Source organism: Brucella sp. JSBI001 (assembly GCF_026014005.1).
Classification (GTDB): Bacteria; Pseudomonadota; Alphaproteobacteria; order Rhizobiales; family Rhizobiaceae; genus Brucella; species Brucella anthropi.
This window is the reverse complement of record NZ_CP110339.1, coordinates 57,672-173,014: the sequence shown is the minus strand read 5'-3', so window position 1 is coordinate 173,014 and position 115,343 is coordinate 57,672. Positions and strand designations below refer to the sequence as shown.

Here is a 115,343-nt window from a genome sequence, read left to right as displayed (position 1 = left end):
GCAAAACAGATACCGACTGCAAAAGGAAATTGCAGATAGAGCGCCACGAACATGACGGCGGCGGTCTGCCCGGCGATGGCCAGCCAGCGCACACGTATCAACGTGGTCAGGCGCGGGCGGCGCGAAAGATTGGAAGCGCGATTCTCGAATTCTGCGTGCATGAGTCCCTCTACTCGCTCCTTATGAGACAAGGTCGGGTCTCAACGCAAGCGGAACTGCGTTATCCGGTCGCAGGTTGGAATCAGGTTCCGCGTGGCTTGGCGCGACGCGTCGCTTCCGCATTGGCCGGGTCTTCCGGCCAGACATGCTTCGGGTAGCGTCCGCGCATGTCGGCGCGCACATCCGCCCATGATCCCTTCCAGAAGCCGGGAAGATCGCGGGTGATCTGGATCGGACGATGAGCTGGAGAAAGCAGTTCCAGCAAGAGCGGCACCTTGCCATTGGCGATGGCCGGGTGCACCCCAAGACCGAAAAGCTCCTGTACACGAACTGCGATCACCGGCTCTTCGGCGTCATAGCGGATCGGAATATTTGATCCGGTCGGCACTTCGAAATGCGTCGGCGCAAGCTGGTCGACACTACGCTGCAGATCGAAGGGTACAAGGCTCATCAGACCGTTCTTCAACACGTGCCCGGGAATGCGGTCAAGTTGCGCTTCGCCCGTCAGGAAGGGCAGCAGCCAATCGTCCAGCCTTTCGACGAGATGGTCGCCATCCATCGAAGGCCACGGATCACCAAGGCCGCGATGAAGCCAGCCAAGGCGACGGCGCAAAGTGTCGGCCTCCTTGCCCCATGGCAGAATATCGAGGCCATGTTCAAGCACGGCGGCAATTACGCCTTCGTCGGCGGCAGCTCCCGAAGGAGCGGCGAGCGGCTTTTCAGAGAGAGCAATCGCGCCGATGCGCACAGCCTCACGAGCCCGCAGGGCGTTCTTTTCCGCGTCATAGACGACCTGTCGTCCACTTTCGATCCTGTTACCAAGGGCTGCGCGGATTTCGGTTTCCGAAACTTCCGCGGCAGAAAGAATGCGGGCGCGGCCCGCTCTTCCAGACATATCGGCAACCACAAGCCATGCCGCCCTGCTGAGGCTGATAGCGGGATCGACCTCGCCGCCACGTCCATTGGCCAGAAGAAACTGCCCCATCTGCCCGCGAGCCTTGGCTATGCGGTCCGGATAAGCATCGATGAGCACCCGACCTACGCTTGAGCCTGCCGCTTCGCCCTTGTTCGGGACATTTGCGGCAAGCCGCCTCGCCAGTCCTTTTGCACGCTGCGCACGATCCGAACGGTCATTGCGAAACCGTGACATACGGGTGTCGAGGTCGGTTTCATTGCCGCCAAGACCACGTTCGGTCAGCAACACAGCGAGTTCAGCCGCCTTCTGCACCTCGCCACGTTTGCCTGCTTCGGCCACCATATGTGCCAGACGTGCAGGAAGGGCCAGCGCACGCATGGCCTCGCCATCCGCAGTCAGGCGTCCCGCTTCATCCAGCGCACCGAGCCGCATAAGCAGCGCCTTGGCTTCTTTGAGCGCAGGTGCCGGCAGTTTGTCGAGCAGCGATAATGTTGCCGGATCGGTCACACCCCACGCAGCCGCATCCAGCACAAGGCCTGACAAATCAGCTTCCAGAATTTCCGGTGGTGAAAAAGCGGGGAGCGACGCGGTCTGCCCCTGATGCCAGAGGCGAATGGCAATGCCCGGCTCGGTACGACCCGCACGGCCGGCACGTTGATCGGCGCTCGCACGCGAAGTCCGCACGGTTTCAAGCCGGGTGAGGCCGGTGGCCGGTTCATATTTCGGCTGGCGTGCAAGCCCGCTATCAATCACCACGCGCACGCCATCAATCGTGATGGAGGTTTCTGCAATCGAGGTCGCCAGCACCACCTTGCGGTGGCCTGCCGGTGCAGGTTTGATTGCCGCATCCTGATCACGGCCTTCCATTGCACCGTAAAGCGGCGCCAGAATGATATTGGCAGGCAGGAATTTTTCCAAGTTTGCTGCCGTGCGCTCAATCTCGCCCTGCCCCGGCAGGAAGGCGAGGATGCTGCCGGTTTCATCTGCCAGCGCATCACGGATCGCACGCACCATGGCGTCCTCGACCCGTTCATCCGCCTTGCGATCGCGATAGCGAATATCGACGGGATAAGCGCGCCCCTCACTTTCGATCACCGGCGCATCACCCAACAGTTGAGCCACGCGAGCGCCATCAAGCGTTGCCGACATGACAAGGATTTTGAGATCGTCACGCAAGGCTGCCTGCACATCCAGCGCCAGCGCCAGTCCAAAATCCGCATCGAGACTGCGTTCATGGAACTCATCAAACAGGACTGCGGCGACACCCTTGAGGTCTGGATCGTCCAGGATCATGCGCGCAAAGACGCCCTCGGTGACGACGAGGATCCTGGTTTTCCCTGATACCTTGCTTTCAAGGCGCATCCGGTAGCCGACCGTTTCACCCGGTTCCTCGCCCAGGAGCTGCGCCATGCGGCGAGCGGCTGCCCGTGCCGCCAAACGACGCGGTTCAAGCAGCACGATCATGCCATCCTTGCGCCAGTCCGCGTTCAGCATATGAATAGGCACCAGTGTCGTCTTGCCCGCACCGGGCGGCGCGACAAGGACTGCGCTCGCATGATGCGCCAATGCCTCATCCAGCTGAGGCAGAATTCGTGTCACAGGAAGATCAGGCAGGCTCGTCAAAATAATTTCCGTCAGATAAGGCTTCCACTTTCGTGCTTATCACACAGGGAACGCACATGATCCATATTCGAAAATCGAACAAGGCCGATGCGCCTGCGTTGACCGAAATATGGCGCGCCAGCGTTCTCGCTACGCATGACTTCCTGAGCCGCGATGATTTTCTGGAAATCGAAAAGCTGGTGGCCGAGCAATATCTGCCGAACGTCGAAGTCTGGCTTATTGAGGACGCTGGCAAGCCGGTCGGCTTCATGGGCATGAGCGAGCATCATATCGATAGCCTGTTCATCGCACCTGATCAGCGCGGCAAAGGCATCGGCAAACAGATGATAGCGCATGCAAAAGCGCTCGGCAGTCCGCTGACAGTCGATGTGAACGAGCAAAACCTGCAGGGTGTCGGCTTCTACCTGCATATGGGGTTTGTCGAAACCGGGCGTTCGGAGACAGACGACCAGGGACGCCCCTATCCACTCCTGCATCTGCGGCTGGCAACCAACAATTGACATACTCCCCTAGAGTATATAGATTTCGCTGAAATCGGGAGTTTCCATGCCGCATTCACCGGAAGACAAGAAGCGTGCCTTGACTCGCCTGCGTCGCATTCGCGGACAGGCCGAAGCGCTGGAGCGTGCGGTGGAGGCTGGCACGGAATGCGCGGCATTGTTGCAGCAGATTGCAGCACTGCGCGGTGCGGCCAACGGGTTGATGGCGGAAGTGCTGGAAAGCCATTTTCGCGAGACCTTTGGGCAGGAAACCAAAGCTGATCCCGATACACAAATCGACGAAATCATGCGGATTCTACGCACCTACCTCAAATGAGTGCGTTGCTCTAAGATAGACTGAAAGGGAGAAACATCGTCATGAAATCACGCGCAGCCGTTGCGTGGGAGGCGAAAAAGCCGCTCACCATCGAAACAGTCGAGATTGGCGGTCCACGGGCTGGCGAAGTGCTGGTCGAAATCATGGCGACGGGCGTTTGCCATACAGATGCCTACACCCTTTCGGGTCTCGATTCCGAAGGCAAATTCCCGGCGATTCTTGGCCATGAAGGCGCGGGCATTGTTCGCGAAGTGGGCGCAGGCGTGACCTCGGTCAAGCCGGGCGATCATGTGATCCCGCTTTACACGCCGGAATGCCGCCAGTGCAAAACCTGCCTGTCGCAGCGCTCGAACCTCTGCACCTCGATCCGCGCCACGCAAGGCCAGGGCCTGATGCCGGACAAGACCACGCGCTTTTCCTGCGATGGCGGCGAAGTGTTTCATTATATGGGCTGCTCGACCTTCTCGAACTTTACCGTTCTGCCGGAAATCGCGGTTGCCAAGGTGCGTGAAGACGCGCCGTTCGATAAGATCTGCTACATCGGCTGCGGCGTGACCACGGGTATCGGTGCAGTGATTTATACCGCCAAGGTTCGTCCGGGTTCCAATGTCGTAGTGTTCGGTCTTGGCGGCATTGGCCTCAATGTCATTCAGGGTGCCCGTATGGTCGGCGCCGACAAGATCATCGGGGTCGACATCAATCCGGCCAAGGTGGAAATGGCAAAGAAATTCGGCATGACCGACTTCGTCAACCCGCGCGAAATCGGCAATGACAAGGTGGTGCAGGCCATTCAGGACCTGACCGACGGCGGCGCGGATTATTCGTTCGACGCTACCGGCAATACCGACGTCATGCGTCAGGCGCTGGAATGTTGCCATCGCGGCTGGGGTGAATCGATCATCATCGGCGTGGCGGAAGCGGGCAAGGAAATTGCCACACGTCCGTTCCAGCTGGTCACAGGCCGCGTCTGGAAAGGCACCGCATTCGGCGGCGCACGCGGTCGCACGGATGTGCCGAAAATCGTCGATTGGTACATGGACGGCAAGATCAACATCGACGATCTGATCACCCACACCATGCCGCTAGATGAAATCAACAAGGCCTTCGACCTGATGCATGAAGGCAAGTCCATCCGTTCGGTGATTGTCTACTGATGAGTGAAAAGCTTCTCGTTTCCCAATGGGATGAACTCGACAATCTGAGCCCGCGCGCGCTTTATGCGATGCTGAAGCTGCGCGTGGACGTTTTCGTGGTGGAGCAGAAATGCCCCTACCCGGAAATCGACGGCAAGGATTTCGAGGCGTTTCACCTGCGCATTCTCGACGGCGAGGAACTTGCAGCATCGCTGCGAGTTCTGCCACCTGAACAGGCTGGCAAGCCGGTGAAAATCGGGCGCGTCGTCGTGGCGCCGGATTATCGCGGTTACAAGCTTGGCCAGCGCCTGATGAAAGAGGCAATCGATTTCACTCATGCCCGTTTTCCGGGCATAGCGGTCGAACTTGGCGGACAGAGCCATTTGCAGAAATTCTATGGTTCGTTCGGCTTCGTGGCTATTTCTGAAGAGTATCTAGAAGATGGCATACCGCATGTGGATATGCGGCTTGAATCGCAGATAATATCGGCGTGATATAATAAAAATCATGAGGAGCGCCATGCTGTCACGCTTGCCATATCAGCGCCACCGGCCGTTTTATCTGGCATTGATAGTCTCCCTGACATCCATCGTTCTAGCGCTGCTTTTCAGGCCGAGCCTTGTGATCGCCATCGCCGCCAGCGCGTTCTTCCTGACTTATCTGATCACCGCACTCTGGCGCATGCCGCGCCTGACATCGCAATTCCTGCGTAATCACGCCGCCTCAAGCGATGAACCCGCATGGATCATCTTCCTGATCGTACTTGCGGCCGTGAACAGTGCAGTTTTTGCACTGTTCATGCTCATCAACCAGCAAAATACCCCACACTGGTTCGATCTTGCGGTCACCATTTCCGCCGTACCACTCGGCTGGGCGACCATTCATATGATGGCAGCGCTGCATTATGCCCATCTCTACTGGCAGCCGCAGTCAACGGAAGTGGCCGTGAAAGCTGAAACCGAAGATGCCCGAAAAGGCGAAAAAGTGCCGCGCGGCGGGCTTAACTTTCCGGGCACGACCGAGCCATGCGGCTGGGATTTCGTCTATTTCGCCTATGTGATCGGTATGGCAGCACAGACATCCGACACCAACATCACCATCACCGTCATGCGCCAGATCAATACGATGCACGCCATCGTATCCTTCGCTTTCAATACCGTACTTGTGGCTGCGGCGGTCAATGTCATCGTCGCGCTTGGGAGCTAGAAATACCTATGGAAACCATTTCGACCGCAAAGAGCTTCGCCGGGATGCAAGGCGTCTATCGCCACAAAAGCGAGACGAACCAGTGCGACATGACCTTTGCCGTCTTCCTGCCGCCGCAGGCAAAAGACGGTCCGGTACCGGTACTCTGGTATCTTTCCGGCCTTACCTGCACGCATCAGAATGTCATGGACAAAGGCGAATATCGGCAAATGGCCGCAGAGCTGGGAATTGCCGTCATTTGCCCAGATACAAGCCCGCGCGGCGATGACATTCCGGATGAGCCGGACAACTGGCAGTTCGGCAAAGGTGCTGGTTTCTACGTCGATGCCACGCAGGAGCCATTTGCCAAAAACTATCAGATGTATAGCTATATCACGAAGGAATTGACCGATCTGGTGGGACGCGAGTTCCCGCTCGATATGTCGCGACAGGCGATCACCGGCCATTCCATGGGCGGACATGGCGCGCTGACCATTGCGCTCAAGAACCCGGATCGCTTCAAGTCAGCATCCGCCTTTGCACCCATCGTCCAACCTTCTACTGCAGGCTGGTCCAGACCGGCACTGGAAAAATATCTCGGACCGGAAGAACGGGCTTGGCGCGCCTATGACGCCACGCTGCTCATCGAAGACGGCTATCGGTTCCCGGAATTTCTGGTCGATCAGGGTACCGCAGACGGTTTTCTCGATGATGGCTTGCGTCCGTGGCTTCTGGAAGAGGCTTGCAAGAAGGCAGGCATTCCCATCACGCTCAATATGCGCGAGGGCTATGACCACTCCTATTTCTTCATATCGACCTTCATGGACGACCATCTGAAATGGCACGCCGAACGCCTCAAGAGCTAGTTAACGCTTCACCACCTTCATCGGCAGACCGCCTTGCGGCTGGGTGGTGAGCTTCTGCACCGGCCACGGTTTCGTCGTTTCCAGCACCTCGAAACGATGCCTGTCAAGCAGGATGGCCAGTGCAATGACCGCCTCCTGCAAGGCAAAGCTTGCACCGATGCAGACACGCGGGCCAGCACCGAATGGCAGATATTGAAAACGGTCCAGCCTGTCGCGGTTTTCGGGCCAGAAGCGTTCAGGCATGAAGGCGTCCGGCTGGCTCCAGTAGAGCCGATGACGATGAATGACCCATGGCATGACCAGAACGGTCGCGCCCTTCGGGATTCTCAGATCGTCATAAGTATCGTCGGTCGCCGCCTCGCGATTGATCGACGGCGCAGGCGGATAAAGCCGCATCGCCTCTTCAAAAGCCGCGCGCGTGAAAGGCAGCGATGCCAGCCATTCCTGCGGCGGCAGATCCCGACCGCCTTTTGCAAAAAAGCCGTCAATTTCCGTTTCGATACGTTCACGCTCGTGCGGCGCCTTGGCGAGCAGATAGAGCGTCCAGCCAAGCGCGCGAGCGGTCGTCTCGTGACCGGCGCCAATGAAGGTGATGATGTTGTCCTCGATCTCGGAGCGGCTCAGGCCGTCTGGTCCTTCGGCCCGCAACAGCAGGGTAAGGAAGTCGCTCGGCACGTCTTCTTGCCTGTCCATGCGCGTTTTACGCAGCCCGATGGTGTTTGAGACCAGCTCACGAAAGAAGCCAAGCGATTGCTGTCCACGCAGACGTGTGAGACGCGGCAACCAGTCGGGCAGCCCCAGAAGGTCGAACGGATCGACCCGCCCCATGGTCTCGAACAGCTTGTCGATCTGATGTGCGAAATCGTTTGGATCGCCTGCGATCTCGCCGGAAAACAGCGTCTCCGCCAGAATATCATAGGTCAGGAGCGTCATGTCATGGGCGACATCGGTAATCGTACCGGGGGTCTTGTATCGCTCGACGAACTGGAGCGAGCGGTTACGCATGGTCTCGGCAAAGCCGCCGATATGGCGCGGGGTAAAAACCGGCGCCAGGGCCTTTCGCGACCGCTTCCACACCTGGCCTTCAGCCGTCAGCAGGCCGTCGCGCAACAAGGGGCGCAGCACGCGCTGACGAATGGCGGACATGGGATAATTGGCTGCATTGTCGACCAGCACATGGCGGATCAGCCCCGGATCATTGGCGATGATGGTTTTCATGCCGAACCAGCTGACGGAAATCCACCGCTCGTTATAGGAAGGTTCACCCCAAAGCTCGAGCGGGTTCTTGTAAACGACGCGCATCATCTCGAAACGCCCCACCGGCTTTTCGCGCGGGCGCGGTGCGGGCGGCACAAATGGAACCGGTCTTTCGCTCATGACGTTCGCAATTTCCATCAAGCGTTCCTTTCGTCATAAAACAGGTCGAGAACGCCCCCGTCAAACCCGATATAAGCGTCAATTGTGGCGGTTCCAGAAGCCAAGCGGCACCGGTACTGTTCTCATATGAACCAACTGCCGGAATCCCCGGCAAATTTACCGCCAAAATTTGGAAAAAAAGCCTTTAGCACCTATATTAAAGCCATGTTTGTCGCGTGATTCGACATATCTTTGAAGCTGCATTCGCAGCGCGTTTTTCGAAAGATTTTCATGAGCGAGATGCCCGAGATGAATTCCGAAGCCCCCGCCGAGTATGGCGCGGATTCCATTCGTGTTCTGAAAGGCCTGGATGCTGTTCGCAAGCGTCCCGGCATGTATATCGGTGACACGGATGACGGCTCCGGCCTGCATCATATGGTCTACGAGGTCGTGGACAATGCGATCGACGAAGCGCTGGCAGGACATGCCACGCTTGTCACCGTCGCCCTCAACCCGGACGGCTCCTGCACCGTGACCGATAATGGTCGTGGCATTCCGACCGACATCCATAAGGAAGAAGGCGTTTCAGCAGCCGAGGTCATCATGACCCAGCTTCACGCCGGTGGTAAGTTCGACCAGAACTCCTACAAGGTTTCCGGTGGTCTGCACGGAGTTGGCGTTTCGGTTGTGAACGCGCTGTCGATCTGGCTGAAGCTGAAGATCCGTCGTGCCGGCAAGATTCATGAGATGAGCTTTACCCATGGCGTGGCCGATGCCCCACTCGTGGTAACCGGTGATGCCGGTGCGGAGACGGGTACGGAAGTCAGCTTCCTGCCCTCGCCCGATACCTTCAGCATGGTCGAATTCGATTTCGATACGCTGGAGCGCCGCCTGCGCGAACTCGCCTTCCTCAATTCCGGCGTTCGCATCAAGCTCACCGACCGCCGCCATGCGGACGTGGTCGAGCATGAGTTGCACTATGACGGCGGGCTTGTGGAGTTCGTGAAATATATCGACCAGAGCAAGAAATCACTTCTGGAAGAGCCGATTTATATCCGCAGTGAAAAAGACGGCATGACGGTTGAAGTCGCCATGTGGTGGAACGATTCCTACCACGAGAAGGTGCTGTGCTTCACCAACAACATCCCGCAGCGCGATGGCGGCACGCATCTGGCCGGTTTCCGCGGCGCGCTGACCCGTCAGGTGACGGGCTATGCCGATGCTTCGGGCATGACCAAAAAGGAAAAGGTGACGCTGACCGGCGATGACTGCCGCGAAGGCCTGACCGCCGTTCTTTCGGTCAAGGTTCCTGATCCGAAGTTCTCGTCGCAGACCAAGGACAAGCTGGTTTCCTCGGAAGTTCGCCCGGTTGTGGAAAGCCTCGTCAACGAAGCGCTTTCGACATGGCTGGAAGAACATCCGGCTGGTGGCAAGGTCGTGGTTGAAAAGGTCATTCAGGCAGCCGCTGCCCGTGAAGCTGCCCGCAAGGCCCGCGACATCACCCGCAAGAGCAATCTGAGCGTAACGTCCCTGCCCGGCAAGCTTGCCGACTGTCAGGAGCGCGATCCGGCCAAGTCTGAAATCTTCATCGTCGAAGGTGACTCGGCAGGTGGTTCCGCAAAGAGCGGTCGTTCGCGCCAGAACCAGGCCATCCTGCCGCTGCGCGGAAAGATCCTCAATGTGGAACGCGTCCGCTTCGACCGCATGATCTCGTCCGATCAGGTTGGCACGCTGATTACTGCGCTCGGCACATCAATCGGCAAGGATGAAACGCACGGTTTCAACCCGGACAAGCTGCGCTATCACAAGATCATCATCATGACCGATGCTGACGTCGACGGCGCGCATATTCGTACATTGCTGCTAACCTTCTTCTTCCGGCAGATGCCGGAACTGATCGAGCGCGGCCATATCTATATCGCCCAACCGCCGCTCTATAAGGTCTCGCGTGGCAAGTCCTCGCAATACATCAAGAACGAGGCTGCCTTCGAAGACTTCCTCATTGAGACAGGTCTTGAAGAAGCCACGCTGGAAATGGCAAGCGGCGAAGTTCGCGCCGGGCCTGACTTGCGTTCGGTGGTGGAAGATGCACGCACCATGCGTCAGCTTCTGGCGGGTCTTCACACGCGCTATGACCGTCGCGTGGTGGAGCAGGCTGCCATCGCGGGGCTCCTGCATCCGGATGCATCAAGGGACAATGCAACCGCACAGCGTTCCGCCGATACTGTTGCAAAGCGTCTCGACATGATCTCGGAAGAAACCGAACGTGGTTGGGAAGCACATGTGACAGAAGATGGCGGCTATCGCTTTGAGCGCATGGTGCGCGGCGTGAAGGACATTGCCATTCTCGACATGGCATTGCTCGGTTCTGCCGATGCCCGTCAGATCGACCGCGTGGCTTCACGCTTGTCAGAGGTCTTTGCCGAGCCGCCTGTGCTGCGCCGCAAGGACAAGGTGGAGACACTTTCCGGGCCGATGGGCCTGCTCGACGCAATCTTTGCGACGGGCCGCAAGGGCCTGACCCTGCAGCGCTACAAAGGCTTGGGCGAAATGAACGCCGAACAGCTTTGGGAAACCACGCTCGATCCGAACGTGCGTTCGCTGCTGCAGGTCAAGGTGACGGATGCGACCGATGCCGATTCACTCTTTTCGCGCCTGATGGGCGACGATGTGGAACCACGGCGCGAGTTCATTCAGGAAAACGCGCTGAGCGTTGCCAATCTGGACGTTTAAAAAACACAAACCCCGAAAAGCCGGAAAGCTTCTCGGGGTTTTATAATACCCAAAGAAAAGCCCGCTATTTAGCGGGCTTTTCTTTTATCGTGGTTATTTACTCGCCGCGACGCTTCTTGCTGTAACCGCCGCCTTCAGGCTTTTTACCGCCCTTTTTGAAGCCATCTTTCTTGAAGTCGTCTCCACGGGAGAAATCACGTGGCTTGTCCCACTTGTCGCCTTTCGAGCGGTCGCCTTTATAGCCGTCGCTCTTGTAGCCATCCCGGAAGCCGCCTTCCTTGGACTTGTCGCCGCGTGGTTTGAAACCACCCTTGCCTTCGCGCGGAGCAGCGTCACCGCCTGCACCTGCAACGGCAGTGCGGATCACAAGACCCTTTTCACCGGTGCCGCGTTCTTCGACCGAACGGCGGAACTCATCGGCCTTAGAAGCCGTGATTTCGAAGCGGGTTTCATTGTCGAAAATCTTGATCGAACCGACATCGCGCTTTGAAACATCGCCCGCCTTGCAGATGAGCGGGAGCAGCCATTTCGGATCGGCGCGATGCTTGCGACCGGCAGAAACCGAGAACCAAACGCCGTCAAAGTGTGCATTGCGGTCGAAACGTTCGCCCGGCTCGCCACGCTCACGACGCTCGCCGCGTTCGAAGCGGTCGCCACGGTCAGAACGTTCGCCTTTTTCAAAACGATCTCTGGGTTTCTTGCCACCAACCGGATGCACCGGTGCATCGGAAACTTCTTCCGCTGCCGGATAGGAAGCCACTTCGCGGTTGAGGAAAGCAGCGGCAATCTGTTCCGGCGTATAACGCTCGGTCAGCGCCTTCAGGAGATCCTGATATTCTTCCTCAACCGGCTGGTTGAAGACTTCCGCATTCAAAATACGCTCATTGGTCTTGGCCTGAACAGCAGCGATGCTTGGTGCCGGAACCGTCTGCGCATCAAGCTTCGCCATATGCAGAAGGCGCTCTGCAGTGCGGCGACGCGAGAACGGTACAACCAGCACACAAGTGCCCTTGCGACCGGCACGACCCGTACGCCCCGAACGATGCAGCATCGTCTCGGGATTGTTCGGAAGATCGGCATGAATGACAAGGTCGAGATTGGGCAGATCGATGCCGCGCGCGGCAACGTCGGTTGCCACGCAGACGCGGGCACGACCGTCGCGCATTGCCTGCAAGGCGTTGTTGCGTTCGGCCTGGCTCAATTCGCCCGACAGCGCAACCACGGCAAAGCCGCGATTGGAAAGCCGGCTTGCCATATGCTTCACCGCTTCGCGAGTCGAGCAGAAAATGATCGAGTTCTGTGAATCGTAATAGAGCAGCGTATTGATGATCGCGTGGTCGCGCTCATGCGGCGGCACCGGCATGGCGACATAATCGATATCGGCGTGCTGGCTGGTTTCGCTCTGGACGGTGAGGCGAAGTGCATCGTTCTGGAAGCGCTTGGCAAGCTGGGCAATCTGCTTCGGCACGGTTGCCGAGAACATCAGCGTGCGGCGGTCTTCCGGTGCTTCGCCGAGGATGAATTCGAGATCTTCGCGAAAGCCCATGTCGAGCATTTCGTCGGCTTCATCGAGAACGACAGCACGCAGCTCCGACATGTCGAGAGCGTCACGGGTAATATGATCGCGCAGACGTCCTGGCGTACCGACAACGATATGAGCGCCACGTTCCAGCGCGCGACGCTCGGTGCGGATATCCATGCCGCCAACGCAGGATGCGATGCGCGCGCCGGTATCGGCATAAAGCCATTCCAGCTCGCGGCGAACCTGAAGTGCCAGTTCGCGCGTCGGCGCGATGATCATGGCAAGCGGCGCACCGGCATCGCTGAAACGCAGCTCGTCTTCGAGGATGGTGTTGGCCATTGCGAGGCCGAAAGCGACCGTCTTGCCAGATCCGGTCTGTGCGGAAACGAGAAGATCGGCATCAAGCGTTTCGGGCGCCAGAACGGCGTTTTGAACGGCGGTGAGTGTATTATAACCGCGAGCGGCTAATGCTCCGGACAGAGCCGGAGCGATGGTTTCGGGCAAAGACATGAACCACTTTCACGAAAAAAGCTTCTCAAGCCGTATACCCATTGGTCGTGAACCCACTTGTCCACGACTCCCCTGACGACCACCGAAGCAACAGAATTGATGCTTCCCTATAGGGTTGGGCCGCTCAGGTCAACCGGCCAAACCTCTGAGCGCAATTCGATCCGATTGAATCGTACCGCCGCTCTGGTCCTTTTTGACGCGCATTTGGCCCGAAAACCGTTTCACACTTTTCGGAATGCGCTCTAATGCGCCTCATCCCAGTTATGCGCTGCGCGCGCATCGACATGCAGCGGTACAGCAAGCGAGACGGCTGGCATCGCCGCATTTTCCATAATGTGACGAACGACCGGTATGGTCTTTTCGACTTCACTATCAGGCACTTCGAAGATCAGTTCATCGTGCACTTGCAACAACATGCGCGCGGCAAGATTTTGCTCCGCCAGCGCATCTTCCATGCGGATCATGGCGCGGCGGATAATGTCGGCGGCGGAACCCTGTATCGGCGCATTGATGGCCGCGCGCTCATTGAACGCACGAACCTGCGGGTTGGATGCCCTGATATCGGGATAATGCGCACGACGCCCGAAAATCGTTTCGACATAGCCATTCTCGCGCGCGAAAGCTTTGGTCGCCTCCATGTAATCCTTGATGCCGGGGAAGCGCTCGAAATAGGTGCGGATATATTGCCCTGCTTCTTCGCGCGGAATCGACAACTGGTTGGCAAGGCCGAATGCAGAAATGCCGTAGATGATGCCGAAATTGATTGCCTTGGCACGGCGGCGCACTTCCGACGGCATACCTTCCACCGGCACGCCGAACATTTCGGATGCCGTCATGGCGTGAATGTCCATGCCGTCGGCAAAGGCCTGCTTCAGTTGCGCGATATCGGCCACATGGGCCAGCACGCGCAGTTCGATCTGGCTGTAATCGGCAGAAACCAGCTTGTTGCCGGGTTCGGCAATGAAGGCCGTCCTGATCTTGCGGCCTTCTGCGGTGCGCACCGGAATATTTTGCAGGTTCGGGTCGGATGACGAAAGACGTCCGGTCGAAGTGGACGCCATCGCATAGGACGTATGAACACGCTTGGTCTCGGGGTTGATGAACCCCGGCAGCGCATCGGTATAGGTGGATTTGAGCTTGGTGAGCTGACGCCAGTCGACGATCTTGCGCGGCAGCGGATGACCTTCGGCAGCAAGGTCTTCCAGCACCTGCGCAGACGTGGACCATTGACCGGTCTTGGTCTTCGACGCGCCCGACAGGCTCATCTTGCCAAACAGAATATCGCCAAGCTGCTTGGGCGAACCGATATTGAATCTTTCGCCTGCCAGTTCGTAAATCTCGTCTTCATAGGCAGCGGCAGCCTGCGCCAGATCGCCAGAAAGACGCGACAGTACCTGGCGGTCAACGGCAATGCCGCGTTCTTCCATGCGCGCCAAAACATCGACCAGCGGACGTTCCAGACGTTCATAGACCGACATCAGCCCTTCAGCTGCAAGACGCGGTTTCAGAACTTGCCACAGGCGCAAGGTCACATCGGCGTCTTCCGCCGCGTAAGCCGTAGCACGGTCGAGATCGACCATATCGAAGCTGACAGCGCTCTTGCCGCTTCCCGCCACATCCTTATAGGGAATTGGCGTATGACCGAGCCAGCGCTCGGACAACGGGTCCATGCCATGGCTGCCCGTGCCAGCATCAAGCACATAGGAAATCAGCATCGTATCGTCGAACGAGACTGTATTGATCCCATGGCGGCGCATGACCAGCCAGTCATATTTCATGTTCTGCGCGATCTTGAGAACGGAAGCATCCTCAAGCACAATCTTCAACGCGGCCAGCGCCTCATCCAGCGGAATTTGTCCTTCGACCATGCCGCCGCCGAGAAGATCACCGGCGCCAGACTTGTGTTGGAGCGGAATATAAGCGGCTCTGCCCGGCGCCAAGGCCAGAGAAAAACCAACCAGCTCCGCCTGCATCGGATCAAGCGACGTCGTTTCCGTATCGAAGGCCAAAACACCGGTTTCAACCGCCTCTGCGAGCCAGAGTTTCAGCGTGGCGATATCGCGAATGCAGGTATAAGCGCTCGTATCGATTGTCTGTGCGGTTGCTTCTGTCGCCCGCTTTTCTGCGAGCGCCTTCGGCGTGTAGCCCTGATCCGAGGCAGCGACAGCGGATGTCGGTTGCGACGCAGCATTATCAGCCTTGGCGGGAACATCGACATCGGGACCATGGGCGTCCGCGCCCCAGTCTGTCTCCACATGGCACGGCTCGACAGCCGATGCGTCGGTGTCAGTCGCTTCGGCCACCCGGCGAGTGAGCGAAGTGAATTCCATAGCCTTCAGGAAGCCGATCAGCTTCGGGCCGTTCTGCGGCTCCAGCACCAGACTGTCCAGATCGACATCCAGCGGCACGTCGGTCTTGAGTGTAACCAGCTCGCGCGAAATCTTCGTCTGGTCGGCAAACGCCAGAATGTTCTCGCGACGCTTGTTCTGCTTGATTTCGGAAGCGCGGGCCAGAAGCGTATCGAGATCGCCGAATTCTTCCAGCAATTGCGCCGCCGTCTTCGGCCCGATGCCGGGAATGCCAGGAACATTGTCGGTGCTGTCGCCGGTCAACGATTGCAGGTCGATCATCTTTTCCGGCGGAACGCCCCATTTCTCGATCACTTCCGGGATCGAAATCTGCTTGTCCTTCATGCTGTCATACATCGATACGCTTGGCGTCACGAGCTGCATGAGATCCTTGTCAGACGAAACGATGGTGACATCGCCGCCAGCCTGCTCGGCAATACGGGCATAGGTCGCGATCAGGTCGTCAGCCTCGAAACCTTCCTTCTCGATGCAGGGCAGATTGAATGCGCGCGTTGCCTGACGGATGAGGCCGAACTGGGGAATGAGATCTTCCGGCGGAGCGGTGCGATTGGCCTTGTATTCAGGATAGATTTCATTGCGGAACGTCTTCGACGAATAATCGAAGATGACCGCAAAATGGGTCGGCACCACGCCCACATCGGTGTTGCGCGCATCTTTCAAGAGCTTCCATAGCATGTTGCAGAAGCCCGAGACGGCGCCGACCGGCAGACCATCCGTCTTGCGGGTCAGCGGTGGCAGGGCATGATAGGCGCGGAAAATATAGCCCGAGCCGTCAACGAGAAAGAGATGATCGCCTTTTTTCATAAGCTAGAATTAGAGGAAATGACGCCTAAAGAAAACCACTCCCGTGTCAGGAGAAACATCCGTCCACGTGAAAGAAAACCCATCACGTCGCGGTAACACGTTTGTTACAGATTTGTAATCTTCCGTGCCCTTGAATAGCCACAGTTGAAAGGCCAAATCTCAGTCATCGACAGTTCGTCGGTCGCCGGTTTTCTGACCCGTCCCCCGTTGGATGCCGGATGCTAGCGGTAGCCTCATTCCCCTCTCCGGGCTGCCGCTTTGAGTGTAGTGACATGGCCGTTGCGGTACCCCCTCACCGTAACGGCCAATTCATTTTATCGAGGCTCTTCTTTCTTCCAAACCGGGTTTCATCCTGACGACGCTGGTTGTAGTGTGCCGCCAGTTTACGTTACGACTCGTCAGGAAGTTTCCATGTCCCAGCAATCGTCTGCGCAATCGCTCGACAAAGTACTCAGCCACCTCGACGCCAATCTCGATCAGAGCCTCGATCGCCTGTTTGATCTTTTGCGGATCAAGTCGATTTCGACCGACCCGGCCTACAAGGCCGATTGCCGCAAGGCTGCGGAATGGCTCGTCGAAGATTTGAAGACAATCGGTTTCGATGCCAGTGTGCGCGACACGCCCGGCCACCCGATGGTGGTTGCCCATCATGAAGGCGCGACACCGGATGCGCCGCACGTGCTGTTCTATGGTCACTATGACGTGCAGCCGGTCGATCCGCTAAATCTTTGGGAAAACGATCCTTTCGATCCGGCTATCAAGGACGTGGGTAATGGCCGCAAGATCCTGACCGGTCGCGGCACGTCCGACGACAAGGGCCAGCTGATGACCTTTGTGGAAGCCTGCCGCGCCTACAAGGCAATCAATGGCAATCTGCCAGTCAAGGTGACACTCCTGTTTGAAGGTGAAGAGGAATCCGGCTCGCCATCGCTGAAGCCGTTCCTCGACGCCAACAAGCAAGAGCTGAAGGCCGATGTGGCACTCGTCTGCGACACGGCCATGTGGGACGCAGAAACACCTGCCATCAGCGTGGGCTTGCGCGGCCTCGTCGGCGAGGAGATCGTCATCAAGGCAGCCGATCGCGATCTCCATTCCGGCTTCTTCGGCGGTGCTGCGGCAAACCCGATCCATATCCTGACAAAAATTCTGGCCGACCTGCACGACGAAACCGGGCGCGTGACAGTTCCCGATTTCTATGAGGGCGTCGAAGAAACACCGACGCAGATTCTGAAGTCATGGGAAAGCCTTGGCCGCACGGCTGAAAACTTCCTCGGTCCGATCGGTCTGTCCATTCCATCCGGCGAAAAAGGCCGCAGCGTTCTGGAACTGACATGGGCGCGCCCGACCGCTGAAGTCAACGGCATCACCGGCGGCTATACCGGCGAAGGCTTCAAGACTGTCATTGCAGCAGAAGCTTCCGCCAAGGTTTCGTTCCGTCTTGTCCACAAGCAGGACCCGGTCAAAATCCGCGAAGCCTTCCGCACATTCGTCAAGGAACGTCTGCCAGCCGATTGTTCGGTCGAGTTCCATCCGCATGGCGGCTCGCCAGCCATCCAGCTACCTTATGATTCACCGCTTGTTTCCAAGGCCAAGAATGCGCTTTCCGACGAATGGCCGAAGCCAGCCGTGTTGATCGCCATGGGCGGCTCGATCCCGATTGTCGGCGACTTCGACAAGTTCCTCGGCATGGAATCGCTGCTCGTGGGCTTTGGCCTCGAAGATGACCGCATCCATTCGCCCAATGAAAAATACGAGCTGAACTCCTTCCACAAGGGACAACGCTCTTGGGCACGTATTATGGCGGCTATCGCCGCGAAGTAAGGATAACTGAATGACTATCCGTTTTCACAAGAACGATCTGCCGAACCTCGACAACTATCAGGTCGATGCGGTCGCCATCGACACCGAAACGCTGGGCCTGAACCCGCATCGTGACCGGCTTTGCGTGGTGCAAATTTCGCCTGGTGACGGCACGGCAGACGTGATTCAGATTGAAGCCGGTCAGAAGAAGGCCCCCAATCTGGTCAAGCTTCTGAAGGATCGCTCGATCACCAAGATCTTTCATTTTGGCCGCTTCGATCTGGCCGTGCTGGCGCAGGCTTTCGGCACCATGCCGCAACCTGTGTTCTGCACCAAGATCGCATCGAAGCTGACCCGTACCTATACGGACCGCCATGGCCTGAAAGAGCTTTGCAACGAGCTTCTCGACGTTTCGATTTCCAAGCAGCAGCAATCATCGGACTGGGCAGCGGAAACACTGTCAGCTGCGCAGCTCGAATATGCGGCTTCCGACGTGCTCTATCTGCATCGTCTGAAAGCCGTGCTCGAACAGCGGCTGGAACGCGATGGCCGTGCGAAACAGGCCGAAGCCTGCTTCAAGTTCCTGCCAACGCGCTCGGAACTCGATCTGATGGGCTGGCCCGAGGACGACATTTTCGCCCATTCGTGATGAGATCAAACGGCGGCGGTAGCCGCCGTTTTCTTTTGCGGCGCCTGATCGATATAGGCCCAGCCGGGACGGCGGAACAGAAACTGTCCGTAACCGCTCCACTGGATACAGCCATAAAGAATGACCGGACCGATGACGCCGCTGGCTGTCGTCAGGAGCGAGACTGTACCGATATCGCCAATGCCGAGTTTCAGCAGCGCTGTGCGGGCAATGGCCATCGGCAGGAAGAAAGCCAGATAGACGACAATCGAATGCGCACCGAGCCAGCTCAAGCCTCGATGCAGCCAGTTTCTGGCCGACAGCAGGCTGAGGAGCGAAGATATGGAAATGATTGCCAGCGCACCCACCAGACCCAGGAGAAGTGAAACGACCGGCAGATCGCTGATTGCGCCCCGCCCATCCAGAAGGTCGCTTGCGGGTGATATCAGCGCGGCAAGGCTTTCCGGCACTGGCATGAAGACGAGCTTGTATTCGATCAAGCCCCAGACCAGCAGTCCGGCAACACCGATGAGCGGGCGCTGTCGAAGCCAGTCCGCAGCCCGGAAGATGGCGGGAGCAAAAGCATAGCCCGCATAGAAATAGACGAAACGGGAGCAGAATTCGTCGACCATAATCCAACCCGTATGGATCGGCAGGATTTCGAGAAATGCCAGCGCCGTAAAGGTCACGCCTACCGGCACGTGCTTCAAAAGCCGCGTCGCGATGAAGAAAACAGGCAGGATATAGATGAACCAGAGCGTTCCGAACGGTTCGATGAAAGCCATCAGATAGGCGTTCACCACACCGGAAACTCCGGCTTCGCTGGCAATGCCCGGCGCCTTGAACGCAAACTGGATCGTCAGCCACAGAATATAGAAATAGAGAAAATGCACGACCTTGCGGTCAAGATAACGCCGCCATGGCCGGTCGATCACAAGACTGAGAAACAAGCCTGATATCATGAAGAAATCCGGCATACGGAAGGGTTTGGCAAAGGCGACCACATAGTGCATCCAGCCCTGGGCACCGGCTGCTTTCTCCACGCCCAGCGTCGAATGCATCATGACCACGAAGATGATGCAGATACCCTTGGCAATATCGACCCAGTCGACCCGCCCATTCATGCCCTTCGTGTCATGCATTTCCGTTTCCCCCGCAAGTTCTGTCGCTTTCTATAACGCGACAACGGCGGAATTACATCCGGTATAACTTGCGTGTGCCTGCGCCATATTGCGCCTGACGACGTCAAGACTCCTCACAGGGTGCTCACGCTAACGTGTACCGCTCTGGCGACATTCCCCTTGATGTGTCTCGTTTGCTACAGACTTTTGACAGCAATCGCTTATATTAGGGACAAATATTGGTTCTGAGACTTTCCTTCAGGAGGTTTATCATGAAGCTCAAGGCCCTTCTTCTTGCATCGACTGTCGCCCTTGTGGCCGCTACAGGCGCAAAGGCTGCTGACGCTGTCATCGAGCAGGAACCAGTTCCGGTTGTGGTTGCACCAACCTTTACCTGGAGCGGTGCTTACATCGGTGGCCAGATCGGCTACGGCTGGGGCAAGTCCGATTTCAGCGGCGACGTCTATAGCTTTGGCAACGTCAAGCCGGATGGCTTCCTCGGCGGCATCTATGCCGGTTACAACTTCGATCTCGGCAACAGCATCGTTCTCGGTATCGACGGCGACGTGACCTACAATGATGTTTCCAAGGACATCGATGTCTACAGCGGCGACCTCGCAGTTGGCGATTTCGAAACCAAGCTTCGCTGGTCCGGTGCCGTTCGCGCACGTGTCGGTTATGCGGTTGATCGCTTCATGCCCTACCTCGCCGGTGGTGTTGCATTCGGCAACATCAAAAACAGCGGCAGCATTGACGGTATCGGCAGCTTCTCCGAAAGCAAGACGCTTACCGGCTGGACTGCAGGCGCCGGCGTTGACTATGCCGCAACCGACAACCTGATCGTTCGCCTCGAATATCGCTACACCGACTATGGCGATAAGGACATTGAGTTTGGCGGCCTGAATGTCAATCAGGACTTCAAGACCAACGAAGTTCGCCTCGGCGTCGCATACAAGTTCTAATTCTGGTTGAAAACATATCTGAAAAGGCTCCGCATCGCGGGGCCTTTTTTTTCGTTGGCATAGGCCTGAATTTATTTGGATAAAATTTATTGATAACTAAAATACATAGAACGAAAAAACATTCGGAGTTTGCTTTTTAGTAAAGCAAAAATTGAATAATAACAAATTGTATATTAATTTATCTCTAAACTATATTTATGTTGCCATAATGCTACATACATCATGACATAGAAATACTATTTAAAAATCCATATCGAACATATTTTATAGGAGTTTTCGATGAAGTTCAGAGTTCTACTTGGTGCTTCCCTGCTCGCAGTCGTCGCCAGCACCGGTGCTTATGCAGCCGACGCAATCGTTTCGCAGGAACCTGCCCCAATGGCAGCTCCCGCCTTCTCATGGGGCGGCGCTTATATCGGTGGTGAAATTGGCTGGGGCTGGGGCCGCGCCAAGCTTGACGACAAGTCCACGGATCAGTCCAACGAGTTCAAGCCGAACGGCTTCATCGGTGGCGTCTATGCTGGCTATAACTTCGACATGGGCAACAATGTCATTCTCGGCGTTGACGGCAACTTCGACTACAACGACCTGAAGAAGTCGCACGACTATATTTCGAACAGCAACGCTGTTCAGACTTCAGCTGAAACGAAGCTGCAGTGGTCGGGCGCTGTTCGCGCACGCGCTGGTTATGCCGTTGACCGCTTCATGCCCTACATCGCCGGTGGCGTTGCTTTCGGCGGCGTGAAGAACTCGCTCAATGTCGGCGGCAGCGACTATAACAACGACAAGACCCTGACCGGCTGGACTGTTGGTACCGGCGTTGACTACGCTGCGACCGACAATGTCCTTCTGCGCCTCGAATATCGCTATACCGATTTCGGCAACAAGGATTTCGACCTTGGCAACACCGCGACACGCGGTTCGTTCAAGACCAACGATATCCGCCTCGGTGTTGCTTACAAGTTCTAATACCAAACTCGATGAGTTTGACTCATCGCGTTTTGGTTAAGCCTGTGCGGCGATTGAGCATTTTCAGGGCATGATGCGTTAGCATTTCGTCGCCCTGGGATAAGCACATAATCGGGCCTATAACTGAGAAAAGGCTCCGCCCCCGCGGAGCCTTTTTTGTGTGTGAACGATTTACGTCCCTTTAAACTGCCGCATTTACCCTGCACCGGATTAGGCCCTTATTTGCTTTTGCGGCACAAAATCCCGTAAAGCACGCAGACATTATTCAGAATGACCGGTCCACATCACGATTGGACCGGCAAACGGGTGGGCGGATCCAGGCTGACATGACATCGCGTGACGATAAAAACCGGCGCATCGAACCTTCCTTCGGTGGCGAAGAGAAAAAAGATGACGAGGTTTTTCGCGTCGACGAGGAGGATCGCATGGCACGCTCACAGCAGCGCCGACGCAGGCAATCAGAAGAACCGGAACCACGCGCTTCACGACGTGGCAAGAAGAAGCCGCGTGGCTTTTTCGGCTTTCTGCGCCGCTCGATCTACTGGTGCCTCGTACTTGGCCTCTGGGGCGGTATCGCCTTTGCAGGCATGCTGGTCTATTTCGCAGCCAAGATGCCGCCGACGACGGATTGGGCCATTCCTGATCGTCCACCGAATGTGCGTATCGTTGACGTCAACGGAAACCTGATCGCCAATCGCGGGACTACCGGCGGCGAGGCCGTGGGCTTGCATGAAATGTCGCCCTTTATCCCGAAGGCCGTCATCGCTATCGAGGATCGCCGCTTCTATTCGCATTTCGGCATTGACCCCATCGGCCTTGCCCGCGCGGTAGTAACCAACGTTGTTTCGGGCCGCGCTGTTCAGGGCGGATCAACGCTGACCCAGCAGCTTGCCAAGAACCTGTTTCTTTCTCCCGACCGCACGCTTGAGCGTAAAGTGCAGGAAGTCATGCTCGCGCTCTGGCTTGAGCACAAATACACCAAGGACCAGATTCTCGAGATGTATCTGAACCGGGTCTATCTCGGTTCCGGTGCTTTCGGTGTTGATGCGGCCTCCCGGCGTTATTTCAGCAAGCCCGCCAAGGATGTGAACCTGATGGAAGCGGCAACCCTTGCCGGTCTTCTGAAGGCACCGTCTCGTCTGTCACCTGCCCGTGATCCGGAAGCCGCCGCTGCACGTGCCAAGCTGGTGCTGGGTGCCATGCGCGAGGAAGGCATGATCGACGACAGCCAGATGGCCATCGCCGAAAGCGAACCGATGACGCGTGCGCCATCCTACTGGCAGGGCTCGGAAAACTATGTTGCTGACAAGGTTGTGGCGGAACTACCCGAGCTGATCGGTGAAGCGAAGGAAGACATCACCGTCCAGACCACCATCGATCTGAACCTGCAGCGCGCAGGCGAAGAGGCGATCAAGGACCAGATTTCCCAGAGCGGTACAAAGATGAACGCCAGTCAGGGCGCGCTCGTTTCCATTGACAGTACCGGCGCAGTTCGCGCCATGGTCGGCGGCGTCGATTATGCCACAAGCCAGTTCGACCGTGTCACCGATGCTCACCGCCAACCTGCATCATCCTTCAAGCCCTTCGTCTATCTGACAGCGCTCGAACAGGGGCGGACACCGGACTCGGTACGCAACGATGCTCCGGTTCGTATCGGCAAATGGACGCCGAGCAACGATAACGGCAAATATATGGGACAGGTGACGCTGGCTACCGCCCTTTCTCATTCACTGAACTCCGTTGCGGCGCAGCTCGTGATGGAAGTCGGCCCGCAGACCGTGATCGACACGGCCCATCGGCTTGGCGTTCAGTCCAAACTCGAAGCCAATGCCTCGCTGGCACTCGGCACGTCGGAAGTGACCCTGTTGGAACTGACCGATGCCTATGTGCCCTTTGCCAATGGCGGCTATCGCGCGCCGGTCTATTTCATCACCAAGGTGACGGATTCCGACGGCAAGGTTCTTTATCAGAAGGAAGATGGCGTTGGCCCGCGTGTCATCGATGAACGCAATGTCGGCATGATGAACGCCATGCTGCGGCGCACGGTGGAAGACGGGACGGCAAAGCGCGCCGCCTTCGGCTGGCCCGCAGCAGGCAAGACCGGCACCAGCCAGAATTTCCGCGATGCGTGGTTTGTCGGCTATACGGCCAACCTCACAACCGGTGTATGGTTCGGCAATGATGACGGCAAGGGCATGAAGCGCGTGTTCGGTTCGACCCTACCGGTCGCCGCTTGGAAAAACTTCATGAAGGAAGCACATAAGGGCGTGCCGATTGCCGAGCTTCCCGGCCATTACGATATCCAGAACGTCGTTCCCGGTGGCAGCGACGGCATCGATCCGAATGCGCCTTACGATCCCGGCATGATGCCGCAGGATTCCTATGGCAATCAGCCGATGGCGGCTAATGGTGATGACGGCTACTGGCCACCTGCTCCGGATTCCGCTGCCCGCAGCGGTATCCAGCAGTCGAATGAGACGGGCCGCCCACTCGCCGAACAGCCCGGCGCTGCGACTTACCCGGCCAATGCCAATGACAATTACCGCCCGATGCCGCCAGGCGACGTGGGCGGCGGGCAGCCGCAGCAGCCAGGAAAATCAACGACATTGCTCGATATCATCATGGGTAATTCACAGTAACATCAATAGAGGCCGCCACTGGCGGTCTTTACTCGCGATCAAGTGAAGCAGCTTCAATACAAGCTTGTTCGAGCGCGTTTCGATCTGATTAAGTCAGATCAACGCTCTCACTATTTCCGCTAACACGCACAGTTTCCGAAAACCGTTTCACACTTTTCGTGATGCGCTTTAATTCCCCTCGAAATCTTGAGCGGCTTGGTCTATTCAAGATTGGAGAGCGAGGTTTCCATGTCCCAAGTCACCAAAACAGACGTTGCCGGTTCCGATACTCCCAAGGCGGATACCGAACGTAAAACTCTGGTCCTGACCGGTGCCAGCCGTGGCATCGGCCATGCGACGGTGAAGCGTTTTTCGCGGGCCGGGTGGCGCGTCATCACCTGCTCGCGACAGGATTTTTCCGACAATTGCCCCTGGCCTGCCGGTCCGGAAGATCACATCAAGGTCGACCTCGCCGATCAGGAAGATGTCGGCAAGGCAATCGCTGAAATCCGCCGCCGTCTCGAAGCCGATGGCAGCAAGCTTCATGCACTAGTCAACAATGCAGGTATTTCGCCGAAGGCGGAGGGCGGACGCCGCATGAATTCCATCGAAACGCCCATGGCGGTCTGGCGCGATGTATTTCAGGTCAACTTCCTTGCCTCGATCATGCTGGCACGTGGCCTGTTCAAGGAACTCGAGGCTGCACATGGCTCGGTGGTCAATGTGACCTCGATCGCGGGTAGCCGCGTGCACCCATTTGCCGGAACCGCCTATGCTACATCGAAGGCCGCACTTGCTGCCCTGACCCGCGAAATGGCCTCCGACTTCGGCCCTTACGGTATCCGCGTCAATGCCATTGCACCGGGAGAAATCGATACGGCGATCCTTTCACCGGGAACCGACAAGCTAGTGGAACAGCTTCCGATGCGCCGCCTCGGCAAGACATCGGAAGTGGCGGAAACCATCTACTTCCTCTGCTCCGAGGCCTCATCCTATGTGACGGGTTCGGAAATTCATATCAATGGCGGCCAGCACGTCTGACATCTTAACAAAGCGCGGAGATTGAAATTCTTCGCGCTTTTGTGCTTATGTCTGTTTCAATCGATTTAACAACAGAGTTGTGCCTTCATGATCCTTTGCTGCGGTGAATCCCTGATCGACATGCTGCCACGCGAAACCGCAGCGGGAGAGACCGCATTCCAGCCTTTCGCGGGTGGCTCCGTCTTCAACACGGCCATCGCACTTGGACGCCTTGAGGTCCCAACCGGTTTCTTTTCAGGCATTTCCTCCGATTTTTTCGGCGAGGTGCTGCGCGATAATCTGGCGCGATCCAATGTCGATTATTCTTTTGCCGCAATCTCGGACCGCCCGACGACACTGGCTTTCGTGCGTCTGGTCGATGGGCAGGCGCGTTACGCCTTCTATGATGAAAATACTGCTGGCCGCATGCTGGCCGAGAGCGACATGCCCTATGTCGATGATGCCATCGACGCCATGCTGTTCGGCTGCATCAGCCTGATTTCCGAACCGTGCGGCAGCGTCTATGAAGCGCTGATGACGCGTGAGGCACCAAGGCGGGTCATGTTCCTCGACCCGAATATCCGTGCTGGCTTCATCACCGACCGCGAAAAACATCTGGCGCGCATGAAGCGCATGATCGCGCTCGCCGATATCGTGAAGCTCTCCGATGAAGATCTCGCCTGGTTTGGCGAAAAGGGCAGCCACGACGAAATCGCAGCCGAATGGCTGAAGCTCGGACCGAAACTGGTGGTCATCACCAAGGGCGCGCATGGCGCTGACGCCTATACGACCAAGGCAACCGTGCGCGTGCCGGGTGTGAAAGTGGACGTGATTGACACCGTTGGCGCGGGCGACACGGTCAATGCGGGCATTCTCGCCAGCCTTCACAATCAGGGCCTTCTCGACAAGGACGCGCTTGCCGGACTGACTGAAGACCAGATTCATTCCGCCGTCGCGCTCGGGGTCCGGGCTGCTGCCGTCACCGTCTCGCGTGCAGGTGCAAACCCGCCATGGGCGCATGAGATGAAGGATTGACGCAAGGCAAAGCCGTGACATGATGCGTCCGGCCTGCGTCGACCTTTTCCGACAAGGTCCGAACAGGAGTCCAGAACATCATGAGCATCGAATTTCTGCTGACATCCTTCATCATCGTTGCATCGCCTGGTACTGGCGTGCTGGTAACGCTTGCGGCAGGGCTGTCCCGTGGCGCACGGGCCTCAGTCATTGCCGCGCTCGGCTGCACGCTCGGCATCGTGCCGCATATGCTGGCTGCCGTGACAGGGCTGGCGGCTCTGCTCCATACCAGCGCACTTGCTTTCGAGGTCATCAAATATGCAGGCGTTGCCTATCTGCTCTATATGGCGTGGATGACGCTCAAGGAGCATGGCACACTGAAGATCGAAACCAACGACGCGCCGCGTTCGGACCGTGAGGTCATCTGGTCGGCGATCCTCGTCAATCTGCTGAACCCCAAACTGTCGATATTCTTCTTTGCCTTCCTGCCGCAGTTCGTAAATACGCAGCAGGGCGGGACGGTTGCCCGTATGGTGGAACTGTCTCTCGTCTTCATGGCGATGACATTCGTGGTGTTTGCGTTCTACGGTGTGTTCGCAGCCGCCGTCCGTAACCAGATCATCTCGCGCCCCGCTGTGCTTGCATGGATGCGCCGCAGCTTTGCTGCCGCCTTCGTCGCGCTCGGGGCAAAACTCGCACTGACCGAACGATAGACCATGGCCCAGAATATTTATGATCGCGACGAATTCTTCGCCGCTTACAGCCAGTTGCCACGTTCCGTGCATGGGCTGGAAGGCGCGCCTGAATGGCCACTTGTCCGTTCACTTTTGCCCGATCTGACCGGCCGTGACGTTGCCGATCTCGGTTGCGGTTTCGGCTGGTTTTGCCGCTTTGCTCGCGAACAGGGAGCTGCCTCCCTCACCGGCTACGACCTTTCAGAAAACATGCTCGAACGCGCACGCCGCGACACACAGGATGACGCCATTCGCTACATTCAGGCCGACATGGAAAGGCTGGAACTTCCAGAAGCAAGCTTCGATCTCGTCTACAGTTCTTTGGCCTTTCACTATATCCGCGACTTCCCGCGTCTTTTGAAAGCGATCCATGCAGCTTTGCGGCCAGAAGGTCGCTTTGTTTTCACGATTGAGCATCCGATCTTCATGGCGCCGCTTACGCCGGGCTGGATCGAGGAAGGCAACGGCCAGAAGCGCTGGCCGGTCTATCATTATGCAGTGGAAGGTGAGAGGCGGACCGATTGGCTGGCAGAGGGTGTCATCAAATATCACCGCCGCCTCAGCACCTCCGTTAATGCGCTGATTGAGGCCGGATTTGCCATCAACCGGCTGGAGGAATGGCATCCGTCGCCAGAGCAGATCGCGGCATGGCCAGCACTGTCGGAGGAGATGGAACGACCTATGCTGTTGATAGTTTCCGCTAGCCGACAGACTGCTTGACCAGCCACATTTCACGCCTTTTATAGGGGTGGGCGGGACACGAATCAGACTGGCGAGGAGAAACCATGGACGTGTTGCGCATTGCTGCCTTTTCGCAAGGCAATCAGGGCGGCAATCCCGCTGGAGTGTTGATCGCCGATCGCCTCCCCTCCCCGCAAGATATGCAGAAAATCGCAAAGGATGTGGGCTTTTCCGAAACCGCCTTTGCTGCGCCGGAGGACGATAGCTGGCGCGTTCGCTATTTTGCGCCGGAAATGGAAGTGCCGTTCTGCGGTCACGCTACCATTGCTCTCGGCGCTGCGTTGGCCATGCGCATGGGCGATGGACGTTTCGCACTCAAGCTCAACAATGGCGATATCAGCGTCGAAGGCCGCAAGGAAGGCGAGCTGTTTGCGGCCAGCCTGCAATCGCCACCGACGCGCCAGCGTGCCGCCAATGATGCGGAAGTGGAACAGGCGCTGGCACTGTTCAGTTTCGAACAGGATGATCTGGCACCCGGTCCGGCACCGGCCCTGATCCATGCCGGGGCGGACCATATCGTGCTTCCGCTTCGTTCACGCGAAAAGCTGGCTTCGATGCATTACGACATGACGCGCGGGCGCATCCTGATGAAGCGGCAAGGCTGGACGACGATCCTGCTCATCTATTCCGAGACGCCGAAGCGCTTCCACAGCCGCAACCCGTTTGCCTCCGGCGGAGTTTATGAAGACCCGGCGACTGGCGCGGCCACGGCGGCCTTTGCCGCCTATCTGCGTGATAGCGGCTGGCCGCATGGCGGCGAGATCGAAGTCTTTCAGGGCGAGGATATGGGCAGTCCGTCACATCTGCGCGCCCAGATCGGCAATGAGCGCGGCGGCTCTATCCGCGTTTCCGGCACCGCACGGTTGATGGAATAGAGCGCATCCCGAAAAGTGTGAAACGGTTTTCGGATAAGATGCGCGTCAAAACAAAAGATTAGGGCGCCGATCTGATCCAGTCAGATCGAAACGCGCTTTAATCGCTCGTTGCAGCTCGTCACACGCGGACGAGCTGCTCCACCCGCTCCTCATTTCCGAAGAACTTGAGATAACGAGCCACTTCCTTGGGATCGCCGGTCGCCTTTTGCGGATTGTCGGAAAGCTTGACCGCCGGATGGCCGTTGGCATCCGTCACCTTGCAGACCAGCGAGATGGCATTCAGCCCTTCGATTTCCTTCGGAGCGCAACCTGCAAAATCATTGGTGAGGTTGGTGCCCCAGCCGAAGCTCATACGCACACGCCCTTCGAAGTGACGGTAAGTCTCCTCGATCGTATCCACATCGAGCGCGTCGGAAAAGATCAGCAGCTTTTCGCGCGGGTCCTTGCCGCGTGACTTCCACCACTCGATGATGCGCTCGCCGCCTTCGATGGGCGGGGCACTGTCGGGGCGAAAGCCGGTCCAGTCGGCAACCCAGTCCGGCGCATTACGCAGGAAGGCAGCCGTGCCGAAAGCATCGGGCAGAACGATCAGAAGATTGCCGCCATAGTAACGGTTCCAGTCCTGCAGCACGCGATAGGGGGCTGAGCGCAGTTCCTCGTCATTCTTGGCAAGAGCTGCCAGCACCATCGGCAATTCATGCGCATTGGTGCCAAGTGCTTCAAGATCGGTATCCATGGCCAGAAGCACATTGCTGGTGCCGGTGAAGGCATCGCCAATGCCTTCCTTCAGCGCTTCGACGCACCAGCGCTGCCACAGGAAGGAATGGCGGCGGCGCGTGCCGAAGTCGGAAATCTTCAGCCCCGGCAGCTGGCGCAGACGTTCAACCTTGCTCCACATCTTCGCCTTGGCGCGCGCATAAAGCACGTCGAGCGAAAACGGTCCGAGGTTCTTCATCGCCGCGCGCGAACGCAGCTCGTTGATGATGGCAAGTGCGGGAATTTCCCACATGGTCGTGTGCGACCACGGTCCATGGAAATGCAGCTCGTACTGGCCGTCCTTGCGGCGCAGATCATATTCCGGAAGCTGGAAATCGTGCAGCCAGTTCAGGAACTCGGGCTGGAAAATCTGCTTGCGGCCATAGAAACTGTTACCCGCCAGCCAGATCATTTCCTTCTTGGAGAAACGCAGCGTGCGGGCATGGTCGAGCTGCGCACGCAATTCGCCCTCATCGATTTCGTCGGCAAGGCGCACAGAAGTCGTGCGATTGATGAGCGAGAAGGTTGCATCCACCTTGGGGTAAAGGCCCCAAATCATCTGCAGCATCAGAAGCTTGTAGAAGTCCGTATCCAGAAGGCTGCGGACGATGGGATCGAGCTTCCATGCGTGATTGTAGACGCGGCGCGCAATATCAGTCTTGGCCATGACGGCCTCCAGAAAAAGCATGTTTCCGATAGCACAAACATCCGGCTTTACTTCGCCGAGTCGTGCAAAAGGCGGGTTTTCACCCGCCTTTTTAATCGGTTCACTTCTGTTTGGGAAGCTCTACGACGATTTCGTGTTCTCCGTCCGGCTTGATCGGCACACCCTCTTCCGGCTTGCCGACCTTGCGACCGTTGAGCTTCACCACCTTGTCCTTGGCACTGGGGGCACCTACCACGACCTTCACGCGATAGAGCGCTTCGCCAAAGCGGAGCTCGGCTTCATAGCCATCCCATTCCGGCGGCAAGGCCGGGTCGAGATGCAGGCGGTCGCCGTGTTTTGTGACGCCAAGGATACCCTCCGTCGCAACGCGGTAGAACCAGCCGGCGGAACCGGTGTACCAGGTCCAGCCACCCTGCCCGCGACGCGGCTCGACAGAATAGATGTCGGCTGCAATCACATAAGGCTCGACGCGGTAGATATCCGGGTTGCGACCATGACTGACCGGGCTGATGAGCGAGAACAGACGCCATGCTTCAGCCGTCTTGCCCATGCGGGCGAGCGCCAGAATGGCCCAGGTCGCACCGTGGGTGTACTGGCCGCCATTCTCACGAACGCCCGGTGGATACCCCTTGATGTAGCCCGGCTCCTGAATGGTCCTGTCGAAAGGCGGCGTGAAGAGACGCAGCAATTCGCCTTCGTCATCCAGCAGGTACTTTTCGAGCGAAGCCATCGCCTGTTCGGCGCGCTTCGGATCGGCAACGCCGGAAAGCACGCTCCACGACTGTGCGATGGCATCGATCTGGCATTCGTCACTGTCCTTCGAGCCAAGCGGTGCGCCGTTGTCGTAGAAACCACGGCGATACCACTGGCCATCCCAACCATCGCGGTCGAGCGCTTCGGTCAGGCTTTCCAGATGTGCTTTCCAGATATCGACGCGCTTCTTGTCCTTGCGCCCTTCGGCAATCGGGATGAATTTACCGAGCGTATAGGCGAGGAACCAGCCAAGCCAAACGCTCTCGCCCTCTCCCTTCACGCCGACGAGATTCATGCCGTCGTTCCAGTCGCCGCCGAGGATCAGCGGCAGACCGTGCTTGCCGGTTCGCTCGACAGCAAGGTCGAGCGCCAAGGCGCAATGCTCATAAAGGCTTGCCGTCTGTTCGGAGATTTCCGGCTGATAGAAGGCATCGTGTTCGCCCTCCTCCAGCTTGCGCCCTTCGAGGAACGGCAGCTTTTCATCGAGGATCGAGCGGTCGCCCGTCGTCTCGACATAAAGCGAAGCGCCATAGCCGAGCCAGACAACATCGTCCGAGATCAGCGTGCGGACGCCCGCCCCGGTCGCTGGCAGCCACCAATGCTGGACATCGCCTTCCGGGAACTGGCGTGATGCCGCATTGAGTATCTGCGCGCGGGCAAGCGTCGGATCAATCAGAAGCAGCGACAGCGTGTCCTGCAACTGATCACGGAAGCCGAACGCACCACTTGCCTGATAGAAGGCAGCGCGGGCCCATATACGGCAGGCAATCGCCTGATAGGGCAGCCAGCCATTGACCAGAAGGTCGAAAGCAGGGTCTGGCGTTTTCACCTGAACGCGGTCGAACAGGCCTTCCCACTGCTGTCTGGCAGCAGCAAGCTTGTCACCGAACGACACCTTGCGGGTTTCGGCGATCAGCGCCTTCGCCTGTCTCTGATCGGCGGCATTGCCGAGCAGGAAGACGATCTCGCGTGCTTCACCCGGCCCCACTTCGATATCAAGAGCGAGCGCCGCACATGGATCGCGGCCTGCTTCGACCGTACCCGAAAGCGCCTTGCCAGCCAGCACGACTTCCGGCTTGTCCACCGAACCGGTGGTGCCGATGAACTCGCTGCGGTCGGCAGTGACGGATTGCGGCTTTTCGGTTGCCGCAAAGAAAGCAATCTGCCCGGACTTGTCCGGATGATACGGATTGCCTGCAAAGAGTGCGCCCAATTCCTCGTCCTGCGAAGGTACAATGAAAGGCACGTTCTTGGAGCGGGCATTGCCCAGCACCCATTCCACATAGCCATAGACGCGCAGCTTGCGCTTGGAACGCCCGTTATTGGTGACGGTCAGACGAGACAGGCGCACCGGCTTGTCCGCATCCACGATGTGGGTGAGGTCGAGTGCCAATTCGCCATGCTGTGCCCCGAAGCTCGAATAGCCGTGGCCATGACGCGCTTCATAGGTCACGGCCTCATCGCGCAGCACGCTTGCCGTTGGCGCAAAGGTGCGGCCCGTTTCACGGTCGAGGACATAGATCGCCTCGCCCGGACGGTTCGTGACCGGATCGTTCGCCCATGGGGTGAGCTGATAATCGCGGCTGTTGCCTGCCCAGGTGAAGGCCGAACCTTCCGCCGAGACATGGAAGCCGAAATTCGGATTGGCGATCACATTGATCCACGGATGCGGCGTGTTGGCGCGGTTGTTGACGCGCACTACATAGCTGCCGTCCTCGGCAAAGCCACCATAACCATTCCAGAAACGAAGATCGTCCCCGGACGGCGCAGGACGGTTTACTACAGGCTTGACCACAGGACGGCGTTCTTCCGTCCCGCGTTCAATGGCGACAGGCGCAAGCCCCGCAGCACCCAGCCCCTGAGCCGAAGCCTGACCGCCAATGGCAGTCTTGGCATCGCGCGCCGCCAGATCGACGGTGATTTCCTCGCTGCGACGAAGCTGCTCGGCCAGCGAGCCGTTCTGCGCATGCATGACGATGCGCGCCGAGGCGAGCAGCGTGTTGTAGCTTTCGTCGCTCATCTGGTCGCGGCGCACCGCGAAGATGTGCGGCTGACCGCCACCACGGGCGCGGAAACCTTCCACGATCCAGTCGATGGCGCGCTGTGTGTCCTGCGCATAGGAGAAGGCACGCTCGTTGACCGCCACGACATCGACGGTTAGGCCCTTCGAGCGCCAGTATTCCTGCGCGCGCAGCACACCACGCAACACGTCGAGATCAGCTTCGTTGTCGATACGCAATGCGAAAATCGGATAGTCGCCGGATATCGACATCGGCCACAGGTCGGACTGCTTGCCGAGGCCGCTGGCGATGGTTTCCGGCGGCTGGCGCAATGTCCGCTCCGGATAGAGCAGATAGGCGGCCACCTTCTGATAGTCGGCAGCTTCGGCAGGCTTGATGCCGATATGGTAGAGCTGCACCTGCGAGCTGGTCCATGACAGCGAATATTCGCGGGCGAAGGTTTCCGGATGCCGATGCAGCGCCACGGCGTGTTCTACCGCATCGCGGCTGCCGCCTGCGAAGGTCCAGAAAACGAGGCTCACCTTTTTATGCGCCGGAACGCGGACACGTGTACGCACCGAAGCGATCGGGTCGAGCACGCAACCCTGGCTGCCGTTGAACTTGGCACCCTGATCGAAGGCAGCCGCATCGCGCAAGCTGCGGCCACGACCGACAAAGGCACGGCGGTCGGTTTCGACTTCCGTTTCGCGGATCGAGCCGGAAAGATCGGTCACGAAATGCGCGACGTGGATATCCGGATCGGATGGCGCGCGCTTGCGGCGCTTGGCATAGATGGTCGAACCGTTATCGGAGATTTCGGTCTCTACGAACATCTTGGCAAAGGCCGGATGGGCGGCATCGCTGTCGCTGTCGGTCAGCACCAGTTCCGCATAGGAGGTGACCTCGATCATACGGTCGCGGGCGGACGTGTTGATGATGTCGAGCCTGCGGCCTTCGCCGTCCGATTCCGACGACACGATCACTTCCATAACGGTCTTGATGTCACCGGCGGTCTTGTAGAATTCCGCCTTGTCTTCGGTGAAGACCGTTTTGGTTTCCTCTTCCGGGTTGCGGACCGGTTCGCCGGTTGCCGACCACCAGTATCCGCTTTCCATGTCGCGCAGGAACAGGAACGTGCCCTGAAGGTCTTCCGACGCATCGGCGTGGAAGCGGGTAATGTCCCAATTGTGCCAGCGGCTGTAGCCTGAACCGTTTGCTGTCACCATCAGCGCATATTGTCCGTTCGACATCATATGCGTGGTGCGCGGCGCCTTGAACGGCTTGTCGACAATCCGCATCGGCGCATCGTCGAAGCCACCCGAATCCACGCGCATCGGATTTTCCGTCTTGGCGTAGATCATCGGGATTTCGCGCGGTGCCTTTTCCTGCAGGAGCAGTTCGGCGGCCTCGATCACCGGATCGGAGTGGAAACGCTCGCGCATCCGGCCTTCAAAGATCACGTTGTTGACCGCGATGATCGCCATGCCGTGGTGATGGGCGTAGTAGTTCTTCACCACAGCACAGAGTTCGCCTTCGCGAACACGTGACGGCGTGAAGTCCACCGAATCATGGAAGCCATAGCGTCCGAGCGCGCCGAGCTTGGCAAGGCGCTTCAGGTTCGCGACAGCGGCAGCAGGCTGATACTGCGCGGCGAGCAGGCTCGCATAGGGCGCGATGACCGCATTACGCGACAGGCCACGCTGCAGACCGAGATTGGGCACACCGAAATTGGAATACTGGTAGTTCATATGCGCGTCTCGCGCATTGAACGCCGCTTCCGAAATACCCCATGGCAGACCGCGCGAGGTCGCATAATCGATCTGGCGCTGCACCACGAGCTTGTTGGTCTGGTCAAGCAGCGAACCAAGCGGCTCGGACATGACCAGCGGCGGCATCAGATATTCGAACATCGAGCCGGACCAGGAGAGCAGAGCGCCCTTCCAGCCCACCGGCACCAGAAGACGGCCAAGCTTGAACCAATGTTCGACCGGAACGTCGCCCTTGGCGATGGCGAACAGGCTCGCCAGACGCGCTTCGGACGCCAGAAGATCGTAGCAGCTTTCGTCCAGTTCGTTTTCCTGCACACGGAAACCGATGGAGAGAAGGCGGCGTTCCTTCCGTTCGAGGAAACCGAACTGCATATCGAATGCGAGCTGGCGCGAACGGGTAGCAAGATAGCGCAAACGCTCACGCAGCGCGTCCGTATCGTGCTCGCCGATGGAATCCTCAGTATGCGCCTTGCAGGTATCGACGAGAATGCGCGCCCATTCCACGGCTTCAGCGCTTGCCGGGGTTTCGATTTCGCCATCGAGTTCGTCCATCAGGCGAACGATGTCGGTTGCAAACAGCGACAGGTTGATGGTGCGGAAGGAGGCCGTTTCCGGCTCATCCTTGATGGAAATCACGGCGCGGCGGAAATTGGCAATCCGCTCTTCCAGACGGCGGCGCAGCGGACGCAGAATCCGGCGATCATCCGGGATTCTCGCGATTGTCTCTTCAAGGATGTCGTTGACATCAAGGATACCGTCGAGGTCGCCCTGCATGTAGACGGATGGTGCTTCCGCCCATTCTTCCAGCGCCGACGACAGCGTGACCAGATGCCCGGCAAGATTGCCGCTATCCACCGCAGAGACATAAAGCGGGCGCATCGGCGTCAGCGTGTTGGTCTCGTACCAGTTGTAGAGATGGCCCTGATACTTCTCCATCTTCTCAAGCGTATCGACAGTGGCTTGAACGCGGTCCAGCGTTTCACCGAAGCCGATCCAGCCGAAATCGCGCGCGGCGACGACGGACAGGAGATAGACGCCGATATTGGTCGGCGACGTGCGCTGCGCGACAATCGGCGCCGGATCTTCCTGGAAGTTGTCCGGCGGCAGATGGTGGTTTTCCTCGTTTGCGAACTCGGCGAAATAACGCCAGGTCCGGCGTGCATAGCGGCGCAGGTCCGACTTGTCGGAAGAAAGCACTTCCAGCGTGTCCTGCGGCTTCGCCGAACGGCTGACCAGCCATGCAATCAGCGGTGAGGCAAACCAGATGACGGCAAATGGCGCTGCGATCATTGCCGCATGACTTTGGGCAGCAAGCGGGATGAAGATCGCCAGACCCGCAATGGCTATGGCCGGCCACATCAGCTGGAAATAAAACAGCAGCGTATCGGGCGAGGTTCTCGCCTGCGCAGCCGTGCGCCATTCCAGAAGATTGCGATGCGAGACGAACAGGCGATAGACGGTACGCACAATCGCATCCGCCATCAGGAACGCCGAATGGGCGATGAAGGTGGTGCGCAGCGCCACATCGGCCGTGCCGAGCGCGATGTCAGTCAGCACCGACTGCGCATGACCTTTCAGCGAATAGTCCATGTTCGATGGAATGAGATTGGTCACAATGCCGAATGTCGGCGCAACGAACATGGAGAGAATGAGGAAGCCCTGCCAGACGGCAGCAGGCCCGATTGGCAGCACGCTCCAGCCGACGACGGCTGCGATCAGCCACAGGATCGGATTGAGCGAGCGGCGCAGGTTGTCGACCATCTTCCAGCGCGTGATGTGGCTGACGCCACGACTTGTCGAAAACAGCCAGGGCAGAAGCTGCCAGTCGCCACGCGCCCAGCGATGATGACGCGATACGTCGACATTGTAGCCGGTCGGATAATCCTCGACCACTTCGACATCGCTGACCAGAGCCGCGCGGGAATAGCCGCCTTCGAGAAGATCGTGGCTGAGCAGCGTGTTCTCAGGCACGCGGCCCTTCAGCGCTGCCTCGAAGGCATCGATGTCGTAAAGTCCCTTGCCGGTGAAGGTGCCTTCACCGAGCAGGTCCTGATAGGTGTCGGACACGGCGAAGACATAAGGGTCGATACCGCGATTGACGGAGAAGACGCGCTGCAGGAACGACGCCTCGTCACCGGTGGTGAGCGAGGGCGTTACGCGCGGCTGGAGGATGCCGTAACCGCGCACGACCTTGCCGGTCTTTTCGTCGATGATCGGACGGTTCAGAGGATGGCTGAGCTTGCCGGCCAGATGCGTGACGGATTCCGGCGTCAGACGCGTGTCGGCGTCCAGCGTCATCACATATTTGATTTCCTTCGGCAGGCGTTCGTCCGGCGGGAAAAAGCTCGTATCCTGATCACCGCGCAGCAGCAGGTTCAGCTCGTGCAGCTTGCCGCGCTTGCGCTCCCAGCCCATCCAGCAATTCTGCTTCTCGTTGAAGAGGCGACGACGATGCATGAGGAAAAAGCGTGGCTGGTCGTCGCCGGTATAATGCTCGTTGAGCTTGGCGATTTCCTCGCGCGCATATTCATAGATTTCCATATCCGCAGGGGTGATTTCCTGCTTCGCATCGGTCCAGTCACTGACCAGCGCAAAGTAGATTTCACCACGCGGATTGGTCAGATAATGAACTTCCAGATTGCGAATCTGCTCATCGATGGAATCACGCGAGGTGATGAAGGTCGGCACCGCGACCAGCGTGCGCGCCTCCTCCGGCAAGCCTTCCTTATATTCGAAACCGATGAGCCGCGTCGGCTGGACAAACCATGGCACCAGCGCATTGAACAGCGAATAGGACGCGTCCATTGCCGGGAAGATCGCCAGAAGCGTGAACAGCGTGCGCAGATCAGTCGAAAGACCGGCGCGGATCATGCAGTAATTGACGAGCAGAAGGATCAGGATCGTGAAGATCGCCGTCGGGATGAACAGCCCCCACAGACCGAGACCACGATAGAAGCGCAGCGCCTTGACGCCGAACGGCGCCTTGTAGCCACAAACCTTTTCCAGCTCCTTGCGCCCTTCGCCGGACAGGTAATAGGCGATTGCGCCTTTGCCCTCGGCTTCCGGATGACCGGCCTTTTCCGCACGATGTCCGTCTTCGGCCAGTTTCAGCGCAGCCCATGTGATGTCGATTTCGCTCATGTCCGAATACCGGGCGAGCTTTTCAATGGTCACGCGATAGGCATTGCGGGAACGGAAATCCAGAAGCTCGAAATCGCTGTGGTCACGCAGGATCGCATCGACCTCGTTGACGGTTTCGAACCAGGTTTCCCAGTCCACGTCATCGATGGATTTCAGGCTGCGGATGACATTGCCCATCGTGACGCCGCCGGTGGACTGGCGGGCATGTTCCTCAACGATGGCGTCTTCCGGATTGCTGCCTTCCTGCTCCAGAATCCGTTCCAGCCAGCTGGCAGCAGCCGTGGTGTCGGTCGATGAGGAACGCAAGCGATAAAGAAGGTGGGTCGCGAAAGTGCTGTCGCGGGCAGCATCGGCATATTGCGCCAGAACCGAATCCAGTTCGGCACCGTCGGTGGCAACCACGATGCGGTCGGCGGCCGTATTGGCGAGATTGCGCATGATGCGCGCGCGGTCGACGCGCAGCGCCAGACGGCGTGCATTCTCGATCAGGAAATAACGCACCGCAGAAGGCAGCGCCCACAATTCACCGATCTTCAGGGGCTCCACGGTCTGGAAACCCTTGACGATGGCCGTCAGCGTCTTCAGCGAGAAATTGCTGTCCGTATGGGCGACATAAAGCCAGGCCAGCGCGAAAATGCGCGGCATGCCTTCATATTTCTCAACCGGCGCCTTGTAGAGCGGCAGCTGACGGATGAAGCGGCGTGGCAGGTCGCGGCGGGCCTGCTGCACGTTCTTGTCGATCTGGTAGTGATTGTCGAGCAGCCATTGCGCGGCTGGCGTGATGGTCTCGCCCGCACGCGATGCGGCATCTGAGGCGCGATAGGCATGCAGGATCAGCTTGCCGTTTTCGGAAAGGCGCTGATCGAACGGGAAGGCGATATAGCCCGGCAGCGGAATGTCTTCGCCCCGCGCCACGGCAGCGGCAAGCGCGCCAAGCTCTTCCTCGGTTTTATACAAGGCCCGGATGGGAGATGGTTGTTCGGGCGGAATCCGGCCCGATGCATCGGGCTCGCTGGATTTGGGTTCCATCGAAGGTTTCTGCATCGGCGATTTATTCTCGGTAGAGGTTGAATTGGAGAGCGAAGAAGACAATTCCGGCATCTGCCTTAACAGCCTTTCCGAAGGAAATGAGTTATCTGCGGCGGGTGGATACTGACATTATTCCGAATTTTCATTTCAGGGAAACGGCAGTATCCGTGATCGGTTCCCTGAATGTCGACCGCATTTGGCCAAAATGCGACGGCGCAATGTGCTGATATTCAAACCGTTTGAATCGCAACGCACAATTCTTTCCGCCCATTAATGTTGCTTATGGAACACCCCGTTTCCTGCAACCCCTAACATATTGAAAATAAAAAATACTACCGCAGGTAACGTGCCGGAAAATTTCGGTGCGGCCCCGCCACACCCGTCAATAGAGAAAAGCCCGACAGGTCTGCGGGAATCACCGCGCATCTGCCGGGCCTCATATTTCACTTCACCAGAAAGTGACGATCAGGAATCTGCTCCGGAACCGGTTTCACTGGCAGGAAAAAGCTTCCAGTAACGCGGTCGGAAGGCGATGCGACTCTTTTCCGCGGCTGGATGTTCGGCTGGAATTTCGATCTCCACCCGCTCGCGTGCGCCGCCTACTTCCAGTTCGACACGCCGCTTGCCGCCCGAGCGACGGCTCGCCACCACCGTGCCTGCGATGCAGCCGCCGCAACCGTCCAGCAATTCAACATCGTGCGGACGGAAGAAGAGCTGCGCATCGCCATCCGCCACATCCTGGGCTGTCAGGCCGATATTGCGATCCACCAGCCAGATCTCGCCCTTTTCGACCCGTACCGGAAGCGTGCTGGACTCGCCGATGAAGCCATAGACGCCCGGGGAATTCGGATTGTCATAGACTTCGTCGGGCGTACCGACCTGCTCGATACGCCCCTGGCTCATCACCACCACGCGGTCGGCGAGCTCCAGCGCCTCGTCCTGATCGTGGGTCACGAAAACGGTCGTATGGCCGGTCTTGTCGTGAATCTCGCGCAGCCAACGGCGCAGTTCCTTGCGCACCAGCGCATCAAGCGCGCCAAACGGTTCATCGAGAAGCAGGACTTTCGGTTCAATCGCCATGGCGCGGGCAAGCGCCACGCGCTGGCGCTGACCACCGGAAAGCTGCGCCGGATAGCGCTTCTCCAGTCCCTGTAGCTGGACGAGATCGAGCAATTCCAGCGCGCGGTTGCGAATATCGTCACTCGACGGACGTGTCGCGCTTGGACGCACCTTCAGACCGAAGCCGATATTGTCCGCCACCGTCATGTGACGGAACAACGCATAATGCTGAAAGACGAAGCCGACATTGCGCTCCTGAACGCTCTTCTGCGAGGCGTCTTCGTCGCCGAAGAAGATGGTACCTTCGGTCGGCGTTTCCAGCCCGGCAATCAGGCGCAAAAGCGTGGTCTTGCCTGAACCGGAAGGTCCCAGCAAAGCGATCAACTCGCCGGAACGAATATCCAGCGAGACATTATGCAACGCCGGGAAGCGAGCGAACTCCTTACGCACACCGGCAACACGAACTTCCATTCCCAATCCTTCCGTCTGCCATAGCAGGACTATGCTTTACTTCTGCCGCCGTGCGGCCAATTGCTCGTTTAGATGTCAGTGCCCGTTTCCGCTGCCAGCCAGTTCATCGCCATAACGCAGTTCCAGCGCTGTCTTGATGGCAAGTGTCAACAACGCCAGGAAAGCCAGCAGCGACGCCACCGCAAATGCACCGACGAAGTTATATTCGTTGTAGAGGATTTCCACATGCAGCGGCATCGTATTGGTGAGACCGCGAATATGTCCAGAGACAACGGAAACAGCGCCGAACTCGCCCATTGCACGGGCATTGCAGAGCAGCACACCGTAAAGCAGCCCCCATTTGATATTGGGCAGCGTCACATAGCGGAACGTCTGCCAGCCATTGGCGCCCAGCGAAATCGCTGCCTCTTCATCCCCGGTTCCCTGTTCCTGCATCAGCGGGATCAGTTCGCGCGCGACGAAGGGAAACGTGACGAACACCGTCGCCAGCACGATGCCCGGAACGGCGAACAATATCTCGATGCCGTGCCGTGACAGCCACGGCCCAAGCAGGCTGTGACTTGAGAAAAGCAGCACGAAAACAAGACCGGAAATGACCGGCGACACGGAAAACGGCAGATCGATCAGCGTCGTCAGCAGCGCCTTGCCCTTGAACTCGAACTTCGCGATTGCCCACGCAGCTGCAATGCCGAAGACCAGATTGAGCGGCACGGCAATGGCCGCCACCATGAGGGTGAGCCTTATCGCAGCCCAGGCATCCGGCTCGACCAGTGCCGCCAGATATTCGCCTGCCCCCTTGCGGAAGGCTTCCACGAAAACCGCTATCACCGGCAGGATGAGGAACAGGGCCAGAAATGCCAGCGCCAGAGCGATCAGCGTGATGCGCGTCGCCGGGCTTTCCGTGACAGCGCTTCGGCTGTTGCGAGGAGCGGCAGAGACAGGTTCATTCGCCATGACCATATTTCCTCCGTGTCCACGACTGGATGAGATTGATGAAAAGCAACATCGCAAAGGAAAGCGCCAGCATCACCGTGGCGAGCGCCGTCGCCCCGGCATAATCATATTCCTCCAGCTTGATCACGATCAGAAGCGGCGCGATCTCCGAGACATAAGGCGTATTGCCCGCAATGAAGATCACCGAGCCATATTCGCCGACGCCGCGTGCAAAGGCGAGCGCGAAGCCGGTCAGGATGGCGGGTTGCAGGCTCGGCAGCAGCACCCGCCAGATGGTCTGAAACCGGGATGCGCCAAGCGTTGCCGCCGCCTCTTCGACCTCGCGGCTGATTTCCTCCATAATCGGCTGGACCGTGCGCACCACGAACGGCAGACCGATGAAGATCAGCGCTATGATAATGCCCGCCCGCGAAAAGGCGATGCGAATGCCGAACGGAGCCAGCAGGCTGCCTATCCAGCCATTCGGCGCATAGATCGCGGCCAGCGCAATACCGGCCACTGCCGTCGGCAGCGCAAAGGGAATATCGACGATGGCATCAACGAAGCGGCGCCCCGGAAAGCGATAACGCACCAGAACCCAGGCGAGGATGACGCCGAAGACCACATTGACCAGCGCCGCGATGAAGGCGGTGCCAAAGCTCGTTTCAAGCGCTTTCAATGTGCGCTCGTCGGTGACGAGGCGCCAGAAGCCGGAAAACCCGACTTCGGTGGAACGCAGCACCAATGCCGCAAGCGGAATGAGAATGAGAAGGGTCAGATAGGCAACACTGAAGCCGAACGTCAGCCCGAAACCGGGAATGACGCTCGGCTTTCTGAAGTGCGACCCTGCTCTGGCCCGTGCAGGGAGCGAAGACATGCGTTGGTTTGTTCCCTCTTCAGTACTTATTGTTACTGATTGCTCTCGAACTCCGGATTATTTTCCCGGCTTGTAGAGCTGGTCGAACGTTCCTCCATCGCCAAAATGATAGGGCTGTGCCTTGGCCCATCCACCGAAAATCGGATCATCGATCGTCACCAGCGTCAAGTCCGGAAACTTGCGCTGCTTGTCGGCAGGGATGATGTCAGGCTTCGACGGACGGTAGAAATGTTTGGCGGCAAGCGCCTGACCTTCCGGCGAATACAGATATTCAAGATAGGCCTGCGCCAGCTTGGTGGTGCCGTTTTCCTCGGCATTCTTGTCCACCACCGCGACCGGTGGTTCAGCCAGAATGGATTGCGGCGGAACGACGATGTCGAATGCATCCTCGCCAAATTCAGCCACTGAGAGATAGGCTTCGTTTTCCCAGGCAAGCAACACATCGCCGAGCTGACGCTGCACGAAAGTGGTTGTCGAGCCGCGCGCACCAGTATCGAGCACCGGGACATGGCGGAACAGTTCGCCGATGTAATCCTTGATCTTCTGCTCGTCGCCACCGTATTGCTTGTAGGCCCAGGCCCATGCGGCGAGATAGTTCCAGCGGGCACCGCCAGAAGTTTTCGGGTTCGGTGTGATGACCTCGACGCCGTCCTTCACCAGATCACCCCAGTCCTTGATGCCCTTCGGATTGCCCTTGCGCACAAGGAAGACGATGGTTGACGTATAGGGAGCCGAATTGTTGGGCAGGCGCTTGCGCCAATCCTTGTCGATCTTGCCTGAAAGTGCGGCAATAGCATCGATATCGCTTTCAAGCGCCAGCGTCACCACATCGGCCTTGATGCCATCGATCACCGAACGCGCCTGCTTGCCCGACCCGCCATGGGAAGCGCGAATGGTGACGGTTTCGCCGGTTTCTGCCTTCCAGTGGGCGGCAAAAGCGGCGTTGTAATCCTTGTAAAGTTCACGCGTCGGATCGTAGGACACGTTCAGAAGTGTCTGATCGGCAAAGCTTGCCTGAACCGTTCCGGTCAGCGAAGCCGCAGCCACCAATGCTGCCAAAGTGAGCGAGAATCTCGATATCTTCATGACCGCCTCCATGTTTCACTGGCCAAGACAGTATCAGAGCTCTTTGAAGACAGGATGCCACAAGCCGGTCGTTATTTGAAACGACTTCGAAAAATCTACTCATTTTGTCGGAGAATTCGGAGATAATTTTTCCACCGGCGTGTCGAAACACGCCGGTGATAGTATCATTAACTCATTGAGCCGACACCGGTCCGGCAAGCGGTGAAGTTTGGGTGGGGAGGCTGCTCGTGGCCTGCCCCAGTTGGAGCGGAGGCTGCTTCGGCTCATTCCAGCCCATGAAGTTGTAGAGCGTATAGCGCCAGACTCCGATCTCCTCGTGAAGCGCCAGATCGGTCATGAGGAAAGACAGGCCCGGCGAAGACATGTTGGTATGCGATCCGGTCAGATAACCGGCCGCAACCGGCTCAGGCTTCACACCAAAATGTGCCAGATAAAGAAGATCGCGCTTCATCATCGGCGCAGCCTGTAGCAGAACAACTTTCGCCGGTCTGATCTCGCGCAGGATTGCTGCCACGTTCCTGGAGTTCTGCCAGCTGTTGCGGCTTTTCTCGTCAAGCAGGACGGAAGCGGGATCGACACCGGCCTTTTCCAGCTGCGTGGCGATTGATGCGGCTTCGGAAACACCCGTTCCGGCTACATCGGCGCCGCTGGCGATGAACTTGCAGCGAAAACCCTTCTCGACACATTGTCGGTTCATGGCGACCGCCGCCAAAATCGGCCCGTAGGAGAAGGCAAGTGGTTCGACCACCTTCTGACCGTCGCCATCGACTGTCTGGGTTCCCATGCCGAAGACGATGAAGGCAGTATTGTCTTCAAGCTGCGTCTGCAATTGCGATGAATAGGCCGATTGCAGGCGGCTCATCAGCGTGTCGGGAAGAATTGCCAAAGCAATTGCACCGTAAAAGATGGCCGCAAGGCCGATCAGAACGATTCCGGTCTTACGCCAATTGAAAAATGAAGGAGCAATCCGGCAACAACAAAAGCCACGATCAGATTGAGCGTCATATGGGATCACCAGGCTTTAGTATAAATTTCTAAATCAAGCTCACCCGATATAAGTGCCTGCTATGAGTACGAACAATCCCAATAATTTCAGATACAATCTTTCCAACCTCGGAAGTGAGGCCCGGACTGGGGTTGCGGGGGGCAAGTATTCATCCGGGCCTCCGCCAATCTCGCGACCGGCAGGCTGATAACGGGCGAAACCTGTTTCGGTTGCAGGAAATCGGTCGCAGGCTGATTATTTTTGCTGTCAGGTTGCAACTTTACCGCGCGATATGATCGCTCTTGAACCGGGCCGCCGAAGAGTTATTTTCCCTGTATCGATTGGCTGACCAGAGGATTTTTCACCATGGCATATGGCAAGCGTTCCATTTGCACCCTTTTCGCGGTTATAGCAGGCCCGGCAATGCTCTTCGCGCCTTCTGTTTCGGCGCAGGCTCAGGATGCAAACCCCATCGAGCGGGTCGATTACATCTGCGAACGTGGGGTCGTCGTGCCTGTCACCTATATCCGCAATGGTAGTGCGCCCGGCTTTGCGGTTCTCGATGCGGAAGGCAAGATGATCGCGCTGCAATGGCATGACAGTCTCAAGAAATATGTCGCCATCGATGAGCAGGACAGCTACCGCTGGAGCGACAAGGACGGTCAGGCTGTGCTGAGCCATCTCGAAGCCGATCACACCGCCAAGGAAGTGACGCTGCTGTCAGCCTGCCGTTCGGACGACTCGGAAGAATAGACGACCCTGTTATGGGACGAGGTAGTGCTTGTCCCACTGGTTCTGGGGCACTTCATCGCCGATATCGTAGCGAAACGAAACGATATTGATATGTTCCTCATCCGTCTTGCAGACAAAGGACAGCTTGTACCAGTGCTCGCGGCTGCGGAAGGCAGCGCCATCGGCCTCGATCGAATTCTTCGTGGTCACGGGATCGGAGAAGGCATAGGCCAGAACCTTGTCGACCGAAAACTTCTGTTCCCGCGTGATGCGTTCCATTGCTTCCACGTCGCAACGTTGCTCAAGGCGGGTTGCCGGATCGAGCTTCTCGAGCTGGGCCTTTTCGGAAGCATTCATTGCAAAAGACGGAGAAACCGCCGGGCCGAACGAGAGGAGACCAACAACAGCGGACGCAGGCAACACAAGGGATTTGAATTTCATCGGACTTTCGGGAACTCCTCGGTACTCACATTATCGGCGGCGATAATAAGCATGATTTGCGGCAATGTGCGGATCATCACCGGAAAGTTATCGAAGACCACCCGTAAAAACCGCCATCCCCAAAATTCGTCCGCTCTGTGAACTATCCGTCGCTGTTCGGGTTCAACCCTTCCACATAGGTGCGGTTGCGTCCTTCTTTCTTGGCGGCGTAGAGGATTTTGTCGGCCTTATCGACCGCCTGCCAGAAATCACCCTGCTCCGGCAAACGGACACAGCCGATGCTGCATGTGACGCTGGCTTCCTTTGCGAGGCGCTGGAACCGGTGCCTCTCGATGTTCTGTCGCACACCTTCCATAAGCTGGAAGACATTATCGGCATGCATGTCGTCGACACAGATCACGAACTCCTCCCCGCCAGTACGCGCAATCAGTGGCCGTTCGCCGATGAGCTTGCGCAGGATTCCAGCGAATTCCTTCAAAACCGCGTCGCCCGCCGCATGGCCATAGGCATCATTCAGCGCCTTGAAGTAATCGATATCGCAAACGGCAACCCAGCCGGGCACGCCCTTTTTCGTCTGTGAAAGCGCATCGTAGCGCATTTCCAGTCCGCGCCGGTTGAGGAGCCCGGTCAAGGGATCGCTGTCACGTTCATGCGACAGTTCGCCGATACGATCGTAACCGGCAGCGGCCAGCAAGGCGAAGCCGGTGACAACCGCTGCGATAGCGGTAGAAAACACCGTCCATTGCCAGAAAACAGTCGTTGCGAAATCGTCGCCATCGACATCGCCGAGCAGGGAACGGGCGGTCAGAAGCGTGCGCGGCACGAATTGCAATGCCACCAGAACGAGCATGACCAGCAGCAGCTTGTCCACCAGCGGCCCCTTGAACAGCCGCCGCGCCTGCCATGCGAAAGAAAGGATCAACGTGGCCATGCCCAGATTGAGCACATAGACCCGCGACAGAAGATCGGGCTCAATATAGCAATAATACCAGACACCGCCGACGATGAGGGCAAAGCTCAATATGTAGAAGGCAGATGTAAGCCGCAGCCCGCTTCGCTGCAAAATGCCATAGCCGCCAACCAGCGTGCCTCCGACATAAAATGCGGCGGAAAGCACCGTGTTCAGATTGTCGTCCGAAGGGAAATCACCAAGCTGGACCAGCATTGCGAGGCCGATCAGCAGGAAACAAGCGCCGCAGGACGCCAGAAACCGGCGACCGCGATCGGAAAGCCACGCCGAGAAAAAGGCGAACGCGAACAGCAGCAAAACGGCGGGAAGTACAAATTTCATATAAATCGGACGCGCAAATTACAATTTCTGGGAGAAGTCTTATTGCGCCCTCTCAAGAAAATTACAATTGAGTAAATTAAAACCTCCGCGTGAACCAGCCATGCGTGGAGGACAAACCTGCTGCGCCAAACATCGCCATCCGCTATGCTTTCGCTCTTGATTTCGGCGGGCTGTCCGTGTTTGTAACCTGCAAACACTGCTGTGATATCCGCCACGCAGTCCCGTCGCGAAAGGAAGAGACATGAAGCCCGTTTTCCTGCAACTGCAGTGCGCCCCCGGCAAGACCTACGAAGTTGCCGATACGCTCTTTCAGCGCGAAATCGTCTCCGAGCTTTATTCCACCAGCGGCGAATTCGACCTTCTGGCCAAGATCTACATTGCCGAGGATCAGGATATCGGCAAGTTCATCAACGAGAATGTTCTCAACATTCCCAACATCATCCGTTCACTGACGACGCTGACCTTCACCGCCTTCTGACATCGCGGCCTCCAAAACCGGTAAAGGTTTGATTCACCATTAACGAATTATCATGCCGGCGAAGGGAACCTCTGCTTGCGCTCGCGCATTTCTTGCGTGAAGGGCTCACCTCAAAAAGGGAGGCAGCGAGACAAGTGATGAATGATCTTGGACAGCGGCGGGTATTGGTGGTGGAAGACGAGATTTTCGTCGCCCTCGATGTCGCCGCGACTGTCGAGGATGCGAACGGAACCGTTCTCGGTCCGGTCGGCACCGTCCGGCAAGCAATAGATATCATCAATCGCAATGAAGTTGATGCCGCCATTCTCGATGTGAACCTCGCCGATGGCGATGTGGAAGCCGTGCTGGACCGGTTGAAGAGCCGTGATGTCTTCGTGGTCATCCATACCGGCGGTGGCCTTCCAGCGCGCCTTGCGGCACGTTATCCCGGAATACCGGTCTTTCAGAAGCCTGTGCTGCCATCCCGGCTGACGCGCGCTCTGGCTTCCGCCTTTTCGTCGCATAGGGTGCAGCAAGCCTGATGCTGCGGAACCGCCCGGATTTCGCAACGGTTCTGAAGGAAGTCGAGGCTGACGCAGGCCCCAAGGAAAACACCCGTCCGCCGCAATTCGGGTTTGCTTCCGCCGTCTTTTCCGTGGGTTTCGGCGATACGCCAGCAACACCCCGCCAGCCGGACGATCTTGAAAGCCTGTTCGATATTGAGAGCGTGCCGGAGGCTGCGCCCGAGCCTGAACAGGAAAGACAGGCGATAGAAGCGCGGATGCAGAAGCTGTCGCCGGATGCAATCCGCCAGGAGCTGGACCTGCATTCCGGCCTGAGACGCTCCGAACTGCAACGGCGGCGGCGCAGCTTTGCCGCCAGCAATCATCCGGACCGCCTGCCGGAAGAGTTTCGCCTTGCCGCGGAACAGCGGATGAAAACGGCGAATGCCCTGCTGGATGCCGCCATGGCAGACGCACCATCTTGAGGCCGAGCAACTTCCTTACGTTTTCAGCGCAATATCTTTTGCATTATAACAATAACGTGCTAGATTGCCGTGTCTGTGCCTGCGAAAGCTGTCGCACGCCGGAACCCTTTCCGTTGTCCGCAAGTCTGCGAATGGTTCAGCCCCGATAGTATGGGGCAATTTGCGCTTTGCTCAGCGGGAACGGTTCTGTCATATCGACGTTACACATTGGAATAGTTCCTAAAAGGTTTGAAAATGCCTCCTTATCGTTCGCGTACAACCACCCACGGTCGCAACATGGCCGGCGCGCGCGGCCTATGGCGCGCCACCGGCATGAAGGATGAGGATTTCGGCAAGCCGATTATTGCCGTGGTGAACTCGTTCACCCAGTTCGTGCCCGGCCACGTGCACCTGAAGGACCTCGGCCAGCTCGTTGCGCGCGAAATTGAAAGCGCTGGCGGCGTGGCAAAAGAATTCAACACCATTGCGGTCGATGACGGCATCGCCATGGGTCACGACGGCATGCTCTATTCGCTGCCGTCGCGTGAACTCATCGCCGACTCGGTCGAATATATGGTCAATGCCCATTGCGCCGATGCGATGGTCTGCATTTCCAACTGCGACAAGATCACTCCCGGTATGCTGATGGCCGCTCTGCGCCTCAATATCCCGGTCGTGTTCGTTTCCGGCGGTCCGATGGAAGCAGGCAAGGTCGTCTGGGACGATCAGGTCAAGAAGCTCGACCTCGTCGATGCGATGGTTGCAGCTGCCGACGACAGCTACACCGACGATCAGGTCAAGGCGATTGAGCGTTCAGCCTGCCCGACCTGCGGTTCGTGCTCAGGCATGTTCACCGCGAATTCGATGAACTGCCTCACCGAAGCGCTCGGCCTGTCGCTGCCGGGCAATGGCTCCACGCTCGCAACCCATGCCGACCGCAAGCGCCTCTTCGTGGAAGCCGGTCATCTGGTTGTCGATCTCGCCCGCCGTTATTACGAGCAGGACGACGAAAGCGTGCTGCCGCGCTCGATTGCAAGCTTCCCGGCTTTTGAAAACGCCATGACGCTCGACATTGCCATGGGCGGTTCGACCAATACGGTTCTGCATCTGCTTGCAGCTGCACAGGAAGCCGAGATCGATTTCACCATGGCCGATATCGACCGCCTGTCCCGCCGCGTGCCGGTGCTCTGCAAGGTCGCGCCTGCCAACAATACCGTTCACATGGAAGATGTGCACCGCGCAGGCGGCATCATGGGCATTCTCGGCCAGCTCGACAAGGCAGGCCTGATCAATACCGATCTGCCAACCGTGCACAGCGAAACGGTTGCCAAGGCGCTCGATCATTGGGACGTGACCCGCACCAACAGCGACATGGTGCACAAGTTCTATTCGGCTGCGCCCGGTGGCGTGCCGACGCAGGTTGCCTTCTCTCAGGAACGCCGCTTCGACAGCGTCGATACCGACCGTGAAAAGGGCGTCATCCGCTCCAAGGAACACGCCTTCAGTCAGGATGGTGGTCTGGCCGTGCTTTACGGCAATCTGGCCGAAGACGGCTGCATCGTGAAGACGGCTGGCGTGGACGACTCCATCCTGAAATTCTCCGGCCCCGCCCGCATCTTTGAAAGTCAGGATACCGCGGTACTCGGCATTCTGAACGGCAAGATCAAGGCTGGCGACATTGTGCTGATCCGCTATGAAGGCCCGCGCGGTGGCCCCGGCATGCAGGAAATGCTCTACCCGACCAGCTATCTGAAGTCGAAAGGCCTCGGCAAAGCCTGCGCGTTGATCACCGATGGACGTTTCTCGGGCGGCTCTTCGGGCCTCTCGATCGGCCACGTCTCGCCGGAAGCAGCCGAAGGCGGCACGATCGGGCTGGTACGCGAAGGCGATATCATCGATATCGACATTCCAAACCGCAAGATCCATCTGGCTGTTGATGATGCAACGCTGGCAGAACGCCGCGCCGAGCAGGATGCGACTGGCTGGAAGCCAGCGGAGACACGCAAGCGCAAGATTTCCACCGCGCTTAAGGCTTATGCTTCCATGGCAACCAGCGCCGCCAAGGGCGCGGTACGGAAGTTGCCGGATTGATTTCGTAAGAAAGTATTTTACTAAGGGCTCTTCGGAGCCCTTTTTATTTTTCGGGAGACTGGAGATCATGAATTTCAGAACAATGCTATTTGCATCTATATCTGTTTCTTTATTATCAATTACTGCAACATATGGTGAAGAGCTCACCAAGCAAGATTATCTCGCACTCCCTGCAAAATCTTTGAAAAATTTTCAATGTGCAATTCTCATCCAGAACATAGGAACTGCAATAAATCCATCTGCCTCTTCCTTCCTATTATCGACCAGCTTCACACAAAAGGCTTATGATCTAGGAAAGCAATATTATGAGGCACTAGAAAGCAACAAGATTAGTGTCATGGATCTCACGCTTGACATGCCTTCAGAGTTTAAACTGGACACAGTTGCAATCATGGCACGAGACCCACAGGAAGTAATCGCTTTCAAATTAGGACGTATTTCAGTCAAAGCGACAGCCGACCTTCTTTATAAGGTTGGAGCTGTGAATGATGAGGGCGAAGTCGACACCTCCAAGTTCAGACAGAAATCTCCGGAACTTCTGGATGAATATTGCGACTTCGAGGGACTGAACATGCCTGCTCCAATGCTAGAGAAGCTGCAGCAGGACCTTAAATCATCGATCCATGAATAAGCTCAACGACTATTACTGAAGAACCCTCTCCACAGCAGGCATCAGATCGTTCTTCACCGACTCTGGCGTAAACGGCCCGACATGCTTGTAGACGATCTTGCCGTTCTGATCGACGAGGAAGGTTTCCGGCACGCCGTAGACGCCCCATTCGATGGCTGAACGCCCGGCGCGGTCGGCACCGACTGCGGCAAAGGGATTACCGAGATCGCCGAGAAAACGGCGCGCATTTTCCGGCTGGTCCTTGTAATTGAGGCCAACCACGCGGATGCGTTCATCCTTGGCGATTTCCATCAACAGCGGGTGCTCCTGACGACAGGGAACGCACCACGATCCCCAGACATTCACCAGTGTCAGCTTGCCCTTAAACTCTTCGCTGTTGAGGCCGGGAACAGGCGCGCCATCGCGCACCAGCCCCTCGACGGGCGGCAGGTTCGTCTGCGGTGCCTGCTTGCCGATCAAAGCGGAAGGGATCGTCGTATTGTCCTTGCCCGACAGAAGCTGGACCGCAAACACCGCCGCCAGTCCGACGAAAATCGCCAGCGGCAGCAGGGCAACCCATGTGGAGCGCTTTTTCGGCGCGGCTGGCTTCTCGGTCGTTTCGGTCATTGTGCTTTACCGGGGGCTTTTGCAGAACGGCGGCGCACACCCTGCGCCTCAAGCCGCTTCAGTTCGTTTTTCTGGATACGCTGATCGATCAATATCCAGCCGATGGTGACGGCGAGTGCCGCGACCGTGATGCCATAGGATGCGAGAACATAGCCAAGATGGTTCATACTGCACCCTCCTGTGCTTTGCGATTGCGGTCGGCATTCCGTGCGGCAAGCTTCTTCATCGACGCGACGCGGCGGCGCCAGATTTCATTGCGCATGGCCATCATATGCAGTGTGAAGAACAGAAGCGAGAAGCCGATGGCCATCACGAAAAGCGGGCGCAACATGGAGCCGTCGATGGTCGGGCCATCCATGCGGAAAACAGATGCTGGCTGATGCAGCGTGTTCCACCAGTCGACCGAGAATTTGATGATCGGAATATTGATGAAGCCGACCAGCGTGAGCACGGCCACAGGTTTGGCGCTTTTCGCCGGATCGTCCATGGCGCGCGACAGCGCGATAATGCCGAGATACATCAGGAACAGCACGAAAACCGAAGTCAGTCGCGCATCCCACACCCACCACGTGCCCCACATCGGCTTGCCCCAGAGCGAACCAGTGGCAAGCGCAAGCGCGGTGAAGACGGCACCGAGCGGAGCGGCGGCGCGGATCGACACATCGGCCAGCGGATGCCGCCAGACCAGCGTGCCCAGCGCCGAAACAGCCATGATCGAATAGCACATCATGGAAAGCCATGCGAAAGGCACATGGATATACATGATGCGAACCGTCATGCCCTGCTGGTAGTCTTCCGGCGACAGGAAAAAGACCATATAGAGACCAGCCGCCAGAAACAGCACCGAAAGCACGGCCAGCCATGGCAACACCTTGCCTGCAAAGGCTAGGAAGCGCGTGGGATTGGCCAGATCGAGCCAGCTCGTGGTTTTAACGGCGTCTTTGGTCATGTCTTTTTCCATGGCCTATACTTACCTTCCACCCCCGTGCCGTTCAATTGACCGTAATCAACTGCGTCAATCCGCCGAACTTGATCGTTTCCGAAAACCGGTTCCCACTTTTCGGGATCATGTTCAATCCGCCGAACTTTTCAGTGCCGCGCTCGCGGCCAGAGGCCCGAGGACGGCAAAGAACAGGGTGAGTGCTGCAAGAATAAGGAATGGCGCCAGAAAGGGCACATTGTCTACTGTCGCTCCATGCGAAGCTGATACACCGAAAATGAGCACCGGAATGGTGAGCGGCAGAACGATCACCGACACCAGCAACCCGCCACGCGGCAGCGCCACGGCAAGGGCTGCACCCACAGCGCCAATGAAGGCGATGGCGGGCGTTCCCACCAGAAGCGTCAGCGATGTTGCGCCGATTGCCGATGCATCCATGTTCATGAACAGGCCGAGCATTGGCGATGCGATTACCAGCGGCAGCACACTTGCCACCCAATGGGCCACGCATTTCACAAAAACCGTGAAGGCCAGCATGTGACTGTCCGCGCCGATCAGCAGCAGGTCGAGCGAACCATCCTCCCGGTCAGCCTGAAACAGCCGGTCGAGCCCCAGTAGCGTTGCCAGCAACGCGCCGATCCACAGCATGGCAGGACCGATGCGTGCGAGAAGGTTGAGATCAGGCCCGACGCCGAAGGGCATCACCGAAATCACGGCCAGAAAGAATAGGATTCCGATCAGCGCGCCACCACCGGCGCGGAAACTGAGGCGCAAATCTCTCAGAAAAAGCGCCAGCATCAGGCAGCCTCGACTGAACAGGCGGCCATGTCGAGCGCGCTGACACCTTCAAGGCCAAGAGGAATATGCGTTGCAGCGACGATCATGCCGCCGTCGCGCATATGTCCGCGCATCAGCTCGGCGAAGCGGGCTTCGGACGCCTTGTCGAGACCGGCGGTCGGTTCATCGACGATCCAGAGCGGACGATGGCTGACCAGAAGCTTGGCAATGGAAACACGGCGCTTCTGCCCCGTCGACAGATAACCGAACGGCAGATGCTCCACGCCGGGCAGATCGACGGCTTCCAGCGCCTCATCGATCTCCGTTTGCGCAGCACCATTGAACTTCTGCCAGAAGGACAGGTTTTCACGCACGCTGAGCGCCGGTTTCATCGCGTTCTGATGGCCGAGATAATGGCAGGCGGCGCGCACCGGAAGAACTGTGCCATCCTCGCGAAGTTCCACCTTTCCTGCTTCTGGCAGAAGCAGGCCGCAGATGATTCGCAGCAGCGTGGACTTGCCCGAGCCATTCGGGCCGGTCACCACCAGCGCCTCGCCTTCACTGAGAGCAAAAGACAGGCCAGCGAAAATCGTTTCCCCGCCTCTCTCGCCCGCCAGATTTTCGGCTTCAAGCCGCATTTTATACCCTCTAAGCCCCGATGGATAATTGCCAGACCAATAGAACCGGCCCCTCGGAAAATCTATGGAAAGGCATCGCAACATTTCGCCGCAAGGGGCCGAATTCACGATATTCTGTCTGGAATCGTTTTAGAAAACTCTCTATATGAGGGCTACCACGCCAGCGGTCGGCGTGGAAACCATTTTTGGCCGATCTCAACCTGTTGCCCTCAAGGACACAGGCATCGGGACGGACAGCGGAAATGACTGCACCCGCACCTTGGCGCGTCCTTGAAACGCAGCAGAGGCGTTCGTCCTGGTTTTCCGGCCAGTAGCATGAAGGACGAACGCAGTGTCGCACATCGACAGCTTTAAATGCCGCAAAACCCTTACCGTAGGTGGTAAGGATTATGTTTATTACAGCCTGACCGAAGCCGAAAAGAACGGTCTCGAAGGCGTTTCCAAGCTTCCATTCTCCATGAAGGTTCTGCTCGAGAACCTGCTCCGCTTCGAGGACGACCGCTCCGTCAAGAAGTCGGACATCGAAGCTGTTGCCAAGTGGCTGAACGACCGCGGTTCCGCAGGCGCAGAAATCGCCTACCGCCCGGCCCGCGTGCTGATGCAGGACTTCACCGGCGTTCCTGCCGTCGTTGACCTTGCAGCCATGCGCGACGGCCTCAAGGCTCTTGGCGGCGATCCGGAAAAGATCAACCCGCTCGTTCCCGTCGATCTCGTCATCGACCACTCGGTCATCGTCGACGAATTCGGCAATCCAAGCGCATTCAAGGCCAATGTGGACCTCGAATATCAGCGCAACGGCGAACGCTACCGCTTCCTGAAGTGGGGCCAGCAGGCATTCAAGAACTTCCGCGTCGTTCCTCCGGGCACCGGCATCTGCCATCAGGTGAACCTCGAATATCTGGCCCAGGCTGTCTGGACCAAGGAAGAAGACGGCGAAACCGTTGCCTATCCCGACACCTGCGTCGGCACCGACAGCCACACCACCATGGTCAACGGCCTTGGCGTTCTGGGTTGGGGTGTTGGCGGCATCGAAGCTGAAGCTGCCATGCTCGGCCAGCCGGTTTCCATGCTTCTGCCGGAAGTCGTTGGCTTCCGTCTGACCGGCAAGATCAAGGAAGGCGTGACCGCGACCGACCTCGTTCTCACCGTCACGCAGATGCTGCGCAAGAAGGGCGTTGTCGGCAAGTTCGTCGAGTTCTTCGGCGAAGGCCTCGAAAACATGACGCTGGCCGACCGCGCAACCATCGCCAACATGGGCCCGGAATATGGCGCGACCTGTGGTTTCTTCCCGGTTGACCGCGAAACGCTCAACTACATGAACACGACCGGCCGCGACGAGCATCGCATCGAACTCGTCGAAGCTTATTGCCGTGCACAGGGCATGTGGCGCGACAAGGGCGCAGCCGATCCAGTCTTCACCGACATTCTCGAACTCGACATGAGCGACGTGGTTCCGTCGATGGCCGGCCCGAAGCGTCCGGAAGGCCGCATCGCACTGGAAAACATCGGTTCGGGCTTTGCCACCTCGCTCGAAAACGAGTACAAGAAGACCACCGGCCAGACCGCGCGTTATGCCGTTGAAGGCGAAGACTATGATCTCGGCCATGGCGATGTGGCGATTGCCGCCATCACGTCGTGCACCAACACCTCAAACCCGAGCGTGCTGATTGCGGCCGGCCTTCTGGCCCGCAATGCAGTTGCCAAGGGCCTCAAGACCAAGCCTTGGGTCAAGACGTCGCTGGCTCCCGGTTCTCAGGTCGTTGCCGCCTATCTCGAATCCGCTGGCCTCCAGAAGGATCTCGATGCGCTCGGCTTCAACCTCGTCGGCTTCGGCTGCACGACCTGCATCGGCAATTCCGGTCCGCTGCCTGCTCCGATCTCCAAGACGATCAACGAAAAGGGCCTGATCGCGGCTGCCGTTCTTTCCGGCAACCGTAACTTCGAAGGCCGTGTTTCGCCGGACGTTCAGGCCAACTACCTGGCTTCGCCGCCGCTCGTCGTCGCCCACGCTCTTGCCGGTACGGTCACCAAGGACCTGACCAAGGAGCCGCTCGGCGAAGACAAGGACGGAAACCCGGTATATCTCCGCGACATCTGGCCTTCCTCTCAGGAAATCCAGGAATTCATCGCCAAGAACGTCACCCGCAAGATCTTCTCGGAGAAGTATGCGGACGTGTTCAAGGGCGACGAAAACTGGCAGGCCGTTCAGGTTCCTGCGGGCCAGACCTATGCGTGGGACGACAACTCGACCTATGTGCAGAATCCGCCTTACTTCGTCGGCATGGGCAAGTCGGCCGGCACGATCGGCGACGTCAAGGGTGCCCGCATTCTGGGTCTCTTCGGCGACAAGATCACGACCGACCACATTTCGCCTGCCGGTTCCATCAAGGCACAGTCGCCAGCTGGCAAATACCTCATCGACCATGGCGTCGGCGTTGCAGACTTCAACCAGTACGGCACGCGTCGCGGCAACCATGAAGTGATGATGCGCGGCACCTTCGCAAACATCCGTATCCGCAACCACATGCTGGGCGAAAACGGACGTGAAGGTGGCTACACCATCCACTATCCGTCGAAGGAAGAAACCTCGATCTATGATGCTGCCATGCAGTACAAGGCCGAGGGCGTTCCGCTCGTCGTCTTCGCAGGCGTCGAATACGGCAACGGTTCTTCGCGTGACTGGGCTGCCAAGGGCACCAACCTGCTCGGCGTCAAGGCCGTGATCGCGCAGTCGTTCGAGCGTATCCACCGCTCCAACCTCGTCGGCATGGGCATTGTGCCTTTCGTCTTCGAGGAAGGCACCAGCTGGCAGACGCTCGGTCTCAAGGGCGACGAGATGGTCTCCATCGAAGGTCTCGCCGATGTGCGTCCGCGCCAGAAAGTCGAAGCTTCGATCACCTATGCCGACGGCTCGGTGAAGAAGGTTCCGCTCATCTGCCGCATCGATACGCTGGACGAACTCGACTACATGAAGAACGGCGGCATTTTGCAGACCGTTCTGCGCGATCTCGCTGCTTAATCAGCACGCGCTTTAAATTCAGAAGCCGCCGGAGAAATCCGGCGGCTTTTTATTTTAGATTAGACACGGAAACTATCGGCCTGAACGGATCATTTCTCTGATTTTTACTGCTTTCTCAAAGTGATCAAGGGTATGGGTCTTGATCCACCACTCGGCAGCTTCCATGAGCAATTCCGGCTCCGTGTTCTTGTTGGCAAAGAAAGCATAGAACGAAATACCGACCAGCTCGCCTTTTTTTCGCTATCTTCTCATCGCAAATGGCGATGGCTTTTTCTCTCAAGCTCGATCTCATGTTCAGCCAGTCTCGTTCTCGCACAATCTGTTGTGGGCTAATTTGGTGATATTCGCCCTTAAGGGTGAGATATGGGAATCGTAACGCCTGCGAATCTCACCGCAACGTGAATTCCTATTGATTGCAGGACTTCTTACATAATAGATGTCAGCGACAATTATTGCAGGATGAAACGAAGTGATACTCCACGCCCCCTTCTATGGGACAGGTTCATGGCTTACCGGCGAGCATTTGCCCGGCTGGCGTAGCATCTGTGCCGTTCTGGGGCTGGCATTCACCGGCTGCATCTCCATGCAGGGGCCCGCCAAGGCACAGGACAGCGGCAAGAAGACCGCCGTTCTGGAGCTCTACACCAGCCAGGGCTGCAAGTCCTGCCCCAAGGCTGACCAGAATTTCGCGAAATATGCCGACGATCCCAATGTTCTGGCGCTGTCGTTCCATGTCAATTACTGGGATTATATGGGATGGCGCGACACGCTTGCCACCCAGGAAAACACCGACCGGCAGAACGCCTATCGCAACTCCTTCAATGCGCGCATGATCTATACGCCGCAAGCCATCATCAATGGTACGACGGAAGTGAACGGTCGCGACAGCGAAGCCGTTCAGGCGCAGATTGCGGCCAACAAGCTGGATGTGCCGGTTTCGATCACACAGCTCGATGATGGACGCCTGTCCATCGATATCGGTGCAGGCAAGAAGCCGGAAGCGCCGGTGCATGTCGTGCTGTTCTATTTCCGCGATTCCGTGACCATTCCGATCACCGAAGGTGAAAATGCCGGTGAGGCTGTCACCTATCGCAACACTGTCCGCGATACCAATACGATCGGCATGTGGGACGGCAAGCCGCTGAAGATCGAAATCCCGGCGTCGGAACTGAAACGCAAGGATGTTTCAGGCTGTGCGGTGGTGCTGCAGGAAACGCGCGATGACAATTCGCTCGGCCCCATCCATGGCGCGGCCATGTTCAAGCAGAAGAAGCCGATCGGCCTTTGAGCTTTCTGCGATCCTCATCGCTCTTGCGCGATTTACAGCAAGAAATGCGTTTCGATCAGATCGAACAGATTCTCATTTTGGGCTGATGTAGCGTCTGGCATCTGGGCGAGTGTTGCAACTTGGTTCAGCGGGGGCTGGAAAAGGTTGGTTCGGCTCGGGCAGTCCTTTGGGCGGGGGGCTTGGGGTCGGACATACCCGAACCGAACCGTCTCAGGCAACGTGTAGATGCTGAAGCCATAATCAGGCTGGAATGCGAAGCTGACAAGGCGAAAATGTGGCCGACAATCACCATTCCAAACAGGCATTCTCTTTTCGTGAATAACTAATATAGAGCCCATAATCCCTATTTATTGGGGCTTTCCCCGCCAGATAATTGGCGATGAAAACCGGCCTGCGAAAGCCTCCCCTTGAAATTGCTTCACAAAAGCATCACCCTGTTGTCATGCGCCGGTTCGGTTCGCTTCGTCGCCATTGCCGAATATCCAAACCGGTTGCGCGCAGTTTGTTCTTGATCCCGCCCGGTCTTCGGTCCGGCTCTGCAAAAGGCTGAAAGGAACGACATGAATACGTCAAGCGTGGCGAATGAGGATTTGTCATCCCCTTCTCCCTCGTCTGCTTCGCCAAAGGTCGTTCCTATCGACCGTGTGCGACCGGCTCCCATCAGTTTCAACCGGCATGAACTTGCCAAAATCCTGAACATTTATGGCCGCATGGTTGCCTCCGGCACGTGGCGTGATTACGCCATTGATCATCTGGCTGACCGTGCGGTGTTTTCCATCTTTCGCCGCGCAAGCGAAGTACCGCTCTTCCGCATCGAGAAGAATCCGAAGCTGGCGCAGAAACAGGGCGCTTATTCGGTCATCGCTGCAAGCGGGCTTATCATGAAGCGCGGCCATGAGCTGGAACGCGTGCTGCGCGTGTTCGACAAGAGCCTCAAGCTCGTCGAAAGCTGATTTCGGCAGCGACTACAGGATCATGAAAGCGGCGGCGTCCCCGGCTCGATTGAACGCCCGCCGTTGAGCGGTAGCTGCATCAACACCGTGTCCAGCCAGCGTCCATGCTTGAACCCGGAGCCCTCGATACGTCCGCAATGGGTGAAGCCAAGACTCTCATGCAGCTTGACCGAACCGATATTGTGTTCGCCATCGCCGATGACCGCCAGCAATTGCCGGAACCCCAATGCAGCAATACGGTCGATGAGTTCCCGCAGCAAAAGCTTGCCGATACCCTTTCCCTTCGCATCCGGGGCGATATAGATCGAATCCTCCGCAAGCCAGCGGTAGGCAGGCCTGACGCGGAAATAACTCGCATAGGCATAGCCCAGAATCCGACCATCCTCCTCCGCGACGAGGATCGGAAAGCCCTGCTCCACGAATGCCTCAAAACGCTTCACCATTTCGTCCATTGTCGGCGGCTCGATCTCATAGGAGCCCGCGCCGGTCAGAACGGCTTCCGTATAGATGGTGGTGATCGTTTCAATATCGGCAGGCTGGAAATCACGAATGACGGGCATGGGAGGAACCGGAGGATAATTGTTGGACGGTTGCCAGAATGGTTCCAAAAGAACCACTCTGTCTATCTCTTTCTAAGCCCATCTTATTTGATCGAGGCAGAGCCAGAAATCAGTAAGGGGAACTAGGCACCGGCAACTGTGATGCTTCGATAATAGCGGCGTCGGAGTAGTCAACGCACGCCGCAAAGGCTGGCTCGATAGCTTTTGCCCAGTAAGCGAATCCTTCATTCGATTTGATCGCCAGCACAATCGACAGACCGGTTTACCGCTTTGGCTTTTGGCCATGGCATGAAGGGAAAGAGAATTATCACTTTAAAATAGATGTTGGATTGGCTTCCTGACGGATAAAGTCCGCCCGATCAGCAGTCGGGCGGGCTTTTATTTGAAAGAGATACCAAAGAGGGAACAATCAACGGCCCCACTCCGGTTTCACTGTCCCATAGACCTCCACCAATGGGTGGAAATCTATGGTTGGCCTCCCGGTCGCGAACTGTGTGCCCGGGAACTGGCAGCTTATCGATCACCAGGTAATCTTGAGACCGCCAGAGACCTTGCCTGCAACATTGGTGGAGCCGCCGAATTCGACAGAGCCACGCCCGAACAGGCTGACATTTTCCGACACACGGGCAACCACGCCAACGCCGACGTCATACCGCGTGCCACCCATGTCATTGCCAATGCCGGTGTTGGAAGCAACAAGACCGTTCTTCCCCTTGAACTCATGCTTCACATTGGCGTCCGCATAAGTTGTAACCGACTTGACAAACTTCTTCTTCTTCGGCGCGTCCGGCAGGACAGCAGGAACAGCCTTGGCGGCTTTGCCCTTCTTGCCCTTCACCTGCTTCTGCGCCTTTGGTGCAGGAACAGGGGCTGCTTCAACCGTCTCTTCTTCATCACCGAAGTAGAAGGTCTTTTCCAGACGCACGCCGACGCGACCAATCAGCGATTCAGCTTCCTGACCGTGCACGGCAATGCCGTAACTGTCGGTGAAGCTGTCGGCCTTCACCTTCGACCAGGTCAGCTGAGCCTGAGGCTGCAGCACGACATCGTTGCCAAGATCGAAGCCGTATCCCGTTTCAATCGACGCGGTGGTAGCCTTGCCCTTATAACCGTTCTGCAGGTCAAATCCGGAGACAGACTTGGCGTTGACACCAAATTCGAGCCAGTCCTGCTTCACCACGGCGTCGACATAAGCGCCGGTACCAGGCTTGCGATCGGTTGGAGCCTTCTGCTGCCAGGTCACATAGCCACCCAGACCTTTCGATGAGATCGAACCGTCAGCGGTACGGCCACGCACATCGAAGCTCGAATTGGCATATTCGCCGAACATGCCAATGGTGAGCTTGTCGCCAGCAACAAACACATCGCTCTTCGAATAGTCAGCGCCGATCTGAACGCCAGCAGTCGTCATGTCAAAGCCATGGCCATTATAACCGGTGATGCTCTTTGGCGAATAGGAACCCGTCTTGCCAATGCCGCGCATCCAGGCATGGTAGCCATCCTGCAGCTCTTCGGCGCGCAATTCACCCAGACGCTCATGGAACGTGTCAAGCGAGGTCAGGACATGGTTCTGGGCTGCCGAAAGCGCGATGTTGTAACCCGGTACGATATCGACAACATGGCCCGTGCTTGGACCAGGATTACCGGTACCATCGCCATCGTCTCCACCGTCACCTGGGCAATCGACGCCAGGCGCGCAGGCAGGCGGATCAACGACATCGCTGCCTTCGGTCTGCAGATACCAGTTCTGGCCATCGGCCTTCTTCAACTGGTAATCATAGATACCGACAACGGCTGCCGAACCGAGCTTGAACTCGGCGTCGCTTGCGCCACCGACCTCAACAACCTGAATGCCATCGGTTGCACCAGTTCCGGTCAAGGCGCCTGCACCGCCATTGTTGCGGACATTGATGAGGCCGTTACCGGTTGCATCGCCCGTAACCACAATCTTGTCGGTTTCGCTTGCCGCACCGCCCTGATTGAGCTTGGTGTTGAGAATGAATGAACCGCCATTCATCGCAAGGCTGCCAGCCTTCAGTGTCTTGTACGGATTAGCCGCATCGAAGTCGACAACGCCGTCATTGCTCAGCGCACCGACATCCGACGAACCCGTCATCGCCCAGTATGATGAACCATCAACAGATGCGCTCGTCACGCCCTTGGCCGCGCCATACCACTGACTTTTGTTCGACAGGGTTGCATCGATCACCGCACCATCGGCCTCGACAACCATATCACCCGACAACTGAACATTACCGTCAGCTGTCAAGGTCGTCGAGCCAGACGCAGCAGAGAGAACCGTACCGTAAGTACCGACCACCTGTGTTCCATTACGCAGATCGTAAACGACATTGCCGCTTTCCGTCTTCAGGGCCGGAGCATAAGAGCCGATAAAGGAGCGTTCCGCGATGACGATACTGTCATTCGCCAGAGAAACGCCATGGCTATCTGCACCAAACACCTGGAAGATCGAGCTGTTCATGGTGACAGTGCTGCCACCGGACGCCACCACACCATGAGCACCGGTTCCGTTCGGATTGAACCCGCCACCGGTCAGGTTGACGGTGCTGCCGCCTGCGGCAACCACAGCGTGCGAACCGTTACCCAGCGTTCTCACATCTGCACCCGATGCGTTGATCGTACCGCCGTTGAGAGCGTGAAGAGCAACTGCCTCGGCACCCGTCGTCGTAATTCGCGTGTTCAGCGCACCGTCTTCATGAGCGATGTTGACAACGGCACCGGTCGTCACGTTCACACCGTCAGCACCAACACCGTCGGTTCGGAAGCTGCCACTTGATACATCAACCTGTGTATCAGCGTCCAGGACACGAATGCCAAAAGAGCCTTCACCGGTTGTGGTCGCGAGAATATTCGTTGCTTCGAGCTTACTGCCAGTTTGTGCTGTCAAGCCATAAGCCGTCTGCCCACCAGTGACGATTTTTGTGTTTGCAACGTCGAGTTCGGAATTGCGCTGAATAGCGACCCCATAGGCTTTGAGACCTGAGGTCGTAATATCCAGATTAGACACCGAGCCGGTTGAGTTGCTGGAAAGAACCACACCATGGCTATCTTGAGCTGACGTCGAGACAACGACATTCGATGCGTCGAGATGGCTACCGCGTTCTATATTGAATGCTCGGGTCACACCTGAAGTGGTCACCGATCCACCATTATATGTTACCGAGGAACCTGCATCACCTGCCCAGACGGCAGCTCCGTTCCCGCCGAGCATGATGATATTCACATCGTTCGCAACCACCTGCCCACCGGCCCTTGCCATTATGCCCGCGCTGTTCACACCCGACGCAGTAAGGTTGCCACCGTTGATAACAGCTTCCGATCCCACATTGGATACACGAACTGCGTAAGCACCACCGCCAGCCGTCGTGATATCGACGTTGTTGACTTCTGCCTTGGCGCCAGCAGCTACATCGACACCGTAGGCATTGGCACCCAACGTGTTGATCGTGCCACCATTTGCGACAAGCGAGGTCCCGGCATAATTGAGCCGCAGGCCGGCGCTGTTGCTGCCTCCCGTCTTGATATTGACGTTATCGACGCTCACCTGAGCGCCGCTCCACGCATCGATGCCGTGTGCGGTGCCGCCAGTCGTTGAAATATTGCCGCCCTTGTAAACGAGCGTTGAGCCATCACCGCTCACGCGGGCGCCCGACGACGTACTACCACTCGTGGTGATGTTCACATTGGTCGCATTCGCCGATGCGCCCGCAGCAAGTTCAATACCCGGAGCCGTATTGGACCGCGTGATAATATCCGTGTCGGTAATCTCGGCATGGGTGCCAATGCCATTCGCGAACACGCCACGGGCATTGGCTCCAGTCGTTTCGATCTTGGACCCGCTGATAACGGCGCGTGAGCCATCGCGCAGGTTAACGCCATGGCCAACGGAGGTGATGCTGCCATTGCGCAGTTCCACGTTCGATCCGACAGCACCTGCACTGCTACCCGCATAGGCAAATATTCCGACCCCACCGGAAGTGATCGTCGTTCCGTCGATGATGACATCGGCACCATTGATCAGTTCAAAGCCGTGCGTGCCGCCTTTGACGGTACCGCCGGTCATGTTCAGCGTGCTGCCATGCTGGACAAGCACGGCCTGCGAAACACCCTGAATGTCGCTGTTGGTCACGACAGCCGAGCCAACTGTGTCGATGAAACCGGAAATTCCGAGGCCGCCTTGCCCCGAAAGGGAGGAACCCGTGATGTTGGCGTTGCCGCCAAAGACGGTAACAACATAGCCACTCGGCGCGCCGCTCGGTGATGCCGTGGCGCCATTCATGTTCAACGTGCCGAACACGGTGGTTTCATTTACCTTACCGCCAGCCATCACATCGAGCGTTGCGTCGTTCTGAACGTTCCATGTTTCGGCAGGATCACCGGCACCAACAACTGCGGAACCGCCAGGCGCGACAGTGCCTGCATAAGCCACACCTGAAAGGACAGTCGAGGCTGCAAACAAAGCTATGCTCGCGGAAAGAAGCTTCCCGAGCGTATTGGTATTCTCTTTGGCGCGGACGTTGCTCCGCTTCTTGATGCCGTCGGGGGCTGGCATGGGTCTAGTCCTTTCGAAGCGCCGTTCTCGACGGCGAAATTTGGCGCGCAGCTGTTTTCCCCGAGCCGTCGGGTCGATGCGCTAACGTTGATTTTGTGAATGTCTGCAGACTGGAAGGGCAGACGACCTGGCGGGATGTCCGTCCTTCCAGTCGCTATCCGTCTCTCGGCAGAGGGACGGAAGCTGAATGGTTGATTATTTCATCAGTTCGCTGACACGATTGACCGCATTCTGGAAACCATTGAGCGAGATCGTGAAGTCGGCATCCTTGCCTTCATCCGTGATCGTCTTGACGGCAATGGTCTTACCCTTGCCAAGAGCTGCCGCCATCTTGGCGTCAGCCCTGATATCGACGACGCAACCGGCAAAGATGCAGGTGCGGAACCGGTTGGCATCCGAAGGCTGACCGTCGTCAATCTTCAGCGTCGCCCCCTTGTCGAGCTTGAGACCGAGCGGCAGTACCAGCACACCTTCAAGGCCCTTATCCTTTGGCTGCAATTCAACCGCCAGCACACGCTGGCTTGGGCCGTTCTTGACCTGACGCACCTGTTCCTGCTGCAAAGAGCAGACCTTGGTCTTCTTGTCGCCGTCAGCTGCAATACCGCACAGAACAGTCCAGTCGGCATATTGCTCCCGCAGTGAGGTTGCGCCATTGGGAAGCGTCGGATCGGCAGCATAGGCCGTTGCAGCGGCAAACGCCGCCATACCAATCCCAGAGAGAATTATGGACTTCTTCAGCATATCCGGGGCCGTCCTTTAAAGGCTGAGTGCGATAAAGTGGATTGCGCCTGCGCTAAGAAGGAAGGAAAAAAAGTAGATCATGATCCATCCAAGCCGTTGCGTAAAACGCAGATGGGCTCGGATTTCGGCCTCCAGCAGGTCATCGTTCAGCTTCGAAGTTTCGCAGACCTCGGACCGGGGCAAGGTATTTTCCATGATCGACATAACCGTCATTCCTCATCAGGCGTAAACCTGGCCGGCAATCGAGTGTACAAATTGGGGGGTAGTTTTCGTGCCGGTTCGGAGCTTAGATGGCTTTGATCCGCACAGAATTCACTCGAAGATGCTTTCAGATTGAAAGCGATGCAGCCCCATCGCCAAGGCAATCAATCTAAATATCTGTTTTTATTAATTTTATATAGCTTCAAGAATGCAGCTAATAATGTGCATCAAGCATAGATTCCGCATAGTTACGCGGCGGCTCGGGCAATCTGCGGGTGAAGCAAACTCCGTAATCAGCCTCACTCACCCTGCATTTGACGATCCAGCGCCGTCAGATAGGAGAGCATCGACGCGACGGAACGCTCCGACAGGGCCACCAGCTGACGCCTGCCGTCGTTCGGATCTAGCCAGCGACGAACAAGACCTGCCGCTTCCATCTCATCGAGACGTCGCGATGCCGTCGCAGGGGAAACACCCGAAACAATGTACAATGACGATACCGAGACCTGCTTTTCCTGGAGATGGTTTTCCATCAGGTCGAGCAACATATGCCAAGCGGGATCGACGAAGAGTTTGTCTGAGAAATAGCGCGTTTTAATGTCACGGATACGCAAGAGTTCCAACAGGCGCTCCTTGTCGGGCGAGACCGGTGACATATCCGCCGGTTGTGTCTTTGGCCGTGCCAAGGGTTGTGCACCGCCGGGTACAAATGATTGCAGCGACCCGAGCATCGTGCCCAACTGCTGTGCTTCCTCCATCAGTCGGGAAAGGCGCTCTGTTCCCTGCGACCACTGAGCTGCCGTTGTGCGTTGTTCATGGGCCTTTGCTGCCGCTTTGCCTACAGATTCCAAGAACTGTACCCGGCGAACCGGTTTGTGCAGAAAATCAACCGCGTTAAGCCGCAGGGCTTCCACGGAATTGTCCAGCGTCGCGTGTCCGGTTACGAAAATGACCTGCAGCCAGTTGCGGTCTGCATGTCGTTCACGGATATTGCGCAATAACTCGATCCCGTCCATTCCGGGCATACGGATGTCGCTCACCACCACATCAATTTCCGGCGTTCTGTCCAGAATCTTCAAGGCCCCCACAGCAGCCGATGCGCGCAGGCAGTTGTAACCCGCGTCGGTCAGCGCCGTGCCCAAGACCTCAAGCAACGGCTCCTCATCGTCGATCAGCAGAACTGCTGTGTTAGCTGTTGCGCTATTCATTGATCGCCTCCCGCCCGGAAATGGTTTCTGCATTACAGAGAACAAGTCTGAACTCAGCTCCTTTGGCACCGTTGCGCGCTTCCAGACTTCCACCCATGTCCCGAGCCATGCCGTATCCCAGCGACAACCCAAGCCCGGTTCCCTTACCAACCGGCTTCGTCGTAAAAAATGGCTCAAACAGGCGATCAAGGATCGCAGGCGGAATGCCCGGACCGGAATCGGCCACAACAATCGCAATCATATTGTCCGGTCCCCGCTCAACACTGATTGTGATATAGTCGGCGTCCGCCTCCTCGGCAGTCGTCCCAGCTGACACGCAGTTTTCAAGAATTGCATCTCTTGCGTTGAGAAGCAGATTCAGGATGATTTGCTCCACCAGAACGAGATCTCCCATCACGCTGAATTCGCCAGATTTGTAATTGCGATTGATGGTAACTCCCTCATTTGCAATCTGTCTGCCGGCAATGGTCAGAACCCCTTCAATCGCGTCGGCCGGATCAAGGGGTCTGAGCGAGCCGTCACTTCGATGGCCGTAAATACGCATGTGACGAACGATGTTTGCCGCCCGATCGACCTGCCCGGAGGCGAGTTCGAGGCTCTCGATCATCATCGACTGATCGAGCTTTCCCTCTGATAAACGAGCCTGAAGATTGTCGATGGCCATAGCGAGCGCTGCCAAAGGCTGGTTGATCTCGTGGGCAATGCCGGTGGCAACTTCACCCAGCGTCACGAGTTTTCCCGATTGGTAAATCGCCAGTTCGGCATCACGCTGTTCAGTGATATCGAGCCCCACCGCGACGAGATTCTTGATATCACCTTCGTTGGTTTTAATAGGGGAAACGGACCAGGACAGGGCTCGCTTGCGCCCATCTGCCAGCACGATGTTGTTCAGTGCCTGCCAAGGCAGATTCTCAACCACAGTTGAGAAGGCTTCACCCAACGGATGGGAGATTGCACCTGCTTCCGATTTTCGGCTTTCAATGTCGGGGAAAAGCTCGTGCATTGCCTGATTGGCGACAATGAAACGTCCTTCAGCGTCGGTGACAGCCATCAGGACACCACCCGTATTAACGATGGTTTCCAGAAACTCCTTGTCCCGACGCTGATTGGCAGCCTCGATCATCACCTGAACAAGGGAAACCCGACTTTGCATATATTTGCCGAGAATTATTCCAATCGCGATCAGTGCAGCGAACAAGGCTGCCAGAGCCGCTACAATGACCGATGAAGCCGCAAGCCATGCCGCGTAAATTGGGGCAGTAGGAACACCCACATAAGCCATCAATGGTGCTGCCGAGGAGCGATAATAAGCGAAAATTCGTTCTATGCCGCTTCGGACGGATGGATTGATCCTGATACCCTTCCCCGCTTCCAGCTCCTCGGGAATATAGGAAGCAACATTCTGACCTACGACTGAAGGCGAGCTGGACGCTCGAATGACACCGTCAGTTCCCATCAAACCAATGACCATGCCGGGCTGCTCATCGAGCTGAGTGTAAAAGCCGTAGAGATAGGCCTCATCGACGACGATGAGAACATATCCATTGAACCCCCCGCTTTCGCTACTGATCCGCCGCGCATAGCTCATCGCCCAACCACTATAATCTCCGGGCACATTCAAATCCGATTTGTAAGGTTTGCTGATGTAAAAATCGGGAGCGTCTGATCTGTTTAATGTCTTGAAGTCTGGTGTATCGCTAAGGTTTCTCCCCACCGGATAATCATCCAGTCCACTTGCGTACACGCGGCCATCCCGGTCGATGATAGCTATTCCCATGGCCGCAGGTTCGGCAGCGGCGCGGCGGCGCATGACCTCTGAGAGAAGTCCTTCGGAAACGATCCTGTCCGCGCGATCTTCCATGATTGCGCGGCTCAATGCATCCAGCTTGGCAAAAATTTGGGTTGTATGTTCTGCCAGCGCCTGCGCCAACGACATGGCCTGCTGTCCGGTATCATCAATACGATTCTTATAATCGCGATAAATCATGGTTGCAGCGCCAAGCGATGCTATCAAAACCACGAACGCCGCCACTAGCCAGTAGGTACGCAGGGTGCTGCGATCAATCTTTGTGAGACGTTCCATCGACTTCCCGAAATCAGGCATATCAGCACAAACAAGTAAAACACATAATTTATAACAAAGAGAAAGGATTTGTCGGGCGTGGTTATTTAACTTTCCCTGGAAGACCATGAAGCCAACGCAACTGTAGACCTAAATATTTCATGCGCTCCTGATCCAATTCGCTATTACATTCTTCAATTTCCGTCATTGCGGGATAATTCAAATATCGTTGGCGACATTCGGCATTTTTATAAGTAACCCACGCCGACTGCGCCTCCCGAAAGCGGTTTTGGCCGTTAGCAGGCAAGCCGGAAAGTAACGTATCTTCCAGCCGCCTTATCTGTGCCGACAAGACCACATCGCTATGACTGGCAGCGGGAATTGTCATAAGCAGTGCAATCAGTCCCGAACGGCCGATAATGCCAATCATGAAACGCCTCCCGATTACCGGATTTCCAGGGCGATGAAGGTGACGCTGGATGTGCCACTCTCACAATCCGGCACGTTTGCTTCAGTCTTGTTTTCAGCCTTTCCAACACCTCTGGAATGCAGGCTGAAACAAGATTGCCTCCGTGCATCACGGCACGGCTCTCCTTCAGGGGCAGCGCATCAACCGACAGAACAGGAGGAGTGGTTGGGGAACTTTTCCGTTGGATGGCCATCATTGAAATGATGTGTGAGTGATTGCGCACTTTCCAACAGACTTAGCACTCCCGACCGACGGGCGTTGCGGGGGCATCTGTAGTCGGCCGGGAGTTTACGGCCTCAATGATGCGGGGCATCATGAGACCATAGGATCGCGCTTGGCGAGAACCAAGGCGAGCACCAGCCATTCCGCGTATTCTGGACAGCGGAATGGAGCTTTTGAGGTTCAAAAGCCGGAAAGCAGGAAGCGCAACACGGCTCCCCAGAACCAAAGACAGCCAACGATCATTGCGAGCCACATCATGGCCAGCATATGAGCTGGAAACTTTTCCTCGCGCTCCACAGGAATGCGGGACTGACTACGGTTGTCGATACGAGGTGAGCTGCATACTCTTGCAATCGACATAGCCTCAGCCTTCCTTTCCCTGCAACGCTCGTGAAGCACAGCGTTTTCTGACTTCATTCGTTCTGTGCCTTAACCGGACGAGTTCAAAATGGTGTCAAATGAGAAGGAAAGCATCTGCTGTTGGGTTCAGATTGAAATCATTCAATGCCATAGCCACGCTGAACCAATATAAATATTTGAAATAAAAAGATAAAACTACAATCAGAATGAATACATTTCACACAGCACCCACATGACCGATATTTTCCGGGATCGAAAACAATTGGATGCTTTGAAATGGCAATCACCCAGACGCAAACAAAAAACCCCGCCAAGCCGGAAGCTTGGCGGGGTTTCCCGTATAAAACTCTACAAGAGAACCTTACTCCCGGTTGCCCATGAACTGCAGCAGGAAGGTGAACATATTGATGAAGTCGAGATAGAGACGCAGCGCGCCCATCACAACCTTGCGGCCATGCGCATCCGAAGAATCACCTTCGTAGTACATTTCCTTGATCGACTGCGTGTCGTAGGCGGTGAGGCCTGCGAAGATCAGAACGCCGATCACCGAGATCGCGAACTGCAGCGCGGTCGAGCCGAGGAAAATGTTGACGACCGATGCCAGGATCAGGCCGAACAGGCCCATGATCAGGAACGAGCCCATGGCGGACAGGTCGCGCTTGGTCGTGTAACCGTAGAGCGACAGCGCGCCAAAGGAAGCAGCCGTCACGAAGAAGGTGCGAACGATGCTCTGGCCGGTGAAGACCAGGAAGATCGACGACAGCGACAGGCCGACGAGAGCTGCATAGCCCCAGAAGACGGCGTTAGCGGTCGAGACCGAAAGACGTTCGATGCGGAAGCTCAGGAAGAACACTGCCGCAAGCGGCGCAAGCATCACGACCCAGCGAAGCGGAGACGTGTAGAGCGCTACACCGAGACCGGTGAGCATCTTGCCGTTGGCGAGCTGGGCGACGGCTGCGGACGGGTCCGTGGTCGTTGCGAGTGCTGCAACGGCAAATGCGGCAAGGCCGGTAACGGCCAAGCCGATAGCCATCATGTTATAGACGCCGAGCATATAGCTGCGCAGGCCCTGATCGATGCCTGCATCAGCGCGAGCGCCGCCTACCGGCCTCTGCTGCGCCTGAATATTGCGAAAGTCAGCCATGACTTAAATCCTCTTGCCATGTCCCGTCCGGTGTCGGGGGCGCTCAAAAGGTCGAGCCGCCGCCAGGCGCCGCTGGCGGGACCCCAGCATGCCTGCCTGACATTATGGGGATTTCGGCCTTCGCGTACAAGTACCACCTGTAAAAAAACGTGATGCAGCAGCTTGGAAATGCAAACGCTTTCTCCATACGATCCAATGACTTACGTTTTTCTGCCGGTGACGATTACAAATCGTTCATATCGTCCTGAGCACCTGGGCAGGCTTTTGGCCGAGAACGCGCCATGTCCCGGCCAGGCCGAAACCGACAGTCAGCACCAGCGCGATGGCAACGGTCATCAGCGCGACATCAGGCAGGAAGCTCGCTTTCAGCTTCATGATTTCCACCACGACATACCAGCCAGCCACACTGCCGGCGACAAGTGCAAAGAGCGCCGTTGCAAGCCCGAGCAGCATATATTCAAGCACATAGGCCGTGATCAGCGTGCCGCGCGTAGCCCCCAGCGTCTTCAGCACTACTGCATCGTGAACGCGGGCACGGTTACCGGCTGCGAGCGCTCCGCCCAGCACCAGAACCGAAGCGGCGAGCGCGATGGAGGCAGCCGCACGGATGGCGGTTGCAAGCTGGCTGATCAGATCATTCGCGACATTGAGCGCATCGGTCACACTGACCGTCGTAACGGCGGGCCATGTCTTGGTGACCTGCCGCAGCACATCAGGCGCAAGATTCTTCTGGCTATCGGGAATGGTGAGCGTCGCCAGCCAAGTCGCAGGCGCACCGGCAAAGGTATTGGGCGAAAACACCATGACGAAATTCATCGCAAGCGTTTCCCACTGAACTTGACGGAAGCTTGCGATCTTCGCGGTGATGTTGCGGCCCAGCACATTGACCGTCACCGTGTCGCCGAGCTTCAGACCCAGTTCCTTGCCCTCGCGCTCCGCGAAGGACACCAGTGGTTCGCCACTATAGTCGTTCGGCCACCATTCGCCTTCCGTCAGTGTCGAGTTTTCGGGGACTGTATCGGAAAAGGTAATACCACGGTCGCCGCGCAGCACCCAGGCTGCTTCCGGCGGGATGGTCATGTCGCGCACATTGGTGCCGTTGAAGGCAACGATACGCCCGCGCAGCATCGGACCGGAGGTGAGCTTGCCATCAGGCACGATGCCGCTGACCAGCTTGGTGAAATCACCGATGTCGCGGTTCTGGATATCGACGAAGAAAAAGTCAGGCGCCTGCGCTGGAATGTTTTCCGTTACCTGGCGACGCAGATTGCCATCGATCAGCGCGATTGCCACCATCAGCGTCAGGCCAAGGCCCAGTGAAAGCACCACGGAGGGCGTGAGCGCGCCGGGTCGATGGATGTTGCCCACTGCGAGCCGGAGCGACGTCGAGCGCACGCGCGGAACCCGGCGGGCAAGCCAGCGGATGCCGTCGGCGACTAGCCGCAGCACGCCGAAAGCCGCAATGGCCGAAACGATGAAGATTGCGGCGATACGCCGGTCATAAGCAACGTAGAGCGCCAGACCGGCGAGTGCAGCAATCAGCAGAACCGCGAGGGTGAGATAGAGGAACGGTGGCAGGCCGCGCTGTTCAAAACCTTGTTCGCGGAAAAGCGCCGTCGCCGGAATATCGCGTGCGCGGCCCAGCGGAATAATCGCGAAGGCAAGCGTGGTGATAAGGCCGAAGACGGCAGCGAGCGCCAGAGCATCGGGAAAGAAACCGCCACCACCGGCGACCGGCAGATAATTGGCAAGCGCCATCGCGGCAGCAAACGGGATAATCGCCGCCAGTATCAGCCCGAGAACAATGCCTATGAAGCCGATCACCATAATCTGCACGAGATAAACCAACACCGCGAAGCGCGCTGGCGCGCCAAGCGACTTGAAGGTGGCGATCACACCGCGCTTGCCGTCAAGATAGGCGCGCACCGCATTGGCGACGCCGACACCGCCGACGATCAGGGCTGTCAGGCCCACCAGTGTCAGGAATTGCGAGAAGCGCTCGATATTGGCGCTCAGCGCCGGAGCGGCATTGGTGCGGGAACGGATGTTCCAGCCTGCATCGGGGAAATCGGCAGCGGCCTGCCGCCTGACTTCGGCAATTGCTGCATCCGGCGCGCCGTCCGGAAGGGCAACCTTGTAGATATGATCGACAAGGCTTCCGGGCTGAATGAGACCGGAAGCACGCAGGCCATCCAGCGAAACCAGAAAGCGCGGCGCAAAATTGAAACCCGAGGAAAGCAGGTCCGGTTCGCTCTCGATCAGGCCACGCAGCTCAAACACTTGCGAACCGAGCAGCACTTTTGCGCCAAGCGACAGGTCCATGCGATTGAGAAAGTCCTGGCTGACGGCAGCACCATAGAGGCCACCCTTCTCGCCGGTCATGTCAGCGAGCGATTGCTGCGGCTGGACTTTCAGTTGACCATAGAGCGGATAGGCAGCGTCGACAGCCTTCACCTCGACCAGCGACTGGTCGGAGCCATCGGGCATGCGCGCCATGGAGCGCATGGTGGCGCTTTCCGCCATTCTGCCCTGTTTTGCAATGAAGGCGCGTTCTTCCGCCGTTGCTTCCCGCTGATTGAGCGCGAAGCTGACATCACCGCCCAGAATGCTCTGGCCTTCCGACGCAATGCCGGTGCTGACCGAGCGCGCCACCGAGTTGACGCCGCCGATAGCGGCAACGCCAAGCGCGATACAGGCGAGGAAAATATAGAAACCGGACAGGCCACCGCGCATTTCACGCAGCGCAAAGCGGAGAGCAAGCGAGAACGATTTTGCCGCACTCATGCGCCAGCTGCCAGAGATTCGAGAACGGAGCCGCCCTGTGCAGGCTCCTCGATCCGGCCCGAGCGCACCGGAATTTCGATGTCGCAGCGCGCCGCAAGCGCCGGGTCATGCGTGACGAGCACCATGGTGAGGCCGTTTTCGCGCTGCTTGGCGAACAGAAGATCAGCAATCTGGCGCCCCGTCGTGGTATCGAGATTGCCGGTCGGCTCATCCGCGATCAGGATTTTCGGGCTTGGCGCAAGAGCACGGGCAATCGCAACGCGCTGCTGTTCACCGCCGGAAAGCTCCGATGGATAATGGGTGAGGCGCTCGCCAAGGCCGACAGCGCGCAATTCGCGTTCCGCCACCTCGAAAGCATCGCGACGCCCGGCCAGTTCCAATGGCACGGCGACATTTTCAAGCGCGGTCATGTTGGGAATAAGGTGAAAGGACTGGAACACGATGCCGATATTGGCGCCACGGAAAGCGGCGGCCTGATCCTCGCTCATCTGGCTGATCGTCTCACCGGCAATCTTCACAGTTCCGTTATCGATATGCTCCAGACCGGCCAGAACCATCAGCAGCGTGGACTTGCCGGAACCGGACGGACCAACGATGCCAACCGACTGTCCTTGCGATATATGAAGGGAAACGCCCTTCAGCACATGCACCAATGAGGCGGCGTGACCAAGGGTTAGATGAACGTTCTCAAGTTCGATAATCGGGCCAACAACCTGTTCCGTCACGCGGTTTTTATCCTATATGAATCTTTAGAACCAAACAGCGCGCCACAAATTTGAACTTATGTTGCGCCAATTATTGAAGAGAAGTCCGGCGGGCCATTCGCCCACAGCCCCTCAAATATGGGTTTTCGACGATGCGTTTCAAACTCTCAATTCCGGCATGGCTCCCGATTTTTGCGATGATGGCGTCTTTTATGGCGGCAAGTCCCATCACTACGGCGCAGGCGCAGGAAGATCCGACCGGCCTCGAAGACGCACTGCCGACCGAGCAATTGTCGCAGGTGAGAATTGTCGGTTTCGGCGACAGCCTCATGGCGGGCTATCTGCTGCCGGCCAATGCCGCCTTTCCGCAGCAGCTTGAAAAGGCACTCAACGACAAGGGTGTCGAGGTTTCGATCGAGAATGCGGGCGTGTCGGGCGACACGACCACGGGCGGGCTTTCGCGCATCGATTGGTCCGTCCCCGATGGCACCGATCTGGTCATCCTTGAACTGGGAGCGAATGACGCGCTGCGCGGTATCGAACCCGACATTACCGAAAAGAACCTCGATGAGATGCTGGCGCGCCTGAAGCAGCGCGGCATTTCGGTCATTCTTGCCGGCATGATGGCCCCGCCCAACATGGGCAAGGACTATGCCGCCAAGTTCAACCCGATCTATCCGAAGCTGGCACAGAAATATGGCGTGCCGCTCTACCCGTTTTTCCTCGACGGTGTAGCAACCAAGAAGGACTTTCTGCTCGAGGACGGAATGCACCCCAATGAAAAGGGCGTCGAAACGATGGTGTCTAACTTTATGCCCACTATCGAAAAGAGCCTGACAGATATGCAAAACAAGGGGACATCGGGAGGCTGACGCCGGTCGGGAGCATAAACAGCTTGCTCCCGGACTCAAACTTTGATTCGCTGCAGTTGCATCAACTTAACCGAATCAATTCGGCAGGTACGATGCACTGACTCTCTAGGCTAGAGTGTCCTTTACGCATCCTTTGGATGCCCGGCGCTCTGGCATGGAACGCTTCGAGGAGGATGCCCTATGCCGCGTCTTTTCACTGCCCTCGAAATCCCGCGCGACGCCGCGCTTTCGCTCTCGTTGTTGCGAGGCGGTCTTCCCGGCGCACGCTGGATTGATGTCGAAAACTACCACATAACGCTGCGTTTTATCGGAGATGTGGAAGGCCACGTGCGACGAGGTTGCCAATGCGCTTGATCGCGTGCGGCGGCCGGAATTCATGCTCAACCTGTCGGGTGTCAATGCTTTCGGTTCCAAAAAGCCGCACAGCATCTATGCGGGTGTATCCCCCTCGCCTGAGCTCAACGCATTGCAGGCGGAAATCGAACGGATCTGCCGGCGACTTCACATTCCCGCCGACCCGCGCAAGTTCACGCCCCATGTGACACTGGCGCGGCTGAGAAATCCCCGCATCGAGGATGTGGTGCGCTATCTCTCCTCACGTGGCAACTTCGCGACGCTGCCCTTCAAGGTGGGACGGTTCGTGCTGATGTCGTCACGCGATTCCGTCGGTGGCGGACCTTATATCGTGGAGGAAGCCTGGCCTTTGGTTGCCCGTTCCGGCCAGAACTGGTCGGCAAGCGCGATGGAGGCTGCCAGAACCATCCGGTAAACCTTTTCGAAGTCCCCGGTCCCGCCATAATAGGGATCGGGGATTTCAACTGCCCGCCCTTCTGCAATCTCCGCGAAAAGCCCGATATGCGCGTCTGCACTTGCAGGCCTGCGCTCAGCGATCATCCGCATATTGTAACGGTCCATCCCAAGGATCAGGTCAAAACGGCTGAAATCACCGGCGATGAGCTGTCGGCAGCGCTGTGCGGAAATATCGAGACCATGATGCGCTGCAACGCTGATGGAGCGCTCGTCCGGCTCCTCGCCGGTATGATAGCCATTGGTTCCGGCAGAATCGACCAGCACATGGCGGATGCCGCGCTTTTCCAGCACATGCCCCATCACGCCTTCGGCAAGCGGAGAACGGCAGATATTGCCTGCGCAAACGAAAAGAATGCTGGTCGGGGCTTGTGCGGCTACGGATACGATCACGGAACTCTCGCGCTCATGATAAGTTAGTTCAGGAACCGCAACATAGGCGAAAGACGATGGCACGCAACCGGCTGACAGAAAATGAACTGAACGAAGCGCTCACTGAACTGGATGGCTGGCAGAAGGTCGACGGACGCGAGGCGATTGCCAAGAGCTTCAAGTTCAAGGATTTCAATGCCGCCTTCGGTTTCATGACGCGCGCAGCGCTCCATGCGGAAAAGCTCGACCATCACCCTGAATGGTTCAATGTCTACAACCGCGTCGATGTCACGCTCGCTACCCATAGCGAGAACGGCATTACGGAACTCGACATCAAGCTTGCGCGCAAGATGAATGCGATAGCCTGAATTTAGAGCTTTGAAATATAGACGTAAATCTTCCGGCGATCATAATTGAAGCTGCCATCTGGATTGCGGCTCGAATAGGGTAGAACGCGGGTAAGATTGATGCGATCCTGCCAGTTCTGCCCGAGTTTGCCGCCATGGACACCCCGGATATGAACATCGCCGAGCGAAATTGCAGCATGGAAAATGTGCCCCGCCTGCACGTCATAAAAGCCGATTGCCTGACCGAAGGGTAGAGCCGAATAACCGTTCCATTGTTCGCCCGCCCTGAAATTCAGGATCGGTATCCAGTTCTGGCTGGATGTGCCGCGCAAAGTGTTGAGCGAAATTCCGGCTCCGAAGAGAAACCGCAGATAGACGGCGGCATCGTAGCATCCCGCCTCCGACAGATCGACGGTGATGTAATTATCTTCGCTTCCAGCAGCCAGTAGCTGGTTGCCGCGAAACAGCCGTGTTGAACGGTCGCTGCGGATGAAATTTTCCCCATAGCCGGTCAAATGCATCAAAACCTCCATTCGTTCGGCATCGCTCCAGCGCGGTCCAAGCCGTTTGGTGAGCAATCCGGTCGAATCTGTATTTTGGGGATTTGACGAGGGCGTTGTAGCTGATGGTTCTTGCAGGATAGGACTACGGGGAAATCGAACTGGCCTTGCAAGAGCGATACAAACTCCCCATTTTTTACCGGTCAGAACCCGCATTCGACGATTGGAATCGGGACGACAGGAGTTGAACGAGAATGGATGACGTCAGAATCGGTGAAATCCTCGAACCCGGCAGCGAGAGCGAATTCAAGAAGCGCAGCGAACGGGTGAAGAACGGATTCTGGAAGGCCGCGCGCCGCGCCGGTCGCATGGTGCCATTCATGGATGAGGTGGTGGCAGCCTATTACTGCGCGCTCGACCAGAGGACCCCAACCCGTGTGCGCATGACCCTGATGGCGGCGCTCGCCTATTTCGTCCTGCCCTTCGACGCCATTCCCGATATTCTGGCCGGTATCGGCTTCACCGATGACGTTGCCGTGCTGATGGCAGCGCTGACAGCCGTTCGTGCCCATATCACACCGGCGCACCGGCTGGCCGCGCGACAGGCACTTGAGGATGAGGGAGCAAGGGAATAGCGGCGGCTGATCACAGCTATGTGATTCCGGCTACTTTGCTTCAATTGCCCTCCGCTTTTTTCCTTATTTCCCTAATTCCGACATCCTATCCCCCTTTCAACATATTGCCTTAATCCACTGCTGCCTTATTGCCTTATCCCCACGAACACACTCTCGCCGCTTTCTTTTAATTCAAGTGGAGCCAAGGGATGGCGGGGCGACTTAGCTGCTCATTCAAGTTTTCTTTCGAAACTTCACCGTTTGGTAACCCAGATTAAGGCAATTTAATCGGCAACTGAGCGGGACGGCGTGATGAACGGCGGCATCCCGATATTCAAGTTTGAAGCAAACGAAAGAGAACCGGTAAAAACCAATGCTTGGAAAATCGATCGTCGCGGCTTCTGTGTTCATGATTGGGATGGCGGGTTCGGCACTCGCCCAGACCCCGAGCCAGATCAGCCAGTTCAATGCCTGGGGCGCCTACAGCTATCAGTCGGGCAACGGCAAGGTCTGCTATGTCCTCTCCGTACCGACCCAGAAGGCTCCGGCCAACGTCGATCACGGTGACAACTTCTTCCTCGTGAGCCAGAAGCCCGGCCAGAACATCTCGTTCGAACCGCAATTCATGGCCGGTTACGACCTCAATACCAATGCCAAGGTCGTCGTCTCCATCGGCAACCGCAACTTCAACATGTTCGTCAACGGCAAGTCCGGCTGGATGGAAAATGCAGCAGAAGAGCCGCAGCTCATCGCAGCCATGCGCGGCGGTTCGGAAATGAAGGTGCAGGCACAGTCGAAGCGCGGCACCAAGACCAACTATACCTATTCGCTGAAGGGTATTTCGGATGCGCTGAAAGCCATCCAGAAGTGCAAGTAATCCTCGCGATTGGACAACTTTCAAAGCCGGGCTTGCGCCCGGCTTTTTCTTTTGCAGCCTTGCTCCCCGCCGTCATGCATAGCAGACCGGATTTCATGTGGCCGGATTTCATGTGGGATGACGAATGCGATATTGTGTGCTAAGAGCGCGCGCAACAGGGGTCGCAAAGCCAAGTGCCGGACCCTATTTATCCATGCATTCGGGCCAGATTATCTGGCGAAGCTTATCGACGCGCTTCAGCCGTCGTCTCCAACAGTTGAAAACAGATGTCCATTTCGTTCGACCTTACCATTGATGATACGCGCGACCAGCTTGCCCGCCATGCGCGCGCCAGCCTGGAGGCAAAGCCGTCGCTCATCGGCATGTCGCGCGAGGAAATGGCCGAAGCGCTCGTCAAGGCCGGTGTGCCCGAGCGTCAGGTGAAGATGCGCATCAGCCAGCTCTGGCATTGGCTCTATGTGCGCGGCGTTTCCGATTTCGCCGACATGCGCAATATTTCCAAGGATTTGCGCGCTATGCTGGCGCAGCATTTCACCATTGCGCGGCCTGAAGTGGTCGAAGAACAGATTTCGCAGGACGGCACCCGCAAATGGCTGTTCCGTTTTCCGCCGCGCGGCGCAGGCCGTCCGGTCGAAATCGAAAGCGTCTACATTCCCGAAGAAGGGCGCGGAACGCTCTGCGTTTCCTCTCAGGTCGGCTGCACGCTCACCTGCTCGTTTTGCCATACCGGCACGCAGAAGCTGGTGCGCAATCTGACCTCTGAAGAAATTCTGGCGCAGCTTTTGACCGCCCGCGACCGGCTCGGCGATTTCCCGGACAAGGATACACCAGACGGCGCCATGGTGCCCGCCGAGGGCCGCAAGATCACCAATATCGTGATGATGGGCATGGGCGAGCCGCTCTATAATTTCGAGGAAGTGAAGAAGGCCCTGCTGATCGCCTCCGATGGCGACGGCCTGTCGCTTTCCAAGCGTCGCATCACGCTTTCGACCTCCGGCGTCGTGCCGGAAATCTATCGCACCGGCGACGAGATCGGTGTGATGCTCGCCATTTCGCTGCACGCCGTGCGCGACGAGTTGCGCGACATTCTGGTGCCGATCAACAAGAAGTATCCGCTGGAACAGCTCATCAAGGCTTGCCGCGAATATCCGGGCCTGTCCAATGCAAAGCGCATCACCTTCGAATATGTGATGCTGAAGGACATCAATGACAGCCTTGAGGATGCCAAGCTGCTGGTGAAGCTTTTGCAGGGCATTCCGGCCAAGATCAATCTGATCCCGTTCAACCCGTGGCCCGGCACAAATTACCAGTGCTCGGAATGGGAGCAGATCGAGAAATTTGCCGATTATGTAAACGCAGCTGGCTATGCATCGCCGATCCGCACCCCGCGTGGTCGCGACATTCTCGCGGCCTGCGGCCAGCTTAAGTCGGAGTCGGAGCGCATGCGCAAGAGCGAGCGCCTTGCACTCGAAGCCATGATGATTGCCGGGCATGGTGAATAACGGGGTGAATAAACCGATGGGTGAGCGCGCTTGAACGATACTTTCGATTACATAACGCGCTTCGCCATCGTGGTATTCGGCTATTGCTGCGGTGTATTGACGGCAGGCTGGTTTCTCGCCGCCATCCTTTTCCGCACCCTCGGGATCGATTCCTTCATGAGCGATTTCGTCATGATGGCAAGCGATGCGGATGCCGGTTCGCTCTTTGCAGCCACCAGCTTCTGGAGCACCGTCTTCGTTGGCGGTTTTGCCATTGCAGCCATGGCTGGCGGGTTCAGCTTTGTGCCCGCCCTCATCCTCATCATTCTGGCTGAAGCGCGCGGTTACAAATCATCCCTGTTCTATTGCGTTGCGGGCGCCCTGATCGGGCTTGCCGCCGCAGGCGCATCGCTTCCGTTCAGCGATGGCCGGAGCGTGCCGGAAAGCTCGCTCTGGATCGCAGCCATTGCAGGAGCCGGTGTCGTCGGCAGCTTCGTCTACTGGCTGCTGGCAGGGCGCAATGCCGGGCGGTTTTTAACCCGCCCGGTTGAATAAAATCCATCTTCTTTTTCGCATTGTCCTACGCATCGAAGCGGGATCAGAAATCAGTCCAGTGGACTGATTTCCCCGCGGAGACGCTTCGCACTTTTGCTGGAAATGGCTTTTTCATTCGCATTGTCCTACGCAAAACCGCTTCGCACTTTTGCTGGAAATGCTCTATTTTGCCTGTGCGGTGATGATCTTCAGCGCAAAGGCCGAGAATACACCCGCAAACATCCAGTCCACGATGCGCGTCACGGTCGGGTTCTTTTTCAGGAGCCCGGCGAAACGATCTGCCGCCACGACCATCGGAATGGTGAAGGGCAGCGCCATCGGAATGAACGACAGGCCGAGGAAGAACAATTTGCCCATGGCATGCGGGTCATGCGCGGAGACGAACTGCGGCAGGAAGGTCATGTTGAACAGGATGATCTTCGGGTTCAGAAGGTTGATGCCAAGACCGGTCAGCCAGTTCTGGAACAGCGTATGCTTCTTGCCGCCATTCTTTTCCGGCGAGAAGGCCGATCCCTTGCGGATCGCCTGCACGGCCAGCCAGACCAGATAGCCCGCCCCCACCACTTTCAGCGCCGTAAAGGCTGCAGGAGACGCCAGAATGAGCGCCGAAAGGCCGAGCGCCACCATGGTTGTGTGAATGACGATGCCGGTGCTGGCGCCAGCCATGCAGGCAAAACCTGCGGCCTTGCCTTCGGACAGGGCGCGCCCGACGAAAAGCGTCATGTCAGGACCGGGGGTAATGGAAAGGATCGCGGTTGCTATCGCGAACTGGACAAAAATCGTCCATTCGGGAATGAAGGTCAGGTTTGTCAGAAAAGACATCGAAATGTGCTCCAAGAGATGGCGCACGCTAGAATAATTTCCGGGCAAATGAAACAGTGGAATGGAGACAGAAATGCTGCTGATCGTAGGGACCGTCCGCCTGCCGCCGGAAAACTTCGCCAAAGCGCGTGAAGCCATGCAGCGCATGATCTCCGCCAGTCGGGCGGAGGATGGCTGTGTGGACTATGGCTATGCCGCAGATATTCTCGAACCGGGTCTCATCCATGTGAAGGAGATGTGGCGCGACCGTGCTTCGCTCGACCGGCATTTTGCCTCCGCCCATATTGCCGAATGGCGTGCGGCCTGGCCTGGGCTTGGTATTGGCGACCGCAATCTCGTTGTTTATGAAGTTGGCGAACCACAGATCACGTAATCCGCATGAGTTTTCGCGATAAGTCGCAGCCCTTCGGCTTGCACGCTGCTTGGCAACTGCTAAAAGAACTACGGACAAATTTTGGGCGCCGCTCTGGAGCGCCTGATGAGACGGAAGTTTATTATGAGCAAGTGGAAAGACGTTAAGAAAGTCGTTCTCGCCTATTCGGGCGGCCTCGACACCTCGATCATCCTGAAGTGGCTTCAGACAGAACTCGGCGCGGAAGTTGTGACCTTCACTGCCGATCTCGGTCAGGGCGAAGAACTTGAGCCAGCCCGCAAGAAAGCGGAAATGCTGGGCATCAAGGAAATCTTCATCGAGGACGTGCGCGAAGAATTCGTGCGCGATTTCGTTTTCCCGATGTTCCGCGCCAATGCCGTCTATGAAGGCGTCTATCTGCTCGGCACCTCGATTGCCCGCCCGCTGATCTCCAAGCACCTGATCGAAATCGCCAAAAAGACCGGCGCCGACGCCATCGCGCACGGCGCGACCGGCAAGGGCAACGACCAGGTTCGCTTCGAGCTTTCGGCCTATGCGCTGAACCCGGACATCAAAATCATCGCCCCATGGCGCGACTGGTCGTTCAAGAGCCGCACGCATCTGCTCGAATTTGCTGAACAGCACCAGATTCCGGTTGCGAAAGACAAGAAGGGCGAAGCGCCATTCTCCGTCGACGCCAACCTGCTGCACTCCTCGTCCGAGGGCAAGGTTCTGGAAGACCCGGCTGTCGAGGCACCGGAATATGTGCATATGCGCACCATTTCACCGGAAACCGCGCCCGACAAGGCAACGATCATCAAGATCGGCTTTGAAAAAGGTGATGCCGTTTCGATCAATGGCGAACGTCTGTCGCCTGCGACGCTTCTTGCCAAGCTCAACGACTATGGCCGCGACAATGGCATCGGTCGTCTCGACCTCGTGGAAAACCGCTTCGTCGGCATGAAGTCGCGCGGCGTCTACGAAACGCCGGGCGGCACGATCCTGCTGGCAGCACACCGCGCCATCGAATCGATCACGCTCGACAGCGGTGCGGCGCACCTGAAAGATGAGCTGATGCCGCGCTATGCGGAACTGATCTATTACGGCTTCTGGTTCTCGCCGGAACGCGAAATGCTGCAGGCGGCAATCGATCACAGCCAGCGCCATGTTGAAGGCGAAGTCACGCTCAAGCTCTACAAGGGCAATGTGATGGTGATCGGCCGCGAATCGGACAAGTCGCTCTATTCCGACAAGCTCGTCACCTTCGAAGACGATCAGGGTGCTTACGACCAGAAGGACGCAGCAGGCTTCATCAAGCTCAACGCGCTTCGTCTGCGCACATTGGCTGCACGCGACCGCAAATAAGCATATCCAATCCGGACAAAAGCCCGCCTTCCGGCGGGCTTTTGTTTTTAGAGCGGAACAATTGTCTTTGTGCTCTGGATGGCAGGCAAGATCGCATGAGATCAAGCGGCGTGTTTTATACCAGCAAGCATCTTTTCTTCACCGGGACGCAAAGTCAGCACCCGCACGCCATTCGCGGTGACTGCGACCGTATGCTCGAACTGCGCTGACAGCTTTCCGTCGCGCGTTACCACCGTCCAGCCGTCCTTTTCTGTCTTCACCTTGGCCGTTCCCTGATTGAGCATCGGCTCGATGGTGAACACCATGCCTTCGCGCAGACGAACGCCGGTGCCCGGCTTGCCGAAATGCAGAACCTGCGGTTCCTCGTGCATCTCGCGACCGATACCGTGGCCGCAATATTCCCGCACGATGCTGTAATCATGCCGCTTGGCGTGACGCTCGATGGCATGGCCGATATCGCCCAGCGTCGCGCCGGGTCGCACGGCAGCAATCCCCTTCCACAAGGCCTCATAGGTCACACGGACCAGCCGTGAGGCAAAGGGAGCAACGTCACCGACCATATAGGTCTTGCTGGAATCAGCGATATAGCCGTCCTTTTCCAGCGTGATATCGAAGTTGATGATCTCGCCGTTTTTAATGATCTCGTCATCCGACGGCATGCCGTGGCAGACGACTTCGTTCTTGGAACTGTTCAGCACATAGGGATAGTCATATTGCCCCTTGCTGGCTGGCCGCGCCTGCAATTCGCGGGTGATATAATCCTCGACCAGATCATTGACCTGCATCGTGGTCATGCCCGCCAGCGGCGTGCGGTCGAGAAGCGCAAAAACAGAGGCAAGCAGCGCGCCGGATGTCGCCATTTTCTCCACTTCGGCAGGGGTTTTGGTCATGACGACTGCACAGTAAGAACGGGCAGAACCGGCAGCTCGACCCGTGCTGCGCGCAACTGCATCTGCACGATCTCGTTGAACGACAGGTCGGGATGGGCTTGTGCCAGCATGCCGATCTTCATCCAGTATTCAGCCTGCGCATTGATCGACCGGCACATGACGTCACTCGCCTTGCGCAGTTCCTCATGCAGCTCGTCGCCGATTTTCACGATACCCATAGTATTGTCCAGACCATATAGTTCATATACGGATCATATATAAACCGTATATACCCATCGATCAAGCTCTCCACTGTTCCTGCTCAAGCAATCAAAGTCACTTGCATTTAGTATGGTGCCATACTATAAGTCGCCGTATGGAAATAATCGAGCAAAAGCACCACGCCCTTCTGGGCGAAATGGAACGCCGGCACAGCCCGTCCACCGACGCGCTGAAAGCCTGCTTTGAAGTTTTGTCACTTGCTGCGGCCATTGACCGGGATTGCGCCAACCGGCTAGCTCCGCACAAGCTTTCGGAGGGCAAGTTCGTCCTGCTGTTTCTGCTGCACAATGCGCCCGACGGCCTCTCGCCGCACGAGCTTTCAGAACGCGCAGGCGTAACGCGCGCCACCATCACCGGCCTGCTGGACGGGCTGGAGCGCGATGGTTTCCTCAAGCGTCACGCGGATAGCGAGGACCGCCGCAAACTGACTGTCCGGCTGACATCCGAAGGGATGCTGCTGGCGCAACAGCTTTTCGAACAACATACCGCATGGATTGCAAGCCTGATGAGCGATCTCTCATCAGGTGAACAGCAGCTTCTCAGCACCTTGTTGCGCCGCATCTGGAGCCGCACCGATGCCGGTCGCTCTTTCAAGATCAATGAAACCCTAAGGGATATGACATGACCTATTACCTCGCCGAGCTTTATTCCCCGAAATCGAGCTGGCACGCGCTTGATGCTGAAGGCAGGCAGTCCTTCTTTGAGAAAGTCGGCGCGGGTATGGGCGGGCTTGGCGCGCTCGGTATCGAGGCTTTGGCATTGGGTCCCGTCGACGCGACAAAGTCTTTTGCGCCCAGCCAGAGCTTCTTCGCCATCTGGCGTTTCCCGGATGAAGCAGCTCTCGACATGCTGATTGCCGGAATCACCGCCACCGGCTGGCATGATTATTTCGACACGATCAATGCGGCTGGTGCAGGCACCGACCTTCCCGGCCATCTGGCGCAACTGGCAGGCGTGCCTTTCAGGGACGCCGCCTAATCCAAAACCACTATCGCGATGATAGAGCGTATCCCGAAAAGTGTGAAACGCCTACGCAAGGAAATCAGTCCACTGGACTGATTTCTGATCCCGCTTGACTCTTGCCTCGCTCGATTCAATACTGGAACATATAGAGAACAAAAAGATGGAATCTAGACGTGAGCGGCATCGACATCGCGGCGCTGCGGCGCATGGTTACGACCATTGAAGGCAACGATCCGCAAGGCAGTTTTGCAAATCAGGGGCAAACGGGCTTCGGGCGGGCGCGCAGTTTCACGCTCGGCCTTGCCGGGGCGGATGCCGCCTTTCCGCATGGCCTTGCAGGCGACGCGCTGCATGAGGTTTTTGCCGAAAACCCCGGCGCGCATATGGCCGCGACCGGCTTTGCGCTAGCCTTTGCCGCCCGTGCGGCAGAACGCGCCGCAGAGCCTCGTCGCCCGATTATCTGGATCGAGGAAGAAAGCGCTGCAAGTGAATATGGCGGGCTTTATCCGCCGGGACTTCATGCCTTCGGGATCGATCCGTCGCGACTTCTGATCGTGCGCTGCCCCACGGCACAGGATGTCCTGAAGGCGGCAAACGATGCGCTGGAAGCCGGAAGCGGCGGCAAGGCTTCGCATCTTGTTTCCGGTGTTGTCGCCTCGGTGACAGGCCAGCCGAAATGCCTCGACCTGACCGCTTCGCGTCGTCTGCTTCTGGCAACCGAAACCGCGCAGCTGCCCGTCATCCTGCTCCGGAGCCACCGGACGGCTGTGCAAAGCGCTGCCGTCAGCCGCTGGCGGGTGGCGCCCGCGCCGTCCCGTTCAAGTGGAGCGAACGCACCCGGCAAGCCTGTCTTTTCGGCGGTTCTGGAACGCAATCGCCACGGCACATGCGGGCAATGGATCATGGAATGGAACAATGAAACCCAGGAATTTGGTGCTAACGAACGGGATGGCAGAACGTCTGTTTCTCGCCCTCTGGTTTCCGTTTCTGCCGACCGACCGGCTTCGCAGCAGCACTCCGCCTGATGGTAAACCGCACCTGCCTTTGGTTGTGACCGAACGCACGACCAATGCGCTGCGCCTGACAGCAGTGGATGCCGGAGCGGCAAAGCTCGGCCTTTTTCCCGGCATGGCGCTAACGGATGCGCGCGCCCGCGTGGAAAGGCTTGAAGTGGCAACGGCAGCACCGGAACATGATGCGGCATTACTCAAGCGTTTTGCCCATTGGTGCGAGCGCTACACGCCGCTTGTCGCCTTCGATGAGCCGCATGGGCTGATGCTCGACATAACCGGCTGCGCGCATCTTTTTGGCGGGCTCGACGCCATGCGTGCCGATGCAATCCGGCGTCTGGAACGAGCCGGGCTTGGCGTACAGGCGGCGGTTGCCGATAACAGTTTTGCCGCGCGGCTTCTGGCACGGGGAACGAAGGGCGGTGTCTTCAGCAGGGCGGAGGCCGACCGGCTGCTTCCCCGCCTGCCGCTCTCCGCGCTTGAACTGGCGCAAGCTGCCGAAACCGGCCTCAAGCGCGCCGGATTGAAACGCATTGGTGATGTGATGGGGCTTCCGCGCGCCGCACTCACCGCCCGCTTCGGCACCGATCTTGCCACCAGGCTTGACCGGCTGGCGCGGCGCGAGCGCGCGCCGATTTCCCCCTTGCGCATCATGCCGCTCAGTGCCGTCGAGCGCCGCCTGTCAGAGCCGGTTACCGCAATGGAACTGGTCGAACGCATCTTGCAGGAACTGGCGCAGGAGCTTTTTACGCAGCTTGAACCGGAGGGAAAAGGCGCGCTTCTGATTGAGGCCTTCTTCTTCCGTGTCGATGGCGAAGTGCGTCATATCCACATCGAAACCGGCCAGCCCTTGCGCAGCGACAAGGTTTTCCTGCGCCTTGCGCGTGAAAGGCTCAACGCCTTGACCGACCCGCTCGATGCAGGTTTCGGCTTCGACATGATCCGGCTGGCAGCGCTGCGCAGTGCGGCAATCGCCCAGCGCCAGACGGGGCTCGACCAGCATGAGGAAGATGAAGCGGGGTTTAGTCAGCTTGTCGACCGGCTTTCGGCGCGGCTTGGACAGAACCGCGTTCTCGTTTCCTTTTCGCGCAACACGCATATTCCTGAACGGGCCTTCGGCCTGCGCCCTGCCCTTCACACGGATGGCAAGGGCGAAGCCGATTATGAGAGTGCGGCAGCACTTCCCCCAGCGTTTCCCCCAGTGCTTCCCGGTGACCCGCCAGCGCGCCCCATAAAACTGTTTCGCCCGCCGCAGTTGATCGAAAGCGTGGCGGAAGTGCCCGACAGTCCGCCTTCGTTTTTCCTGTGGCGGCGGGTGCGCCATCATGTACGCCTTGCCGAAGGACCTGAAAGGATCGAACCGGAATGGTGGCTCGCAATTGGTCACGCGGTTCCGGAGCTGCGCGATTATTACCGGGTGGAAGACGAGAACGGCCAGCGCTTCTGGATTTTTCGCGAAGGCCTTTATGACGGCGCCAATCATCCGCGCTGGTTTTTACACGGACTGTTCGCGTGATGACTCATTATTTCGAAATGGCTGCTGCCAGCAATTTTTCCTTCCTGTGCGGCGCCTCGCATCCGCAGGAACTGGTAGCGCGTGCGCATGAGCTTGGCCTGTCCGGTATCGGCATTGCCGACCGCAACACGCTGGCCGGTGTGGTGCGGGCACATGCGGCATGGAAGGATTTTCGCGACAAGAGCGATTTCCGGCTTTTCATCGGCTGCCGCCTGTCTTTCATCGACGGCACGCCGGATATGGTCGTCTATCCGCGTGATCGCGCTGCCTATGGGCAATTGTGCCGCCTGCTGACGGAGGGCAAGGTACGCGCCGCCATCAAGGGCGAATGCCACCTCGAATGGAGTGATCTGCTGTTTCGCGCCCGGCAGTTCCAGATCGCGGTCTTTCCGCCTGAAGACGACAGGCCGGATTTTGCCGCACGCCTGACCGAGATTGCACAAGCTGCCCCCGACTCGGTCTGGCTGGCGCTCGCCATGCCGCATCAGGGCCATGACGGACGCCGGGCCGAACGCATCGCCCGGTTTGCAGCCGAAGCCAATGTGCCGCTGCTCGCCACCAATGATGTTCTTTATCATCACCCCGACCGCCGCGCGCTTCAGGACGTGCTGACGGCAACCCGCCACCACACAACTGTTTTCGCAGCCGGTCGGCTTCTCGAAAAGAATGCCGAACGCCACCTGAAACCACCAAAGGAAATGCTGCGACTGTTTCGCGACTACACTGAGGCCGTCGAAGCGACCGCCGATTTCGTCGCGCCCATCACCTTCCAGCTTGATGAGCTGAAATATGATTATCCCGACGAGCCGGTGCCACCCGGCAAGACGCCGCAACAGCATCTGCATGATCTCACCTGGGCAGGTGCTGCCCGTAATTACGGTGCGGACAGCATCCCGCCGAAGGTGCAGGCGCTGATCCACAAGGAACTGGCGCTGATCGAAAAGCTGCAATATGCGGCTTACTTTCTCACGGTTTATGACATTGTGAGCTATGCCCGCTCGAAAGGCATTCTGTGTCAGGGGCGCGGTTCGGCGGCCAATTCCGTTGTCTGCTTCTGCCTTGGCGTCACCGGTGTAGACCCGACACAGGTTGACCTCCTGTTCGAACGCTTTCTTTCGGTCGAGCGAAAGGAACCGCCGGATATCGACGTCGATTTCGAGCATGAGCGGCGCGAAGAGGTGATGCAATATGTCTATGACCGCTACACTAGAGATCGCGCGGCCATTGTCGCAACCGTCATCAGCTATCGGTCCCGCAGCGCCATTCGCGATGTCGGCAAGGCGCTGGGGCTGACTGAGGATGTAACGGCAGCGCTCGCCAATACGGTCTGGGGCATATCGGGCGGCGGCATCGACAAGCAGCATATCAGACAGGCGGGTCTCGACCCCGACAATCCCATCATCCGGCGCGCGGTGGAACTGGCCATCACGCTGATCGGCTTTCCGCGTCATCTGTCGCAGCATGTCGGCGGCTTTGTGCTCACCCGCGACCGTCTGGACGAGACCGTGCCCATCGGCCCGGCGGTAATGGACAAGCGATCTTTCATCGAATGGGACAAGGACGATATCGACGAGGTGGGGCTGATGAAGGTGGATGTGCTGTCGCTCGGCATGCTCACCTGCATCCGCAAGGCTTTCGACCTCATTCACCAGCACAAGCCGCAGCTTTATGGCGGCGAAAAGCTGACGCTGGCCAATCTGCCGCGCGAAGATGCAGTCGTCTACGACATGCTGTGCAAGGGGGATTCACTCGGCGTGTTTCAGGTGGAAAGCCGCGCCCAGATGAACATGCTGCCGCGGCTGCGCCCGCGTAAATTCTATGACCTTGTCATCGAGGTCGCCATCGTGCGGCCCGGCCCCATTCAGGGCGATATGGTGCATCCTTATCTGCGGCGGCGGAACGGACAGGAAAAACCACTCCTTCCGTCACCGGCACCGGAACATGGGCCGGCGGATGAGTTACAGCAGATTCTCGGCAAGACCAAGGGCGTGCCGCTGTTTCAGGAACAGGCGATGCGCATTGCCATGGAGGCTGCAAAATTCACACCGGATGAGGCCAACCAGTTGCGCCGCGCCATGGCCACTTTCCGCAAGATGGGCACCATCCATACGATGGAGACAAAGATGATCGAAGGCATGGTCAATCGTGGCTACGACCGGACCTTTGCCGAAAACTGCTTCAACCAGATCAAGGGTTTCGGCGAATATGGCTTCCCCGAAAGTCATGCGGCAAGCTTTGCGCATCTGGTCTATATTTCCGCGTGGATCAAGTGCCACCATCCGGAAGTGTTCGCCGCCGCACTTCTGAATTCCCAGCCCATGGGTTTTTATGCCCCCGCCCAGATTGTGCGCGATGCCCGCGAACATGGCGTGATGGTGCTGCCCGTCGATGTGAACTTCAGTCACTGGGATAATATTCTGGAGGATACGCTCGATATTCGACCAGCGCTCCGGCTCGGCTTCCGGCAGATCGACGGCTTTTCCAAACGGGACACCGAACTCCTGATTGCCGACCGGCAGGAGCCTTACCGTACCATCGAGGACATGCATCGACGGCTCCGGCTCGACCGGCGCGCCTTCACGCTTCTGGCCGATGCCGATGCCTTCGGCTCGCTTGACATCGACCGCCGCGCAGCACTGTGGGCCGTGCGCCGTCTGCCCAATGACGAAACACTGCCGCTGTTCCGCGCCGCCGCAACCAGCGAACTGGCGGAGGAACCGCGCACAAAACTTCCTGAAATGGCCGCGTCGGAACATGTGATTGCCGATTACGAGACGACGCGGCTCTCGCTGAAAGGGCATCCGCTGCAATATCTGCGCGAGGGTCTGGCGGCGGAAGGCGTTTCAACCTGTCGTGCAGTGCAGGAAGGTGCCGACGGACGCCGCATGAAAGTGGCGGGCGTCGTCACCGTCCGCCAGCGCCCCGGCAGCGCCAAGGGTGTGGTGTTCCTCACCATCGAGGATGAAACCGGCATCGCCAATATTGTCGTCTGGCCGAAGGTCATGAAAGCATTTCGCCGCGAAGTGATGGGTGCGCGGCTGATCCATATCGAAGGTCGCCTCCAGCGCAGCCCCGAAGGGGTCGTGCATCTGGTGGCGTCAAAGCTGCAGGACCGTTCGACAGCATTGATCGAAATGAGCGGACGCGAAGCGCAGCGCCTCGTCGCTCCATCCCAGATGGCGCATCATCCGCGGAATGTAAAAATCATGCCGAACTCGCGAGACTTTCATTGAGCAATCACGCGCTCCGAAGCCCGTTCGCTATTTTGGCTATGACGCGACGAAAATGGTGCAATTCGAGAACCGGAGCGAAGTGTACTTTAAGGTACATGAGCACCGGAAGCGCAGAAGTGCGCCATTTGCAGACCGTCAAAGCCGAAATAGAGCGGGCTTCAGTTCCATGCGCCAACGAAAAACACCGCACAATAATGCAGTGCCGCGCCCACCACGACAAAGCCGTGCCAGATGGCATTCTGAAACCGCAGGCGCTCCCAGACATGGAAGATCACCCCCAACGAATAGACCATGCCACCGGCTGCAATCAGCCAGAAAACGGCTGGCGGCAGCGATTGCACCATGGTGTCGTAGACCATGACGCCGCTCCAGCCGAGCGCCAGATAAAGCAGGATCGACAGCCGGTCGAAACGACCCGGCATGAACAGTTTCAGCATGATGCCGACGAAAGCCACGCTCCAGACGAAAAGAAGCAGCGGCAGAGCACGGTCGCCCATATGCATGGCAAAAGGCGTGTATGTTCCGGCGATCAGAAGATAGATCGCCGAGTGGTCAAAACGGCGCAGGAACCATTTGGTCGGCGAAACCGGCCAGATATTGTAGACAGCCGAAATGCCGAGCGCTGCCAGAAGGCTCGCGAGATAGACACCCGACGAAATCGAGGTCGCTGCAGGCATGTTCGGCAGGAAATAGATCAGCATGGCAATGGCGCCTGCAAGCGCCAGCCCGACACCCAGAACATGGATGACGCCATCGGCCCACAATTCGGCCCGGTCATATTTCCATTTGACTGGATGAGGCAGTCTTACATTCATGAAATTTCCCTGTCGTCGGTTCAGGACAGGAAACTGCCATCACTTTGCAGCGTCAAGATGACAGTTAGTTTATTGCCCCGCCGGTGCGTAGGAAGCCTGAATGGGAGCGACGCCGGGGAGCGGTGCTGCCCCGCCTTCCGGCAAGGATACCGGCTGGATGGAAGCGGCTGCATCACGGGTCGGGCCGCTGCGCTTCCAGCTTCCGTCGAGGCCGGTTTCCTGCAACAGTCCCTTGCGCTTGGCATCGTAATAATAGCCCCGCGCATAATAGCGGACTGCCTGGCTTTCATCACCGCCCGCGACCTTATAGGCGCCGGACAGATAGCGAACCGCATATTTCAGATTGGTTTCCGCATCGAGCAGGCCCTTGGCCGCGCCCGTATAACCCATGCCGCGCGCAGTCGGATGGCTGATCTGCATCAACCCCCAATAAGGTCCGTTACGGGCGCCCGGATTGAACCGGCTTTCGCGATGCACGACCCGGCGCACAAGGCGTTCCGGCACATCATAGGCGACGGAATATTTGGTGATCAGCGCATCGAGTTCTTCCGGCGCATGATCCGGTGTCTCAAACGCCATATTGGCAGCAACGGATGCCGGCGAAGCGGCAGCCTGCGCACCGGCATAGGCCATCATCGGTTCGGACTGGCCACGAATGCCGGGAATGGGAACAACGGCAGGCAGGACCGGATCGGAAGGATCGCTCACGGCTGCGACGGTCTGCGTTCCGGCAGCAGCGCCCGCATCGGCAGTCGCCGTGCCTGCGGTATTGGCCGTGGCACTGGCAGCGCTGCCTGCTGCGGAAGCGGTCTGGCTGGAAGTATCGGTCTGCGTGATCAGCGCCGTTTTCACGGGCTTGCCGTCATTGGTGGTGTTGCAGGCGCTGAGCGCCACGGCACAACCAAGAAGCATGAGGCCCTTGCGGACCAGACCAGCGGAGGAAGAAGAGGAAAGCGCGTAACGCATGACCGGATCCGTTCTCAGGAATCGAAATCTTTTTCGATGCGTTTTTCAAGCTCGACCAGATCTTCAGGCAGAGGCAAACCACTGGCCCGCAGCGTATTGAGCTTCTCGCGAACCGTTTCACGGATTTCATGAGCGTCTTGCGGCTGATTCACCATTTGCTCGAAAAGCAGCGCAATTTCCGCCTTGATGTCCTCGAATGCCATCCAGATCCTCTTGGCTTTACGGGCATCGGAAAGCGCCCGTTTCAGTCAATATTCTTTCGGTCGATGAGGATCATGTACCATGCAAAAGACGGCAAACGGAAGCGCTAAACGTCGGGGCTCTGCCAAAATGAATATTTCAATGGTAACAAAAAGATTAACGCACTCACAAAATGCGCGGCGACACTGCATCTACCACATTGAAATCAAAAGCAAAAATACCGAGATCATCAAAGTCCAGACCGCCATTTGGATCGAAGAGATAAATGCTCATCCAGACGAGCGCGATCACGAGCACAATTGCCAGAATCATGAGAATCAAAAGGCGTCGCCCGAGCGCGGTCTTGCGACCCGCTCCTTCCGGCGGCTGTTTGGCCATAGTCAATTGCTGCCTTGTTCAATCGTCATTGGTCGCGTTCAGTTCATCCGGCGGTGTGCCGTGTTCGGGCTCTGCCGACAGATAGCCCTCGCGCACCAGCCATTTGCGCAGGATAAGCGTCATCGCCTCGGTCTGGTTGAGACCAGGATGCTTTTCGGCGATGAAGCGCTCCAGAGCGTCGTGCACGTCATCGGGAAGATAGATGCTCATTCATGCTCCTCCACGTGAAGAGAATCAGACTACGGTTACGGTGAGGGTTGCCACGCCGTCGACCTTGCCTTCCAGGCGGTCGCCGCGCTTCACCGGCCCGACGCCCGCAGGCGTACCCGTAAAGATAAGATCGCCGGGTTGCAGCTCAAAGAGCGAAGACAGGTAGGAAATGGTTTCCGCCACCTTCCAGATCATCTGGTTGAGGTCGCCTGACTGGCGGGTTTCGCCATTGATGGCGAGCGAAATCACAGCCTTTTCCGGGTGGCCGATTTCAGACACCGGCACGATGGCCGAACAGGGTGCGGAGTGCTCAAAAGCTTTTGCGACTTCCCACGGGCGCCCGGCCTTCTTGGCCACGGCCTGCAGGTCGCGACGTGTCATGTCGATGCCAACGGCGTAGCCATAAACATGGTCCAGCGCCTTTTCGACAGCAATGTCGGTACCGCCGGCCTTCAGCGCCACCACAAGTTCGATCTCGTGATGCACGTCCTCGGTCTTCGGCGGATAAGGGAAATCACCACCTTCGATCACGAGGCTGTCCGGGTTCTTCTGGAAGAAGAAAGGCGGATTGCGGGTCGGATCGCCACCCATTTCGATGGCGTGATCGGCATAGTTCTGGCCGACGCAATAGATGCGGTGCACGGGAAAGCGCGCGTCCGTTCCCTTCACAGGCAAAAAAGGCTGCGGGGGCGGCGCAAAAACATAAGTCGTCATGGGGAACTATTCCGGTCGGAAACTGATGAAGCGATTTTCCCATCATGCAGACGCAAGCGCATCGCCGCAACCCTTGAAAGGTGCAATTCCCTGTTATCGCCCGTCCGAGACCACGACAAAATCCGCCTTGCGCGACTGCGCTACCACGAGTTCGGCATTGGGAATGTCGTTGGAAAGGGCGCGGTTTCGGGCGGTTTCGGCATCGAAACCGAAGCTGAGCCAGCGTTCGATCAGGCGACGCTCCAGCTCTGCAAAGGGCACATCCAGATAGAGCGTCATGTCAAAAAAAGGCGCAAGCTGCGCCCATGGTTGCTGATCGAGCAGCAGATAATTGCCTTCGACCAGAAGCACGCGATGCTCCGGGCCGACCACGGATGCCGCAGCGCGCGACAGCTCCAGAGAACGGTCGAAGACCGGGATGAAAACTTCGGCCTCCGCCTGTTTCAAACGCTGCAGCAGCACTGCAAACCCGGCGCAGTCGAAAGTGGGCGGCGAACCCTTGCGGCCCAGCAATCCGCGCTGATCGAGAATCCCGTCATCAAGATGAAACCCATCCATGGGCACGACGATGGACGGCGTTTCGCCGCCCTTGTTGATGGCATGGAGCAGATAGTCGGAAATGGTGGATTTCCCGGCTCCCGGCGGGCCTGCGATGGCCACGATCAGGCGCTTGTCGGTTTCCGTCAGCCGCGCAAGAATTTCCGAAGGCAGGGCTTCGCGCTCAATAGGCGTCATGTCCGGTTTCCGTGATTCGTCCTGTCACCGTGTTAAAGGCGCAGCAACCCTGTTCAAGCGCAAGTGGTCAAGCCGCTTCCTTCGGTCTCATCGCCCCGGTCATCAGCGCCACGGCATCCGACATGGAATATTCCTTCGGGTCGATGACCGTCAGGCGGCGTCCGAGTCGGTGAATGTGGATGCGGTCGGCAACCTCGAACACATGCGGCATGTTGTGCGAGATGAGGACGATAGGCATGCCGCGCCGCTTCACATCCTGAATGAGTTCCAGCACGCGGCGCGATTCCTTGACGCCAAGCGCGGCCGTTGGCTCGTCCATGATGACCACCTTGGAGCCGAAGGCGGCGGCACGCGCCACCGCAACGCCCTGACGCTGGCCACCCGAAAGGGTTTCCACCGCCTGGCCGATATTCTGGATCGTCATCAGGCCCAGTTCGGACAGTTTTTCGCGCGCGATCTTTTCCATCGCACCGCGATCCAGCATGCGGAACAGCGAGCCAAGCGGTCCCTTGCGGCGGATTTCGCGGCCCAGAAACAGATTGTCGGCGATGGAAAGCGCGGGCGACAGGGCAAGGTTCTGATAGACCGTCTCGATGCCCGCCTGTCGCGCTTCCATCGGTGAATGAAAGCTGACCGGCTTGCCGTCGAGAAGGATTTCCCCCTCGTCGGGCTTGATCGCGCCCGACAGCGCCTTGATGAGCGAGGACTTGCCTGCGCCATTGTCGCCGATGACCGCGAGGATTTCGCCGGGATAGAGATCGAAGTCGGCATGATCAAGTGCGGTGACGCGACCATAGCGCTTGACCAGACCTTTGCCAGACAGAACAGGCGTGGTGTTCGTTTTCATGCGGCAGCCTTTCTGATCCACTGGTCGATGGCGACGGCGGCAATGATGAGAACGCCGATCAGGAGATAGGTCCATTGCGGATCGGTGCCCCACAGGCGTAGCCCCAGCGAAAACACGCCGACGATCAGCGCACCGAACATGGTGCCGAGAATGGAACCGCGTCCGCCGAACAGCGAAATGCCGCCGATCACCACTGCGGTGATGGATTCGATATTGGCGAACTGGCCTGCGGTCGGCGATACCGAACCGAGACGGCCGATCATCGCCCAGCCTGCAAGCGCGCAGATGATACCGGCCAGCACATAGACCGACATGAGGATCGGCTTGACCGAGACACCGGAAAGCTGTGCCGCTTCGGGATCGTCGCCAATGGCATAGACGTGCCGTCCCCAGGCGGTGTGGTTCAGTACATACCAGAACAGCAGAACCAGAAGCACCATCGCAATGACGCCATAGGTAAAGACCGCGCCGCCAAAGCGGATGCTCTCGCCGAAAAATTGCAGGATCGGCGCTTCAGCCGTGATTTCCTGCGCGCGGATCGTCTCGTTGGCGGAATAGAGGAAGTTTGTGGCGAGGATCACCTGCCACATGCCGAGCGTCACGATGAAGGGCGGAAGGCGGACATAGGCCACGAGAAAGCCGTTGATGAAGCCGCATAGCGCGCCCGTGGCAAAGCCGCACAGAACGGAAAGTTCGGCGGGAAGCCCATAGCGAAAGGTGAACTGGCCCATCACCACCGACGACAGGACCATGATGGCGCCGACCGAAAGATCGATACCTGCGGTCAGGATCACAAGCGTCTGCGCCACGGCAATGATGCCGGTGATGGCGACCTGCTGCAGAATGAGGGTCAGTGCAAAGGCGGAGAAGAACTTGCCGCCAAGCGTGATGCCGAACACCAGCAGCGACAGGACGAGCACGATCAGCGGCACGGCAGCGGGATTGTGATGCAGGAAATTCCGCATCCGATAAAGCAGCGACTGGTCGCCCGCATCGAAAGAGGCGACATCGGCCGCGCTCTGCGCCAGCGTCTTTTCATAGTCCTGCATAGACGGTTTTTGTGCAGCGGAAGCCGCCTGTGGCTCACTCATGTCTGTCTCCTGCCTTCACCTGCAGAAAGGTCCGGCAAATCTTCCGATCTGCCGGGTCCGAGTTTCAGAAAGGGGATCAGCCCCAGCACTTGTCGAGTGCGGTCTTCGTGTCGATGGACGGAACGCCCTCCACCGGCTTGTCGGTGACAAGCGACACGCCGGTATCGACGAAGTCCTTGCCTTCGGTCGGCTTCGGCTTTTCACCCGTATCAGCAAACTTCTTGATCGCCTCGATACCGAGTGCCGCCATCTGCAGCGGATATTGCTGCGAAGTCGCGCCGATCACACCGGCCTCGACATTCTTCACGCCGGGGCAACCGCCATCGATGGAGACGATCAGCACGTCCTTTTCACGCCCGACAGCCTTCAGCGCCTCATAGGCACCGGCGGCGGCAGGTTCGTTGATGGTGTGGACGACATTGATGTTCGGATCCTTCTGGAGAAGGTTTTCCATCGCGCGACGTCCGCCTTCTTCGTTGCCATCGGTCAGGTCGCGACCGGCAATGCGCGGATCATCCTCGTCACCGAGCTTGGTCTTGTCTTTCGGGTCGATGCCGAAACCGGTGGCAAAACCCTGATCGCGCAGAACGTCGACGCTCGGCTGCGACGCGGTGAGGTTGAGAAAGGCAACCCGCGCATCCTTGGCCTTGTCGCCAAGCGTTGCCGCTGCCCATTTGCCGACCAGCTCACCGGCCAGGAAATTGTCGGTTGCAAAGGTTGCGTCCGCCGCATCGGCAGGCTCAAGCGGCGTATCGAGCGCGATGATGAGCAGGCCCGCATCGCGTGCCTTCTGCAGCGACGGCACGATGCCCTTGGTGTCGGAAGCCGTGATGAGAATGCCCTTGGCGCCATCAGCAATGCAGGTTTCGATAGCTGCAACCTGGCTTTCGGAATCGCCGTCGATCTTGCCCGCATAGGTCTTGAGATTGACGCCCAGCTCCTTCGCCTTGGCGATAGCGCCTTCCTTCATCTTGACGAAGAACGGATTGGTATCGGTCTTTGTGATGAGGCACGCACCGACATCGGCGGCATTCGCTGGCCCAGCAACAGGCAACGCGGCAGCGCCAAGCGCGAAGGCAGCAAAGGCTGCCGACAGAACTGTCTTCTTCATGGACTCCTCCCAGATTGAAACCGGTCCTCTTCCCCCGGCAGAAGAGAAGCAAAACACGGCTTCAAAACAGAGTCAATTAATAAATCCACTTGATTTATTAATATGCTGTGTCACTCTGGGAGACGGAGGAGAGAGGACCGGCAAAGCGAACAGCAGGCTGGTCGTTTCATTACGTGGTCCATCTTAAGCGTTTGTTTTTATTTTATATCCCTCACAATGAGGGCTTTTTCTCCTTCGATGGTTGGTTTAGGAATTCCGGCATTCCATGGCTGCATTTCGAGATTGCATTCCATGGCACGGAATCTGGGAGAGGCTATGGTCAGGCATAAAGTTGAAGGCGAACCAGACAACGGGTCTGCCGATACGCTTTCCAGCACCCTTTCTGGTACCCTTTCCGGCACTCCGGGTCCTGCCATGCTGCAATTCGCCGGGCCGGGCGCGAGCGTCAATCGTGGTTCAAACCAGATCGGCGTGCGCGCCTATAATGAGCGGCTGGTTCTGGCGCTCGTGCGCCGGCATGGCGCTTTGGCCCGCGCCGAAATTGCGCGCCTGACCGGACTTTCGGCACAAACGGTTTCCGTCATCATTCGTGCGCTGGAAAAAGACGGCCTCATTACGCAGGGCGAACGGGTGCGCGGTCGTGTCGGCCAGCCTTCCATGCCGATGCGCCTTGCCGCCGACGGGGTTTTCTCCTTCGGTCTCAAGATCGGGCGGCGCAGCGCGGAAATCATCCTGATGGATTTTCTGGGAGCGATCCGCGAACGGCGGCACATTACCTATCGCTGGCCTGTACCGGGTGAAATCCGCCGCTTCGCCGTCGAGAGCGTCGCCGCTTTCACGGCAGCCCTCGAACCGGCCAAGTGCGACCGCATTGCAGGGCTCGGCATCGCATTACCCTTCGAATTGTGGAACTGGGTCGAGGAAGTGGGTGCACCTGCCGAAGATCTGGATGCATGGCTCGGCGCCGATCTCGTCGGCGATTTCGCCAAGGCGTTTTCGTTTCCGGTCTTCGTGCAGAATGACGGAACGGCTGCTTGTGGTGCGGAACTGACCTTTGGTCGCGGGCCTGAATTCACCGACTTCGTCTATTTCTTCATCGGCTCGTTCATCGGCGGCGGTGTGGTGCTGAACAACACACTCTATCCGGGCCGCACGGGCAATGCGGGCGCGCTCGGCTCCATGCCGATGCGGATGCGCGGCACGTGGGAGCGCGGCGAAACCTTGCAGCTCATCGATACGGCTTCGCTGTTCGTCCTCGAACGCATGTTGCAGGAGCGGCACCTGCCCTCCGACGATCTGTGGCTTTCACCGGAAAACTGGCGCAACTTTGGTACGCCGCTCGACGAATGGGTAGCGCTTGCCGCACGCGGGCTGGCCCATGCAACGGTAGCTGCCGCCTCCGTGATCGACTTTCCCGCCGCCGTCATCGATGGCTGGTTGCCGGGTAATGTGCGTCACCGCATCGTGGAAGCGACCCGCGTGGAGCTTTCATGCCTCGACTTGCAGGGCCTGCGCGCGCCGAAGATCATCGAGGGCAAGGTTGGCGTCCACGCCAAGGCGATGGGCGCGGCAAGCCTGCCGCTTTCCAACCGCTATCTGTTCGACCAGAGCGTCCTGTTCAAGGATGCAGGTTAGTTCCCTTGATCGCCTTGTCGATATCTTTCTTTGGACCGTAAAGCGCAAGGCCGACCAGATCGGGTGCGTCGGCATTTTCCGCCATGAATACAGCGCGGTTGGCGACGTCATGCCCGGTCTCGAACATGGCGCGCACATAGGGCGCACGGATAAGATCGCGCTGGATCGATTGCTGCCATGCCCGTTGCAAAACGTCCGGTGTTGCCGAGAAGATCAGCATCGGCTGGCCGAGCAGACGCGTATGCTTGCGGCCTGCCGCATCCTCATAAGGATCGCCCATGGCGTGCGGCACAGCGCCGGATATGCCGGTCGCGATAAAGGCAGTCACGTTCAGCTTCTGCCAGACAGGCAGATCATGCAGGACAAGAATGGCTACTTTTGTATCGAAAATCATGAGCTTTTCCTCTTTTCGAGGACAGGCCTAACGGCTTTTCGCTGCAATTTCTGGAACGTTTGTGCGTCCCTTGCGATAAGCGGCAGGCGTCATGCCATAGGCGCGGCGGAACCAGCGCCCCATATGGCTCTGGTCGGCAAATCCGCTGAGCGCGGATGCTTCTGCTGGCGCCACTTTTTCGCGCAACAGGCGCCGTGCTTCAGCAAGGCGCAACTGCACCAGACAGGCATGTGGCGAGGTGCCGTATTCACGCCGGAACCCGCGTGAAAGCTGGAAACGGTCGGCGGCCCCGACCGCTTCCGCCAGTTCATCGAGGCCGAACTCCTCGTCGAAGCGCGCCCGCAGATAGTCCATCGCGCGTGCTGCGACCGGATGCGGAGCCGACCCTTTTTCTGTCACGTCCTGCCCAAGATGCCGGGCCAGATGTCGGGCAAGATGGTTCATCACCTGATCGCGGCAGTCTTCAATCATCAGGCGCGGCGCTTCGAGGAAGATTGCCTCGCAGGCGCGGGCGACCGCATGAAACAACTGTCCGTCATCGGCCAGCGTCTCGCGAAAACCGATATGCGCATCATTGCCACCCATCGCGCTTCTGACCAGCGATTGCGGCATATAAAGCATGTTATAGGCAAAACCGTCCGCCGCGACCGCCTGCCCGTCGTGGCGTTCGCCCGGCTCGATGAGAATCACTCGCCCTGGCGTGCTCTGCCGCCGTTTTCCGCGACAGAAAAAGTCCTGTACGCCCTCATGGGTCACCCCGACGAGCCATTCGTCATGGAAATGCATGTCATAGGCATGGCTGTGGAAACGCGCGGCAACGGCTTCGAGGCCGGTTGCATCGTCGCGTTTCAGGCGCATAATGTCGCGGGCGTCATGGCCATGGTGGTTCGTGTCGGTCATCGGATAAATTTGTAGCACATCGCTGCACAAACACACGCTTTGTTATTTTCAATCAATAAGTTTGATCTATGTTGTCTTGCAATGACCGCAAATGCCAACACATTGACTGCTTAATTCATTGAATCGAACGGGAAAGATATGACCGTCAAGACGATCGCGACCAAACCTTTTCAGGACCAGCAGCCGGGCACTTCAGGCCTGCGCAAGAAGGTTCCTGTATTCCAGCAGCCCAATTATGCCGAAAACTTCATCCAGTCGGTTTTCGATGTGCTGGAGGGGTTTGAAGGCAAGACGCTTGTGGTGGGCGGCGACGGACGCTTCTATAATCGCGAAGTGATCCAGAAGCTCATCAAGATGGCCGCCGCCAATGGCTTCGGGCGCATCATGGTAGGTCAGGGCGGTATTCTTTCGACGCCTGCCGCCTCCAACATGATCCGCAAATACAAGGCTTTCGGCGGCATGATACTTTCGGCAAGCCACAATCCCGGCGGCCCGAATGAAGATTTCGGCATCAAATACAATATCGGCAACGGCGGACCGGCACCGGAAAAGATCACCGAGGCGATCTTCGCCCGCTCGAAAGTGATCGACCAGTACAAGATTGCCAATGTGGCCGATATTGATATCGACACGATCGGCACGAGCCGGATCGGCGACACCGAAGTCGTCATCTTCGATCCTGTCGCCGATTATGCCGAGCTGATGGAAAGCCTGTTCAATTTCGACGCAATCCGCGCCATGATCAAGGGCGGTTTCGGTCTCAAATTCGATGCCATGCATGCAGTGACCGGGCCTTACGCCAAGGAAATCTTCGAGCACCGTCTCGGCGCGCCGGAAGGCAGCGTGATGAACTTCGTGCCCCTGCCGGATTTCGGCGGCCACCATCCGGATCCGAATCTCGTCTACGCAAAAGATCTCTATGATCTGCTCATGTCCGACCATGCGCCGGATTTCGGCGCGCCTCCGATGGCGACGGGGATCGCAATCTCATCATCGGGCGCGGCATCTTCGTCACGCCATCCGATTCGCTTGCCATGCTGGCCGCCAATGCGCATCTGGCGCCGGGCTACAAGGACGGCATCAAGGGCATTGCCCGTTCCATGCCGACAAGTGCTGCCGCCGACCGCGTGGCTGACAAGCTCGGCATCGGCATGTTTGAAACGCCGACGGGCTGGAAGTTCTTCGGCAATCTGCTCGACAATGGCAAGGTCACGATTTGCGGCGAAGAAAGCTCCGGCACCGGGTCCGACCATGTGCGCGAGAAGGATGGCCTGTGGGCCGTACTGCTCTGGCTCAATATTCTGGCGGTGCGCAAGGAAAGCGTGAAAGACATCGTCGAGGAACATTGGGCGCGCTTCGGGCGCAATTATTACACCCGCCACGACTATGAAGCTGTCGATTCCGATATCGCCAAACAACTGGTGGCCGATCTTCGCGGCAAGCTTGCAAGCCTGCCCGGCACGACTGTCAATGGCCTCACAATCGAGAAGGCCGACGACTTCGCCTATCACGATCCGGTCGACGGCTCGATCAGCGAACATCAGGGCATCCGCATCTATTTCCCGAATGGCGGTCGTGTGGTGCTGCGCCTGTCCGGCACCGGTACGTCAGGTGCTACCATCCGCATCTATGTCGAGCGCTATGAAGCGGATACCACCAGGCACAATCTCGACACGCAGGAAACGCTGGCCCCATTCATCGACGCGGCAGAACAGATCGCCGAGGTGAAAAAGCGCAGCGGGCGGACAGAGCCGAGCGTTATCACCTGACAAAAGAAAAAGGGCCGTTTCCGGCCCTTTTTTCATTCGAAGACAATCGCCGGCGCGGGCTTTCCAGCCCCCTTGCCGCCCTTCATGTTGTCCCAGACCTTGCGGGCGATCTCGCGATAGATTTTCGCGTGTTCGCTGTCCGGTTCATGGACGGTGATCGGCGTGCCCGCATCCGAATAGGCGCGCACATCCATATGCAGCGGCACTTCGCCCAGGAACGGCACGTCGAGACGCTCCGCTTCCCTGCGCGCTCCGCCATTGCCGAAAATATCGTAGCGCGCGCCAGTATCGGGCGCGATGAAGTAGCTCATGTTTTCGACGATGCCCAGAAGCGGGACATCCACCTTGCGGAACATGTTCAAGCCCTTGCGCGCGTCGATCAGCGCCAGGTCCTGTGGTGTCGAAACGACCACGGCACCCGCCAGCGGCACCTGCTGCGCCATGGTGAGCTGTGCGTCACCGGTGCCCGGCGGCATGTCGACCACCAGAACGTCCAGTTCGCCCCAGGCCACTTCGCGCAGCATCTGCGTCAGCGCCGACATGACCATCGGCCCGCGCCAGATCATTGGCGTTTCCTCATCGACCATGAAGCCCATCGACATGACCTTGATGCCGTAATTTTCCATCGGCTTCAGGATGCGGCCTTCAACCGTTTCCGGACGACCGGAAAGGCCGAGCAGGCGCGGCATGGATGGTCCGTAAATATCGGCATCGAGAATGCCGACCTTCAGCCCGTTGGCGGCAAGACCGAGCGCAAGATTGACTGCGGTGGTGGACTTGCCGACGCCACCCTTGCCCGATGCAACAGCGATGATCGCGCCAACACCTGGAATGCCGGGCTTCGTCGCTGCGCGCTGCGGCTGTGGCGGGTGGCGATGCTGCGCCGGTGCGGCTGCAGGTCTGGCTTGCGGCTTTGGTGGTGGGGGCGCATCGTCGCTGGTACGTCCGCCTTTCTTTTCGGCGGTGAGCGTGACCAGCGCGCCAGTGACGCCCGGAATTTCCTTCACGGCCTTTTCAGCGGCAAGCCGCATCGGCTCCAGCGCATCGGCGCGCGCTGCTGGAACCGTGATGGAGAAGAAAACCTTGCCGTCGGCAATAAAGATATCCGACACCAGTCCGAGCGACACAACATCGCTTTCGAAATCCGGTCCCGTCACGGTCTTCAGCCGTTCCTGAACCTGTTCGCGTGTTACGCTTGTCATTTCGATTCCTTTAATGAAGGCAGCAAGGGAATACCGGAGTAAGGAAGTATGTCCGATGTAAGAACATATTGCCCTACTCCCCTATTCCCTTTTCATCAAAAGGCCAATGCCCGTTTCAGGCCTCTGTCAGGCTGCCTCCTCGCAGACGGCAGCCTCGGGACGATGACCCATGAGATAGAGCGCGCAGGTGGTGCGCAGCATGGAGGCAAAATTCGGGATCGCGCCATTGGCCTCCAGCGCTTCGTCGTAAAGCGTCGATATGAAGCGGGGCGTGGTCAGGTTCTGGCTGGCCGCGATCTCATCCAGCAGGCGCCAGAAGGTGGCCTCCAGCTGAATGCTGGTGGAATGGCCGCCTATGCGCACGGAGCGATTGATCTGCCGGTAGCCTTCCGGGTCCTGCTCGGCGAAAACCTTGCACATGGGTTCCTCCCTTCATTAAGAGCACGAACTTGGCTGTGGTAGCCGATTGCCACCACGCCGTCGCTTTTTCTTTCATAATCGACAACCAGCAAGACAATCGCAAGCCGCTTTTGAGGAAGCGGCAAAAGAAACAGGAGTAGCTTGTGGCTAAAGCCATTCATTCGATGATCCGTGTTCTCGACGAGGAAAAATCCGTTTCCTTCTATATCCGAGCTTTTGGCCTCGATATTGCCGAGCGCATTGATTTCGAAACCTTCACGCTGATCTATCTGCGCAATGCCGAAGCCGATTTCGAAGTCGAGCTGACGGTCAACAAGGGCCGTACCGAGCCTTACAATCTGGGCGACGGCTATGGTCATCTCGCCGTGGCGGTCGATGACGTCGATGCCGAACATGCCCGTTTCACGGAACTTGGCTTCAAGGTCGGCAAGCTTGTCGATTTCAAGAATAACGGCGTGCAGCTTGCCCGCTTCTTCTTCGTCGAAGATCCGGACGGCTACAAGATCGAAGTTCTGCAACGGGGTGGCCGCTACCAGTGAGCCGCTCCCTATCGTCTTTTCTGGCCGGGAGGAGCGGCCATGGAAGACGGGAAAGCCAGCATTCCCGGTGGTGAGAATCTCCGGGAACGCATAGCCAGCCCGCCCATTCCGGACGGGCAAGCAAAGGAGGAGAACCGAATGACTACCGTTTTTGACGGTCTTTCCACCCGAGAGAAAAAGACACTGTCCCGCCGCGATATTCTCAAGCGCGGCGCAGGCCTCAGCCTCGGCGCCATGCTCGTTGTCAGCGGCAATGCCGTTATCTGCCCGCAATTCGCATGGGCGCTTGAAACCACCACGCTCAAGCCCGAAACCATGGCGACCCTGATCCAGCTTGCGCGCGACATCTATCCGCATGACAAGCTTCCCGACCGTTTCTATGCCATTGCCGTCAAACCTTATGACGCGGATTCCGCCAAGGACGAGACGCTCAAAAAGCTGATCGAGGACGGTGTTGCCGATTTGAACAAGCGGGCTGGAGCCGGAGGCTATCTGGGGCTTGGCTGGGAGGAAGAGCGCGTCGCGATCCTGCGCGAGATCGAGAAAAGCCCCTTCTTCCAGAAGGTGCGCAGCGGGCTTGTGACCGGCCTTTATAACCAGAAGGATATCTGGCCGCTCTTCGGCTACGAGGGCGAAGCCTATTCCAAGGGCGGTTACATCCAGCGCGGCTTCGACGATATCGAATGGCTCTAGGCGCCCCCGGCGCAGGACATACCAATTTCAAAGCGGCACCACCGTCCTGCAAGCGCCTTGCGTTTTGCGGAAACGGGAAAGCATTGGGAGGAAACAATGGCTGCTCCATACAATCTCAAGGACGACAAGGTCGTCGTTATCATCGGCTCGGGCGCTGGCGGCGGCACGCTCGGCAACGAACTGGCCCAGAAAGGCATCGACGTCGTCATTCTCGAAGCCGGAAAACGCCACGAGTTCGAAGATTTTATCAATGATGAATGGGATAGTTTTGCCCAGCTCGCCTGGCTCGACAAGCGCACGACATCGGGCAGCTGGCGCGTGGCGCACGATTTCCCGAACCTGCCCGCATGGATCGTGAAGGCTGTCGGCGGCACCACCACCCACTGGGCTGGTGCATCCTTGCGTTTTCAGGATTACGAGTTCGAGACCCTGACCCATTACGGCAAGATCGAAGGGGCAAATCTGCTCGACTGGCCGATCACGCTGGCCGATCTGGAGCCTTACTACGCCAAGGCCGAGGACAAGATGGGGGTCACCCGCACCAACGGCATTGAGGGTCTGCCCGGCAACAATAATTTCAAGGTTATGAAAGCCGGTGCCGACAAGCTCGGCTACAAGGAATGCCATACGGGTCGCATGGCTATCAATTCAGCGCCGCGCGACGACCGCATGGCCTGCCAGCAGACCGGCTTCTGCTTTCAGGGCTGCAAATGGGGCGCGAAATGGTCGACGCTCTATACGGAAATTCCCAAGGGCGAGGAAACCGGCAGGCTGGAAGTTCGCCCGGAATGCACGGCGCTCAAGATCGAGCACAATGCAGCTGGCAAGGTGACGGGCGTGCTCTATGCCGACAAGGATGGCAAGCAGCACTTGCAGAAGGCGCGCGTCGTCTGCGTGGCAGGCAATTCGATTGAAAGCCCGCGCCTTCTGCTCAATTCGGCTTCGTCGAAATTCCCGGACGGCCTCGCCAATTCGTCAGGACAGGTCGGGCGCAACTATATGCGCCACACCACCGGTTCGGTCTATGCCTCGTTTGAAAAGCCGGTTCATATGTATCGCGGCACCACCATGGCAGGCATCATCCGCGATGAGGCTGCGCATAATCCGAAACGAGGCTTCGTCGGCGGCTATGAGATGGAAACCGTTTCGCTTGGCCTGCCCTTCATGGCTGCCTTCCTCAATCCGGGCGGTTGGGGGCGCAGCTTCACCTCGGCACTCGACGATTATGTCAACATGGCCGGTCTCTGGATCGTCGGCGAAGACATGCCGCAGGAGAAAAACCGCATCACGCTGAGCAAGGACGTGAAGGACGAACACGGCTTGCCGGTTCCCGACGTCTATTACGACGATCACCCGAACGATATCGCCATGCGCGATCATGCCTATGCGCAGGGCAAGGCGCTTTATGAGGCCGTGGGTGCCGTCCGTACCTTCCCGACCCCACCCTATCCGTCAACGCATAATCTGGGCACCAACCGGATGAGCGAAAAGCCGCAGGATGGCGTCGTGAACAAGCACGGACAGACGCATGACATCAAGAATCTGTTCGTTTCCGATGGCAGCCAGTTCACAACCGGCGGCGCGGAAAACCCGACCCTGACCATCGTGGCTCTCGCTATCCGTCAGGCTGATTACATCGCGGAACAGATGAAGAAGCGGGCGATCTGACCTCCATATCTATTCTCCCGACCGATGGAAAACAGAAACGGCGCGACCAATTCGCGCCGTTTCTGTTTGATGCTTGGCAAAGACAGCTCCTTTAGGCTAGGTAAATTCGGCTTGAATGGAGAAGCTTTGAGTTGAAGACAAGCATCGGCCAATATCGGATATCCCTGGCTATACGCGTCCTTAGCGTATTCGCCCTGATGTTCGTCGCCTTTGCGCACAAGCCCATCGACCTCAATGCGCCCGACAGCTACCTGCTTGCCCAATACCAGTTGCCTGACGGAACCTACCCGGTGCTCTGCATCGGCGATCATGGTTCCGATCCCAACCATCAGGGTCACGACAAGCATCTGAGCAACAATAGTTGCGAAGCCTGCCGGATTTCATCGGCCTTCCTGTGCCCTGCGCCTGCGGGTTCAACCGGTGCTGCCCCGCATATCGCCATGGCGGATGGCATCGTGCCGCCGCAACCGATCCTGCAGCACAACACCTATCCGCCATCGGCACCGCCGCAAGCGCCGCCTCTCGCCTGAATAATATCGTTTGAGCGAATGCGTTCCCCGGATCGCATTCGGAAATGAAACACGCCCGAACCCTGTTCCCCCGAACTTGGTACCGGTGTGCCTTCCAATGATTATTCAGGTTTGACACAATGAAGAACTATCGTCTTTTCGCCTCTGCCATCTCGATTGCCGCACTGTGCGCCTCTGCTGGCCTGGCCCAAGCCCACTCCTCCCTCGACCAGAGCGAAGCCAAGGCAGGCGGCTTCTACAAGGCAACCTTCCGCGTACCGCATGGCTGCGATGGCAAGGCCACGACCGAAGTAAAGGTCGAGCTGCCTGAAGGCTTCATTTCAGCCCAGCCGCAGGTCAAGGCGGGCTGGAAGATCGAGACCGTCAAGGGTGACTATGCCCAGAGCTACAAGGTGCACGGCAAGGATGTGACTTCCGGCGTCCGCGAAGTCCGCTTCACCGATGGCAACCTGCCCGGTGATTTCTACGACGAGTTCACCGTTGTCGGCCAGCTCGCCAAGTTCGACAAGGATACCACCCTCTCCTTTCCCGTGACGCAGGTCTGCGGAAGCGACGCTTCGGTTGCGTGGACGGAAGTGCCCAAGGATGGCCAGAACCCGCACGATCTGGCGCATCCGGCACCGCAGCTGCTCGTGAAGGCCGCGGGCGCTGACGATGGGCACGGCGGCCATGGTGGGCACGACAAGATGGGCCAGATGGATGGGGCCTCCATGCAGGCAGCAATGCCGACGAAGCTTGGCGAACTGGAAATCACGGCCCCTTCGGTGCGCGCCATGGTTCCCGGTGCCAAGGTTGCAGGCGGGTTCCTGACCATCGCCAATGACGGCAAGGATGCCGACAAACTGGTTTCCGTCACCACCGGTGGCGTCAAGCGCGTCGAAATCCATGAGATGTCGATGCAGAACGACGTGATGAAGATGCGCCAGCTTGAAGGCGGTCTGGATATTCCGGCAGGCGAGAAGGTCGAGCTGAAGTCCGGTGGTTATCACCTCATGTTCATCCAGCCGGAAAAGCCATACAAGGAAGGCGAGACCGTTCCTGTCACGTTGGAATTCGAAAAGGCCGGCAAGGTCACAATCGACTTCCCCGTCACCGCCCAAAGCGGTCAAAAGGGCGGCCAGAAAGATGGAGAGCATTCGGGTCACTAGAGCGCGTTTCGATCTGACTGAATCAGATCAGCGCGTCTCGGCTTTTTGTTCTAAAGCGCATCCTGAAAACCGTTTCATACTTTGCGGGATGCGCTCCAGCACTACAGTTGCAAATTCGTCAGGCCGTGGCGAGAAGAGTGATTTTCGAGTACCGGAGCGGAGCGTGCTTCCAGGCATAGTCCCGAAAAGTTGCGGACTTTTCGGATAAGGCTAAGCGCCAGAGAAAGCTACGTGAGCACCGGAACGGGGAAGATTGCTCTTTGCAACCCGGCATCACGAAGAATGCGACTGTGGTGTTAGCAAAGGGGCGAATGATCCGCGTCCTCTCTCCTTCGCGCATTATGCGCCCGTTTGCCGCAACCGCTGCTCCCCCACAGCGGTTGCGTTCCTTCTCGAATGCTGTAAACATGAGTATTAAAGTCTAGAATAATTCCAAACAATTGAAATCTAATAAGATTTTAAACTTGAGTAATTGACTCCAGATGGATTTTCTGGCTTTTATGCATGGTGCAAATTCACAACCTTTGATGTCTGGGCCTTGAACCCTTTCGATTGGAGGACCCTATGATTGGTCTCGGCGAATGCCGGTCCGCAAATGTCGACGGCCTGCCTTGGCAGCTCAGTCTCTTGCCGACCGGATATTGCAATGTGCGGGGGGAAACCGAACGTCCCTCTGTAAAAATGCAGGGTTCACGCCCCGCATGCATGTCTTCATTCCGTAGCTTCTACGGGAGGCGGACATGAATATGCGCATATCCCAACTGAACGGCGCCAACACTGCGGGCTATTTCGATCGCCTGCCGGAAAAGCTGGTGCTGGAAGGTTATCGCCGCTGGACTGCGGGTTTCGAGACAGGCTCGATCATCCCGTGGGAAATGACCTGGGGCCTCTATTCGGAAGTGCTTGGGCCTTCGGAAGCAAAACGCGCGGTGGGCGAGCTGTCGCATTTCATCCGCGTGCTGCGCCATTGCGCCAGCTGCCAGTTGCGTGCTTTCCCTTTCGACTCGCACCATGTCTGCCGCGAGGAATGCCTGACGCTGGGGCTGATTTCCGGCATCCAGAATCAGGACGCGCTGCTGCTTGATACCTGCCTTGAAGCCATTGCCTGTCATCGCCGCTGCGACGATGTGGCAGGGGCTGCCCGCAATTTTGCCGACACGCTGGCTGATTTCGGCCAGACTTTGTTGCCAATACCGATCCATGCCATCGACAGCGCTTTGAATTTTACGCCGCGCGCGACTTTTCACTGATTGGCCCCAGATCGATCCTTGGCCGGAAAGTCCCAGCGTTTTGCGAATGAATGTGATTCCAGATTTCAAGTCGCCGTCACCCGGCGCAAGGAGATAGAAATGCAGGCCAGAACCGAACGACGCCTCGGCATTGCCGCCGCCCTCGTCCTGACCGCAGGAGCGTTTGTCATGCCGGGCGTATCCACCCAGATCGTGCAGAACGATGTGGTGCCAAAGAGCCAGATTCATATGGCTTCGGCAGAAAATCTGCGCGCCGAGCTACGCCATTTCGTCAATCTCGGCGAAGCCATGCCGAAGTCGGTGCGCTACGAGTAATCGTATCGAACCTGATACAAAAAGGCCGCGCCAGATCTGGCGTGGCCTTTTTATTTGCAGCAGAAACGCTTCAATTTCCAACAGACGCTGATGCACCGTGCGGACCGTTGAGATTTCGGTTATGACGAGCCGAAAATGGTGGAGTGCGAGCACCGGAACGGAGTGTACTTTTAGGTACATGAGCACCGGAAGCGCAGCACAACGCCATTTGCAGGCCGTCAGAGCCGGAATTCATCCGGTCCGGTTATCCGACGATGATCGGAGCCTTACCCTGTACGCGGTTATAGAGATCGATGATGTCCTGGTTCATCAGGCGGATACAGCCGGATGACATGGACTGGCCGATCGACCACCATTCCGGCGAGCCGTGGATGCGATAACCGGTGTCCTGCCCATTCTGGAAAATGTAGAGCGCGCGCGCACCCAGCGGATTTTGCGGGCCGGGTTCCTGACCGTTACGATATTTTGCCAGTTCCGGCTTGCGCTGGATCATTTCCGGTGGAGGCGTCCAGACCGGCCATTGCTTCTTGTACTGGACATTGGCAGTGCCCGACCACTCAAAGCCCGCCTTGCCGATCCCGATGCCGTAGCGCAGCGCTTCTCCGCCCGGCAGAACGTAGTAGAGAAGATGGTCCTTGAGGCTGACAACAATCGTTCCCGGCGCCTGCCCTGTCGGGTCCGGCACGATCTGACGGCGGAATTGCTTCGGCACCTTCTCGTATGGAATTGCGGGCAGTGAATACGGCCCTTCCTGCACGGCGGCGTACATGACATCCGGCGTCGTGATATCGCGGTCGACGCTGATCTGCGGACGCATCGGCGTAATCCCGCCCGTCGACATCGGATCGACATTCATCTGGAAGGCCGACATATCCATCGTTTGGTTACAACCGGCAGCACCGGTGAGGAGGACGGCACCGGTGCCGAAAAGGAAGCGGCGGCGGCTCAGATCGTCAATGAACTTGGTCATGCAAATTACCCGGACAGAAGGGGTGAAACACAGCCGTCAAGCGACCGCCATACTCAACAGCAATTTGCGTTCTTATGGTTGAAGAACGGTTAAACAACTCGCGCAAACGTGTCTGAAAATTCCGTTTGAAAGCATAAATTGCAGTGAATGTGAAAATTCAATCGATTTAAGCTTCATGGCAAATGCGGTGAACGTATGTATCTCATGGCTATTTATTGGCGAAAATGTGGCTTTGTCTCAAAACCGCTATTCTGAATTGTAGCCGGATAGCAAAAGGCCGGGTCATGAAACCCGGCCTTGATTGCCTTCAATAATTTGCGGCGATCAATAATCTTTTTCGTAGAAGATACCGCCGCTTGAATCGCCTTCCGCTCCCAGTGAACCCTTGGCTTTCAGGTTACGGGTGATGTCGAGATTGACGGTGCCCTTGGTCGAACCGCCTGAACCCGCTTCCACGCCCAGATAGATATTGTCGCGGATATAGCGACCGGCACGAACTGCTGTCTGGCCCTTGTCATCCGTCACGACATCAAGATCGTCGAGACCTGTCCCGGCGCGCAGCTTGTTCATGAGCGAGTTGTTGGAGCCGCCCGCAAGTTCGGCGGCGGCAGCGGCAAGCTGTGCGATCTGGAAGGCCGACAACTCGCCGATGGAGCGCTTGAAGATCAACTGCGCCAGCACTTCATCCTGCGGCAGTTCCGGCGTCGACGAGAATTTGATGTCGAGATTATCAACCGTGCCCGTCACCGTCACGATTGCGGTGATTTCATTGCCTTCCGAACGGGCGACGAAGTTGAGCTGCGGATTAAGATCGCCCACCAGCGTGACATTGCCTTCATCGAAGGTAATGCGCTGCCCGAGAATGCCGATGCGGCCGCGGATCATGTCGAATGCGCCGACCGGCTTGATATCGGTCACAGGCCCGGTCAGGCGAAGACGTCCACCCAGCTCCGTGTCGAGGCCGCGACCGCGCACGAAAATCTGGTTGGGCGCATTGATGACAACGTCGAGGCGCGGCACGGTCGGACGCGCTGTCGGCGTCGGCACTTTGCTGCGACGCGTTTCGACCTTGGCGCGATCAAGCGTCACCTGAACGTTCTTCGGCGTGTTCTTGTGGCGAACCGGAACATAGGCTGCGCCGCCGCCCAGATTTTCCGGCACCGAGATTTCAGCCCTGTCGACATCGATGCGGCCTGAAATCAAAGGATCTCGCATCAGCGGCCCGCTGATCGTGATCCCGCCGTCGACGGTCGCCACAACCAGCTTGCCGTCGGCATAGCGGGCACGATTGAGCTTGATCTCGATATTGGCCGGGAAACTCGCTTCGGCATTGGTCGAGATCGTACCGCTGGCGGAAACCGATCCGCCGCTGCCGAGCGCGGCATTGACCTGACGCAGCGTGACGGTTTCGCCATCCAGGCTGCCCATGACATTGATATTGTTCAGGCGAACATTGGTGTCCGGATCGACAAAGGTTGCGCCATTGGTGGAGAACATGCCGCGCAATTGCGGACGGTTGAAGCCGCCCGAAACGCTGGCCGTCAGCGTCAGCGTACCGTTTACCTGCGCACCGCGATCCGCCAGGAAGCGGTTGGCGAGCGCCAGCGGAATGCTGCCATTGACATTGACTCCAAGCCCCTGCCCCGAGAACGGAACCTTGCCATTGGCGGTGACATTGAGGCCGCGCGGACCGTCGACGGTCAGTGACGAGAAGTCGATAGCCATGGCCGCATAGCTGCCTGCAGCTTGCAGGGTGAGCGGCGCAAGTCCGTTATCGCGCAGCGGCTTGGCCGCAAGACCTGTACCGCGCAGATTGAAGGTTGCCGCAGGATTGGTGAGGGGGCCCGTGACACGCGCCGTTCCGGTCACATTGCCCGCGAGATCCTGTCCCTTGACCGCACCGTTCAGCGCCGTCAGCGGAAGATTGGCGAGATTGACGTCGATGGCCAGATCGCCCTTACTGAGCGGCACGCCGCCATTGGCGCGGACATCGATGCCGCCCCCTCCGGTTACATGCGCATCGACATTGAGCCGATTATTGGCCGAGGTGCCCTTGGCATCGGCATTGAGAGCCGCAATGCCCTGCTTTTTGAGCTCTGCTGCCGTCACGCCTCGCGCCGCCATGTCGAAAGCGACATTGGGCGCTTCTTTCGTACCAGTGATGCGGGCTGTGCCGTTGACCGTGCCGCCAAGCCCCAGTTCCGGCTTGAACGTATTGGCGAGAGCCAGTGGCAGATTGGAAAGGGCGACCGAAAGATCGAGACGACCATCGACCACGCCATTGACCTTGACCTGCCCCGCGCTGGCATCTGCGCCCGTATTGATGATGATATCCCCGAAGGAGATTTCCTCGCCCTTCATGGAAATGGTGGCGGGCGCGGCCAGGTTGGCGCTGAGTGTGCCCTGCTTCACATGGGCCGAAACCAGTCCCAGTTCAAAACCGCCATTTTTCGGCTCAAGCGAACCGGCAGCGCTGGCGACTGTGCCGATTTTCAACTTGGTATTGGCAGTGAAATCGGTTTTCGACCCGGTCGCATTGGCCTTGGCATCGAAGCTGTCGATGCCGAAAGTGCCGACCATTATGTCGCGCGCCGCAGCATTGCCGTCCACCACCGGCACGCCGAACAGGTCCTTTGCCGTCAGGGCAATATCAGCCGAGGTGATACGATTGCCATTGACCTTGATGTCCTTGGCATTGGCAGTGACCGATGCATTCTGGCGACCGTCATTGGCGTCGAGCGTGATATCAGCATTGGCCGCACCGGTCGCCTCCGCCAGCGCCAGGGCTGCTGCCGTGGAAATATCCGGCGCATCGAGCTTCAGCGCGCCGGTCAGGAGACCTTTCGCGGTCTGGGTGACATTGCCCGAAAGATGCGCACCGCCTGCATTGAAGACGAGGTCGGTCAGACGCTTCTCGTCATTGACGATGTCGATGAGCGTTCCAAGATCAACACGCTGGCCATTAAGGAATGCACTGCCAGCAAGCTTGCCGGAAAGGGCAGCACCTGTCTTTGCATTTCCATCGAGCATGGCATTGAAATCGAGACCGCCTTCGGAAAGCTTGCGACCGGCCAGAGTGCCCTCCGGCGCATCGGCGCGCAGCGCCAGCGCGATCAGCTTGTCGTCGCCGCGCGCACTGCCCTTGACGGTCATCCGCCCCGATGCCTGATCGGAAAGAAGCTTCAGATCGGACAGCATGACGCCGAAGTCGAAACTTGCCTTGTCGGATGCAAAGGAACCATTGGCAGTGATTTCGCTCAGCTCATTGCCGATACGGAAATCACGCGCCGAAAACCCTTCGCTGCTGCGGCCAAGCGCGCCGCTGAGATTGACGGCACCATCGAGAATGCGGTCGACTGCTTCCGTGCCGGTGCGCATGTTCTGTGCTGTGCCGTTAAGGTCGAGCTGGAATGCACCGCTAACCGGGCGAACAATGCCCTTGGCGTTGACATCGATGCTGCCTGCAAGGTCACGGTCAGCCAGAGCGCCGAACGGCGCAAGGCTTGCAATCTTGGCGGCGATATCGCCATTGAAGGCAAAGTCGTCGATATTACCCTTGAGATCGAGGCTGAGACCGTTACCGGCAATATTGGCTTGCGCCAGCTCGACCGGCGAGCCGGCGCGCCATGCGCCATCGATGGCGAGCGCAATCTTGCTGCCAAGCGCCTCGGCAATTTCCGCCCGTTCTGCCGAAATGCCATCCATCCCGCCATTGACCTTGAAGGTGATATGGCGATTGGCGGCATCGCTCAGGTTCTCGGCAACGCCGCCCATATCGAGCGCGATGCTGTCGGCGGAAATCGTTGCGTTCTTGAGACCGGCAATGGCAAGCGTTCCCGTCCAGTCATTGGTCGGGCGATCACCGTAAGCGACCTGGAACTTTGCATTGTCGATATAGGTTTCAGCGCCCTTGACCGGCAGGAGGACGCGGCCCTTGCTCTCATCGGCAATGGAGGCATCGATGCGCAGCTTGTTCAGGAAGCGGTCATTGCCGGTTTCGGCAGAAGCCTTCAGTTTCAAGGCAGCGCTGTTCAGCGCCAGATCATCAAGGCGGAAGCCGCCTGCATCCTTCAGGAAGCCATCCGCCGACAGTACGGTTTCGGCACCGAAGAAATCGCGGAATACAGGCGGTACAAGAACCGCGAT

98 protein-coding genes and 4 pseudogenes (2 of these 102 cut by a window edge) are annotated in these 115,343 nt (G+C 57.9%); 49 read left to right on the top strand and 53 right to left on the bottom strand.

Features of this window, described 5'->3' with window-relative positions; genetic code table 11:
- Nucleotides 1-161, bottom strand: partial view of an ActS/PrrB/RegB family redox-sensitive histidine kinase gene (locus LJ361_RS00765; protein WP_010657984.1) — the start only. The gene continues 1,132 nt to the left of window position 1, outside the view; the window shows 161 of its 1,293 coding nt (coding positions 1-161); the start codon lies at nucleotides 159-161; its stop codon lies beyond the left edge, outside the window.
- An 80-nt stretch (nucleotides 162-241) separates the two neighbouring features.
- On the bottom strand, nucleotides 242-2,698 hold the full coding sequence (gene hrpB / locus LJ361_RS00760; protein WP_010657983.1) for an ATP-dependent helicase HrpB: 2,457 nt from the start codon (nucleotides 2,696-2,698) through the stop codon (nucleotides 242-244).
- A 56-nt stretch (nucleotides 2,699-2,754) separates the two neighbouring features.
- Here hrpB and LJ361_RS00755 point away from each other — a divergent pair, with 56 nt between their 5' ends.
- From LJ361_RS00755 to fghA, 6 genes are read left to right on the top strand one after another with little or no spacing between them, the layout of a single operon-like run.
- On the top strand, nucleotides 2,755-3,198 hold the full coding sequence (locus LJ361_RS00755; protein ID WP_264812365.1) for an acetyltransferase: 444 nt from the start codon (nucleotides 2,755-2,757) through the stop codon (nucleotides 3,196-3,198).
- A gap of 46 nt (nucleotides 3,199-3,244) precedes the next feature.
- Nucleotides 3,245-3,514, top strand: coding sequence for a metal/formaldehyde-sensitive transcriptional repressor (locus tag LJ361_RS00750; RefSeq protein WP_010657981.1), 270 nt, complete (start codon nucleotides 3,245-3,247; stop codon nucleotides 3,512-3,514).
- 41 nt (nucleotides 3,515-3,555) lie between these two features.
- On the top strand, nucleotides 3,556-4,668 hold the full coding sequence (locus tag LJ361_RS00745; RefSeq protein ID WP_010657980.1) for an S-(hydroxymethyl)glutathione dehydrogenase/class III alcohol dehydrogenase: 1,113 nt from the start codon (nucleotides 3,556-3,558) through the stop codon (nucleotides 4,666-4,668).
- A complete protein-coding gene (locus LJ361_RS00740) occupies nucleotides 4,668-5,141 on the top strand; it encodes a GNAT family N-acetyltransferase (protein ID WP_010657979.1) in 474 nt (157 codons plus the stop codon). Before LJ361_RS00745 ends, LJ361_RS00740 begins: the two co-directional genes overlap by 1 nt.
- A gap of 25 nt (nucleotides 5,142-5,166) precedes the next feature.
- Entirely contained in the window at nucleotides 5,167-5,853 is a 687-nt protein-coding gene (locus LJ361_RS00735) for a DUF1345 domain-containing protein (RefSeq protein WP_264812363.1), read from the top strand.
- A gap of 8 nt (nucleotides 5,854-5,861) precedes the next feature.
- Nucleotides 5,862-6,698 (top strand): S-formylglutathione hydrolase, encoded by an 837-nt coding sequence (gene fghA / locus LJ361_RS00730; RefSeq protein WP_010657977.1) that lies wholly within the window; start codon nucleotides 5,862-5,864, stop codon nucleotides 6,696-6,698.
- On the opposite strand, the gene LJ361_RS00725 is transcribed toward fghA, so the two are convergent.
- Nucleotides 6,699-8,093 carry a cytochrome P450 gene (locus tag LJ361_RS00725; protein ID WP_010657976.1) on the bottom strand — a complete coding sequence of 465 codons (1,395 nt, stop codon included), beginning with the start codon at nucleotides 8,091-8,093 and terminating at the stop codon, nucleotides 6,699-6,701.
- Between the two features lie 252 nt (nucleotides 8,094-8,345).
- Here LJ361_RS00725 and gyrB point away from each other — a divergent pair, with 252 nt between their 5' ends.
- Nucleotides 8,346-10,787 (top strand): DNA topoisomerase (ATP-hydrolyzing) subunit B, encoded by a 2,442-nt coding sequence (gene gyrB / locus LJ361_RS00720; RefSeq protein WP_010657975.1) that lies wholly within the window; start codon nucleotides 8,346-8,348, stop codon nucleotides 10,785-10,787.
- Nucleotides 10,788-10,884: 97 nt separating this feature from the next.
- On the opposite strand, the gene LJ361_RS00715 is transcribed toward gyrB, so the two are convergent.
- Complete coding sequence (locus LJ361_RS00715; RefSeq protein ID WP_010657974.1) at nucleotides 10,885-12,819, bottom strand: DEAD/DEAH box helicase; 1,935 nt, start codon at nucleotides 12,817-12,819, stop codon at nucleotides 10,885-10,887.
- A gap of 242 nt (nucleotides 12,820-13,061) precedes the next feature.
- Entirely contained in the window at nucleotides 13,062-15,992 is a 2,931-nt protein-coding gene (gene polA, locus LJ361_RS00710) for a DNA polymerase I (protein WP_010657973.1), read from the bottom strand.
- 411 nt (nucleotides 15,993-16,403) lie between these two features.
- On the opposite strand from polA, the gene LJ361_RS00705 reads away from it, so the two are divergent.
- Together LJ361_RS00705 and LJ361_RS00700 are read left to right on the top strand one after the other, a co-directional pair.
- Entirely contained in the window at nucleotides 16,404-17,813 is a 1,410-nt protein-coding gene (locus LJ361_RS00705) for a dipeptidase (RefSeq protein ID WP_010657972.1), read from the top strand.
- A 10-nt stretch (nucleotides 17,814-17,823) separates the two neighbouring features.
- On the top strand, nucleotides 17,824-18,441 hold the full coding sequence (locus LJ361_RS00700) for a ribonuclease D (protein ID WP_011982348.1): 618 nt from the start codon (nucleotides 17,824-17,826) through the stop codon (nucleotides 18,439-18,441).
- Nucleotides 18,442-18,446: 5 nt separating this feature from the next.
- Here LJ361_RS00700 and LJ361_RS00695 read toward each other — a convergent pair whose 3' ends face one another.
- Nucleotides 18,447-19,562, bottom strand: coding sequence for an acyltransferase family protein (locus tag LJ361_RS00695; protein ID WP_010657970.1), 1,116 nt, complete (start codon nucleotides 19,560-19,562; stop codon nucleotides 18,447-18,449).
- A 251-nt stretch (nucleotides 19,563-19,813) separates the two neighbouring features.
- Here LJ361_RS00695 and LJ361_RS00690 point away from each other — a divergent pair, with 251 nt between their 5' ends.
- The 8 genes from LJ361_RS00690 to LJ361_RS00655 all read left to right on the top strand — a co-directional run bounded on the left by LJ361_RS00690 (nucleotide 19,814) and on the right by LJ361_RS00655 (nucleotide 28,474).
- Nucleotides 19,814-20,503, top strand: coding sequence for an outer membrane protein (locus LJ361_RS00690; protein WP_010657969.1), 690 nt, complete (start codon nucleotides 19,814-19,816; stop codon nucleotides 20,501-20,503).
- Between the two features lie 279 nt (nucleotides 20,504-20,782).
- A complete protein-coding gene (locus LJ361_RS00685) occupies nucleotides 20,783-21,472 on the top strand; it encodes an outer membrane protein (RefSeq protein WP_010657968.1) in 690 nt (229 codons plus the stop codon).
- Nucleotides 21,473-21,798: 326 nt separating this feature from the next.
- Nucleotides 21,799-24,111, top strand: coding sequence for a transglycosylase domain-containing protein (locus LJ361_RS00680; RefSeq protein WP_010657967.1), 2,313 nt, complete (start codon nucleotides 21,799-21,801; stop codon nucleotides 24,109-24,111).
- A gap of 228 nt (nucleotides 24,112-24,339) precedes the next feature.
- On the top strand, nucleotides 24,340-25,131 hold the full coding sequence (locus LJ361_RS00675; RefSeq protein ID WP_010657966.1) for an SDR family NAD(P)-dependent oxidoreductase: 792 nt from the start codon (nucleotides 24,340-24,342) through the stop codon (nucleotides 25,129-25,131).
- 87 nt (nucleotides 25,132-25,218) lie between these two features.
- A complete protein-coding gene (locus tag LJ361_RS00670; protein ID WP_010657965.1) occupies nucleotides 25,219-26,145 on the top strand; it encodes a carbohydrate kinase family protein in 927 nt (308 codons plus the stop codon).
- Nucleotides 26,146-26,225: 80 nt separating this feature from the next.
- A complete protein-coding gene (locus LJ361_RS00665) occupies nucleotides 26,226-26,837 on the top strand; it encodes a LysE family translocator (RefSeq protein ID WP_010657964.1) in 612 nt (203 codons plus the stop codon).
- A 3-nt stretch (nucleotides 26,838-26,840) separates the two neighbouring features.
- Complete coding sequence (locus LJ361_RS00660) at nucleotides 26,841-27,578, top strand: class I SAM-dependent methyltransferase (protein ID WP_010657963.1); 738 nt, start codon at nucleotides 26,841-26,843, stop codon at nucleotides 27,576-27,578.
- A gap of 65 nt (nucleotides 27,579-27,643) precedes the next feature.
- A complete protein-coding gene (locus LJ361_RS00655) occupies nucleotides 27,644-28,474 on the top strand; it encodes a PhzF family phenazine biosynthesis protein (RefSeq protein ID WP_010657962.1) in 831 nt (276 codons plus the stop codon).
- Between the two features lie 118 nt (nucleotides 28,475-28,592).
- On the opposite strand, the gene pncB is transcribed toward LJ361_RS00655, so the two are convergent.
- The 7 genes and pseudogenes from pncB to LJ361_RS00620 all read right to left on the bottom strand — a co-directional run bounded on the left by pncB (nucleotide 28,593) and on the right by LJ361_RS00620 (nucleotide 44,020).
- Nucleotides 28,593-29,897 carry a nicotinate phosphoribosyltransferase gene (gene pncB, locus LJ361_RS00650; protein WP_010657961.1) on the bottom strand — a complete coding sequence of 435 codons (1,305 nt, stop codon included), beginning with the start codon at nucleotides 29,895-29,897 and terminating at the stop codon, nucleotides 28,593-28,595.
- 100 nt (nucleotides 29,898-29,997) lie between these two features.
- Nucleotides 29,998-38,661, bottom strand: a complete 8,664-nt coding sequence (locus tag LJ361_RS00645) for a GH36-type glycosyl hydrolase domain-containing protein (protein WP_029375849.1) — start codon at nucleotides 38,659-38,661, stop codon at nucleotides 29,998-30,000.
- Between the two features lie 393 nt (nucleotides 38,662-39,054).
- Complete coding sequence (locus LJ361_RS00640) at nucleotides 39,055-40,119, bottom strand: sulfate/molybdate ABC transporter ATP-binding protein (RefSeq protein ID WP_010657959.1); 1,065 nt, start codon at nucleotides 40,117-40,119, stop codon at nucleotides 39,055-39,057.
- A gap of 75 nt (nucleotides 40,120-40,194) precedes the next feature.
- The gene (cysW, locus tag LJ361_RS00635) at nucleotides 40,195-41,073 is read right to left on the bottom strand and encodes a sulfate ABC transporter permease subunit CysW (protein ID WP_010657958.1); all 879 of its coding nucleotides are present in this window, start codon (nucleotides 41,071-41,073) and stop codon (nucleotides 40,195-40,197) included.
- Nucleotides 41,063-41,929: a sulfate ABC transporter permease subunit CysT gene (gene cysT, locus LJ361_RS00630; protein ID WP_010657957.1), complete on the bottom strand. Its 867-nt coding sequence runs from the start codon at nucleotides 41,927-41,929 to the stop codon at nucleotides 41,063-41,065. The genes cysW and cysT overlap by 11 nt, the downstream gene beginning before the upstream one ends.
- 57 nt (nucleotides 41,930-41,986) lie before the next feature.
- Entirely contained in the window at nucleotides 41,987-43,015 is a 1,029-nt protein-coding gene (locus LJ361_RS00625; protein ID WP_010657956.1) for a sulfate ABC transporter substrate-binding protein, read from the bottom strand.
- Between the two features lie 172 nt (nucleotides 43,016-43,187).
- Nucleotides 43,188-44,020 (bottom strand): annotated as a pseudogene (locus tag LJ361_RS00620) (YdcF family protein).
- Between the two features lie 346 nt (nucleotides 44,021-44,366).
- Here LJ361_RS00620 and LJ361_RS00615 point away from each other — a divergent pair.
- A complete protein-coding gene (locus LJ361_RS00615; protein ID WP_010657954.1) occupies nucleotides 44,367-44,753 on the top strand; it encodes a hypothetical protein in 387 nt (128 codons plus the stop codon).
- Between the two features lie 9 nt (nucleotides 44,754-44,762).
- Here LJ361_RS00615 and LJ361_RS00610 read toward each other — a convergent pair whose 3' ends face one another.
- Nucleotides 44,763-45,173, bottom strand: a complete 411-nt coding sequence (locus LJ361_RS00610) for a DUF930 domain-containing protein (protein ID WP_010657953.1) — start codon at nucleotides 45,171-45,173, stop codon at nucleotides 44,763-44,765.
- Nucleotides 45,174-45,315: 142 nt separating this feature from the next.
- Nucleotides 45,316-46,464: a GGDEF domain-containing protein gene (locus LJ361_RS00605; RefSeq protein ID WP_010657952.1), complete on the bottom strand. Its 1,149-nt coding sequence runs from the start codon at nucleotides 46,462-46,464 to the stop codon at nucleotides 45,316-45,318.
- A gap of 241 nt (nucleotides 46,465-46,705) precedes the next feature.
- Between LJ361_RS00605 and LJ361_RS00600 the strand changes: the two genes are divergently transcribed.
- From LJ361_RS00600 to LJ361_RS00580, 5 genes are all read left to right on the top strand, one after another.
- Nucleotides 46,706-46,942, top strand: a complete 237-nt coding sequence (locus tag LJ361_RS00600) for an Lrp/AsnC ligand binding domain-containing protein (protein WP_010657951.1) — start codon at nucleotides 46,706-46,708, stop codon at nucleotides 46,940-46,942.
- Nucleotides 46,943-47,079: 137 nt separating this feature from the next.
- Complete coding sequence (locus LJ361_RS00595; RefSeq protein ID WP_011982335.1) at nucleotides 47,080-47,463, top strand: response regulator; 384 nt, start codon at nucleotides 47,080-47,082, stop codon at nucleotides 47,461-47,463.
- On the top strand, nucleotides 47,463-47,909 hold the full coding sequence (locus LJ361_RS00590) for a hypothetical protein (RefSeq protein ID WP_264812362.1): 447 nt from the start codon (nucleotides 47,463-47,465) through the stop codon (nucleotides 47,907-47,909). The genes LJ361_RS00595 and LJ361_RS00590 overlap by 1 nt, the downstream gene beginning before the upstream one ends.
- Before the next feature lie 234 nt (nucleotides 47,910-48,143).
- Complete coding sequence (ilvD, locus tag LJ361_RS00585; RefSeq protein ID WP_010657948.1) at nucleotides 48,144-49,979, top strand: dihydroxy-acid dehydratase; 1,836 nt, start codon at nucleotides 48,144-48,146, stop codon at nucleotides 49,977-49,979.
- A 67-nt stretch (nucleotides 49,980-50,046) separates the two neighbouring features.
- The gene (locus tag LJ361_RS00580) at nucleotides 50,047-50,610 is read left to right on the top strand and encodes a hypothetical protein (protein WP_010657947.1); all 564 of its coding nucleotides are present in this window, start codon (nucleotides 50,047-50,049) and stop codon (nucleotides 50,608-50,610) included.
- A gap of 12 nt (nucleotides 50,611-50,622) precedes the next feature.
- Here the strand turns inward: LJ361_RS00580 and LJ361_RS00575 are convergent, their stop codons facing one another.
- From LJ361_RS00575 to ccmA, 5 genes are all read right to left on the bottom strand, one after another.
- Entirely contained in the window at nucleotides 50,623-51,216 is a 594-nt protein-coding gene (locus LJ361_RS00575) for a DsbE family thiol:disulfide interchange protein (RefSeq protein ID WP_010657946.1), read from the bottom strand.
- The gene (gene ccmD / locus LJ361_RS00570; protein ID WP_010657945.1) at nucleotides 51,213-51,383 is read right to left on the bottom strand and encodes a heme exporter protein CcmD; all 171 of its coding nucleotides are present in this window, start codon (nucleotides 51,381-51,383) and stop codon (nucleotides 51,213-51,215) included. The genes LJ361_RS00575 and ccmD overlap by 4 nt, the downstream gene beginning before the upstream one ends.
- Nucleotides 51,380-52,165 carry a heme ABC transporter permease gene (locus LJ361_RS00565; protein WP_029375847.1) on the bottom strand — a complete coding sequence of 262 codons (786 nt, stop codon included), beginning with the start codon at nucleotides 52,163-52,165 and terminating at the stop codon, nucleotides 51,380-51,382. Before LJ361_RS00565 ends, ccmD begins: the two co-directional genes overlap by 4 nt.
- Before the next feature lie 123 nt (nucleotides 52,166-52,288).
- Nucleotides 52,289-52,954, bottom strand: coding sequence for a heme exporter protein CcmB (gene ccmB, locus LJ361_RS00560; RefSeq protein ID WP_010657943.1), 666 nt, complete (start codon nucleotides 52,952-52,954; stop codon nucleotides 52,289-52,291).
- On the bottom strand, nucleotides 52,954-53,571 hold the full coding sequence (ccmA, locus tag LJ361_RS00555) for a heme ABC exporter ATP-binding protein CcmA (protein ID WP_010657942.1): 618 nt from the start codon (nucleotides 53,569-53,571) through the stop codon (nucleotides 52,954-52,956). The genes ccmB and ccmA overlap by 1 nt, the downstream gene beginning before the upstream one ends.
- Before the next feature lie 331 nt (nucleotides 53,572-53,902).
- On the opposite strand from ccmA, the gene acnA reads away from it, so the two are divergent.
- A complete protein-coding gene (acnA, locus tag LJ361_RS00550) occupies nucleotides 53,903-56,590 on the top strand; it encodes an aconitate hydratase AcnA (RefSeq protein WP_010657941.1) in 2,688 nt (895 codons plus the stop codon).
- 72 nt (nucleotides 56,591-56,662) lie between these two features.
- Here the strand turns inward: acnA and LJ361_RS00545 are convergent.
- A pseudogene (locus tag LJ361_RS00545) lies at nucleotides 56,663-56,882 on the bottom strand (DUF6500 family protein).
- 261 nt (nucleotides 56,883-57,143) lie between these two features.
- Between LJ361_RS00545 and LJ361_RS00540 the strand changes: the two are divergent.
- Together LJ361_RS00540 and LJ361_RS00535 are read left to right on the top strand one after the other, a co-directional pair.
- Complete coding sequence (locus tag LJ361_RS00540; RefSeq protein WP_029375846.1) at nucleotides 57,144-57,878, top strand: DUF1223 domain-containing protein; 735 nt, start codon at nucleotides 57,144-57,146, stop codon at nucleotides 57,876-57,878.
- Nucleotides 57,879-58,438: 560 nt separating this feature from the next.
- Nucleotides 58,439-58,831: a DUF2794 domain-containing protein gene (locus LJ361_RS00535; RefSeq protein ID WP_010657937.1), complete on the top strand. Its 393-nt coding sequence runs from the start codon at nucleotides 58,439-58,441 to the stop codon at nucleotides 58,829-58,831.
- A 20-nt stretch (nucleotides 58,832-58,851) separates the two neighbouring features.
- On the opposite strand, the gene LJ361_RS00530 is transcribed toward LJ361_RS00535, so the two are convergent.
- The 11 genes from LJ361_RS00530 to LJ361_RS00480 all read right to left on the bottom strand — a co-directional run bounded on the left by LJ361_RS00530 (nucleotide 58,852) and on the right by LJ361_RS00480 (nucleotide 73,880).
- Nucleotides 58,852-59,391 carry a GNAT family N-acetyltransferase gene (locus LJ361_RS00530; protein ID WP_010657936.1) on the bottom strand — a complete coding sequence of 180 codons (540 nt, stop codon included), beginning with the start codon at nucleotides 59,389-59,391 and terminating at the stop codon, nucleotides 58,852-58,854.
- A gap of 520 nt (nucleotides 59,392-59,911) precedes the next feature.
- The gene (locus LJ361_RS00525) at nucleotides 59,912-63,964 is read right to left on the bottom strand and encodes an autotransporter outer membrane beta-barrel domain-containing protein (RefSeq protein ID WP_036577649.1); all 4,053 of its coding nucleotides are present in this window, start codon (nucleotides 63,962-63,964) and stop codon (nucleotides 59,912-59,914) included.
- Between the two features lie 195 nt (nucleotides 63,965-64,159).
- Entirely contained in the window at nucleotides 64,160-64,705 is a 546-nt protein-coding gene (locus LJ361_RS00520) for an invasion associated locus B family protein (protein ID WP_036577648.1), read from the bottom strand.
- A gap of 15 nt (nucleotides 64,706-64,720) precedes the next feature.
- Entirely contained in the window at nucleotides 64,721-64,909 is a 189-nt protein-coding gene (locus LJ361_RS00515; RefSeq protein WP_036577645.1) for a hypothetical protein, read from the bottom strand.
- A gap of 296 nt (nucleotides 64,910-65,205) precedes the next feature.
- On the bottom strand, nucleotides 65,206-66,114 hold the full coding sequence (locus tag LJ361_RS00510; protein WP_051129058.1) for a response regulator: 909 nt from the start codon (nucleotides 66,112-66,114) through the stop codon (nucleotides 65,206-65,208).
- Nucleotides 66,107-68,305: an ATP-binding protein gene (locus LJ361_RS00505; protein ID WP_080641650.1), complete on the bottom strand. Its 2,199-nt coding sequence runs from the start codon at nucleotides 68,303-68,305 to the stop codon at nucleotides 66,107-66,109. The genes LJ361_RS00510 and LJ361_RS00505 overlap by 8 nt, the downstream gene beginning before the upstream one ends.
- A complete protein-coding gene (locus LJ361_RS00500; RefSeq protein ID WP_264812355.1) occupies nucleotides 68,280-68,606 on the bottom strand; it encodes a DUF1311 domain-containing protein in 327 nt (108 codons plus the stop codon). The genes LJ361_RS00505 and LJ361_RS00500 overlap by 26 nt, the downstream gene beginning before the upstream one ends.
- Nucleotides 68,607-69,047: 441 nt before the next feature.
- Entirely contained in the window at nucleotides 69,048-69,227 is a 180-nt protein-coding gene (locus tag LJ361_RS00495) for a hypothetical protein (protein WP_146113233.1), read from the bottom strand.
- Nucleotides 69,228-69,588: 361 nt separating this feature from the next.
- A complete protein-coding gene (locus LJ361_RS00490) occupies nucleotides 69,589-70,371 on the bottom strand; it encodes a Bax inhibitor-1/YccA family protein (protein ID WP_011982324.1) in 783 nt (260 codons plus the stop codon).
- 234 nt (nucleotides 70,372-70,605) lie between these two features.
- Nucleotides 70,606-73,155: an ABC transporter permease gene (locus LJ361_RS00485; RefSeq protein WP_010657903.1), complete on the bottom strand. Its 2,550-nt coding sequence runs from the start codon at nucleotides 73,153-73,155 to the stop codon at nucleotides 70,606-70,608.
- On the bottom strand, nucleotides 73,152-73,880 hold the full coding sequence (locus LJ361_RS00480; RefSeq protein WP_264812353.1) for an ABC transporter ATP-binding protein: 729 nt from the start codon (nucleotides 73,878-73,880) through the stop codon (nucleotides 73,152-73,154). Before LJ361_RS00480 ends, LJ361_RS00485 begins: the two co-directional genes overlap by 4 nt.
- Before the next feature lie 131 nt (nucleotides 73,881-74,011).
- Between LJ361_RS00480 and LJ361_RS00475 the strand changes: the two genes are divergently transcribed.
- The gene (locus LJ361_RS00475; RefSeq protein ID WP_010657901.1) at nucleotides 74,012-74,731 is read left to right on the top strand and encodes an arylesterase; all 720 of its coding nucleotides are present in this window, start codon (nucleotides 74,012-74,014) and stop codon (nucleotides 74,729-74,731) included.
- Nucleotides 74,732-74,911: 180 nt separating this feature from the next.
- Nucleotides 74,912-75,500: pseudogene (gene thpR / locus LJ361_RS00470) on the top strand (RNA 2',3'-cyclic phosphodiesterase).
- Here the strand turns inward: thpR and LJ361_RS00465 are convergent.
- A complete protein-coding gene (locus LJ361_RS00465; RefSeq protein ID WP_011982320.1) occupies nucleotides 75,410-75,931 on the bottom strand; it encodes a low molecular weight protein-tyrosine-phosphatase in 522 nt (173 codons plus the stop codon). The pseudogene thpR and the gene LJ361_RS00465 sit on opposite strands and share 91 nt — an antisense overlap.
- A 56-nt stretch (nucleotides 75,932-75,987) precedes the next feature.
- Here LJ361_RS00465 and LJ361_RS00460 point away from each other — a divergent pair, with 56 nt between their 5' ends.
- The gene (locus LJ361_RS00460; RefSeq protein WP_010657898.1) at nucleotides 75,988-76,278 is read left to right on the top strand and encodes a 4a-hydroxytetrahydrobiopterin dehydratase; all 291 of its coding nucleotides are present in this window, start codon (nucleotides 75,988-75,990) and stop codon (nucleotides 76,276-76,278) included.
- A 2-nt stretch (nucleotides 76,279-76,280) separates the two neighbouring features.
- Here LJ361_RS00460 and LJ361_RS00455 read toward each other — a convergent pair whose 3' ends face one another.
- Nucleotides 76,281-76,778, bottom strand: a complete 498-nt coding sequence (locus LJ361_RS00455) for a hypothetical protein (protein ID WP_226622377.1) — start codon at nucleotides 76,776-76,778, stop codon at nucleotides 76,281-76,283.
- A 233-nt stretch (nucleotides 76,779-77,011) separates the two neighbouring features.
- Here LJ361_RS00455 and LJ361_RS00450 point away from each other — a divergent pair, with 233 nt between their 5' ends.
- The 4 genes from LJ361_RS00450 (at nucleotide 77,012) to LJ361_RS00435 (ending at nucleotide 80,284) form a co-directional block, all read left to right on the top strand.
- Complete coding sequence (locus LJ361_RS00450; protein ID WP_010657896.1) at nucleotides 77,012-77,392, top strand: YkvA family protein; 381 nt, start codon at nucleotides 77,012-77,014, stop codon at nucleotides 77,390-77,392.
- Nucleotides 77,393-77,744: 352 nt separating this feature from the next.
- Entirely contained in the window at nucleotides 77,745-78,248 is a 504-nt protein-coding gene (locus LJ361_RS00445) for an invasion associated locus B family protein (RefSeq protein WP_010657895.1), read from the top strand.
- Between the two features lie 266 nt (nucleotides 78,249-78,514).
- Nucleotides 78,515-79,750, top strand: coding sequence for a 23S rRNA (adenine(2503)-C(2))-methyltransferase RlmN (gene rlmN / locus LJ361_RS00440; protein WP_010657894.1), 1,236 nt, complete (start codon nucleotides 78,515-78,517; stop codon nucleotides 79,748-79,750).
- 30 nt (nucleotides 79,751-79,780) lie between these two features.
- Nucleotides 79,781-80,284 carry a hypothetical protein gene (locus LJ361_RS00435; protein WP_010657893.1) on the top strand — a complete coding sequence of 168 codons (504 nt, stop codon included), beginning with the start codon at nucleotides 79,781-79,783 and terminating at the stop codon, nucleotides 80,282-80,284.
- A gap of 162 nt (nucleotides 80,285-80,446) precedes the next feature.
- Here LJ361_RS00435 and LJ361_RS00430 read toward each other — a convergent pair whose 3' ends face one another.
- Entirely contained in the window at nucleotides 80,447-81,106 is a 660-nt protein-coding gene (locus LJ361_RS00430) for a LysE family translocator (RefSeq protein ID WP_010657892.1), read from the bottom strand.
- Between the two features lie 73 nt (nucleotides 81,107-81,179).
- On the opposite strand from LJ361_RS00430, the gene LJ361_RS00425 reads away from it, so the two are divergent.
- Nucleotides 81,180-81,479, top strand: a complete 300-nt coding sequence (locus LJ361_RS00425) for a putative quinol monooxygenase (RefSeq protein WP_010657891.1) — start codon at nucleotides 81,180-81,182, stop codon at nucleotides 81,477-81,479.
- Nucleotides 81,480-81,602: 123 nt separating this feature from the next.
- Nucleotides 81,603-82,823, top strand: a complete 1,221-nt coding sequence (locus tag LJ361_RS00420; RefSeq protein ID WP_010657890.1) for an argininosuccinate synthase — start codon at nucleotides 81,603-81,605, stop codon at nucleotides 82,821-82,823.
- A gap of 101 nt (nucleotides 82,824-82,924) precedes the next feature.
- Here LJ361_RS00420 and map read toward each other — a convergent pair whose 3' ends face one another.
- Both map and LJ361_RS00410 read right to left on the bottom strand, forming a co-directional pair.
- On the bottom strand, nucleotides 82,925-83,713 hold the full coding sequence (gene map, locus LJ361_RS00415; protein ID WP_029375841.1) for a type I methionyl aminopeptidase: 789 nt from the start codon (nucleotides 83,711-83,713) through the stop codon (nucleotides 82,925-82,927).
- Nucleotides 83,710-83,931 carry a ParD-like family protein gene (locus tag LJ361_RS00410; protein ID WP_010657888.1) on the bottom strand — a complete coding sequence of 74 codons (222 nt, stop codon included), beginning with the start codon at nucleotides 83,929-83,931 and terminating at the stop codon, nucleotides 83,710-83,712. Before LJ361_RS00410 ends, map begins: the two co-directional genes overlap by 4 nt.
- A 137-nt stretch (nucleotides 83,932-84,068) precedes the next feature.
- Between LJ361_RS00410 and LJ361_RS00405 the strand changes: the two genes are divergently transcribed.
- The 5 genes from LJ361_RS00405 to LJ361_RS00385 all read left to right on the top strand — a co-directional run bounded on the left by LJ361_RS00405 (nucleotide 84,069) and on the right by LJ361_RS00385 (nucleotide 90,696).
- Nucleotides 84,069-84,599 carry a MarR family winged helix-turn-helix transcriptional regulator gene (locus LJ361_RS00405; RefSeq protein WP_010657887.1) on the top strand — a complete coding sequence of 177 codons (531 nt, stop codon included), beginning with the start codon at nucleotides 84,069-84,071 and terminating at the stop codon, nucleotides 84,597-84,599.
- A complete protein-coding gene (locus LJ361_RS00400) occupies nucleotides 84,596-84,952 on the top strand; it encodes a DUF6616 family protein (protein WP_010657886.1) in 357 nt (118 codons plus the stop codon). Before LJ361_RS00405 ends, LJ361_RS00400 begins: the two co-directional genes overlap by 4 nt.
- A gap of 158 nt (nucleotides 84,953-85,110) precedes the next feature.
- Complete coding sequence (locus LJ361_RS00395; RefSeq protein WP_010657885.1) at nucleotides 85,111-85,962, top strand: ImuA family protein; 852 nt, start codon at nucleotides 85,111-85,113, stop codon at nucleotides 85,960-85,962.
- On the top strand, nucleotides 85,898-87,463 hold the full coding sequence (locus tag LJ361_RS00390) for a Y-family DNA polymerase (protein WP_029375840.1): 1,566 nt from the start codon (nucleotides 85,898-85,900) through the stop codon (nucleotides 87,461-87,463). Before LJ361_RS00395 ends, LJ361_RS00390 begins: the two co-directional genes overlap by 65 nt.
- Nucleotides 87,463-90,696 (top strand): error-prone DNA polymerase, encoded by a 3,234-nt coding sequence (locus LJ361_RS00385; RefSeq protein ID WP_264812348.1) that lies wholly within the window; start codon nucleotides 87,463-87,465, stop codon nucleotides 90,694-90,696. Before LJ361_RS00390 ends, LJ361_RS00385 begins: the two co-directional genes overlap by 1 nt.
- Nucleotides 90,697-90,854: 158 nt before the next feature.
- On the opposite strand, the gene trhA is transcribed toward LJ361_RS00385, so the two are convergent.
- The 10 genes from trhA to LJ361_RS00335 form a co-directional block, all read right to left on the bottom strand.
- Nucleotides 90,855-91,511 carry a PAQR family membrane homeostasis protein TrhA gene (gene trhA / locus LJ361_RS00380; protein WP_010657882.1) on the bottom strand — a complete coding sequence of 219 codons (657 nt, stop codon included), beginning with the start codon at nucleotides 91,509-91,511 and terminating at the stop codon, nucleotides 90,855-90,857.
- Between the two features lie 69 nt (nucleotides 91,512-91,580).
- Nucleotides 91,581-92,477 carry a lytic transglycosylase domain-containing protein gene (locus tag LJ361_RS00375; RefSeq protein ID WP_010657881.1) on the bottom strand — a complete coding sequence of 299 codons (897 nt, stop codon included), beginning with the start codon at nucleotides 92,475-92,477 and terminating at the stop codon, nucleotides 91,581-91,583.
- 14 nt (nucleotides 92,478-92,491) lie between these two features.
- A complete protein-coding gene (locus LJ361_RS00370) occupies nucleotides 92,492-92,680 on the bottom strand; it encodes a hypothetical protein (protein WP_010657880.1) in 189 nt (62 codons plus the stop codon).
- A gap of 163 nt (nucleotides 92,681-92,843) precedes the next feature.
- Nucleotides 92,844-93,056 carry a hypothetical protein gene (locus LJ361_RS00365; protein WP_029375838.1) on the bottom strand — a complete coding sequence of 71 codons (213 nt, stop codon included), beginning with the start codon at nucleotides 93,054-93,056 and terminating at the stop codon, nucleotides 92,844-92,846.
- Between the two features lie 18 nt (nucleotides 93,057-93,074).
- Entirely contained in the window at nucleotides 93,075-93,266 is a 192-nt protein-coding gene (locus tag LJ361_RS00360; protein ID WP_010657878.1) for a hypothetical protein, read from the bottom strand.
- Nucleotides 93,267-93,290: 24 nt separating this feature from the next.
- Entirely contained in the window at nucleotides 93,291-93,980 is a 690-nt protein-coding gene (locus LJ361_RS00355) for a fumarylacetoacetate hydrolase family protein (RefSeq protein WP_010657877.1), read from the bottom strand.
- Nucleotides 93,981-94,073: 93 nt separating this feature from the next.
- Nucleotides 94,074-94,715 carry a nucleoside/nucleotide kinase family protein gene (locus LJ361_RS00350; RefSeq protein WP_010657876.1) on the bottom strand — a complete coding sequence of 214 codons (642 nt, stop codon included), beginning with the start codon at nucleotides 94,713-94,715 and terminating at the stop codon, nucleotides 94,074-94,076.
- Between the two features lie 67 nt (nucleotides 94,716-94,782).
- Nucleotides 94,783-95,562 (bottom strand): ATP-binding cassette domain-containing protein, encoded by a 780-nt coding sequence (locus tag LJ361_RS00345; protein WP_010657875.1) that lies wholly within the window; start codon nucleotides 95,560-95,562, stop codon nucleotides 94,783-94,785.
- The gene (locus LJ361_RS00340; RefSeq protein WP_010657874.1) at nucleotides 95,559-96,653 is read right to left on the bottom strand and encodes an ABC transporter permease; all 1,095 of its coding nucleotides are present in this window, start codon (nucleotides 96,651-96,653) and stop codon (nucleotides 95,559-95,561) included. Before LJ361_RS00340 ends, LJ361_RS00345 begins: the two co-directional genes overlap by 4 nt.
- A 76-nt stretch (nucleotides 96,654-96,729) precedes the next feature.
- Nucleotides 96,730-97,764, bottom strand: a complete 1,035-nt coding sequence (locus tag LJ361_RS00335; protein WP_010657873.1) for a sugar ABC transporter substrate-binding protein — start codon at nucleotides 97,762-97,764, stop codon at nucleotides 96,730-96,732.
- A gap of 315 nt (nucleotides 97,765-98,079) precedes the next feature.
- On the opposite strand from LJ361_RS00335, the gene LJ361_RS00330 reads away from it, so the two are divergent.
- On the top strand, nucleotides 98,080-99,399 hold the full coding sequence (locus tag LJ361_RS00330) for an ROK family transcriptional regulator (RefSeq protein ID WP_010657872.1): 1,320 nt from the start codon (nucleotides 98,080-98,082) through the stop codon (nucleotides 99,397-99,399).
- On the opposite strand, the gene LJ361_RS00325 is transcribed toward LJ361_RS00330, so the two are convergent.
- Complete coding sequence (locus tag LJ361_RS00325; protein WP_010657871.1) at nucleotides 99,383-99,793, bottom strand: DUF2000 family protein; 411 nt, start codon at nucleotides 99,791-99,793, stop codon at nucleotides 99,383-99,385. The genes LJ361_RS00330 and LJ361_RS00325 overlap by 17 nt on opposite strands.
- A 27-nt stretch (nucleotides 99,794-99,820) precedes the next feature.
- Entirely contained in the window at nucleotides 99,821-100,693 is an 873-nt protein-coding gene (locus LJ361_RS00320; RefSeq protein ID WP_010657870.1) for an AraC family transcriptional regulator, read from the bottom strand.
- Nucleotides 100,694-100,831: 138 nt separating this feature from the next.
- Between LJ361_RS00320 and LJ361_RS00315 the strand changes: the two are divergent.
- Nucleotides 100,832-102,462, top strand: a pseudogene (locus LJ361_RS00315) (alpha-D-glucose phosphate-specific phosphoglucomutase).
- A gap of 32 nt (nucleotides 102,463-102,494) precedes the next feature.
- Here the strand turns inward: LJ361_RS00315 and apbC are convergent.
- Nucleotides 102,495-103,664 carry an iron-sulfur cluster carrier protein ApbC gene (apbC, locus tag LJ361_RS00310; RefSeq protein ID WP_010657868.1) on the bottom strand — a complete coding sequence of 390 codons (1,170 nt, stop codon included), beginning with the start codon at nucleotides 103,662-103,664 and terminating at the stop codon, nucleotides 102,495-102,497.
- A gap of 126 nt (nucleotides 103,665-103,790) precedes the next feature.
- Nucleotides 103,791-104,084, bottom strand: coding sequence for a ribbon-helix-helix domain-containing protein (locus LJ361_RS00305; protein WP_006471202.1), 294 nt, complete (start codon nucleotides 104,082-104,084; stop codon nucleotides 103,791-103,793).
- Nucleotides 104,085-104,227: 143 nt separating this feature from the next.
- On the opposite strand from LJ361_RS00305, the gene LJ361_RS00300 reads away from it, so the two are divergent.
- The 7 genes from LJ361_RS00300 to LJ361_RS00270 all read left to right on the top strand — a co-directional run bounded on the left by LJ361_RS00300 (nucleotide 104,228) and on the right by LJ361_RS00270 (nucleotide 110,227).
- Nucleotides 104,228-104,623, top strand: a complete 396-nt coding sequence (locus LJ361_RS00300) for a VOC family protein (protein ID WP_010657867.1) — start codon at nucleotides 104,228-104,230, stop codon at nucleotides 104,621-104,623.
- Between the two features lie 138 nt (nucleotides 104,624-104,761).
- Entirely contained in the window at nucleotides 104,762-105,316 is a 555-nt protein-coding gene (locus tag LJ361_RS00295; RefSeq protein ID WP_029375836.1) for a hypothetical protein, read from the top strand.
- A 96-nt stretch (nucleotides 105,317-105,412) separates the two neighbouring features.
- Nucleotides 105,413-106,984, top strand: a complete 1,572-nt coding sequence (locus tag LJ361_RS00290; protein ID WP_010657865.1) for a GMC family oxidoreductase — start codon at nucleotides 105,413-105,415, stop codon at nucleotides 106,982-106,984.
- A 131-nt stretch (nucleotides 106,985-107,115) separates the two neighbouring features.
- A complete protein-coding gene (locus LJ361_RS00285; protein ID WP_010657864.1) occupies nucleotides 107,116-107,514 on the top strand; it encodes a hypothetical protein in 399 nt (132 codons plus the stop codon).
- A gap of 119 nt (nucleotides 107,515-107,633) precedes the next feature.
- The gene (locus tag LJ361_RS00280) at nucleotides 107,634-108,662 is read left to right on the top strand and encodes a DUF1775 domain-containing protein (protein ID WP_010657863.1); all 1,029 of its coding nucleotides are present in this window, start codon (nucleotides 107,634-107,636) and stop codon (nucleotides 108,660-108,662) included.
- A 740-nt stretch (nucleotides 108,663-109,402) separates the two neighbouring features.
- Nucleotides 109,403-109,912, top strand: coding sequence for a hypothetical protein (locus LJ361_RS00275; RefSeq protein ID WP_011982289.1), 510 nt, complete (start codon nucleotides 109,403-109,405; stop codon nucleotides 109,910-109,912).
- Between the two features lie 99 nt (nucleotides 109,913-110,011).
- Complete coding sequence (locus LJ361_RS00270; protein WP_010657861.1) at nucleotides 110,012-110,227, top strand: hypothetical protein; 216 nt, start codon at nucleotides 110,012-110,014, stop codon at nucleotides 110,225-110,227.
- A gap of 244 nt (nucleotides 110,228-110,471) precedes the next feature.
- Here the strand turns inward: LJ361_RS00270 and LJ361_RS00265 are convergent, their stop codons facing one another.
- Together LJ361_RS00265 and LJ361_RS00260 are read right to left on the bottom strand one after the other, a co-directional pair.
- Complete coding sequence (locus LJ361_RS00265) at nucleotides 110,472-111,197, bottom strand: L,D-transpeptidase (protein WP_010657860.1); 726 nt, start codon at nucleotides 111,195-111,197, stop codon at nucleotides 110,472-110,474.
- A 324-nt stretch (nucleotides 111,198-111,521) separates the two neighbouring features.
- Nucleotides 111,522-115,343: the 3' portion of a translocation/assembly module TamB domain-containing protein gene (locus LJ361_RS00260; protein WP_029375835.1), read on the bottom strand. 915 nt of this gene lie beyond the right edge of the window; 3,822 of the gene's 4,737 nt are visible here — the last part of the coding sequence; the start codon falls outside the window, past its right edge — the gene reads right to left on this strand; it ends in the stop codon at nucleotides 111,522-111,524.

Bases quoted from the DNA above. Each gene is read 5' to 3' on its own strand.
- LJ361_RS00750 (WP_010657981.1), top strand. From the start codon at position 3,245: ATGCCGCATTCACCGGAAGACAAGAAGCGTGCCTTGACTCGCCTGCGT.
- LJ361_RS00350 (WP_010657876.1), bottom strand. From the start codon at position 94,715: ATGACGCCTATTGAGCGCGAAGCCCTGCCTTCGGAAATTCTTGCGCGG.
- LJ361_RS00705 (WP_010657972.1), top strand. From the start codon at position 16,404: ATGTCCCAGCAATCGTCTGCGCAATCGCTCGACAAAGTACTCAGCCAC.
- LJ361_RS00575 (WP_010657946.1), bottom strand. From the start codon at position 51,216: ATGACCGAAACGACCGAGAAGCCAGCCGCGCCGAAAAAGCGCTCCACA.
- LJ361_RS00475 (WP_010657901.1), top strand. From the start codon at position 74,012: ATGCGTTTCAAACTCTCAATTCCGGCATGGCTCCCGATTTTTGCGATG.
- LJ361_RS00410 (WP_010657888.1), bottom strand. From the start codon at position 83,931: ATGGGTATCGTGAAAATCGGCGACGAGCTGCATGAGGAACTGCGCAAG.
- LJ361_RS00715 (WP_010657974.1), bottom strand. From the start codon at position 12,819: ATGTCTTTGCCCGAAACCATCGCTCCGGCTCTGTCCGGAGCATTAGCC.
- LJ361_RS00505 (WP_080641650.1), bottom strand. From the start codon at position 68,305: ATGGTCTTCCAGGGAAAGTTAAATAACCACGCCCGACAAATCCTTTCT.
- LJ361_RS00625 (WP_010657956.1), bottom strand. From the start codon at position 43,015: ATGAAGATATCGAGATTCTCGCTCACTTTGGCAGCATTGGTGGCTGCG.
- LJ361_RS00460 (WP_010657898.1), top strand. From the start codon at position 75,988: ATGGCACGCAACCGGCTGACAGAAAATGAACTGAACGAAGCGCTCACT.
- LJ361_RS00365 (WP_029375838.1), bottom strand. From the start codon at position 93,056: ATGGCCAAACAGCCGCCGGAAGGAGCGGGTCGCAAGACCGCGCTCGGG.
- LJ361_RS00700 (WP_011982348.1), top strand. From the start codon at position 17,824: ATGACTATCCGTTTTCACAAGAACGATCTGCCGAACCTCGACAACTAT.
- LJ361_RS00645 (WP_029375849.1), bottom strand. From the start codon at position 38,661: ATGCCGGAATTGTCTTCTTCGCTCTCCAATTCAACCTCTACCGAGAAT.
- LJ361_RS00520 (WP_036577648.1), bottom strand. From the start codon at position 64,705: ATGCTGAAGAAGTCCATAATTCTCTCTGGGATTGGTATGGCGGCGTTT.
- LJ361_RS00615 (WP_010657954.1), top strand. From the start codon at position 44,367: ATGGCATATGGCAAGCGTTCCATTTGCACCCTTTTCGCGGTTATAGCA.
- LJ361_RS00605 (WP_010657952.1), bottom strand. From the start codon at position 46,464: ATGAAATTTGTACTTCCCGCCGTTTTGCTGCTGTTCGCGTTCGCCTTT.
- LJ361_RS00655 (WP_010657962.1), top strand. From the start codon at position 27,644: ATGGACGTGTTGCGCATTGCTGCCTTTTCGCAAGGCAATCAGGGCGGC.
- LJ361_RS00485 (WP_010657903.1), bottom strand. From the start codon at position 73,155: ATGAGTGCGGCAAAATCGTTCTCGCTTGCTCTCCGCTTTGCGCTGCGT.
- LJ361_RS00755 (WP_264812365.1), top strand. From the start codon at position 2,755: ATGATCCATATTCGAAAATCGAACAAGGCCGATGCGCCTGCGTTGACC.
- LJ361_RS00400 (WP_010657886.1), top strand. From the start codon at position 84,596: ATGACCTATTACCTCGCCGAGCTTTATTCCCCGAAATCGAGCTGGCAC.
- LJ361_RS00660 (WP_010657963.1), top strand. From the start codon at position 26,841: ATGGCCCAGAATATTTATGATCGCGACGAATTCTTCGCCGCTTACAGC.
- trhA (WP_010657882.1), bottom strand. From the start codon at position 91,511: ATGAATGTAAGACTGCCTCATCCAGTCAAATGGAAATATGACCGGGCC.
- LJ361_RS00530 (WP_010657936.1), bottom strand. From the start codon at position 59,391: ATGCCCGTCATTCGTGATTTCCAGCCTGCCGATATTGAAACGATCACC.
- LJ361_RS00420 (WP_010657890.1), top strand. From the start codon at position 81,603: ATGAGCAAGTGGAAAGACGTTAAGAAAGTCGTTCTCGCCTATTCGGGC.
- LJ361_RS00370 (WP_010657880.1), bottom strand. From the start codon at position 92,680: ATGGCATTCGAGGACATCAAGGCGGAAATTGCGCTGCTTTTCGAGCAA.
- LJ361_RS00490 (WP_011982324.1), bottom strand. From the start codon at position 70,371: ATGGCTGACTTTCGCAATATTCAGGCGCAGCAGAGGCCGGTAGGCGGC.
- LJ361_RS00680 (WP_010657967.1), top strand. From the start codon at position 21,799: ATGACATCGCGTGACGATAAAAACCGGCGCATCGAACCTTCCTTCGGT.
- LJ361_RS00335 (WP_010657873.1), bottom strand. From the start codon at position 97,764: ATGAAGAAGACAGTTCTGTCGGCAGCCTTTGCTGCCTTCGCGCTTGGC.
- LJ361_RS00385 (WP_264812348.1), top strand. From the start codon at position 87,463: ATGACTCATTATTTCGAAATGGCTGCTGCCAGCAATTTTTCCTTCCTG.
- LJ361_RS00430 (WP_010657892.1), bottom strand. From the start codon at position 81,106: ATGTCTTTTCTGACAAACCTGACCTTCATTCCCGAATGGACGATTTTT.
- LJ361_RS00325 (WP_010657871.1), bottom strand. From the start codon at position 99,793: ATGATTTTCGATACAAAAGTAGCCATTCTTGTCCTGCATGATCTGCCT.
- rlmN (WP_010657894.1), top strand. From the start codon at position 78,515: ATGTCCATTTCGTTCGACCTTACCATTGATGATACGCGCGACCAGCTT.
- LJ361_RS00500 (WP_264812355.1), bottom strand. From the start codon at position 68,606: ATGATTGGCATTATCGGCCGTTCGGGACTGATTGCACTGCTTATGACA.
- LJ361_RS00515 (WP_036577645.1), bottom strand. From the start codon at position 64,909: ATGTCGATCATGGAAAATACCTTGCCCCGGTCCGAGGTCTGCGAAACT.
- map (WP_029375841.1), bottom strand. From the start codon at position 83,713: ATGACCAAAACCCCTGCCGAAGTGGAGAAAATGGCGACATCCGGCGCG.
- LJ361_RS00355 (WP_010657877.1), bottom strand. From the start codon at position 93,980: ATGACGACTTATGTTTTTGCGCCGCCCCCGCAGCCTTTTTTGCCTGTG.
- LJ361_RS00695 (WP_010657970.1), bottom strand. From the start codon at position 19,562: ATGCATGACACGAAGGGCATGAATGGGCGGGTCGACTGGGTCGATATT.
- LJ361_RS00295 (WP_029375836.1), top strand. From the start codon at position 104,762: ATGACTACCGTTTTTGACGGTCTTTCCACCCGAGAGAAAAAGACACTG.
- ccmA (WP_010657942.1), bottom strand. From the start codon at position 53,571: ATGCGGCTTGAAGCCGAAAATCTGGCGGGCGAGAGAGGCGGGGAAACG.
- ccmD (WP_010657945.1), bottom strand. From the start codon at position 51,383: ATGAACCATCTTGGCTATGTTCTCGCATCCTATGGCATCACGGTCGCG.
- LJ361_RS00525 (WP_036577649.1), bottom strand. From the start codon at position 63,964: ATGCCAGCCCCCGACGGCATCAAGAAGCGGAGCAACGTCCGCGCCAAA.
- LJ361_RS00305 (WP_006471202.1), bottom strand. From the start codon at position 104,084: ATGTGCAAGGTTTTCGCCGAGCAGGACCCGGAAGGCTACCGGCAGATC.
- fghA (WP_010657977.1), top strand. From the start codon at position 5,862: ATGGAAACCATTTCGACCGCAAAGAGCTTCGCCGGGATGCAAGGCGTC.
- LJ361_RS00320 (WP_010657870.1), bottom strand. From the start codon at position 100,693: ATGACCGACACGAACCACCATGGCCATGACGCCCGCGACATTATGCGC.
- LJ361_RS00330 (WP_010657872.1), top strand. From the start codon at position 98,080: ATGGTCAGGCATAAAGTTGAAGGCGAACCAGACAACGGGTCTGCCGAT.
- LJ361_RS00535 (WP_010657937.1), top strand. From the start codon at position 58,439: ATGAATACGTCAAGCGTGGCGAATGAGGATTTGTCATCCCCTTCTCCC.
- LJ361_RS00510 (WP_051129058.1), bottom strand. From the start codon at position 66,114: ATGAATAGCGCAACAGCTAACACAGCAGTTCTGCTGATCGACGATGAG.
- LJ361_RS00740 (WP_010657979.1), top strand. From the start codon at position 4,668: ATGAGTGAAAAGCTTCTCGTTTCCCAATGGGATGAACTCGACAATCTG.
- LJ361_RS00450 (WP_010657896.1), top strand. From the start codon at position 77,012: ATGGATGACGTCAGAATCGGTGAAATCCTCGAACCCGGCAGCGAGAGC.
- LJ361_RS00690 (WP_010657969.1), top strand. From the start codon at position 19,814: ATGAAGCTCAAGGCCCTTCTTCTTGCATCGACTGTCGCCCTTGTGGCC.
- cysW (WP_010657958.1), bottom strand. From the start codon at position 41,073: ATGGCGAATGAACCTGTCTCTGCCGCTCCTCGCAACAGCCGAAGCGCT.
- pncB (WP_010657961.1), bottom strand. From the start codon at position 29,897: ATGGCCAAGACTGATATTGCGCGCCGCGTCTACAATCACGCATGGAAG.
- LJ361_RS00280 (WP_010657863.1), top strand. From the start codon at position 107,634: ATGAAGAACTATCGTCTTTTCGCCTCTGCCATCTCGATTGCCGCACTG.
- LJ361_RS00275 (WP_011982289.1), top strand. From the start codon at position 109,403: ATGAATATGCGCATATCCCAACTGAACGGCGCCAACACTGCGGGCTAT.
- LJ361_RS00265 (WP_010657860.1), bottom strand. From the start codon at position 111,197: ATGACCAAGTTCATTGACGATCTGAGCCGCCGCCGCTTCCTTTTCGGC.
- LJ361_RS00600 (WP_010657951.1), top strand. From the start codon at position 46,706: ATGAAGCCCGTTTTCCTGCAACTGCAGTGCGCCCCCGGCAAGACCTAC.
- LJ361_RS00425 (WP_010657891.1), top strand. From the start codon at position 81,180: ATGCTGCTGATCGTAGGGACCGTCCGCCTGCCGCCGGAAAACTTCGCC.
- LJ361_RS00745 (WP_010657980.1), top strand. From the start codon at position 3,556: ATGAAATCACGCGCAGCCGTTGCGTGGGAGGCGAAAAAGCCGCTCACC.
- LJ361_RS00670 (WP_010657965.1), top strand. From the start codon at position 25,219: ATGATCCTTTGCTGCGGTGAATCCCTGATCGACATGCTGCCACGCGAA.
- LJ361_RS00290 (WP_010657865.1), top strand. From the start codon at position 105,413: ATGGCTGCTCCATACAATCTCAAGGACGACAAGGTCGTCGTTATCATC.
- LJ361_RS00565 (WP_029375847.1), bottom strand. From the start codon at position 52,165: ATGACCAAAGACGCCGTTAAAACCACGAGCTGGCTCGATCTGGCCAAT.
- ccmB (WP_010657943.1), bottom strand. From the start codon at position 52,954: ATGCTGGCGCTTTTTCTGAGAGATTTGCGCCTCAGTTTCCGCGCCGGT.
- LJ361_RS00590 (WP_264812362.1), top strand. From the start codon at position 47,463: ATGCTGCGGAACCGCCCGGATTTCGCAACGGTTCTGAAGGAAGTCGAG.
- LJ361_RS00445 (WP_010657895.1), top strand. From the start codon at position 77,745: ATGCTTGGAAAATCGATCGTCGCGGCTTCTGTGTTCATGATTGGGATG.
- LJ361_RS00405 (WP_010657887.1), top strand. From the start codon at position 84,069: ATGGAAATAATCGAGCAAAAGCACCACGCCCTTCTGGGCGAAATGGAA.
- LJ361_RS00580 (WP_010657947.1), top strand. From the start codon at position 50,047: ATGAATTTCAGAACAATGCTATTTGCATCTATATCTGTTTCTTTATTA.
- LJ361_RS00495 (WP_146113233.1), bottom strand. From the start codon at position 69,227: ATGTCGATTGCAAGAGTATGCAGCTCACCTCGTATCGACAACCGTAGT.
- ilvD (WP_010657948.1), top strand. From the start codon at position 48,144: ATGCCTCCTTATCGTTCGCGTACAACCACCCACGGTCGCAACATGGCC.
- LJ361_RS00270 (WP_010657861.1), top strand. From the start codon at position 110,012: ATGCAGGCCAGAACCGAACGACGCCTCGGCATTGCCGCCGCCCTCGTC.
- LJ361_RS00610 (WP_010657953.1), bottom strand. From the start codon at position 45,173: ATGAAATTCAAATCCCTTGTGTTGCCTGCGTCCGCTGTTGTTGGTCTC.
- LJ361_RS00360 (WP_010657878.1), bottom strand. From the start codon at position 93,266: ATGAGCATCTATCTTCCCGATGACGTGCACGACGCTCTGGAGCGCTTC.
- apbC (WP_010657868.1), bottom strand. From the start codon at position 103,664: ATGACAAGCGTAACACGCGAACAGGTTCAGGAACGGCTGAAGACCGTG.
- gyrB (WP_010657975.1), top strand. From the start codon at position 8,346: ATGAGCGAGATGCCCGAGATGAATTCCGAAGCCCCCGCCGAGTATGGC.
- cysT (WP_010657957.1), bottom strand. From the start codon at position 41,929: ATGTCTTCGCTCCCTGCACGGGCCAGAGCAGGGTCGCACTTCAGAAAG.
- polA (WP_010657973.1), bottom strand. From the start codon at position 15,992: ATGAAAAAAGGCGATCATCTCTTTCTCGTTGACGGCTCGGGCTATATT.
- LJ361_RS00735 (WP_264812363.1), top strand. From the start codon at position 5,167: ATGCTGTCACGCTTGCCATATCAGCGCCACCGGCCGTTTTATCTGGCA.
- LJ361_RS00685 (WP_010657968.1), top strand. From the start codon at position 20,783: ATGAAGTTCAGAGTTCTACTTGGTGCTTCCCTGCTCGCAGTCGTCGCC.
- LJ361_RS00725 (WP_010657976.1), bottom strand. From the start codon at position 8,093: ATGGAAATTGCGAACGTCATGAGCGAAAGACCGGTTCCATTTGTGCCG.
- LJ361_RS00640 (WP_010657959.1), bottom strand. From the start codon at position 40,119: ATGGAAGTTCGTGTTGCCGGTGTGCGTAAGGAGTTCGCTCGCTTCCCG.
- LJ361_RS00675 (WP_010657966.1), top strand. From the start codon at position 24,340: ATGTCCCAAGTCACCAAAACAGACGTTGCCGGTTCCGATACTCCCAAG.
- LJ361_RS00340 (WP_010657874.1), bottom strand. From the start codon at position 96,653: ATGAGTGAGCCACAGGCGGCTTCCGCTGCACAAAAACCGTCTATGCAG.
- LJ361_RS00595 (WP_011982335.1), top strand. From the start codon at position 47,080: ATGAATGATCTTGGACAGCGGCGGGTATTGGTGGTGGAAGACGAGATT.
- LJ361_RS00455 (WP_226622377.1), bottom strand. From the start codon at position 76,778: ATGCATTTGACCGGCTATGGGGAAAATTTCATCCGCAGCGACCGTTCA.
- LJ361_RS00345 (WP_010657875.1), bottom strand. From the start codon at position 95,562: ATGAAAACGAACACCACGCCTGTTCTGTCTGGCAAAGGTCTGGTCAAG.
- LJ361_RS00375 (WP_010657881.1), bottom strand. From the start codon at position 92,477: ATGCGTTACGCGCTTTCCTCTTCTTCCTCCGCTGGTCTGGTCCGCAAG.
- LJ361_RS00665 (WP_010657964.1), top strand. From the start codon at position 26,226: ATGAGCATCGAATTTCTGCTGACATCCTTCATCATCGTTGCATCGCCT.